Below are 113,026 nucleotides of genomic sequence, written 5' to 3'. Positions count from 1 at the left end.
CCCTGTTCGCTCATAGTCAACTGGCGGCATTCGGCTCCCGCTGTCCGCAGACGGGATCCATCACACGTCCCAACGCCTCCAGATCGGCCTCGATCGCCCGGAACAACACATAGACGACGATGAACGCAATGATCGCGCCGATGCACAGTACCCGCACCGCCACGAGCATCAACGAAATGGCGTCCGGCGGCAGCAAGGTCACCCCAGCAATCGCGAGCAACGGCACCGACGCCGCTACCGCGAGATAGACGGTGCAGCGCCGACCGAGTCTGCGCAGGTGCAGCGTATCGACCGTCGTGATGTCGCCGTGCGGGAGGAACATCGGATAGATACAGCGCACCATGTAGAACGTCACCAGGATGGACGGGTAGGCCACCGCGATTGCGCCGCAGACCAGCGCCCCGCCCAGGAAGTGCAGCGCCGCATCTCCGGTGAGTTCTTTTGTCATGAGGTGCATCACGATCGGAAAGATGATCGCCGCCAGGCTCCACAGCGAAAGCGGCACCAGCACAGCACGATCGCCCAACCGCACGGCGTCTGATCGAGCCCGGGCCAGCACCCGCGGGTCGTATTCCCGACCCTGGCGTAGCCCGCGCGAGACGATGAGCAGACACCGCGACATATAAAGCACCAACGCAATGCCCAACGGGAATAACACCGCGTTCACCAGGGCTACGGCGATCCACCACTCGCGCTGCGCTGAAAGGCTCAGCCGGTCGATGATCAGCGTCTTATTGTGCTCGATGTTGTACGCCGCAGCGAGCGCGTTCGGAGTGAGTATGGCCAGCACCACCATTGGCACCAGCCACGGCCGAAGTCGCAGCCGCCAGCTGGATGGCGGCGGGTCGACCAGGTCGCGGGCGCGCTCGTCGAGGCACACTTGCAGTTGCTGGGCCAGTTCCGCGCCGTCGGCCCACCGCTTGTCACGCTCGGACACCAGGCACATCAGCAACACCCGGCGCAATGCCGCCGGGCAGTCGGGCGGAATCCGTTCGAGCGCACCCGGATCCACCCCGGCCCGACGGCGCTTCAACATGGCCGCCAGCGTGGTGGCGTCGCTGGATTCACCCGCAGTAGTGTCATCGAACGGCTTGGCGCCGGTGAGTAACTCCCACAGCACAACGCCGAGCGAATAGATGTCCGCGCGGGTGTCGAGATCGTCGGCGGACCGGTCGTAGCCGGGGTGACAGGCCTCCAGCTGTTCCGGCGACATGTACGACAGCGATCCGCCGAAATAGGAGACCGGGTTGGCTTCGTCGAGGTCGCGGCTGAAACTGACGTTGAAATCGGCGAGCTTCGGCACGGCCTCGGCGGTGAGCAGCACATTGGCCGGTTTGACGTCGCGGTGCAGCACGCCATGCGCGTCCGCGTAGGCCAGCGCCTCGGCGAGCCGGCGCCCCAGCCAGGCGACGGTCTCCGGCCATGAAAGCGTCGCGATCTGAGCGCGCACGCTGGAATCGGTCGGCCGGATCTCGCCCTTCTCCGCCATCGCGGCGTCGACCGCGTCCAGCAGCAGATGTCCAGTGCGCAGTTGCGGTGCGGTGGCCCGCACCCTGCGCAACACGCTCAGCAGGGTGCCGCCGGGCAGGAATTGCATGTACAGCATCCGCAGCCGATGCCCATCGGGTGCGATGTCCAGACCCGGATGGTCCAGCAGCCGCTGATCGAAGACGCGCACGATGTAGTCGTGGTCGAGCTGTGCCAGCGTTTGCGGTTCGGTGCCGTGGTCGGCGGAGATCTTCACTGCCACCAGCCGCTGGAGCGACCGCTGCCGGGCCAGGAACACCCGTCCGAATGCACCGCTGCCCAGCACTGTCAGCAGGTCGAAATCGTCGATTCGATCGCCGACCACGATACGGTCCAGGTTGGCGGCCCGTGTCCCGGTGGTGTCCTGGGCGGCGCGGAGGTCGGTCGCCGTGCGGATCGCATTCTCCGACGAGGTGATCGAGTCGGCGGAGCTCGCGACGGTAAGCTCTATGCCGCCGCGCCGGGTCCCCTGATTCTCCTCTCCGGCGTTGAGCAGCTCGCGCAGCTGCGCCGCCTGCTCGGGATAGTCCCGCAGGTATTCGCCCGGATCCACCTGCTCACCACATTGGCGGCGGATCACGAACTCTTCGTACACCAGGCTGGCCGGAATTTGCTCCAATGTCAGTTCGGGAAATTCGGAGCAGTATTCGCGCAGCCGCTTGGGCCCGAGTGTGGCCGCGACGGGTTCGTGGGGCCGGCTCCCTGCCGATAAGCGCAGCCACCGATGCCGCAGGTCGATCCGGATCAGTTCGATCAGCGCACCCAGGTGTGCGTCCGGTAGATAGTCGGCGATGGCCGGCGGCTGGATATCGGTTTCCCACGCAGCGGCAAAAGCGGCCATGGCGCCGGATTCGATTCCGGCCGTTGGTCGCCCGAACCCCTTCCCCGAGTCTGAGCTGTAGCTCATATCTGCACCTATCGAGCCGGACCACACACTCGTCGGTCAGTGGATCAGGCGGACACGACAACCACCACACCCCACACCATCATCCCCCGAGAGATGCCGGGAACCATCAGTGGTGCACGTGAGTGGGCGTGGCTATGGCCTGGCCCCCCATCGGGTCCCCGGCTGCCACACCGGTCACAGCTACGTGGAGCAGCTACGCTGCAGGCCCTCGGCTGCGGTCCCCATCGGGCTGGACACCGCGAACCCGCGACAGTTGATTACGCAATCCCGCCAGTCTGCGACCCGACATCAACTCGTCCGGGAAGTCGGCGCACCCGTGTTGTGCATCGTCAGCCACAACGCCGGCGCTCGTGTTCCGGCAGCCGTAGAGCTGATCAGTGCAGATGCGCAATGACCAGTGGTCGACGCGGTCCGTCGGCACGCTTGACCTTGTCCCTGGGGGCAACGTTTACCGTCTGCGGGTGAGAATAGGGCAGGTTGCGCAGCTGGCGAAGGTGAGCCCGAAGGCGATTCGACGCTACGAGGCAATGGGTTTGATCTCCCCGGGCCGTTCCGGCAACGGCTACCGCGAGTACTCCGAGTACGACGCGCGGCTCGTGTGTGAGATCAAGGAGCTGAGCCGACTCGGGATTCCGGTCGATGAGACGCGGCCGTTTCTCGAATGCCTCGCCTCGGGCGGCGAGCACGTCGATGATTGCCCGGCATCGCTGGCGAAGTACCAGCGGGCCATCGATGAAATCGACTCGCGCATCACCGCTTTGAATGTACGCAGGGGCGCGCTCACGGCTCGATTGCGCGACGCCGCCTATCGCCACAGCCGGGTCGCACCACCTGTGACCGACCTCTTCACACTGCCGTCGGACCTGCCCGTGCCCGAGGACGACGGCGCGGCAGCACATCTGCCCGGCACGAGACTGCCCGCACTCGTGCTCGACTGCACGGACGGGACGAAGGTTGATCTGGCCGCGCTGCCCGCAGGGCGGACGATCATCTACCTCTACCCGCTCACCGGCCGGCCCGATACCGACATACCCCTCGGGTGGAACGAGATCCCCGGCGCACGTGGCTGTACCCCGGAGGCGTGCGGCTTCCGCGACCATCACACTGAACTGCTGGCAGCCGGCGCCGCCCGGGTATTCGGACTGTCCAGTCAGGACACCGACTATCAGCGCGAGGTCGTCGACCGCCTGAACCTTCCGTTCGGATTGCTCTGCGACACCTCCTTCCACCTGGCCGCCGAACTATCGCTTCCCACCTTCGAGTCGGGCGGCCGCGACCTCTACAAGCGCCTGACTCTCGTCGTCCGAGACGGGGTCGTCGAGCACGTCTTCTACCCGGTCTTCCCGCCCGACCGCCACGCCGAGCAGGTGATCGAGTGGCTCCGATCGAGTACCACTCGCTCGCGGGCCGGGTAGGGCGGCGCCTGCATCGCTGCTGGTAGACACGCTGCTCCAGAAGGAAGGGAACGACAAACGCTCGCCTTGCGTGGTGAAGGCGAGCGTTTGCCGAACGGGCCCGGTGTTTGTCCGGATGGTTACCGATCCGGCACACGCTGGGCGCAGGTCCTATTGGTCGACGGTCTGTTCGATGATGTGGGTGCCCAGTTCTTCGGTGAACAGCGGGTTCCGGTTGGCTGCCGCGCCCGTGATGAGGTCGTCGAAGGCGCTGTTCTCGTAGTCGAAACTGTCCGCGGTGATGCCGGGGCCTGCGACGTCGAGTCTCCGGGGTATGACCGGCCAGCAGCCGACCTCGTTGAGCGCGTCGGCCTCTGCGCCGGTCGGGGTAGTGCCGGAGTAGGACACGAACTGACCGGTCTGGTGGTCGATGCGGTCGCACTCGCACCTGGCCAGGGTGTAGCGCAGTTGCAGGGCTCCGCGCCCGATCCCGCACACCGTGAACGGAGTCGAGCCCAGTCGGTCGCCGATCGCGCGGAACAGGACCTCGAGCACACTGCGGTGGGCGGCGCCGTCGAGAGTGTCACTACCGCCCAGTGACACCAGGATCAAATCGGCGCCGGCGGCGCGGAGCGCGTCGCGGAACGAGTAGCTCGGGCTGTCGAGTTGCCGAGCGAAGGCACCGGGATCGGCGGCTGTCATGTCCGAGTCGCCCACCAAGATGAACGGTGCGCTCAGACCGCCGTCCCGGGCGGGAAACACCGCTGCGCTGCCGAGCATGAGAGGCCAGTTACTGGCTGGTGCCACAGTCGTCATCGTCGAACTCCTCACGTGGTCGGGAAGATCCGGAGAAGAACCGAACTTGCAGCAGACACCCCGCAGCGCGACATCGTGCGAACTGCACATCACACGCGAGGGCGCAGCCCATGCTACCTGTTGGGCCCGCAGACAAGCCTGGCCACCAGGTACAGGATCTGCGCCCGCAGGACCCGATTCGGCCGGGTCAGAAAGTGAACTGGTCGCCGTAGGCGGTGGTCTGCACCAGCCGCTCAGCGGTGCTCACCGTGGTGGTGATGAAAGGGACGGCCGATATCGGCGAGGCGCATTGGGCGATATTGAGCGCGGCATTGTTGAACGCGATGCGATGCGGGAAGGTCGTGGTGGCATCCAGGCGGGCCGTCTCGGTTCTGGCGATAGTGACCTGGCCGGGTCCCAAGTTCGCGAACACGCCTTCGCCGGCGCCCAGATTCCCGATGACGCCGGGCCTGATGACCCGACCGGGGATACTCGCGCCCAGCGTTTGATCGGTGCCGATCTCGACACCGAAGCCGCCGTCCACACTGATCCCGCAGCCGAGGATGAATCCCGCGACCGCTCGTCCGGACGTGATCTGGCCGCCGTCGACGGTGACCGAGTAATCGCCGGACATCTGCGCGGCATGCGAGAACGTCATGAGGAAGTTCGGTGTCCGGTCACCGGGCGGGTTCGCCTCGATGCTGTCGACCGACGCCGTCAGATGGACTCCCCCGCCTGAGACTTCTGCGCCGGGCGGCTGGGCGCGGCCAAGTCCGGCGCCACCGGTACACAGGCCTACCACGGCCAGATTTGCCGCGGCCGTAGCGGCCACGGCGCCGGTGAACGAACGTCGCATGCCTGAGCCTTCCGGTTCGCGACGATAGGCGACTCGACAGCACGGGAACAGACACACACGGGAGGGATACCGTTTGGCAAGCCTAGACGGTGCCACCGGCCAGGCGGTGTCACAGCACAGCGTGTCGACCTGGCCACCCCGTCGACCCGACGGACATCGACACCGAAGCCGCCTCCCTTGTCGATTCACGCTCGCGTTCGGAAAGCGGTTCTCGTACAGTTCGGGTGCCGCGCGAAATCCGCAGCACCGCAACAACTTCGGGACGTCCGAGAAACGTATTGAGCAGTCGGGTTGTCCAACAACCCTTGTCGGACCTTTCTCACACACTCGGCCGCATGCCCGCGCCGTCTCGCCACCTCAGCACGCCCGGTCCTCTCACCCTCGACGCGACGCGCCCGATCCTGTCGGTGGCGGAGCGCTCATCGGTTACGGGCGGGTGCCGAAGTGGGCCGGGCGCGGCAGGCGATTCCGGTGAGTGAGCCATCACACGATTTCATTAGTTAGCGGCATGCAACTATATTTAGGCGCTGTTCGTTCGTTGACTTGCGGGAGGCTCTGATGGCTGCGGCCCCAACCACCGGTTTGGATACCGGTGATGTCCAGACCATTCGGAGGCGACTCCGAATCGAGCATGACCACCCGCACTACAAGTGGGTAGCCCTGTCGAATACGACCCTGGGCATGCTCATGGTCACGATCAACTCCTCGATCGTGATCATCTCGCTTCCCGACATCTTCCGGGGCATCGATCTCAACCCGCTCGCGGCGGGCAATGTCAGCTACCTGCTGTGGATGATGATGGGCTTCCTGCTCGCGTCCGCGGTGCTGGTGGTCATGTTCGGGCGGCTCGGCGACATGGTCGGCCGCGTCAAGATCTACAACTACGGGTTCGTGATCTTCACGATCGCGGCCGTCGCGCTCTCGTTCGATCCGTTCACGCACGGCGGCGGCGCGGTGTGGCTCATCGGATGGCGTGTGTTCCAGGGAATCGGCGGCGCCATGCTCATGGCCAACGCGGCCGCCATCCTCACCGACGCGTTCCCCGCCGCACAGCGCGGCTTCGCGCTCGGCATCAATCAGGTTGCGGCCGTGGCCGGTTCGTTCCTGGGCCTGCTGCTGGGCGGCCTGCTCGCGCAGTGGGACTGGAAAGCCGTGTTCTGGGTGAGCGTGCCGTTCGGCATTCTCGGGACCGTGTGGTCGTACCGGTCGCTGCACGACAACGGTCAGCGCAACGCGGGCTCGCTCGACATTCCGGGCACCGTCACCTTCGCGGTCGGACTGACCGCTCTGCTCACCGGCATCACCTATGGCATTCAGCCGTACGGGGATTCGAATACCGGCTGGTCCAACCCGTGGGTGCTGGCCGCGGTGTTCGGCGGTATCGCGGTGCTCGCGCTGTTCTGCTGGATCGAGACCAAGGTGGAGCAGCCGATGTTCCACCTGTCGCTGCTGAAGGTCCGAGCGTTCGGGCTCGGTAACCTGGCCGGCCTGATGTCGTCGCTGGGCCGTGGCGGTCTGCAGTTCATGCTGATCATCTGGCTGCAGGGCATCTGGCTGCCGCTGCACGGCTTCGACTACGAGTCCACGCCGCTGTGGGCGGGCATCTACCTGCTGCCGCTGACGGTGGGATTCCTTGTGGCCGGGCCGGTTTCGGGCAAGCTGTCCGACCTCTACGGCCCGCGGCTGTTCGCGACCCTCGGCATGGCGATCACCGCGGTGACGTTCGTGCTGCTGGTGGTGTTGCCGGTGGACTTCCCCTACTGGGCGTTCGCGGTGGTCATCGCGCTCAACGGCCTGGGCTCGGGCATGTTCGCCTCGCCCAACACCGCCGAGGTCATGTCCGCGGTGCCGGCGTCGCAGCGCGGTGTCGCGTCCGGCATGCGCGGCACGCTGCTCAATGGCGGTATGGCGCTGTCGATCGGTGTGTTCTTCTCGCTCATGATCATCGGCCTGTCCAATACGCTGCCGAGCGCGATGAATTCGGGTCTGCAGGCGCAGGGTGTGCCCGCCAATGTCGCGGAGAACATCTCCGGTCTGCCGCCGGTCGGCAGCCTGTTCGCGGCCTTCCTCGGTGTGAATCCGATCGAGGCGCTGCTGGGCCCGACCGGCATCCTGGACCACCCGGGCGTGCACAAGGACGTCCTCACGGGCCAGGAGTTCTTCCCGCACTTGATCTCCGGCCCGTTCCACTCGGGTCTGGTCGTGGTCTTCCTGGGAGCCGCGATTATGATGCTGATCGGCGCGGTGGCCTCGTGGTTCGCCGGTAGCCCCACCGTCCCGGACGAGGCTGCCGAACTGCGGGAAGCCGTCCGCGAGGGAATCTGACCGGAGGAGATCACGCTGCCCGAGCCCACGAGCGTCGCCGACCCCGACCAGCTCACCGAAGCTGCCGACCTGTACCACTCGATCGGCCGCCTCCTACGCTTGTTGCGCCACTCCGGCGACCTCGGGGCCCTGAGCCCCGGGGCGGCCTCGGCCCTGGCGACCGTCGCCCGCTCCGGCCCCCTCCGCCTCGGCGACCTCGCCAATATCGAACGGGTCAGCGCCCCAACGATGTCCCGCATCGTGACGGGCTTGGAAAAGGGCGGCTACCTGACCCGGGACGCCGACCCGGAAGACGGCCGGGCCCAACTCCTCACCGCCACGGCCGCCGCTCACAACCTGGTCACCGGCCTCACCTCCGCCCGCATCCAGCGCTTCGCCGGCGCCCTCGAATCCCTCACCCCGGCCCAGCGCGAGTCCGTCAAATCCGGCCTCCACACCCTCATCGAGGCCCTCGACCAGTAGCGTCGCCCCGCTCGGCGAGGCGACGTCTGGCAGCACTCCCCCTGTGCCCGGTCACCGTCGGGCGCGTGGTCAGGAGGTCAGGACGGAACGGATCCGATTGTCCGGGTCCACACGATCGCGGAGCTCGGACAGGCGGGTGTGGTTGTCGCCGTAATAGCGGGACAGCGGATCGCCGGGCTCCAGGTAGTTGACGTACGCGCCGACCGAATCGGGGGCGAGGGTGGCGTGGGCGTCGGAGAGCCAGGCCATCGCGGCGTCGTGCGGAATCGGTTCGTAGGCACCCCATTCCACCATGGCGGCGTGGTCGCGCCAGGGGAAAGCGGTGGCGGTGGGCGACAGGTCGCGGATCGCGCCGTCGAGGGTGTTGATCTGCACCCAGCCGGTGCCGCCGACGCTGGAGAACCGGGTGATGGCCTCGAGCACCCGGCCGATGGTGTCGGGGGTGAGGTCCGAGACGATATCGGAGCCGTTGGTGAAGGCGACGCGCGGCTGATCCGCCGTGCCGCCTGCCAGATACAGAACGGTGTCCATATGGCTGAGGGTGCGGGGATCGATGTTGGTGGGCGCGACGCCGATCGCATCGGTGAGCGCGGCCGTCACCGTATCGGCCGAACCCGCTGGGCAGACCAGCTGCATCCAGCAGCGGAGACCGCCCTCGCCGTCGGCGTCCAGGCTGACATCGGCCCACTGCTCACGGTCGGCGCCGCGCAGCCACTCCTGCCAGCCGCCGATGACGCGATCCGCGTTCTCGCCCGAGAAGGTCAGGCGCACCACGTCTTTCGCGGTGGCCGGAATGGTGTCGAAGGTCAGCGAGGTGACGATGCCGAACAGCGAGCCGCCGCCACGCAGCGCCCAGAACAGGTCCGGGCTGGCGGTGGCGGACACCTCGGTGATGGTGCCGTCGGGCAGGACCAGGGTGGCGGCGGTCAGCCGATCACAGGTGAGGCCGTAGGCACGGGATTCGAAGCCGAACCCGCCGCCCATGGTGAGACCCGCGACGCCGACGCTGGGACACATGCCCGTCGGCAGACTCTGCCCGGACCGGTCGAGTTCCCCGTAGACCTCGTACAGGGTGTGGCCCGGTGATATGACGGCCTGTCCGGCCTCGACTCGGACGCCGCGCAGCCGCCGGACGTCGACAATCAGTGTGCCGGTCGCAGTGGAGACGCCGGCGTAGGAATGCCCGCCCGCCCGCGCGGCGACCGCGAGATCGTTCTCGGCCGCGAAGCCGAAGGCCGTGGCCACATCGGCGGCATCCGCGACCTGCACGATGGCCGTGGGCATCTCGTCGTCGAAGCGAGTGTTGAAGACCTCTTTGGCCATCGGGTATCCGAGATCGCCGGGCAGTATCACCCGGCCGTGCAGCTTGTCCTGCAACGCACGCCATTTCGGGTCGGCACTGCCGGTGCTGGAGCCGGCGGCGCTGTCCGAGGAGCCGGTGGTGCCGTCGGAGGAGCCTGCGGCGGGCGCCGCGTCGGAGGCGGGCAGTCGGGTGGTTCCGGCGAAACCCACACCGGCGACCGCGATTCCGAGCGCTCCCCGCAGAAACACGCTGCGTGCGAAGCGGGGTCTCACAACGGTCCCCCGAATCCGATCGAGATGCGGTGCGCCGCTCGGTTATTCGCTTTAGATATCAACGTTCGCGACCCACCTGTACCCATCGGACAACACAACACCACTCGATCATGGTTCACCCACTGTTCATTCGCTCAATCGAGCCCGGGTGTGTCGACCGCTCCGCTACCGAGATCCCCTATCAGCCGGAGTGTCGGGCGGAATGAGCCACCGGGCGAAGGCGCGCGGCTATCTACTCGCGGCGAGGCCGTAGCGCTGCGAAGAGACTCAGCACACCGACGACCACCAGCCACACCGTCAACCCGAAGCCTGCGGTGACGACCGTTCCCCACAGCATGATGAACGGCCCGTATTCCCCCACGCGGGCCCAGTATCCGCAGGGGCCCACATCTTCCGGGATGGTCGCGCATTCGGGGTGGCCGATGGCCGCGAAGGCCAGGGTCGCGAGCATCGGAATCGCAACGGCCACACCGAGTACGACTGCCAGGCTTCTGATGGGACGCGAGAGCACTGCCATGCGGTCAGACCCTAATGCGCGGCCGGTGGCGATTTCCACGCGCACCCGTAGCCGGACACCGACCCCGGCGACCACTTCGCTCTTTTCGCGCGATTGCCACCGGAACCCCACAGATCACCACAAGATCAGCAGGCCGTTGCATGGAAACATTCGGAAGATGGCACCCACCCGCAAGTTCGGATACGTGAGCCTGGAGTGGCTCGATGCCGTCGCCGTGATCATCGCGGATCTACTGGACGGCCACGATCTCGATTCCCTCGATTTCTGCATCTGTGAAGACCTGACGAACCCACCACCCGGCCGGGCCAACACGCCCGCCGGAACACTGAGCTGGTTCATCCGCATCCGCCACAACGAGCTCGAGGTCGGCGGCGGCTCTGTCGAATACGCCGACATCCGAATCGTCGCCGACTACGTCACGCACCATGAGCTTTCCAGGCGAGCCTGGGCGGGCAACCCGGAAGCCATCGCCGCCTCCGAACACCGCCGCGAACTCGCAACAGACAGCGGCAAACTTCGGATCGAAGGCGACCTCACGGCAGCCCCATCCGTCGTTCGACAGCTGGTCATGCAACTCCACGACCCAGTTGCTGCGATCACCGCATAACTGGCTCAGCTCCACCAGTTTCCGAGATGCCTAGAGACACGCAATAATCCGCGACAGTCGAATGGGCGACCTCACCAGTCCGGACGCCCGACAAGGCGGCGGATGGGGCGGAGGTTAACCCGATCGCAAGGATCCGCGGTGTTCGGGCCCTGTTCCGCGCGATGCCCGGGCGTCAAGTCGGTTGGTCACGTAAACATCTTGCCGACGCACCGTGCCGAGGTCGCGCTCGTCGCCATCATCACCCCGCCACTTTCAGCAGGATCTTGCCGCCACGGAGGAGATGTTGCACCGCGTCCTGGATGTGCTCGAGGGGGTACACGGCCGCCACGGGGACAACGAGGGCGCCGTCGGCCACCAGCGGTGCCGCCTCACGAATGACGGGCACCACCTTGTCGTGGTAGTCGAAGTCGCCGACAAAGAATCCGCGGACGGTGAGGTGCTTGCCGACCAGTGCCGAGGTGTCGACCCACATGGGTTCGTTCCTGGCCCAGGAATAGCTGACCAACCATCCACCGTCGGACAGCAATTCGAGCAGCCGCGCCACCCCCGGACCACCGACGGCTTCCACTGCCAGCGCCACTCGCGCATCGCCGATCACTGCTCGAACATCGCCGACCGCATCGGGGTCGTCGACGTGGACCACGTCGGCCCCGGCTGCTGTGAGCTCGGCGAACGTCGCCTCGTCACGGGCCAGGTTGATCGTCTTCAGTCCACGAAGTTTGGCCAGCCCGATCAATGACCGTCCCACACCGGAGTTCGCGGCGTTCTGAACCACCCAGTCACCGGGCTGCATGGGGGTGACCTCGCTGAGCATCAACCCTGCCGTCGGGGGGTTGCTGCCCAGCATCGAGTACTGCTCGATGCTGCCGCCGGCGGGGAGTGCGAACAGGCCGTCGGCGGGCACGACGAGCCGCTCACGCCACGCACCGGCATACAGGGGTAGCACGACCAGATCGCCGACTTGAAGTCCATCGACCTCGGCGCCAGTGGCAAGCACGCGCGCGACGCCCTCTGCGCCCGGTATGTGAGGCAGGGGTGGTCGCGCCAGCATTCCGGTGACAACCAGCAGGTCGTGCTTGTTCAACGGCGAGATCTCAACGCTCAACAGAACCTCATGCGGACCCGGTGGCGGCGGCTCCTCGATGTCGACGACGCGAAGCACCTGCGCGGGGTCGCCGAACTGTTCAATCTGGATGGCGCGCATATTAATTCCTCTCCATCGAAGGTCGGGCCGCTGTGTGAGCGACTGCCTAACGAGCAAGGAGGAAATAAGACCCGGTGGGCGCGTCGAACCAGGCGCGGCCACCTTCCCTCGGAAAGTATATCCACCACTCGATCGAGGAAGCGGCGGGCGATGTCGGTGCCGGGTGGACGCAGTGGTCGACGCGCTGCGCTGGTGGGGCCCGGTCACCGTGCGCGAATACGAGATCGCCCGCGAGCACGTCGTCTTCGCCGCCCTCGCCGCTATGCGGAGGCGGCCACGACCACCACTCGGCCGGTCGGACGGCCGCGGGAACTGCGCCCACGCGTAGTAGAGCAGGCCGGGGTGCGGCGGCGGAGGTCGAGGATCTTGACCGCTATGCCCTACTGGAACGGATCGATCAGCACGATCAGGTGGGGTGCCCAGCACATGGCGGATTTACCGGGGTTCGGCCTCGGTCGGCCCTGCGTGATGGCATGCTGAGCAGCGGATACGTCCCCTGCTCAACTGGGTTCAGCACAGCTGCGGGCACGCCGTTACCCGCAGACGACTCGCGGGAAGGTGAGGGCAATGAGTAGAAGCAGCCAGAAGCTTCGCGGTGAAGGTGAAAATGCCGTCAAGCTCGCAGTTTCTGGTCACTCGTATCATTCGGCCGCGCTCGGGTACGTGGCGACACGACGGAAGAAATGGCCGGACAGGACGTTTGTGGTGACCGACGTCGGTCCTACCCGGGAACCTGCGTCCACCGATCGCCCGAACAAGTCGCCGTTGCCTCGGGTGGTTTCCCTCACGCCCTACGACAGACCTGGCGCTGCTCCGATGCAGGTCCTGGCCTATGTCCCGACGAACTTCAACAAACCCCTGCGCGTCGGGGACGCGGTGGTGACCCGCATGTCCAAGCACGGCGCGCACAAAGGTCTACCGGGAGTGCATCTCCGTATCGTCGGCGCAGAACCAGTGGACGTGGCGCTGCGGAGGCACCGCCGCGAATCGGAGGGCGACTTTGCGCGGAAAGCCGAACACAAACTGAAGACGCCAAAGGGAAGGCTCAAGAAACGCCGGTGAGGGTCGAGCCGCCGCCACCCATTGTTCTTGACACGAAAGCTACTGAGGCCCCGGCAATTCAGTGAAGGCATCCGAGACCTGGTAGGCGAAGGAGCTGTCGTCGGGGGCAGCAGGATGACATTCAGTTGAATAGACGAGCTCGTCAGTGCGGACCGCCTGGTCGGCGTGTGGTGTTGCGCCATTCGGAACGCGGCGGGTCGGATACCTCGGCGGCTGAGGGCGGTTACGCGGGGGGCTCGGGGTGGAGGCGGGTGTGGAGGTAGGTGAGGATTTCGTCTCGGGCTTGGAGGGTGGGGTGGCCTTGCTCGTCGACGAGGTGGGCGGTGACGACGCTGTGGGGGGTTTGGACGATGTGCTGGAAGAAGGGTGGGGGGTTGGAGTTGGCGTGGGTGCCGGAGAGGACTCGGCCGTCGAAGCGGTCGCCGAGGAGTTGGGTGTAAGCGGCGAAACGCTGGCCGGTGCACCATTTGTCGTTGTCGAAGCGGTAGGCGAGGGCGCGGAGGTCGTCGCGTTCGAAGCGGGCGGCGATGGCGGTCGCGTCCTCCGGGGAGAGCTCGAGGCCGGCGGGGTCGTCGAGCGGGAGGGACGGGTGGTTGATGACGGGGGCGATGACCGCGGGTTCGAGAGTCATGGTGAGTGCGAAGTTTCCGGTGAAGCACATGCCCACCGCGCCGACGCCGGGGCCGCCGGATTCCGCGTGGGCCAGGCGGGCCAGGGCGCGCAGCCATACGGCGACGGGGCTGGTGCCGCCGCCGGCGAAGGCTCGGAACTCCTTGCTGACGCAGGTCTTCCGTGCGATCGGGTCGCCCAGTTCGACCGTCGGGTACGCGCCGTCCACACCGAACAGTGAGGGCACGTAGACGGTGAAGCCCGCGTCGTGGACCCACCGTGCGAAGCGCAGCACGTCGGGGCTGATGCCGGGCATCTCCGGCATGACGATCACCGCCGGCCCGCTGCCTGCCACATAGACGGTCTTGTCCGCGCCTTCCAGTGCAATGGTGCGCTTGGTGAAATCGCCCAGAGTGTCGTGAGGCGTTGGGTTTTCGGACTGCACGGGCGCAGGGCCTTCCTCGATACGACGAATCGATTCGATCGTATCGGGCAGGCAGTCGGGTGAAACGAGTGTGTTTATCCGTCAGCCGTGCTGCAGGTACTTGACCAGGGCTTCGCGCTCGGTTTCGAGTTCGGAGATCTGGCTCTTGACGACGTCTCCGATGCTGACGATGCCGATCATCCGGCCATCGCGGAGGACCGGGAGGTGGCGGATCCGGTGCTCGGTCATGGTGGCGTTGAGGGTTTCCACGCGATCGTCCGGCGAGCAGGTGTGCACGGCGGCGGTCATGATCGAGGAGACGGAGGCGTCGAGGAGTGCGGCGCCTTGGTCATGGAGTCGGCGCACGATGTCTCGTTCGGAGACGATGCCCGACATGGCGGCACCGTCTCGCGAGACGATCACCGCGCCCACATTGTGGGTCGCCAGAACTCTGAGCAGTTCACGCACTGATGCATCCGGTGCAATCGTGACCACGCCGCTGCCCTTCCGGCGCAGTATTTCGGAGATTCGCATGTGTCCACCGCCCAACGCTCGGGACTATCCGTGGTTACTAGGATGCCGCTGATAACCGGGCGTGACCAGCAAAGATTGCGATTCGATGCCTAACCGGATGCGTGGGTATCGAGATCCGCGTGCCATCTTCCGACAACAGGGTTATCTAAATATTTGCCAACTGGCACTATCTGCCGTATCGCTGCACTGAAAGTCTGCCGGATCGGACTAGATTCTCGGGCTTTCTGGGGGTTGGGAGCTCGGATTGATCGAAGAATCGAAGGTGAATACCCGGCCGCCAAGAAGTAGCTGACTGCTCGGTTTCAGCACTGTCGGTCGCCCGGGCGCCGCGCGCACCCAATCCGGACGGCCCGGCGGGCGAATGTGAGTGCCGTTGGCCGAGCCGCGGTCCATCACCAGCACGTCCCACCCCACGAGCCGGATCTCGGCGTGCACCCCCGACATGCCGCCGGAGGTGTCGGGGATCCGAATCGCCTGCGCACCGCGCCGCACCTGGTCGGATCGTTCCGGCTCCCGCCCGATCACCAGATCGCTGTCGAGCGCATACGAGGTCCCGTCATCGAGCAGCAGCACACCCAGTGGCGGCCGGATGCCCTCGGTGAGCACACAGGTCACCGGCTCCATCCGAATGCCGCACACCGCGCAGAGGGGCACGCGCGGATCGTTGAGATGCCCACGCGCGCAATCGTATCCGTGCACGACGACCCCGATCCGAGTGGCACGTGGTGCATTCTTGCCTGCACTGCCGGACGCGGCGTCCCCCGGCTTTGCGGGCTCGTTGGCCTGCTGCCCATTGCGTCTCGATTGCCGCACGCGGCGATCAGGATTCGTGCGCGCCCCGGAACTGCGTGCTCCCGCCGACACTCCATCGACCGGCGTATCGGGTGCGTCCTCCCGCCACATCACCGCCCCGGATCCGGCCACCCGCCCATCGCGCAACGCGAAAACACCCGGAGGCGGCAACGTCGCCCGCGGCTCGCCGTCGTCCACGAACACCGCCGCAGCCCGCACGGGCACGGGGCTGACCACCCGGTCGACGCTGAATCCCGCGTCGCGCCCGTGCAGTACCTCGCGGCCCTGCCCACCCTCCAGGATCGCGGTGACCTGCCCGTGCAGGAATACGGCCAGCCCGCGGGTGCCCGGCGTGAGCACCCCGAATTCGACCTTCTCCTCGTCGTCGCGAGCCATCAGCCAGGTGCTGACCAGCCGGGCGAAGGTCCGCCCGGTCCGCCGGGTCTCCCGCGGCGACGCCTCGGCAACCAGATCCAGCAGCTTGTCCAGCACCGCCACGGCGTCGGATTCGGCGGTCAGCGGCCGCGAATCCCGGTGTGCGACAACCACGACCACACCGTCCGCACTGGCCACCAGGTGGCTGCCCGGCACCACCTCGACCCGCGTGCTCATCTCACCCGGGCCCCCGCCTGCCCCGCCAACCCGTCGGTCCACGCGTCGGTTTCGATGAGGCGCTGCGTGATGGATCCCCTCATTCGCTGGATGGTACCGGTCGCGAATTACGAACAATCGGCCATCGACGTAGTGCACGACAGGCGATTCCGCGACGCGCGCGACTTCGGGCGAAGCTGCCCCGCGCTCCCCCACCAGGGACGTAGCATGCGGAACGTGGCCGATGCGAAACGTCCCGCCGTGGTGCGGGTCCTCGTCTACAGCAATGACGCCGATACCCGGAGCCAGGTGATGCTGGCGCTGGGCAGACGGCCGCACCCGGATCTGCCGCCCATCGAATATCTCGAGGTGGCGACCGGGCCGGTCGCCCTCGAGCGCGTGGACGCCGGCAATCTGGATCTGCTGATCCTCGATGGCGAGTCGGCCCCGGAGGGTGGTCTCGGCCTGGCCAAGCAGCTCAAGGACGAGATCGCGGACTGCCCGCCGATCGTCGTGCTGACCGGCCGCCCGGACGATGCCTGGCTGGCCAATTGGTCGCGCGCCGAGGCCGCGGTGCCCCACCCCATCGACCCCATCCGGCTCACCGACGCTGTCCTGGGTGTGCTCGGTAATAGCTTCGCGGCCTGATCTTCGTTCGCCCTCGTGATCAGGGCAAACCCATGTCACGTGACATTCGCGATTGCGTCCGATCGGTCATAAAAGACCGTTCCGAATTCGATCAAACGCGATTGCGAATCGTGATGTATCTTCTCATCCGAGTTGTAGGCTGTGCCGTAGCTCACACGAGCGCGGGCATCGGTATCAATGAAGCCGCCGCCTCACTCCCCGAAGGTCCGTGCCGTCGCTGAGCGGTGCCCGGGGAACGAGACTGGCCGGCGGACGACGATGTCAGCCCGCGCCTCGGCAGCTGCCGTCCGTATTGCGTCGTCCAGCTCGCAGGAGGGGTAGTGCTGTTGTGAATATCGAGGTACCGACCCTGGTGCTCGGCGCGGTGGCCGCCGCGTTCGGGGTGTTCTCCATTTTCCTGGCGGCCCTGATCGGCCCCAAACGCTACAACCGGGCAAAGCTCGAAGCCTATGAATGCGGTATCGAACCCACCCCCCACGCTGTCGCAGGCGGGCCGGGAAATGCTGCGGGCCAGCGCTTTCCGGTGAAGTACTACCTCACCGCCATGCTGTTCATCATCTTCGACATCGAGATCGTGTTCCTCTACCCGTGGGCTGTGCACTTCGACGCGCTCGGAGTGTTCGGACTGGCCGCCATGGCGTTGTTCATCTTCAACGTCTCGGTCGCCTACGCCTACGAGTGGCGGCGCGGCGGTCTCAGCTGGGATTGATTGGCGCACAGGGGATTTCCAATGACACACCCCGTGCGAGACGGGGTGTCCCGATCCGGGAGATGTAGTCCGACATGGGTCTCGAGGAGAAGCTGCCCAGCGGGTTCCTGCTGAGCACGGTGGAAGATTTGGCCGGCTATCTGCGCAAGAGTTCGCTCTGGCCGGCGACGTTCGGCCTGGCGTGCTGCGCGATCGAGATGATGGCCACCGGCGGTGGGCGATTCGATATCGCCCGCTTCGGCATGGAGGCGTTCCGCGCCTCGCCGCGCCAGGCCGATCTGATGATCGTCGCGGGCCGGGTGAGCCAGAAGATGGCCCCGGTGCTGCGCCAGGTCTACGACCAGATGACCGAACCGAAATGGGTGCTGGCCATGGGTGTCTGCGCATCCTCGGGCGGCATGTTCAACAACTACGCCATCGTGCAGGGCGTCGACCACATCGTGCCGGTCGACATCTACCTGCCCGGCTGTCCGCCGCGGCCGGAGATGCTGTTGAACGCGATCCTGAAGCTGCACGAGAAGATTCAGGAGATGCCGCTCGGCGTCAATCGCGAGGAAGCCGTGCGCGAGGCCGAGCGCGCCGCGCTCGCCAGCACCCCGACCATTCAGTTGAAGGGGCTGCTGCGATGACCTTTGATGCACCTACCGGCACGGAGAGCCCCCCGGAGGCGGCGGTGGAACCGACTCAGAAGACCCCGGAGACAACCGAAGCCGCCGAGCCCGCCGACGAGGTGATCGGCGTCCGCAAGGGCATGTTCGGTGTCTCCGGCACCGGCGACACCTCCGGCTACGGCCGGCTGGTCCGCACGGTCGCCATGCCCGGCGGCACGCCCGCGCCCTACGGTCCGGTCTTCGACGAGATCATCGCGAATCTGCGCCTGGCACTGGCGAAGACGTTCGACGAGGCCGTCGAGAAGATCGTCGTCTTCCGCGGCGAGCTGACCCTGCACATCCGCCGCGAGCACCTGGTGCTGGTGGCGAAGACGCTGCGGGACACCGAAGCGCTGCGCTTCGAGTTGTGCCTGGGTGTCAGCGGCGCGCACTACCCCGAGGAAACCGGGCGCGAGTTGCACGCGCTGTATCACCTCAACTCCATCACGCATAACCGCCGGGTGCGGCTGGAAGTCTCGGTGCCGGACGACGATCCGCACCTGCCCTCGCTGTACACGGTCTATCCGACCGTGGACTGGCACGAGCGGGAGACCTACGACTTCTTCGGCATCCTGTTCGACGGTCACCCCTCGCTGACCCGCATCGCCATGCCCGACGACTGGCGTGGCCACCCGCAGCGCAAGGACTATCCGCTCGGTGGGATCCCGGTCGAATACAAGGGCGCGCGCATCCCGCCGCCCGACGAGCGGAGGACGTACAGCTGATGAACGACATCGACACCAAGTCCCGTCGCAACACCGAGGAACGACCCGAACACACGGTCACCGTGGTGGGAAACGACTGGGACGAGATCTCCGCTGCCCTGAACGGGGTCGCCGAAGAGCGCATCGTCGTGAACATGGGCCCGCAGCACCCCTCCACGCACGGGGTGCTGCGGCTCATTCTCGAAATCGAGGGCGAGACCGTCACCGAGGCCCGCTGCGGCATCGGCTATCTGCACACCGGGATCGAGAAGAACCTCGAGTACCGCAGCTGGGTGCAGGGCACCACCTTCGTGACCCGCATGGACTACCTGTCGCCGTTCTTCAACGAGACGGCGTACTGCCTGGCGGTCGAGAAGCTGCTGGACATCACCGACGACATCCCCGAGCGCGCCAATGTCATCCGGGTGATGCTCATGGAGCTCAACCGCATCTCCTCGCATCTGGTCGCGCTGGCGACCGGCGGCATGGAACTGGGTGCGCTCACCCCCATGCTGTTCGGCTTCCGGGAGCGCGAGCTGATCCTGGACGTGTTCGAGACCATCACAGGTCTGCGCATGAACCACGCCTTCATCCGGCCCGGCGGTATCGCCCAGGATCTGCCGGACGACGGCGTGCAGAAGGTGCGCGAGCTGCTGGACCTGCTGCCGAAGCGCCTGCGGGACATGGAACTTCTGCTCAATCAGAACCCCATCTGGAAGGCCCGTACCCGCAATGTCGGTTACCTGGACCTCACCGGCTGCATGGCGCTGGGCATCACGGGTCCGGTACTGCGCGCCACCGGCCTGCCGCACGATCTGCGCAAGTCCCAGCCCTACTGCGGTTACGAGAACTACGAGTTCGACGTCCAGGTCGACACCGGCTGCGACTGTTACGGCCGCTACCTCATCCGCGTCAACGAGATGAAGGAGTCGGTCAAGATCGTCGAGCAGTGCCTCGACAGGCTGCGGCCGGGCCCGGTCATGGTGGAGGACAAGAAGATTGCGTGGCCTGCCGATCTGCAGCTCGGGCCGGATGGCCTCGGCAATTCGCCGCAGTACATCGGCAAGATCATGGGCACCTCCATGGAGTCGCTCATCCACCACTTCAAGCTGGTGACCGAGGGCCTGCGCGTCCCGCCGGGCCAGGTGTACGTGGCGGTCGAATCACCGCGCGGCGAGCTGGGCGTGCACATGGTCAGCGACGGCGGCACCCGGCCCTACCGGGTCCACTACCGCGACCCCTCCTTCACGAATCTGCAAGCGGTGGCGGCGATGTGCGAGGGCGGCCTGGTGGCCGACGTGATCGCGTCCGTCGCCTCCCTCGACCCCGTGATGGGTGGTGTCGACCGATGACCGAGATCCTGCTCAACCTGACCACGCGGCCGATTCCCTACCCGGAGAAGGTGCGCGAGGGTCTGCAACTCGAGGCCCGCGAGATCATCGACCGGTACCCCCACCCGCGTTCTGCACTGCTTCCCCTTTTGCATCTGGTGCAATCGGTGGAGGGGTACGTCTCCGGGACCGGCATCGAATTCTGCGCCGAGCAGCTGGGATTGACCGATGCCGAGGTCACCGCGGTGGCCACGTTCTACTCGATGTACCGGAGCACGCCGACCGGCGACTATCACGTCGGTGTCTGCACGAACACACTGTGTGCGGTCATGGGCGGCGATCAGATCCTCGCGGAGCTGACGCAGCACCTGGGAATCACGCACGGAGAGACCACCGCCGACGGCGCGGTGACCCTCGAGCACATCGAGTGCAATGCGGCCTGCGATTACGCACCGGTCGTCATGGTCAACTGGGAGTTCTTCGACAATCAGACCCCGGAATCGGCCAGAGGACTGGTGGATTCGCTGCGGCGCGGGGAACCTGCGACCGGATCGCGCAGTGGCATCCCGCTGTGCACCTTCCGCGAGACCGCCCGCATTCTCGCCGGATACGAGGACCAGCGGCCCGGCGCCACCGACGGCGCCGCCGGACCCGCCACCCTCGCGGGTCTGCATGTCGCCGAACGGGATCTGCATGTCGCGGAACAGAAGCCGACCGACGGAGGCGCGCAGTGACGACCGCTCTGACTCCAGTCCTCTCCAAGCACTGGGCGGACCCGGAGGGCTGGACCCTGGCGGCCTATCGCGGCCAGGGCGGGTACCGCGCACTGCCGAAGGCGCTGCGTATGAACCCGGACGAGGTCATCGCCACGGTGAAGGACTCCGGCCTGCGCGGCCGCGGCGGCGCGGGCTTCCCCACCGGCATGAAGTGGGGCTTCATCCCGCAGGGCCCCGGACCCGACGGCACCACCAAGCCGCACTACCTGGTGGTCAACGCCGACGAGTCGGAACCCGGTACCTGCAAGGACATTCCGCTCATGCTGGCGAGCCCGCACACCCTCGTCGAGGGCGTCATCATCGCCGCCTACGCCATTCGCGCCTCGCACGCCTTCATCTACGTGCGCGGCGAGGTGGTGACGGTGCTGCGCCGCCTGCAGGCGGCGGTCCAGCAGGCCTATGCCGCAGGCTATCTCGGCCGCGATATCCAGGGCTCCGGCTTCGACCTCGAGATCGTGGTGCACGCCGGTGCGGGCGCCTACATCTGCGGTGAAGAGACCGCTCTGCTGGATTCGCTCGAGGGCCGCCGCGGCCAGCCGCGCCTGCGTCCCCCGTTCCCGGCGGTGGCGGGTCTCTACGCCTGCCCGACCGTGGTCAACAATGTGGAATCCATTGCGTCCGTGCCGTCCATCATCGCCCATGGCGTGGACTGGTTCCGGTCGTTCGGCACCGAGAAGTCGCCGGGCTTCACGATCTACTCGCTCTCCGGTCACGTGACGCGACCGGGGCAGTACGAAGCGCCGCTCGGAATCACGTTGCGGGAGTTGCTGACCTATGCGGGTGGCATCCGCGCCGGCCATGCCCTCAAGTTCTGGACGCCGGGCGGTTCGTCCACCCCGATCTTCACCGACGAGCACCTCGACGTTGCCCTCGACTACGAGGGTGTCTCGGCCGCGGGTTCCATGCTCGGCACCAAGGCCCTCCAGATCTTCGACGACACCACCTGCGTCGTGCGGGCGGTGTTGCGCTGGACCGAGTTCTACGCCCACGAATCCTGCGGTAAGTGCACCCCCTGCCGCGAGGGCACCTACTGGCTGGTCCAGCTGCTGCAGCGGCTGGAGAACGGCCGGGGCCACGAGACCGATCTGGACAAGCTCGCCGACATCGCCGACAACATCAACGGCAAGTCCTTCTGTGCCCTCGGCGACGGCGCGGCCAGCCCGATCTTCTCCTCCCTGAAGTACTTCCGCGACGAGTACGCCGAGCACATCCGCCTCGGCGCCTGCCCGTTCGACCCGGCCCGGTCCACCGTCTGGGCTGAAGGAGCGCGATGACCTCGACAGTGAGCTCCACGACCGGCGGCGGGGTGACCCCCACCGACATGGTGACCGTAACCATCGATGGCACAACGGTTGCCGTGCCCGCCGGCACCCTGGTGATCCGGGCCGCCGAACTCATCGGCACCCAGATCCCGCGGTTCTGCGACCATCCACTACTCGATCCCGTCGGCGCCTGCCGGCAGTGCCTGGTCGAGATCGAGGGACAGCGCAAGCCCGTCGCCTCCTGCACCCAGACGGTGGCCGAGGGCATGGTGATCCACACCCAGCTGACCTCCCCCGCCGCCGCCAAGGCCCAGGAGGGAGTGATGGAGCTGCTGCTCATCAACCACCCCCTCGACTGCCCGGTCTGCGACAAGGGCGGCGAATGCCCGCTGCAGAACCAGGCCATGTCCACCGGCCGCGCCGAATCCCGCTTCGACGGCGAGAAGCGCACCTATCCCAAGCCGATTCCGCTGTCGGCGGCCATCCTGCTGGACCGGGAACGCTGCGTGCTGTGCGCGCGCTGCACCCGGTTCTCCCAGCAGGTGGCCGGTGACCCGTTCATCGAACTGATGGATCGCGGTGCGCTGCAACAGGTCGGCATCGCCGCCGGGGAGCCGTTGGACTCCTACTTCTCCGGCAACACCGTGCAGATCTGCCCGGTCGGCGCGCTCACCGGCTCGACCTACCGCTTCCGGGCCCGGCCCTTCGACCTGGTGTCCAGCCCGGCGGTGTGCGAGCACTGCGCCTCGGGCTGCGCCCAGCGCACCGACCACCGCCGCGGCAAGGTCATGCGCCGCCTCGCCGGTGACGACCCGCAGGTCAACGAGGAATGGAACTGCGACAAGGGCCGTTTCGCGTTCGCGTACGCTACCGAACCGGACCGGCTCACCACGCCCATGGTGCGCAGCTGGAAGGACGGGACGCTGCAGCCCGCCTCCTGGTCCGAGGCGATCAGGGCCGCGGCGCGTGGACTGGCGTCGGCACGGGGCAATGCCGGTGTGCTGATCGGCGGCCGCGTCACGCTCGAGGATGCCTACGCGTACTCCAAGTTCGCGCGAATCGCGTTGAACACCAACGATATCGACTTCCGCGCCCGCGAGCACTCCGGCGAGGAGGCCGACTTCCTGGCGGCTCGCATTGCGGGACAGGGCATCACGGTCGACTACGCGGCGCTCGAACGCGCCCCGTTCGTGCTGCTCGCGGGCTTCGAGGCCGAAGAGGAATCGCCGATGGTGTACCTGCGGCTGCGCAAGGCGGCCCGCAAGAACGGCACGCCGATCTACTCGCTGGCCCCCTACATGACCCGCGGTCTGCAGCGCATGTCCGGCACCCTGCTGCTCACCGCGCCCGGCTCGGAACCGCATGTGCTGGAGGAGATCCGCACCGGTGAGGCCGATGCCGCCACCGCCGGATACACCGGTTTGCGCGAGATCGCGGGCTTGCTGCGCGAGCCCGGTGCCCTGATCCTGGTCGGCGAACGTCTCGGCGGCATCCCGGGTGGCCTGTCCGCGGCCGCCCGCCTGGCCGACGAGACCGGAGCCACCCTGGCGTGGATCCCCCGCCGTGCCGGTGAGCGCGGCGCGTTGGAGGCCGGCGCGCTTCCGGTGCTCCTGCCGGGCGGGCGGCCTGTCGCGGATTCCGCTGCGCGCCAGCAGGTTCGGGACGCGTGGAATGTCAACGATCTGCCCGCGGCTCCGGGCCGCGACACCAGCGCCATCCTGGCCGCCGCCCCGGCACTGGGCGCGCTGCTCATCGCGGGGGTGGAGGTCGGCGACCTGCCCGACCCGCACGCGGCCCTGTCGGCCATCGATGCCGCGAGCTTCGTGGTGTCGATGGAACTGCGCCGCAGCGATATCAGCGACCGCGCCGACGTCGTCTTCCCCGTCGCCTCGGCCATGGAGAAGAACGGCACCTTCCTCACCTGGGAGGGCCGCCACCGCCAGTTCGACGCCGCCCTGCGTGACGCCACCGTGCGCCGCGAGGCCGCGCCGATGCCCGAATACCGGGTGCTCGACGCCATCGCCACGGACATGGGGATCCGGCTCGGCCTGGCCGACGTGGCCAGTGCCCGAGCCGAATTGGCGGATCTGGGTGCGTGGGAAGGCCCGCCCGCCGCGACTCCGGTGCACCGCCCGCACCCCATCGCCCAGCCGCATGCGGGCACCGCGGTGCTCGCCTCCTGGCGCATGCTCGTCGACCGCGGCCGCCTCCAGGACGGCGAACCCAATCTGGCCGGCACCGCCCGCACCCCGGTGGTGCGGCTCTCGGCGCACACGGCCGCCGAGATCGGCGCCACCACCGGCGATCCGGTGACGGTCGGCAACGATCACGGCCACATCACCCTGCCCCTGGTCATCACCGAGATGCCCGACCGCGTGGTGTGGCTGCCCATGAATTCCCCCGGCTCCGACGTGCTGGTGCAGCTCGGCACCACGCCCGGACACCTCGTGCGCATCCGACGGGAGGACCACCGTGAGTGACCTGGCTGTGTCCATTTTGGCGGCCACGGGCCCCTCCGTGGTTACGCAGGCTGCCTCCTCCGGGGCTGACGTGACCGCCATGTTCGGCCACGACCCCTGGTGGCTGGTGCTGGTCAAATCGATCGGCATCTTCGTCTTCCTGCTGCTGATACCGATGCTCGCGGTGTACGCCGAACGCAAGATCGTGGCCTTCATGCAGATGCGCGTCGGCCCCAACCGGGTCGGCCCGCGCGGCAGCCTGCAGTCCATCGCCGACGGCGTCAAGATGCTCCTCAAGGAGGACATCGTCCCGGTCATCGTCGACAAGCCCATTTTCATTCTCGCGCCCGTGATCTCACTCATCCCGGCCGTGATGGCGTTCGCGGTGATCCCGTTCGGGCCGCAGGTCAGCATGTTCGGGCACCGCACGGCGCTGCAGCTGACCGATATGCCGGTGGGCGTGCTCTACATCCTGGCCATGGCCTCGGTCGGTGTGTACGGCATCGTGCTGGCGGGCTGGGCGTCGGGCTCCACCTATCCGCTGCTGGGCGGCCTGCGCTCCACCGCGCAGGTCATCTCCTACGAGATCGCGATGGCCCTGTGCTTCGCGGCGGTGTTCCTGCTCTCGGGCACCATGGCCACCTCGGGAATCGTCAAGGCGCAGAACGGAACCTGGTACGTCTTCCTGCTGCTGCCGTCGTTCCTGATCTACGCGGTGTCGATGGTCGGCGAGACCAACCGGGCGCCCTTCGACCTGCCCGAGGCCGAGGGCGAGCTGGTCGGCGGCTTCCACACCGAGTACTCCTCGCTCAAGTTCGCCATGTTCATGATGGCCGAGTACATCAACATGGCAACGGTTTCCGCGCTGGCCACCACGCTGTTCTTCGGCGGCTGGCACGCGCCGTTCCCGATCAGTCTGTGGGCGGGCGCGAACTCGGGCTGGTGGCCCATGCTGTGGTTCACCGCCAAAGTGTGGACGTTCCTGTTCGTGTTCATCTGGCTGCGCGGCACCCTGCCGCGACTGCGCTACGACCAGTTCATGAACCTGGGCTGGAAGCTGCTCATCCCGGTGTCGCTGGCCTGGGTCATGTACGTCGCCACGCTGAAGGTGCTGCAGGACAATGGGACCCACATTCAGACCGCGGGCATGGTGATCGGCGGGATCGTGGTCGCGGTCGTGCTGCTCGCGCTCGTCATCCGGGCCGGGCACGCGGGCGGCGACCGCACCAAGGCTTCGCCGGATCCGGACTCCACCAGGGCGTACTCGGACTTCCCGGTGCCGCCGATGCCCGCTGCGCCCCCGGCGGCCACCGAGAAGGCCGGTCTGCTGGAACCGCTCGGCGGCTTCCTGGTCACGGCCTCGACCATGTTCAAGAAGCCGAACACGGAGCTGTATCCCGAGGTCAAAACCCCGACCGCGCCGCGCTATCACGGCCGGCACCAGCTCAACCGGCACCCGGACGGTCTCGAGAAGTGCATCGGCTGCGAGCTCTGCGCGTGGGCCTGCCCCGCCGACGCCATCTATGTCGAGGGCGCGGACAACACCGACGAGGCACGCTTCTCCCCCGGTGAGCGTTACGGCCGCGTCTACCAGATCAACTATCTGCGCTGCATCGGCTGCGGCCTGTGCATCGAGGCCTGCCCGACCCGGGCACTGACCATGACCAACGAATACGAGCTCGCCGACGACAATCGGGCCGACCTCATCTACGAGAAGCAGGACCTCCTCGCGCCGATGCAGCCGGGCATGATCGCCCCGCCGCACGCCATGTATCCCGGCGCGAACGAGGGCTCCTACTACCGCGGTGAAGTCCCGGGCGCCACAGGCGAACTCGCCGGAGCGGAAGGGGCGCAGCAATGATCGACCACCTGTCCCAGCCGGCCCAGCAGATCGTCACCCACACCTCCACCGGTGAGGCGGTGCAGTTCTGGATCCTCGCCGTGGTCGCGGTGCTGGGCGCGCTCGGCATGGTGTGCGCGCGCAAGGCCGTGCACTCGGCACTGTGCCTGGCCGCCACCATGATCACGCTGTCCGCGTTCTACATCGCCCAGAGCGCGCTGTTCCTGGGCATCGTGCAGATCGTCGTCTACACCGGCGCGGTCATGATGCTGTTCCTGTTCGTGCTCATGCTGGTCGGCGTGGATTCCGCCGAGTCACTGCGGGAGACGCTGCGCGGGCAGCGGCTCGCGGTCATCGTGGTGGGCATCGGCTTCGGCATGCTCCTCATCGGCGGCATCGCGCACGGGATGTCCGGCAAGAGCGTCGCCGAGACCGGGCCCGGCCTGGGCGGCAACTACAGCATCGGGGCGCTGGCCGAACTCATCTTCGTTCGCTACGTGTGGGCGTTCGAGCTGACCGGCTCGCTGCTCATCACCGCCACCATCGGCGCCATGGTGCTCGCGCACCGCGAGAAGTTCGGGCCGCCCACCGATCAGCGCACACTGTCGAAGGAACGCTTCCGCCAGGGCACCCGGGTCACGCCGCTGCCGACGCCCGGCGTGTACGCCCGCCACAATGCGGTCGACGCCCCCGCACGACTGCCGGACGGCTCCTTCGAGGAGCTGTCGGTCAGCACCATCCTGCGGCACCGGCGCAACCGGGCCCACACCGAAGCCGTGGTGCTCACCGTCGGCAATGGCAATGGCAGTGACAGTCACCGGAAAGGCAACGGCCACAACGGCACCGACGCGAACGGCGGCCAGAACGGCAACGACTCCCACGAGGAAGGCTTGCGGTGAATCCGGACAACTATCTGTATCTCTCGGCCCTGCTATTCACCATCGGCGCGGCCGGAGTCCTGGTGCGGCGCAACGCCATCGTGGTGTTCATGTGCATCGAGCTCATGCTCAACGCGGTGAACCTGGCCTTCGTCACCTTCGCCCGCACGCACGGCAACCTCGACGGCCAGGTGTTCGCCTTCTTCACCATGGTGGTCGCCGCCGCCGAGGTCGTGGTCGGCCTGGCCATCATCATGAGCATCTTCCGTGCCCGCCGCTCGACCTCGGTCGACGACGCGAACCTGCTGCGGTACTGACATGGATACCGCACAGATGACGCTGTGGCTGCTGCCGGCGCTCCCGCTCGCCGGCGCCGTGGTCCTGCTGCTGCTCGGCAGGATCAGCGACACGTGGGGTCACCTCGTGGGCACGCTCATGGCGCTGGCCTCGTTCGTGGTGGCGGCCCGGGCGTTCAGCGACATGCTGGATCGGTCGGATGCGCAACGGGCCGTGCACTACAGCCTGTTCGAGTGGCTGCCGGTGACCGGGCTGAAGGTGGACTTCGCCCTGCAACTGGATCAGTTGTCGATGTGCTTCGCGCTGCTGATCACCGGCGTGGGCTCGCTGATCCACATCTACTCGGTCGGCTACATGGCCCACGATCCGGGACGGCGGCGCTTCTTCGCCTACCTCAACCTGTTCCTGGCCGCCATGCTGGTGCTGGTCCTCGCCGGCAACTACCTGGTGCTGTACCTGGGCTGGGAAGGCGTCGGCCTGGCGTCCTACCTGCTGATCGGGTTCTGGTACGAGAAGCCTTCCGCCGCAACGGCGGCCAAGAAGGCGTTCGTGGTCAACCGGGTCGGCGACATGGGGCTGGCCATCGCGCTCATGGTCATGTTCGCGACATTCGGGAGCATCGACTTCGGGACCGTGTTCGGGGCCGCCGGGCAGGCCGGCACCGGAACCCTCACGGCCATCGGGCTGCTGCTGCTCCTCGGAGCCTGCGGCAAGTCCGCGCAGGTGCCGCTGCAGTCCTGGCTCGGGGACGCGATGGAGGGCCCGACGCCCGTGTCGGCGCTCATCCACGCGGCAACCATGGTCACCGCCGGTGTCTACCTGATCGCCCGCTCGAACCCGATCTTCGATCTGGCTCCCGGCGCACAGGCCGCCGTAATGGCAGTCGGTGCAATCACTTTGCTGTTCGGCGCCATCATCGGCTGCGCCAAGGACGACATCAAGAAGGCCCTCGCGGCCTCGACCATGAGCCAGATCGGCTACATGGTCCTCGCCGCCGGGCTCGGCCCGATCGGCTACGCGGCGGCCATCATGCACCTGCTCACGCACGGCTTCTTCAAGGCCGGACTGTTCCTCGGCGCGGGCTCGGTCATGCACGCCATGGACGACGAGACCGATATGCGCCGCTACGGCGGACTGCGCAAACTGCTGCCCGTCACCTACGTCACCTTCGGGCTGGGATACCTTGCCATCCTGGGTGTTCCGCCGTTCGCCGGGTTCTGGTCCAAGGACCGGATCATCGAGGCGGCGTTCGCACACGGCGGATTCGGCGGCATCATCACCGGCTTCGCCGCACTGTGCGGCGCGGGCATCACCGCCTTCTATATGACCCGCGTCATGATCCTCACGTTCTTCGGCGAACGCCGCTGGCGTGCAGGCGTGCACCCGCACGAGGCGCCCGCCTCCATGACCGGGCCGATGATCCTGCTGGCCTTCGGCTCGGTGTTCTCCGGCATGCTCTTCGCCTACGGCTCCTCACTCACCAACTGGCTGGCCCCGGTCGTCGGTGAGCACCACGCCGAACCGTTCATCCCTTCCTGGGCGATCACCTTCTTCGCGCTGGCGGTGGTGGCGGCCGGCATCTGGGTGGCCTACGACCAGTACGCACACGGCAAGATCCCCGAAACCGCCCCTGCCGCAGGCCCGCTCGTCGAGGCCGCCCGCCGCGACCTCTACGGCGACGCCGCCAACGAGGCCGCGTTCATGCGCCCCGGCCAGCACCTGACCCGGTCGCTGGTGTTCGTCGACAACCGCGGCATCGACGGCCTGGTCAACACCACGGCCGCCGTCATCGGCGGCCTGTCGGCCCGGATCCGGCGCGTGCAAACCGGTTTCGTGCGCTCCTACGCCCTGTCCATGTTCACCGGCGCGGCCCTGGTGGTCGCCGCCCTGCTGGCGGTGAGGTTCCTGTGAACGACCTTGCTAGTTCATCGTTGGGCGCCGTGCGGGAATTCCCCTGGCTCACCACGCTGTGGGCGGTGCCCCTCGCCGGAGCCGCACTCGCACTGCTGTTTCCGGCGGGCCGGCGCACCGGGGTGCGGGTCTTCGCACTGCTGGTCTCGCTGGGCACCCTCGGCATCGCCATCTGGCTGGCCACCCGGTTCGAAACCGGCGGCGCCCAATACCAATTCGTCGAGAAGCAGCAGTGGATCCCGGCCTTCGGGGCGGGCTACACCCTCGGCATGGACGGCATCGCGCTGGTCCTGGTCCTGTTGACCACCGGGCTGGTGCCCCTGCTGCTGCTCGCCGGATGGCAGGACGAGCGTGAGGTCGGCAGCGGCCCGCGGGTCGCGCACTACTACGTGGCGCTCACCCTCGTCGTCGAATCCATGGTGCTGATCTCGTTCACCGCGTTGGACATCCTGCTGTTCTACGTGTTCTTCGAGGTCATGCTCATTCCGATGTACTTCCTCATCGGCGGCTTCGGGCCGCGGACGGGAGATGCGGCGGCGCGGCAGCAGCGGTCGCGGGCCGCGGTGAAGTTCCTGCTGTACAACCTGTTCGGCGGGCTCATCATGCTGGCGGCGGTCATCGGGCTGTACGTCGTCACCGCACGCGACAAGCTCGGCAGCAATGGTGGCGGCACCTTCGACTTCCGGACGGTCATGGAGGCCGCCAACTCCGGACACCTCGGTGCGACGCCCGCGGTGCTGAACGCGCTGTTCCTGGGCTTCATGTTCGCCTTCGCGGTGAAGGCCCCGCTGTGGCCGCTGCACACCTGGCTGCCCGACGCCGCGGTGTCGGCCACCCCGGCCAGTGCGGTGCTCATGATGGCGGTGGTCGACAAGGTCGGCACCTTCGGCATGCTGCGCTACTGCCTGCTGCTGTTCCCTTCCGCCACTTCGACTTACGCGCCGCTGATCAGCGTGCTCGCGGTGATCGGGATCATCTACGGCGCGCTGCTGGCCATCGGCCAGACCGACGTCATGCGACTGATCGCCTACACCTCGATCTCGCACTTCGGGTTCATCATTCTCGGCATCTTCGCGCTCACCACCCAGGGCGGCACCGGCGCGACGCTGTACATGGTCAACCACGGCATCTCCACCGCGGCGCTGTTCCTGATCGCCGGATTCCTGGTGTCGCGCCGGGGAACCCGGCTCATCGCCGCGTTCGGCGGTGTCCAGAAGGTCGCGCCCATCCTGGCGGGCACCTTCCTCATCTCCGGCCTGGCCACCCTCTCGCTGCCCGGTCTCGCACCGTTCATCAGCGAATTCCTGGTCCTGATCGGCACATTCACCCGGTACCCGGTGGCGGCCGTCTTCGCGGCCTCCGCGCTGGTGCTGGCGGCGCTGTACGTGCTGTGGATGTACCAGCGCATGATGACCGGCCCGGTGAAGGAGGGCAACGAGCGGCTCTACGACCTGCTTCCCCGTGAATTGGTGGTCGTGGTCCCGCTCATCCTCGCCCTGCTGTTCCTGGGCGCGTACCCGAAACCGGCGCTGGACCGGATCGATCCGGCCGTCGCCCACACCCTCACCACCATCGGACAGCACAACCCGGCGCCGGCCGTGCAGCCGGAAGCCGCCCAGACGACCACGGGAGGTGCCCACAAATGAGTGGAGGTCTGCTGCTCGCCGCGACAGTCCCGGCACCGAGCATCGAATACCGAGACCTGTCCCCGATGCTGATCGTGTTCGGCGTCGCCGTCGCGGGTGTCCTGGTGGAAGCCTTCGCGCCCCGGCGATCCCGATACGGGATCCAGCTGGTGCTCGGACTGGGCGGCTTGGCCGTCGCGCTCGGCGCGGTGATCGGACTGCGCGATGTCCGCGAGACGGCGGTCGTGGGCGCGGTTGCCATCGACGGGGTTTCCCTGTTCCTGCAGGGCACCATCCTCGTCGTCGGCATCCTCGGACTGCTGTTCATCGCCGAACGCCACGCCGACCGCATGCCGGTGCGGCGGGAAGGGCCCGGCACCTGGAGCCTGACCGCCTCGCGCGGCGGGGTGGATGCCTTCACTCCGCAGGCGGCGGCCACGCCCGGCAGCGTCGACGAAATCGCCGCCACCAAAGCCGGAGTCGCCACCACCGAGGTCTTCCCCCTCACCCTGTTCGCGCTCGCCGGTCTCATGCTGTTCCCGGCCTCGAACGACCTGCTCACCATGTTCGTGGCGCTGGAAGTGCTGTCGCTGCCGCTGTACCTGCTGTGCGGGCTGGCGCGGCGGCGCCGGCTGCTGTCGCAGGAGGCCGCGCTGAAATACTTCCTGCTGGGCTCGTTCTCGTCGGCCTTCTTCCTCTACGGCATGGCGCTGCTGTACGGCTACGCCGGCACCATCCGCCTGGCAGGGATTGCCGAAGCCGTCACCCGCGATGCCGGAAACTCGCACACCCTGGCCATTCTCGGCATCGCCATGCTGGCGGTGGGCCTGCTGTTCAAGATCGGCGCGGTCCCGTTCCAGTCCTGGGTGCCCGACGTCTACCAGGGCGCGCCGACCTCGATCACCGCATTCATGGCCGCCGCCACCAAGATCGCCGCAGTCGGTGCATTGCTGCGCGTGCTGTACGTGGCGGTCCCCGACCTGCGCAACGACTGGCGGCCGGTGCTCGCGGCGGTCGCCATCGCCACCATGGTCGTCGGCGCGATCCTCGCCATCACCCAGACCGACATGAAGCGCATGCTCGCGTATTCCTCGGTGGCACATGCCGGATTCATCCTGACCGCCCTGGTGGCCGCGACCACAGCGGGCGTCTCGTCCGTCCTGTTCTACCTCGCCGTCTACGGCCTCGGCACCCTCGGCGGCTTCGCCGTGGTCAGTCTGGTCCGCGACGAGAACGGTGACGAGGCAACGGCGTTGCCCGCCTGGGCCGGCATGGGCCGGCGCTCCCCCTGGCTGGCGACCATCTTCTCCCTGTTCTTGCTGTCCTTCGCCGGCATCCCGCTCACCAGCGGCTTCATCGCCAAGTTCGGCGTGTTCGCCGCGGCCACCGGCGGCGATGCCGCCACCCTGGTCATCGTCGGTGTCATCTCCAGCGCCATCGCGGCCTTCTTCTACATCCGCGTGATCGTCCTGATGTTCTTCACCGACCCGCCGGCCACCCCGCCCACCGTCGTCTACCCCACCCTGACCAGCACGGTCATCGCCCTCACCGCCGCGGCCACCCTGGTCCTCGGCATCTTCCCCCAACCCTTGCTCGACCTGGCCAAGAACGCCTCGACCTTCACCCGCTGAGCCTCGGCCAATCGATCGGGCCCGCCGCGACATTCGCGGCGGGCCCGATTCATGCTGTCGCCCGGTACGGCGATGTCGGGTTATTGGCGATCCAGGTCAGGTATTTGTCCTGCACCCCCCGGTACAGATCGGTGAGGATGCCGTCGGGCGTTGCGGCGGGTCCCTCGGGGCGGCCCTGCGCGATGGCTATCTCGATCGCGCTGTGTGGAGCGATGCAGGCGAGGTAGCCGGTGCAGCGGACCATCGGCCAGACCAGCACGTCGGGCGGTGCGTTGTCGAGCACGTTGGTCCACGAACCGTCGAACTGACGCACGAACACTTCCCCGACGAACCGTCCGAACCGATCGATCAGGGCGCGATTCTCGGGGGCGAGGATGCCACGACGATCCACGATCCGTGTCCGTGCCACCCGCACCGCCGCCTGCAGCCCCTGCAGTGTCCAAGGGTCGTCGAGCGCGCCCACACTCGGCGCGTCCTGCGCGAAGAACAACTCCAGCGCAGCGGAATGCCCAGCCAACCAGGCACCATAATCGTCCAAAAGCAATTCGGCCGACAACGAAACCTGTTGCACGACACCATCATCGAGGATCGCCACTGCCCTGCCCCTTTCGGAATTCGGGCTGCCACCAGACCCACCGAGCTCACCGGCAGCCCTACCGCCGACAACACAACCCCAGACCACTGCGCCGGTCCTCGTACCCGACGCCCGACCGCCGCGCAGCAAACCAATAGCACCCTTCGAGCTCATTCCCGAATCCTCGGCGGCGAACATGGCTCAAGTGGGAAGATCACCGTAACGGACAAATGACCACATAACTCCCCTCGAGATCGAACGGATACACAGCCCAACGACAGCTACCTGTCGGTGACCACCCGTGCCCTGTGACCAGGCATCAAGCGATCTCCGTCGTTCTTTACGGCCGCCATGACCGGCCGGGGGTTGACTTGGAGTGTGCTCCAAATTCTAGGTTCGGGGCATGAGCAAAATCCTTGTGACTGGAGCCAACAAAGGGATCGGCTTCGAGACTGCGCAGCGGCTCGTGGCGGACGGGCACACGGTGTATCTCGGGAGCCGGGACGCCGAGCGGGGGCGGCAGGCGGCGAAAGAGGTGGGGGCGCAGGCGATTCGGATCGATATCACCGATGAGGGTTCCGTGGTCGCGGCTGCGGAGGAGATCCGGGCCGAGGGTGGGCTGGATGTGCTGGTCAACAATGCGGGTGTCCAGGCGGAGATGAGTGCCGACGGGTTTGTGGTCGGGGCGGCCGGGCTGACGGCGGAGATCATGCGGGAGACGTTCGAGACCAATGTGTTCGGGACGGCGCGGGTGCTGCACGCGTTTCTGCCGGTGCTGCAGGAGTCCGCGGCGGCGGTGGTCGTCAATGTCAGCAGTGGGCTGGCCTCGCTGACCGGGGTCGCCACGCCGGGCAGTCCGGCCTATGCGTATCCCGGTGTGGCCTATCCGGCGTCGAAGACGGCGGTCAATATGCTGACCATTCAGTACGCCAAGGCTTTTCCGTGGCTGCGCATCAATTCGGTCGAGCCCGGCTACACGAAGACCGATCTGAACAACAACAGCGGACATCAGACAGTTCAGGAAGCGGCCGAGATCATCGTGCGGATGGCGCTGATCGGCGCGGACGGCCCGACCGGCGGCTTCTTCGATATCAATGGGCCGCTGCCCTGGTAGTCCTGCCCGCTGAAGATCAGCCGCCGGCTGTTTTCGCTATGGCCAGCGTGCGGCGTCACCGCCTTCGGCGATCTCGGCGCTGAGCACCGGAATCTGTGCGCGGAGGGACTCGATCAATTGCGCCGGGATCCGCCGGAGATCGTCTTCGGTCGTCAGCACAGCAGACAGCGCCTGCGGGAGCAGGGTTCGGCCCAGTGGTGTTCCGTCCGGGAATGTTTCGTCGAGGGTGCGGAGTATCAGCTCGGCGGCGTCGAGCCGGCCCCACAGATAGTCGTTCTCCCTGTCGGGTGCGTGGGCGAACGCGCCGAAGTGGTGCAGCTCGACACCCTTGAGCTTGCCCGCGCCGAGCGGCTGGAGTGCGGTCGCGCGAAGGGGGCTGAACTGAGTCATCGGAACGGGAGTGAATTGCGGTAGATACGCCAACGAGATCGTCGGGAACAACAGCCCGTCCCAGAGCGGGAAGCCCAGGTACCGGCTGGCCAGCAGGATGCGATCGCGCTTGTTCCACTCCTGAGTCGTCGCCGCGAACGCGTCCCAGAGCGCCTGTCCACCGTTTCCGAGTCTTTCCTGAATCTGTTCTGCGTAAGCGGTTTTGAGGTCGGTGAAACTCTTCGCGTTCTCCTCGCATCCGGCGAAGTCCTCCGGCGTCCGGAACCTCTCGCCCTCGAACAAGTTGGCCTGCAACCGTTGTGGGCGCAGAAAGTCGAGCAGTCCCTGGTCGGCCAGGGCTCGAATCGCGGCGACGGGTGCAGCGGTTATCTCATCCAGCTGCGACCATGCCTGGCCCTTGAGATCGTTGATATCCGCCCGCGGCGGCCCGCCCTCGGCCGTATAGAGCTGGTTGAGCCCGGCGAGGATGAACATGACCCGGCGGTGCCGATACGGGGTATCGATGTGTTGCAGGAGCGTGGACAGTTCTGCGGAGTCGTTGGCGGTCCACCATGGTTGCCGGCGCAGCCAGGCGGCCATGGCGCATCGGATGAACACCGCGGTCCCCGATTCGCCGGGCAACGCGAAATGTTGCACGATCGCGTCCGCGATGCATCGGGCGGCCGCCTCGACTTTCAGCCGTTGATAGGTATTCCAGGTCGAACCGAGTGCGGCTACGGCTTCGGCGTGCATGTTGGCCGAAACCTCCTGGAATTTCTCCTGGTCCCGCAAGAACCCGAGTGCGGGCATTGCCTCGATGGCCGTACCGAGATCTTTCGAATCGACCTGTGGCACAGCCTGTTCGCACCCGGGTATCGATGCGACGGCAGCGCTGATCCGGTCGAGCACCTCGACCTCCTGGCGCATGGCGATGGCGCCCATCTCGGTGATCTTCTCGTTCATGTCACGCAGTCGGATCAGATCTCTGATCAGTGATCGGCTGCCCCTGATTCCGACGAGCACTTTCTGAACATCCGCTGCCCAACTGCGTTTCGCGGCCTTGCCGCTGTTGGTGTCGGCAGGTGGAGCCGAAAGAGCGCATCCCGGATCCGGCTCGATGTAGACGAGCCGGCGATGCACCTCGGTGGACGACCGCCTGCGGCTGATCGCGTCGACGACGAGGTCGAACGGCGCGTTGTCGAGCACGCCACCGTCCACGAACCAGGCGGCGTCCGCGTTACGGCCGTCTTCTTGATAGCTGTAGTGGAAGAGATCGGTATTCACGCGTGCGCCACCAGGAAACTGAGCCTGGGCCGGGAAAGTTCCAGGATTGACCGGTTCGAACGCACCGGGGAAGGCGGAGGTCGCCCTCGCCGCGAAGGACAGGGTCGGTGTCGCCTGCGGGCCGAATGCGTCTTTATTGTTGTCGTCCCGGATGAACTCGAGTACCTGCGCATGTTCCCGGTCCCGCTGGCCCACACCGCCATCGCTCGACGCCACCGCTACGTCGAATCCGTTCAGATCGGTCGTGGTCACGAAGAGCGACAACTCACCGGTTCGCGAAATCAGCGTTTCGGCCGCGGGCCCGCGCGAATTCGCCGACCAAGCGACCGGTCGCTTCTCATCCATCCCGGCCAGCGCCTGATACAGGAGCCGCGACATGACTTCGCCGTTCAATACCGCGCGATCGGTCCAGAAGGTCGCCAACTTGCCGATGAACGCCAGCGCCGTGCGCAGCTTCGGCCCGCCGATATGCACACTGCGGGCCAATATTCCCAGATCGGCCTCGTCTATCCAGAGCCGCTTCAACGGTCCCTGATCCGCGTTCTGCGCGATGGCCTTGCCGAGGACCACGCCGTTGATGCCTCCGGCGGAGGTTCCGGCGATGATGTCGATCCCGACCGACAGCAGCTGCCCCTTCGCCCGCATCCGCGAAAGAGCTTCGAAGTAAACACTCTCCGTATCCGATGGTTGACCATCGGCTCCCACGAACGGATTCACGACCTGCGAGTCGCTTTCCAGAATTTGATCCAGAGCACGCGATGCGCGGACGAGTTTGTGCAGTTCTTTAGTTATGCCATGCATATAAATGGCAAGCGATACACCGCCATAGCAGACGAGCGCTATGCGCAGTTCAGCATGTTCGGCATCCCGAGACATCGAGGTCCCCCCTTATTGAGACGCCCGGATAGTTGATGCCATCACCCTATCCCCCGACCGCCTGGGCAACCTGAGTATTGCACTACTCGATTCGATCCGGAGCCTTCCAATAATCTGGACTGCCGACCAGAATAGTGACGCAGTCTATTCCTGAACACCTATCACAATCAAAGTTCGGTCACGGCATTGTCTTCCAGTGGATTCGCGGCTCGAATGTCCCCGTACCGGTGCTGCCCCGCCAACACTCCATCCTCACCGCCCTCCGGGATTGGACCAGCGGCCCCGCCGCGCGATCTCCTGGTCATTGGCCCCGCCGCTCAGCTCGACCAGTCGTGAGGAACGGCCTCAACTACGAGCTGCGGCCGTCCTCCGCGCATGACCGACCGGTCGTGCCAAGCCGGAGACCTTGCGTGCCTACCAGCTTTCCCAAGATGCCAGGCCCAGCCGGATACGCGAAACTCGTTGGCACCGGCGGAACTTCGCGCCCGCCGGCATTGATCCGGGCACTCCGCGGCGCACTGCACACGGCACCGCACAGGAAATGCACCCCCGTGTCACCGGCGGCAGACTTCAGACTCCCCGCCACCGGTGACGCCGTAGGACCTCCGGTGCCCAGCAGTTGCGCTGGGCAGCGCATACAGTGCCAGGGCAGCTCGGCCCGGACGCCGTCTCCACAGCGTCCGGGCCGTCGCACCATCGGGTACCCAACACAAGAAGGCACCGCCACGTCGGCAGGGTCGAGATCGGTTCGAAAACGCGCTGGCCCGCCGCGGTGACATGGCTGCATGCATTCTGGACATCGACCGCCGATCGCAATCTCGAAGCGGCGACTCTCGCCCATGTCGATCGCATGAGACCTGGTTGGCCGCAGCGATTCCCGATCAGATCGCGATGCCGACCAGGTGTCCGATCGCATAGGTGGTGATCATGGCGAGCGCGCCGCCGGCCAGTACACGCACGGTCGCCCGCGCCACCGGCGCCTGGCCGAGCCGGGCGCCCACGGCCCCGGTCAAGGCCAGTGCGGCGAGCACCGCGCCCATGGTGAGTGGTACCCGGATCGTCTGGGGCGTCAGGATTGCCAGCAGGGGCAGCAGTGCGCCCAGTGTGAACGACAGCGCCGAGGACAGCGCGGCGTGCAGCGGGTTGGTCAGTTCGTCCGGGTCGATGCCGAGCTCGGCCTCCGCGTGCGCGGTGAACGCGTCCCGGGCCGTGAGTTCTTCCGCCACAGCCTGAGCCGTGGCCGGCGAGAGGCCCTTCGCCCGATAGATGGCTGCGAGCTCCGCCAGTTCGGCCTCGGGCTGCTCGGCCAATTCGCGTCGCTCGGTTTCCAGTAGCGCGCGCTCGCTGTCGCGCTGGGTGCTCACCGAGACGTACTCGCCCAAGGCCATCGAGACCGCGCCGGCCGCGAGTCCGGCCACGCCCGCGGTCATGATCGCGGTGCTGTTGCTGGTGGCCGCCGCCACACCGACCACAATGCCTGCCACGGAGACGATTCCATCGTTGGCTCCCAATACACCGGCGCGCAGCCAATTCAGGCGCGTCGCCAATCCCACCGCATGCGGTTCGGTCGGTTGCGCGACCGCCACCGACCCGTCGAAATCGTCCCTCACGAGGGGAACGGTAATGCTTCAGAGGGTTTCCCGCCAGCAAAGAGAGGCTCACCGAAATTAGGTAACGCATTGCATACCAAGCATTTTCGGTGGTATTCGCGGTGGCGCCGGCGCGGACACTCCGATCGCGACACGTTTGCGAGGAGCAGTTTCTCGGCCGATCACCCTATGTTCGGCACTGGTTAGCCGTAGCGTTGACACCGGCGCCAGGCGGATCAGTTCAAGAGAGCGGCGAGATGCGGCCACAACCATCAGCGATCGGCTTCCTCCGGCACGATGTGTCGGGGGCACAGAAACAGTGGGACGAGGCTCAGATCCAGCATCTGGCTCGCCGGCTCGGCTACGACCTGTGCAAGACCCTGGTCTTCGGCCCCGAGACCGATCGCCCGTTCGTGCGCGTCCGCACTCTGATCTCCCGCCTCGAGGCCGATGCGGTGATCGTCCCCAGCCTCGCGCATTTCGGCGGCCTGATACCCGACGATATCGTGCAGGTCGCCGACATCGTCACGGTGAATCCCGAAAACACCTACGCGCGCTGGGCAATTCGTCCCGACTGAATCCGGTCAGGAAGTCGGAGCGCATTGTGTCGAGCCCCCGTTCACCTCACCCGGGAGCCATGATTCCCCGGTCGTGCCGCCATTGTCGGAACAATGCACCGTATAGTTGTCCGAACGCCTCGAGATATCGAAAGCGCCGGTAATCAATCCCATGGCAGGTGCCCCGCCTCCCGCGGACACGCAATTCCCGGTCCCGAGCCCGTGCCCGTCCATCGTGACCTGCACCTCATCACACACATAGAGCTGCCCATCGGCGTGAGCCGCCGGCGAGACCGCCACGGCGGCCGTGAATATCGCGAGCCCCACCACCCCGAATCCCACGCCCCGAACCATTCGAATCCTCATAGTCCACACCTCCGCGCCCTCGGATCAGTGTGTTCTCAGCCTAATCCTCACGTTTACCGACGACCATGCATTGCCGCAGGCAAAACCCGGGTGGCGCTGCCGCCCATGCATGGTCGTCCACGAATTCGGTCAGTTGTGCTGCAGGATTTCGCGCAGGCGCTTGGCGAAGGCGTCGGGCTGTTCCATGAAACCGCCGTGCCCGCCGGGGAAGAGGGTCGGTTCGATGCCGAGCTCGCTGCCCAGGGCCCGGGAGGTGCGATCGCAGAACTTGTCGGCGGATTCGTCACCGATGCCGATGATGATCTTCGTCGGGGTGGCACGGAGAGCATCGAGGGAGGGCTGCCAGCCGGAGGTGGTGTGCAGCTCATGGCGGTAGAAGAAGTCGTCGGAGGCGATCGACTGCGGGTCCCGCTCGCCGCCGAACATCTCCTGCAGCACTTCCTCGGGCATGAACAGGCCGGTCATGGCGAAGAATTTGCGGACCGCGCCGAGCACATCGCCGGTCTCGTAGACGGCCCGGACCTCGTCGGTTCGAGCACGCAGCTCGTCGCGATCGGAGAGCAGTTCGCGCAGCGGCGGCTCGTGTGCAATGAGGGTCGGCACGAGATCGGGCCGGGCGATGGCCAGCGCCAGACCGGTGATCGCGCCACCGCTGGACCCGAGCACGGTGGCCGGGCCCTGGCCGACATGGGTGAGCACGCGCGCGAGGTCGTCGGCGCGCAGTTCCGGCGTCGAGTCCTTGTCGGTGTCGTTGACCGGGCTGCGGCCGTGGCCCCGCGGGTCGCTGCAGAGCACGGTGTAGTCGGAGGCGAGCAGTTCGGCCAGCGCGCCGAACGGTCCGGAATCCATCGGCGCGCCGATCAGGGCGATCAGTGGGCCGCTGCCGCGGACTTCGTAGTAGAGGGTGCCGTCCGGCGCGGCGACGGTTCCGGAGGTGACGGGTGCGGTCGAGGTCATGGTTGCTCCAAGTGGTCAGTACATGGACACCGGTTATGACGGTACGACCGCGCCGAATTCATTGCTGCGCGAATGGAAGAGGTGTGACCCTGAAGATGTCAGCCGGCCTGGCGGGGTTCGGGCAGCGCACAGGTCATGCCCTCGGCCATCCCGGCCGGGCGCACGCCGAGTGCCTGGTTGACGCGGGCGCGCTGGTTCTCCCACGCGATGGCCGCGGCCAGTTCGGCGAGCTGGGCCTTGCTCAGGTGGGTCAGCAGCTGGGCGCGAATCTCACTCAGATCGAGTGAGGTCGGGGTGAGAGTCATGGCCTCGGCGTAGGAGAGGACGAGTTTCTCCAGATCGCTGTACGCGTCGCTGTCCCGATACTTCGGCAGCTCGGTGACCTGGGCTTCGGTGAGTCCGCCGTAGTGGGCCAGCGTCGAACCGATGTCGAGGCAGAACTGGCAGTTCACCAGGGCGGCGGCCTTGAGCTCGGCCAGGTCCTTCAGATGCGGGTCGACCCGGTTGGAGAACAACAGCATCGTCTCCTGGATCATGGTGCCGACCAGCAGCTGCGGCCGCCGGATGAGCCAGCCGACGAGATCCGTCCGATTACGGCGAGCCCGCCGCATCGCCTTGACGTAGTTCAGGATTCGGGTGATTACTCGCATGCGCTCCACTCCCCTTCGCGTTCGCGGATGCTCCCTTGAAGACATCCTAAGCCGAAAACGACGAGACGTAGTAGATATTGCCTCATGACCGGGCGAGCACTCCGGGCCTGGCCGCGCTCGGATCGAACGTCAACCGATCTCGAAGCCATCCTCCAGATAGAGCGTGATCCCCGCGGTTCTGGCCCGGTGCGCTCCCGCCACGCGCCGGGCCAGCACCGCGGGCAGCAGCCGTGTCGCCGTCTCGGTGTCACACCACGCCCAGCTCCGAAGTTCGTCCGCCGGAAGGGTTATCGCGTCGATCTGCTCGGCGGCCAGCAGCCCACCGTCGTACACCATCATCACCCCGTCATCGGGATACAGACCGGCAGGCACCCAGTCGACCGCCAGCAGCCGCCCGATCGGCACACTCAGCCCCAGCTCCTCGCGGATCTCCCGCACAGCCGCACGGTAGGGCGATTCGCCGGCCTCGACGACCCCGCCGGGCACCTCCCAGTACGGCTTGTAGGTAGGTTCGACCAGCAGCACCCGATCCTGCTCGTCGACGAACAGCGCACCCGCACCCATGCGCTTGCGAGGCAGTCCGGCGACATAGTCGTTCAGTTCAGAACCCATGCGGCACAACAGTAACCGGCACTTCCCCGCCTCGGTCGAGCTTGACCGCGCGGGCTGCGGACTGGCGGAACGAGTCAGTTCCCGTGGCTCACGAAGGTGGTGTCGAGAAGCGTCCGGTAGTCGGGTAGCGGGGTCGATCGGTCGACCGACCCCTGTTCTTTCGCCCAGGTCGCGAGCGCGCCGAGAGTATCGGCGATGTCCGGTCGCAGCTGCACGGCATAGTCGAACTCCGGGAGGATCTTCCGGATGAGTTCCGGGGACAACTGGGTGGCGGTGGAGACCGCGGACACGGCGGCGTCGGATCGCGCGGTCAGCTGCGCTCCGGCGTCGTTCAGCGCGGCGAAGAAGGCGGTCAACGCCGCTGATTTCGCCGAGATCGCGGTATCGCTCGCGAGGTACAGGCTGTGCTGGTTGTAGCTCCCACCCGCGAGCTGGACCGCGTCGTCGCCCAGCGCCTCGGCCACCTGGGCCTGGTAGGGCTGGAAGATCGAGACGGCGTCGACATTGTGCTGCGTGGCGGCGGTGACCGTCGCGGACGGCGCGACCTGAACGAGATTCGCCGAAATCTTGTTGTGCGAGAGCACATCCGAGGCGAAGTAGGCCGCACTGGTGCCCAGCGGGGTGCCGATCGAATGCCCGGCGAGGTTGTCGAGGGAGGTGATGCCGGCGCTGCGCCGGGCCACGATGCGGGAACCCTGCCACCGGGATCCGTCGCCCACGATGCGCAGTGCGGGCGAGCGGGTCAAGGTGGCCGCGGCCGGAACATCGGCGGCGGTGGCGATGTCGAGCTGGTGGGCCGCGAGCGCCTGCAACGCCTCCACTCCGGTCGAGAAGTTGACGACCTTGACCTTCACGTCGTGGTTCGCGAAGTACCCGGACTGTTGGGCCACCGGGATCTGGGCCCACGACGGGTCGACCACGAATCCCACGGTGAGCGTCTTCGGGTCGGAATTGCCGGCAGTGCCGCAGGCGGTGAGCGGCCCGAGCAGAGCGAGGAGTGCGACGGCGGCCGTCAGCGGGCGGATGAGTTTCTTCACGGCTGATCTTCTTTTCGTAATTCACGGATTGGGCTGAATCGCTTGGCCGGCAACAGGTGCCGGTCTACGCCGTCACGCTCTCGACACCGAGTTCGTGGTGGAGGATGCGCCGCAGCTCGCTGTAGCCGGGCTGGTCGGCGAGGGCGTCGGCGGGGCGGGGTCGTGGGAGCGGATTGGGGATCCGGTTGGTGATCCGGCCGCCGCCGAGCACACTGATGGTGTCGGACAACCGAATCGCCTCGTCCACGTCGTGGGTGACGAAGACGACGGTGCGGCGCAGCCGATTCCACAGGTCGATGAGCAGGTCCTGCATCTTCAGCCGAGTGAGCGCGTCGAGTGCGGCGAAGGGCTCGTCCATCAGCATGATGTCGGGTTCACCGGCGAGCATGCGCGCGATCCCGACACGCTGGCGCATTCCGCCGGAGAGCTGCGTGGGTCGTTTGCCGCGTACCTCACCGGACAGTCCGACCAGGCCGATCAGCTCGTCGATCCGGCTGCGGCGCAGCCGGGCCGGAACCCCGTGTGCCCGTAGGGCGAAGTCGATATTGCCCGCGACACTCAGCCACGGAAACAACACGTCACGCTGGAAGGCGACGCCGCGGCGCGGATCGGGCGCGAGCACCGGTGCGCCGTTGTCGGTCACCGTGCCCGACGTCGGGGTGATGAGCCCGGCGAGGCAGTGCAGCAGCGTCGATTTCCCGCTTCCGGATGCCCCCACCAGGACAGTGAACGAACCGTCCGGCACGGTCAGATCGATCCCGTGGAGCGTGGGGTGCGCGGCGTTCGGGAAGTGCACCGTCAGGTCTCGGGTGGCGATGGCCATGGTCAGTTCACCTCCCGCGCCCAGCGCTGGATCGGCGCGGTGATCGCGGCGATGAGCAGATCGCAGACCGCGCCGAGCACACCGAGCACCAGCAGGCAGAAGATCAGCCGGTCGGCCTGTGAGAACAGCTGTGCCTGATAGATGCGATAGCCGATCCCGGCGGTGGTGCCGGTCATCTCGGAGACCACGATCAGCACGAATGCCATTGCGGCGCCGACCCGTACACCGGCCACCACATCGGGCACCGCCTCCGGGACGATGACCCGCATCAGCGTCTGCCAGCGCCCCGCGCCCAGGCAGCGGGCGGCCTGCAGATAGTCGGCCGGGGTGCCCGCGAATCCGGAATGACTGCTGATCCAGACCGGAACGAAGACGCCGAGCGCGATGACCAGAATCTTGCTGTTCTCGCCGATGCCGAACCACAGAATCGCGAGCGGCACCATACCGATGGTCGGGACCGGTGCGAGCAAACGGAGCACCGGCTGCAGGAGCCCACGCCCGGTTCGGGTGTTCGCGGTGACAATCGCCGCGACGACGCCCACGACCGCACCGACGACCAGCCCGGCCAGTGCCCGCCGCAGGCTCGCCGCGACATCCGAGATCAACAGATCATCGGCCCACAGCGTATGTCCGGCGCGCAGAATCTGCGCCACGGTCGGAAACAGCTGGCGCGGAAAGATTCCGGTGGCCGCCACCACGGACCAGACGAGTGCGGCGAGACCGATACCGGCCACGGTGCCCCCGGCCTTCCTCCAGTGCGGTCCGAGGCGCGCGAACGGCCGAATTCTCCGCGGCCGTTCGTCCGCGGTGGTGCCGGCCAGCGGTGACCGAATGCTCACCGCAGCGGTTTGCAGACTCGATGTCATGGGATTCGTCCTCCTGAATGTGCGACCGGAGCGCCCAGGGGCACCCAGTCGAACGGCACCGCCTGGGCTCGATAGACCAGCCGGGTACGGCTGAGCCGATCCACGCCGGGCACCCGGGGTTCGTGGACCTCCGGCTCACCGGCGACGCCGTGACCTTCGTACGGCGACAGGTACTCCCACACCACCTGACCGTCCGGCGTCACCTGGAAGATGCGGCCGTTCATGCCCTCGGTGATGAGCGTGTTGCCGTTCGGCAAGCGCTGGGCATTGCTCACGAACGAGCTGAAGAATGTCCACGACGGCAGTCCCGAGTCCTCGGCGGTGTACTGCCAGACGATCTGCTCGGTCGACGGATCGATCTCGAGGACCCGCGATCCCGCGTAGATGCCGAGGGGTGCGGGCGGGAACCCGGCGCCGCCCTGATTGTCGAAGACGAGGATATTGCCGGCGCCGGGCAGGCCGTCGGCGATGAGGTGGGGATTGTGCTGTCCGGAGATCTGATCGAGCGGCCGGGGCACCTTGTGCGCGTTGATCCGCTGGTGTTGCGCCCCGGCCTCGGCGGTGAAGTACGGACCGAGTTTCCACACAATGGATTCGGTGGTCTTGTCGATCAGCGCGATCACGTTCGCCTTGCGGCTGCTGATCAGGATGTTGCCGGGTTGGAACACCGTGCCGGGGTCGGCTCGGTGCCAGCGGTTGGGGCCGAGTGTCTTGGCGCTGTTGATCTCCAGCACTCCCCAGGGATCGTCGGGGTCGCGAGCGACGGTCTCGCGCAGCGCATTCCACCCCGCCTCGGAGAACCCGAGCTCATCGAGGTGGTCGCCCGCACGCCATTCCCACACGATCGACCCGTCGGGGGCGATCTCGTACAGCCCCTGGTCGCCGACCACGGCGGGACCCAACTGCGGGACGACCCGCGGAATCGTGACCAGCAGCAATCGGTTTCCGTTGTCGAGCAGCTCCCAGTCATGGTTCTGGCGCGCCGCGCCCCCGGGGGCCTGCGCACCCCATTCCCAGACCTGCTCGCCGTCCCAGTTCAATTGCCCCACAGTGCCGTTGGCGTAGATGCCGCCACGCGGGTCGCCACTGAGCGACAGCTGTACACCGAGGTCGCCGAGTCGCCCGCCGGTCAGTGCGGGGTCGAGAATGCGGGGCGGCACACCGGCGTAGGGCCACTGGTGGCACACCACGCCGTGCATGTCGATGAGACGGGTGATCGAGTCCGCGCCACTGAACAGGAGGTAGCTGTCATGTGCTGAATCCGGTTCGTAATGGGTCACGCCCGTGAGTCGTACGAAGGCCATGCATTCACTCCATCAGTCGGCTGTTAAGCGATCAGGTCGTGGATGTTACGAATCTAATCGATTTGCGTGGCACGTTGCGCGTGCGCAGACTGTAAGAATCAGAACGATTTCAAGCATGGCCGCCCGGCCCGCGAGCGACGAGAGTAGGACGAACGTGACTGCCAAACGCACGACCCTCGCCGATGTGGCCCGGCGGGCGGGCACCTCCACCGCGGTCGTCAGCTACGTGCTCAACGACGGGCCGCGCCCGGTTTCCGACGCCTTGCGCGCCCGGGTCGTCGCGGCTCTGGACGAACTCAACTACCGGCCCGACCGTGCGGCCCGGGCGCTGCGCCGGCCACGACGCTGGCGGCACCTCGGCCTGCTCGTCCCCGATGTGCGGCTGCCCCTGTTCGGCACCCTGGTGGGGCGCATCGAGATCGAGGCGCGGGAGCGCGACCATCTGACCCTGATCGGTAACACCGGATACGACCCCGAACGCGAGGTCGAATTCGCGGCCGCGTTCGCGGATTCCGGCATCGAGGGCTTGATCGTGGTCGGCGGAGCCAATGGCCGCGCCACGGCCGAGCTGTGCCGGCAGGCCCGCATTCCCATCGTCTGGGTCCACAACAATCGAGACCACATCGACACCGCCGTCGTCGGCGCCGACCACGTGGACGCGGGCCGGCTCGCCGCCGGTCATCTCGCACAGACTCATCGCCGCGTAAACATCGTCTTCGTCGGCGGATTCACCGCGGAAGAGGTCGCGCACGGAGACCGCGAGACGGTGGCCCAACGTTACGAGGGCTACCTGTCCGTCGTGGGATCGGCTGCAGCAGAGCGGATTCCCACCGATCTGACTCCGTCGGGCGCCTATCGTGCGGTGCGCCGATATCTGGCCGAGCGCCCCGCTCCGGACGGGATGGTGATCGGAACCTACGCCCAGGCGGCCGCGACGCTACGGGCGGTCGCCGACGCCGGCCTGCGCATACCGCAGGACGTCGCCCTGGTCGGCTACGACGCCGACACCGCGAATGCCTATGCCCCACTGATGCTCACCACCGTGCAGCAGCCGATCGGCGACATCGCGCGCACGGCCCTGTCCCGCGTGCTCGACGCCGCCGGCAATCCACAGTCCGCCAACGCCCCTGCGGCGCCGATCGCGGTCCAGCTCAGCATCGGTGAGACCTGCGGCTGCACCCCGGACCGGACCATCTCCCAGCTCGACTGATCCGCGCTCCATCGAACCGAACCGGAATCTCGTTTGGCGAACCCTTCAAATTCAAACCTAGGTACATTAGGTTTTACCCTCATGTACCTAGGTTAGGTGCTGTTCCGCCGACTGCGGTTGCCATGCAGTCCGAATTCGAAAGAGGAACTACCGCAATGAGATCCGGGATGTTGCGCGTACCCGGCGCGTCCCTCTACTACGAGGTTCGCGGCAGTGGGCCGCTGGTGTTGTTCCTGCCCGGCGGCGGGGGTGACGCGGCCTCGGTCGATCCGATCGCCGAGGTGCTCGAGGATCGGTTCACAGTGGTGTCGCTGGATCCGCGCGGGTATTCGCGCAGCGTGCTGGACGGGCCGCAGCAGACACAGCTGGTCGAGGTGCAGAGCGATGACGCGTTCCGGCTGCTCGACCATCTCACCGAGGAGCCCGCGTTCGTGGTCGGCGGCAGTGCGGGTGCGATCGTCGGCCTGGATCTACTGGCCCGGCATCCGGATCGGGTGCGCCTCCTGGTGGCGCACGAACCGCCGTGCTTCGGGGTGCTTCCCGATGCCGCCGAACAGCGCGCCATGATCGAGGAGGTCTACACGCTGTTCCGCACCGAGGGCCCGGCCGCGGCGGGTGCGCGCTTCCTGGCCGGGATCGGCAATGCGATGAAGCCGTCTCCCGTGCCGGCCGAGCTACCGCCGCGCGCCGCCGAGATGTGGGCGCGGCTGGCGGCCAACGGTCCGCTCATGCTGGAGTACGAACTGCGGGAATTCACCTCGTACCTGCCCGATTACGAGGCGCTGTCCCCGGTGGCCGACCGGGTGGTCCTGGCAGTCGGGCGCGAGACGCGGGGTTGCCTGCCGTACCGCCCCGCCGTGGAGATCGCCCGCCGGATCGGCCACGAGGTGGCCGAATTCCCCGGCGCCCACAATGGAATGCGCACCGAAGCACCCGAATTCGCCGCGCAACTGGCCGACACCATGACCGCCCGCCTACGGGCCGAAAGCGCCGCCCACTGTTAGCGTCAGCGCATGATCACCGGCGCACACACCATCCTGTATGCCGAGGACGCCGAGGCGGCACGGGCCTTCTTCCGTGACGTCCTCGGCCTGGCCCACGTCGACGCGCACGACGGATGGCTGATCTTCAAGTCACCGCCCGCCGAACTCGCGGTCCATCCCGCGGCCGCCCCGGACAGCGGCCGCGCCGAGCTGTACCTCATGTGCGACGACCTGGCCGCCGCCATGGACGACCTGCACGCGAAGGGCGTCGAATTCACCTCGGAGGTCACCAATGCGGGCTGGGGCATGCTCACCATGCTGAAGGTGCCCGGCGCCGGCGAGATCGGGCTGTATCAGCCCCGTCACGCCACCGCCTACGATCTGCCCTGATTACCGCCCATCGAATGCTTTGCGCCCGTTCGCTTTTCGTGACAGCCTGAACCGACGGCCGGTACCCGGCCCGGACGCGAAGGGCGTGAGATGATTCTGGTGACGGGCGCGACCGGCAATGTCGGCTCCGAACTCGTGCGGGCGCTGGCAGGTGGCGCTTCACCATTCTTGGCGACGTGCTCGGCCGGGACCTGGAATGCGTCGGCCTGAGCGACGAGGACGCCCGCGCCGACATGCTGAAATCCACGCCCGTCGAATACGTGGACGCGTTCTTCGACTTCTACGTCGCCGGCGCGATCGACGAGTCCATCGTGCGGCCCACCGTCGAGCAGGTCAGCGGCCGTGCACCGCGAACCTTCCGGCAGTGGGCCACAATTCACGCCGGAGTCTTCCGCCAGGCGGGCACGGACACATAGGTGGCCGCGTGCAGCAGCCATTCGATCGTCAGGATCGCCTCACGGGAAGTGCCGCGCGACCGGCCGCAGCGGTGGCGGATCGAGGTTTCAGTCACGCAGCAGGTCGATGAGTTTGGTTTCGGAGAGGTCGCCGTGCCCGGCGTCGACCAGGCGCTGGAAGATCTGCTCGGCGGTGTGGCCGAGGGCGGCGGGGGTGCCGACCGCATCGGCCAGTTCCACGCCGATCCGGGTGTCCTTCAGTCGGAGCGCGGCCGTGAAGGCGATATCGCGGTCGTGGACGCCGGCCGTCATCTCCTGGCACATGCGGATGACGGTGGGGCTGGCCGCCCCACCCCGCGACAGGGTGTCGGTGACGACGGCCAGATCGAGTCCGGCGAGTTCGGCGGTGCGCAGCGCTTCGGCGGTGGCGGCGATCTGGATGGAGCCCAGCAGATTCTGGATGAGTTTGTAGCTCGTGCCCGCCCCGACCGCGCCGAAATGCACGATGTCGGTGCACAGCGGCGCCAGCAGCGGACGCGCCGCGTCGAGATGCGCGGCGTCCGCGCCGACGAACAGCGTCAGCCGCCCTGCCGCCGCCGCATCCGGCAGCCCGGTCACCGGTGAGTCGAGATAACGAAGACCTTGTGCTGCGGCATGTTTCGCCAGCTCCAGCACCCACGGCCGGGAGATGGTGGAAAACTCCACCGCGAACGCGCCGGGCGCATACTCCCCCGCCAGCGCGCCATCCGCGCCCAGCCATGCCGCCCGCGAGGCGTCATCGTCGGCCACCATGGCGAAAACGGCCTCGGCGCCACGCACCGCCTCCCGAGGGGTCGCCGCGAATGCCGCTCCCGCCCCGACGAGTTCGTCCGCCTTCTCCGGCGTCCGATTGAACACCGTCACCTCGTGCCCGGCAGCCACCACCCGCCCCGCCATCCCCGCACCCATACGCCCGACACCCAGAAACGCAATCCTCGCCACCCGCCGAACCCTACCGAGCCCGGAGGTATCCGGATGAACGGATTCCGGCTTGCGCTCGGCACATTGGCCCAGATGCGAGATCGAATCAGTGGCCGACCTGCTCCCAGCGACGCCCCCGGCTGCGATTCGCCGGGGTACGGCTACGACAAGTTCGGCCGGACCACCCGCTCCTCGCAGCCGGCCGGCATCCGTCGCGCGATCGATTACCCGAGCACACGAACATTCCGAACCTATCGGCAAATTTTGGGCAATTGACGAATTTCAGACTGGTCAGTTACGCGAGAGCGATCCGGTATTCGACCACGGCAATTGTCAGGCGGTTCCGACGACCCCGCGTTCCACCCGGACGCCGAGCAGGATTTCCGAGACACCCAGGGCAATGGTCAACAGGCCCACCACGATCGACAGCGATGTCAGCGACTCGAACCGGACCACCCCGACCATCACACCGGCGGCCAGCGTCAACAGCCCGACCACCTCCAGCCGGCCCGCCCCCGCGAACTGCTCCGACCACACGCCCACAATGGCTTGCACGATGCCCCGCACCACCCAGGCCATCCCAATCCACAAGGACAGCAACGCAACCCACTCACCGCTGGTGAACGCCCAGGCGGCCAGCACCAGCGCGATGATCGCGCTCACCACCTCCAGTACCTTCAACGCGGTGGCGATCCGCGCCCCGAACGCGACGACGAATTGCACCGCCGACGACGCCACCAGCGTGAGCCCGTACAGAATCCCCGCCACCGTCTGCGATTTGTCCGGCCACACCGCCATCACCGCCCCCAGCACCACCGAGCAGCCGCCGGTCACGACCAGCGACTGCCAAGCCCAGTCGGCGAATACATCGGTTCGCCCCTCGATCCGATTGGCGGGCATCCATCAATGATATGACCGATTTACCCAGGTAACTGGACGTTTGCGTTCTCACCGGCACCGGCGCGTCGCCCGTCGGCGAATTGCCCGGCACCCGAGAGCACGCACGACAGCAGGCGAACGAGCTCGGCCTGCCGGCATGTGCCGGTCTTGGCGAACACCTGGCGCAGGTGGGTGCGCGCGGTATTGACCGAGATATAGAGCTCCTCGGCAACCGACGCCAGCCCGCTGCCGCGCAGAACCTCGAAGGCGACCTGCGATTCGGCCCGGGTCAGTCCGTAGAGCTCGCGCAGAGTTTCGCGGCCGCCGGGCTCCTCACGTTCGGGATCGACGATCACCATCAGAGCCGCGCGGCGGGGTGACTCCTGCGAACCCGGGCAGAGCGGCAGGATCGACACGGTCAGCGGCAGCCGGTCGCGGTCGCGTGGAATGAGCAGGCGGGCCGCGGCATTCGACGGGCCGGTCTGCGCGGCCGCCCCCAGCAGGCGACGCAACCGACTCGACACCGCGAGGTCGTTCGATTCGAGGCGCGCCAGGGCGCCCAGGCGCAGACCGTCGCCGGCCCGCAATATCGCCAGCGCCGCCGGGTTGGCGTAATCGACACGGCCGCAAGCGGATACCAGGGCCAGGCCGTGCCGGTGGCGGTCGAGCACGCTGAGCGCGAGATCCCGGTCGATGACGGCATCGGTCAGTCGCGCGGCGATGCCCAGGGCGTGGTCCAGGTGCGGCAGGAACAACCTCAGCACCCGTTCGGCCAGGACACGGTCCAGGTTCCGGTCCGCGCGCGGATAGACGGCGATCCAGGAGCCCGGCGTCGCCAGCCGCGCGAACACACCGTCCCCGAGCTCGTGACGCGCGGCCCAGCCGGTCCAGAACGGATGCCGGCGCCCGCCATCCGGTGGGATCAGCTCGCTACCGGTGAGCACCGTTGCGGTGAGCGCGGATTCGAGCACGGCCGCGAACGGATCGATGCGCCCGTAACGCTCGTTGTAGCTATCCCGCAGCCCCGCGGTGGTGCTCGCGATCATGTACCGCCGCCCGCCCTGTGCTGCGACGAGGCAGCCATGGTGGCCGCCGAGGCTGTCGGTGATGGCTCGCAGTGCGCGGGTCCACGCGCCGGGCTGCCCTGTTGCACGGTTGATCTCCGCGATCAGCTCGGAAAAGCGAGCGAGCGAGATGCCCGTCTCCCCCATGTCCATTGTCCCGCCCCCCATCAAGAACGATCACGTCCCGGCCGCCGAGCCCCGGTCGGAGGTGATACCAGTTTATCGGCCGAGCGCAGCGAGTTATCACAGGGAAAATTCATCTGTTCGGGTGAGGAATCGGACGGGCGATCCCGCTTTACTCGGGTCACAGCAAACGGACGGGCACCGGATCGGCTGTACCGCAAGGGGGGAGAAGACTCATGGCTTTCACCAGGTATTGGCCCATGGGCGCCGGGCGGGTGGTCACCTCGGGATTCGGGCCGCGCGACGACGGCTTCCACTGGGGCGTGGACTTCGGCAAGGACGGCGGCAGCGGGGGCGAGCCGGTGTACGCGTCGCAAGGCGGGACGGTCGTGTACGCCGGTGCCGCAACGGGTTTCGGCGGACCGGATCCGGCGGGCCGGCTGGTCGTCGACCATCCGGCGGCGGACGGCGGGGGCACCACGGTCTACGGGCACATCGTCCGCGAGGTCGAGCTGGGCAGCCGGGTCGAGGCCGGGCACCGTATCGCCCACATCAATCCCGATTCCGGCACCAATGGCGGCGTCCCCCCGCACCTGCACTTCGAGTGGCACCGGTACTCGTGGGTGCCACCGGGCCCGGATCGCCTGGACCCGCTCACCATGCTGACCGACGCCGCCGAGCCGCCCGCGCCCGACCAGAACGGACCCGATATGACTTCCAGCACAACGATTTTCGGCATCGACATCTCGAATTACCAGGGCGGACTCGACCTCACGGAGGTCTTCGCCGAGGGGTTCGAGTTCGTCATCGCCAAGGTCAGCGAGGGCGACTACTACACCGACGACTCCTGGCCCGCGTTCCGCGACGCCACCCTGGCGGCCGGCAAGATCCTGGTCGGCTATCACTACGTGCGCGGCGATGTCGACGCCGACGCCCAGGCTGCGCTGTTCGTCGATCACCTCGGTGATCTCGGGATCCCGGCCATGCTCGACCATGAGCTGAACTCCGGCGACATCGGCGTGTTCGAGGCGGTGCGCACCGCTATCGAGAATCGTGGTGTGCACGTCGCACTCTCGTACCTGCCGCACTGGTACTGGGAAGGCACGATAGGCTCACCCGACCTCAGCGGAATTCCGCCGCTGATGACCTCGAATTACGGCGACGGCCGCTCCGGCTACGCCTCGGCCATCTACCCCGGTGACGACGACATCGGCTGGCAGCCCTACGGCGGCGCCGAGGTCGCGGTGTTCCAATTCAGCGACAGCGGCTCGGTGGCCGGTCGCTCCCTGGACGTGGATGCCTTCCGTGGCAGCCCCGACCGATTCCGCGCCCTACTCACAGGAGACGACATGAGCTTCACCGACGACGACCGCCGCATGCTGCGGGACATCTGGACCCAGTTGCTCGGACAGGACGGCCACGGCTGGCCCCAGCTCGGGCAGAACCCCCAGGGCCAGAACCTCACTCCGGTCGACGCCCTCAGCGAGATCAAGGACGATCTCGAACATCACTGAGCCACGCCCGGGTCCGCCGGTGACGTACGGTGTGTCACCGGCCGGCCCGCGTCTACGGAGCGCTCAGGAACACGCCGCGTGACGAGGTGCTGTCCGCGGCCGACCACAGCGCGTCGACGTGGCTGCGGTCGCGCTCCAGCGCCGGTCCGGTGGTGAGACGGCGGTGGACGCGGATCAGCTCCGCGCCCGCGTTGGTCGAGCGGTCGGAATCGAAGGCGATATCGGTGTGGGTATCGGTGTCGATGACCGTCGGACGGAATCCGGGTGCGGGCCAGAGAATGTCGCCGGGGACCACGTGCACGGTCAGGTCGGGGGTGTCGCTCGTGCTCTGGTCCTGGGCGGTGGCCTTGCCGGTCAGCAGCAGAGCGGCCTGCTCGATGAAGACCGGATCGTACGCGGCGTCGTAGAGCCAGCGCAGGCCCAGCACGCCGTGTTCGGACGTGCCGATCAGTGCGTGGTCGAGGTCCTCGGCCCGCGCACCGCGGTAGGTCATGGGGATCAGATAAGCCACCGGCTCCGCGCCCGAGGCGTCGGTGACGACCATGAGCTCGATGCCGACCTCGCCGGCCGGATCGTCGAGACGGAAGCCGCCGGACTTGGACAGGACCGGCGACTCGGCACCGGAGTACCAGTGCCGGGTGGGCAGCCACCGCGCCAGCAGCTCCAGCTTGGTGGGCGCCATGGTCGTCCTGTGGATCTCGGCCATGCCGCCATCCTGCCAGAGATCGACGGGATAGCGGCGGAACTTCTTGCGGCGGTGCGTTATTCGTTAGGTCCGTGCAACTTTCGGAAGAAGTCTCGCAGATCGGCGGTCAGCAGATCGGGGGCTTCCATCGAGGCGAAGTGGCCGCCGCGATCGAATTCCGACCAGTGCACGATCGTGTTCCGGTGCTCGGCGAGACCGCGAATACTGCTGCTGCCCGGGAAGACCGCGACACCGGTGGGTACGCCGGAATCGGCCGGTGCGGCACCCCATTGCCGGGATTCCTTGTAGAGCCGCATGGAGGAGCCTGCGGTATCGGTGAACCACAGCATCGACAGAGCGGTGAGGAGCAGGTCGCGGTCGATCGCCGCATCGGGTGTCGGCTTCGCCGGATCCTTGTAGGTGTTGACCACATCCAGGACCCACGCCAGCATCCCGGCCGGCGAATCGGACATCGCCGGGGCGAGAGTCTGCGGGCGCGTGGAGTGCATGCCCGCATAGCCGGATGTCTCCAACCGGTTCCAGTCCTGGTATCGGGCCAGCTTCTCCCGGTCTCGGGCGCTGAGGTCGGCCGGGTCGATGTCCCCGGCCGGGATCGTGATCGGGTCGTTGAGGTGGATACCGGCCAGGTGCTGCGGCGCGATCCTGCCCATCTGCGGCGCGATGAAGGACCCGGCGTCACCACCGTGCGCCCCGTATCTTCCATAACCCAGCGCGGCCATGAGTTTCGTGATCAGTTCCGCGCTGCGCTCGGTCGAGGCGTCCCCCGGCCGGTGGGTGGGACCGGAGAAACCGAAGCCCGGCAGGGTCGGGATGACCAGGTGGAAGGCGTCTGCGGGATTGCCGCCGTGGGCGCGCGGATCGGTGAGCGGGCCGATCATGCCGGTGAAGTCCTCGAAGGGCCAGCCGTGGACCAGCACCAGCGGCAGCGCGTGCGGCTCCGGCGAGCGGACGTGCACGAAATGCAGGCGCTGACCATCGATTTCGGTCAGGAACTGCGGGTGGCGATTGCGCTCGGCCTCATGGATGCGCCAGTCGTAGCCGCTCCCCCAGTACTCGCAGAGCTCCCGCACGTAGGCCGTCGGAATGCCGCAGGTCCAGCCCACCCCGGGCAGGTCCGCGGGCCAGCGGGTGCGGGCCAGGCGGGTCCGCAGATCCTCGATGTCGGTGGCCGGGATGTCGATTCGGAAGGGCTCGAAAAGCGTCATGCGTCCACGGTAGGAACCAACTAGGTCAGATTCTGTCCTATACCGTCAGCGGATTCCCCTCGGGTTCGCCCGCGTTCTACGCTGTTGGACAAGCGTTTCAGCCGCAGCGAGGCGGCCAGGTGAAGGGATCAGGCATCGTGGGCACCGCTTTTCCACCCGGACCGCCGCTGCCACGCGCGGTGCAGACCGCCCTCTACGGCAAATGGCGCGGGACCCTGGTGCGCCGGTCCGCGCGCCGTTACGGCGACGTCTTCACGCTCCATCTGGTCGCGCCCTATGCCGAGAACCTGGTGGTGTTCTCGCGGCCGGAGCACATCCGCGAGATCTTCGCTGCCGACCCCGCGGATCTGCACGCCGGCGAGGGCAATCGACTGCTGGTGCACATCATGGGCGAACATTCGCTGTTGCTCACCGATGAGGACGAGCACGCGCGGGCGCGGCGGCTGCTCATGCCGGCGTTCGTCGGCTCGTCGCTGCGCGGATATCGCGTGCTGGTCGACACCATCGCCGCGACACATGTCGACCGGTGGGTGTCGGGGTCGACGGTGCTCACGCTCGACGCGATGAACGACCTGACACTCGATGTCATCATGCAGGTGGTGTTCGGCATGACCGACGAACGCCGCCGCGCCCAGCTGGCGCCGCGGCTGCGCCGGATCGTCAATATCGATCCGATCATCTTCTTCGGCTGGAAGTATCCGTTCCTGGAACGGCGCGGGCCGTGGAAACGCTTCCGCGACAACCAGAACGCCATCGACGAGCTGCTCTACAGCGAGATCGCGGAGCGGCGCGCGAATCCGGACCTGGAGGCGCGCACCGATGTGCTGTCGCGGCTGCTGGCGGTCGGCTCCGGCGAGAACTCCACCGACGTACCGCTGTCCGACGAGGAACTGCGCGACCAGTTGGTGACACTGCTGCTGGCCGGGCACGAGACCACCGCGTCGGCGCTGTCCTGGGCCTGCCACGAGCTGGCCGCCAACCCGGATGTTCAGGACCTGGCGCGCCGGGCGGCGCACGACGGGGACGAGAAGTACCTCGAGGCGGTGCTGAAGGAGGCCATGCGCCTGCACACCGTCATCGGCGGGACCGGACGGCGACTCACCCGCGACATGACACTCGGTGGATACGAACTGCCGAAGGGAACCGTGGTCGCGACCTCGATCCTGCTGGCACATCGGCGCACGGAAGCCTTTCCGGACGCCCTGACCTTCCGGCCCGAGCGGTTCCTGGACGGTTCGGTCGCCGCCAACACCTGGCTGCCGTTCGGCGGCGGGGTGCGGCGCTGCATCGGCGCGGGGTTCTCGCTCATGGAGGGCACCGCGGTGCTGCGGGAAATCCTGACCCGCTACCAGCTTTCACTGCCCGACGGGGCGGGCCGCGAACCGTCGCGGATGCGCAACATCACCCACGTTCCGGCACACGGCGCGCGCGTGGTGGTCACCACCGACAACACGGTTCGGGTGTAGCTGCCGGGCCTTAGCCGGTGACCGGGTGCACGTGCAGGGCACAGCTGTCGATAGTCGCTGTGACAGTACGGGTGTCGGTCGAATCCGGCGGCGTGACCTGCAGATTCGTGTACAGCGGACAGTGATTGCCGGAGGCGTCGACGGCGATGCCCTCGACGACCGCGGTACCAGGACGGCCGGATTCCAGTGTCACGGTGGGCGGTTCGTCGCTGCCCTGCGGCAGACCGCCCATGTATCCGCGCGGGGTCCGATCGGCGTGCAGCAGTGGGCCGCCCGCGCCGGTGTCGACGCCCGGATAGCCGGTGAGCGTGCAGGGGGCCGCGCCGGTGGCGAGGCTGAAAGTGAGTTTCACGCCCCGGTGCCCGGTGGCCGGGGACATGACATCGGCGGTCACGTCGACCTGGCCTGCGCCGCAGGCCGCCTGCCGCGCCGGGGCCGCGGTCTTCGCTTCCTGGGAACTCGGCGGAGTGGCGGGAGCGGCGGTGCTCCCGCCCGCGACCGTGGCCCCGCCCGTGACGCCCGGCGGTGTCGCCGGTGGTGAGGTGGTGGACGCACTCGACGAACAGGCGGTCAGGCCGAGTGCGAGGACCCCCAGCGCGGCGAGAATCCCTGTGCGATAGCGCATTTCCCAACTCCTCCCGGTCCGGAAACATTGGCGGGCGCCCCCGCGTCCCCACACCTTGTATCGGTTCACGCCGCGCGAGTGTGAGCGCTCACTCCACCGCCCAGCCTAGGGGCGGTCCGGGAACTCCGCGGCTCGCCGCGCGTGCGCCCGCGCTACGAACCCCGAGCAGTCGGGGCACTCGCTGATGATCGGATGGGTGCATTCGAGCAGGTGCTCGAGGAACCGGTCCGTCGCCTCCAGCAGTTCGATGCGCTCGCGCACCTCGGCGCGGCGGTCGGCGATGATGTCCCGCCGGCCGTCATACCCGCTCACTCCGAGCTGCCGGATCTGCTCCAGTGACAGTCCGGTTCGCTGCAGCGTCTGGATCATGCGAGCGTAGTCGAGGATGTACTCGTTGTAGCTGCGGTGACCCGACGGGCTGCGCGGCGGCGCGAGCAGGCCGACCGACTCCCAGTGCCGCAGCACGTGCGTCTCCACACCGAGCGCCGCGGCGGCGTCACCGATTCTCATGTCCTGGGCTGTGGCCACGATTTACCCCTTTACTTCATGTCGACCTTAAGTATTAGCGTTCCAGCATGTCCGATCCAGTGCGCAAGTCCACCATCGTCCAATGCTGCACCGCGGCAGTGAGTTCCATTCACGGCGCGGTCCGGCCGCGGCCCATCGACCAGCGGTTCCTGCGGTCCATCACCGACGCCGGGCTGCCGGCGACCGAGCGCACCGTCACGGTCACGCCGCTGCCGCAGTTTCCGCGCTCGGCGCCGACCGCGGCGATCGTGGAGGGGGTGTTCACACCGCGACGCATCGCCAGCTCGCTGACCTCGTTCGTCGTCCAGCACCCCGACGCCACCTTCATCGTCGATCCGAGCTATTGCATCGATGCGGAGCACCGCGCCATCGCGCAGCTGCCCGCGGCCATTCGTCCCGTCGTGCGCCCGCCCGTCGAGACAATCCCGACCATCACCGGCCTGCAGTCCGAGCCCACCCTGCCCGCGCTCGATTTCGCCCTGCCCACGCACGCGCATTGGGACCACGTCTGCGGACTCCTCGACTTCCCGGGGCTGCCGGTTCACCTCCACAGCACAGAGAAGGACTGGGTCATGACCGGGCCGGTCGCGCCGGTCGGCGGTGTGCGCGATGCACTGGTGGACCGCCCCACGGTCGAGTACGACCTCGACGGTCCGCCGGTGCTCACCTTCACCCGCAGCCGTGACCTGTTCGGCGACGGCAGCGTGGTCCTGGTGGATCTCGCGGGCCACACGCCCGGCAGCGTGGGCCTGCTCGCGCACACCGCGCGCGGGTGGATCCTGCTGGCGGGCGATGCCGCCTGGCATGCGTTGCAGATCGAGAAGGTGCGCCAGAAGTCCGGCTTCCCAGGCATTTTCGTCGACGAGAATCGCGACCTGACCTTCAAGACCCTGCACCGGCTGCACCTGGCGCAACGGCTCCTGCCGGTGATCCCCACCCATGATCACGATGCGGCACAGCAGCTCGTCACACCTCATGCGGAGGCCGCCGAACAGCTACCGTGAACGCATGGGGATCACCGTGCGCCCGGCGCAAATGTCCGACATTCCCGAATTGGCGCGCGTGCTCGGCATCGCGTTCTCCGACGATCCACTCATCACCTGGCTGATCCGGGACGATGCCACCCGGGCCCGCCGCGCCGCCGCCCTCTTCGCCGCCCAGGCCCGCCACCACTTCGTTCCCCTGGGCGGTGTCGAGGTGGCCTGCAATGACGCGAATTCCATAGTCGGCGCGGCACTCTGGGCCCCGCCCGGCCACTGGCACGTCGCCGACACCGCGATGCCGCCCCAGCTGCCGGGCCTCGCCTACGCCTTCCGACACCGCCTGCTCATGGCCGGCAGGCTCGCCGACCGCATGGCGGCTGCCCATCCTCGCGAACCGCACTGGTATCTCGCCGTCATCGGCTCGCTGCCCGGCGTCCGCGGTCAGGGATACGGCCAGGCGCTGATGGGGTCCCGCCTCGAGCGGTGCGACGCCGAGGGCATCCCCGCCTATCTCGAATCCAGCAAACCTCAGAATGTCCCGTACTACGTACGCTTCGGCTTCGACGTCACCGGCACCCTCGATGCGACCCGCGGCGGTCCACCGCTGTGGCCGATGTGGCGCACTCCGTGCTGACGCGCAAATGCGGTGTTGCCGACCGGGATTCGGCCGGCAACACCGCATTTGCGTGACAGGGTTACGGTTTGCGGGCCATACCTCCGACCACCAGCTGTTCCCAGACTGTCAGCTCAGGGTTGCCGGCGTCGGGCTCCGATGGATCGGGACGCCACTGGGCGCATGGGCGCAGGCCGTCCGCCTCCAGTGTCAGTGCACCGAAGAGGAACTCGATCTCCGGTTCGGTGCGGAAACGACCGCGACCGAACGCTTCCACGATCTTGTTCGCGGTCGCCACGGCCTCGCGGGTGGCGCCGGAACGGAAGTGTGAGATATAGACCCGGCTACCGGAAGGGAAGCGATCCGACCAGTACCGAACCACGCCGGCCGGATCCTCTTCGTCATTGACGAAGCTGAGGGTTATCCCGAACAGGATGCCCACCGGCTCGTCGAAGTTGATCAGACGCTGTACTTCGGCATGCTTCTGAATGCTGTCCGGATCACGAATATCCGCTTCCAGCACCACGATTCCGTCATCCACGGCGAGCAGGGCCCGGCCGTGAGAAGCCACGAACGGGTCGTCGTCCACATACACGACGCGGGCGTCCGGATACACCTGCCGCACCACCTCGTGCACATTGACGCGGGCAGGCAGGCCGCAACCCATATCGATGATCTGGCGAATTCCGGCCGCCGCCATGGCCTTCACGGCCCGCAGCACAGCCTCCCGATTCGTGATGGCCAACCGCTCGGATCCGGGTAGGTCCTCGATGAAGTAGTCACCGACATCCTTGTCGACACCGTAGTTGTCGCGCCCGCCGAGTACGTAGCTGTATACGCGTGCCACGCTCGGCCGGGACTGCCGCGCTCGCATGGCGTTGATGTTCAAGTGTCACACCCCTCTTTCCTCATCGACGATACCGCTATCCACCAGGAAATCCTGCGCCATCCACGCAACACCGCCGGCCGCTCCGAACGACGGATCGTGCCTATTGCGTAGCGCCCGCGGCGGCTGCGGTCGTGGGCACCGGGGCGGTGGTTGTCGGTGTGGGAGTGGTTGTTTGGGGCGCGGTCGTCGTGGTCGTGGTCGTGACCGGTGCGGCGGTTCCCGGATCCGTGGTGGTGGCGGTGGTGGTCGGGGCGACCGTGGTGGTCGGCGTCGGGATTATGGACGCCGAAACCGGATCGGGGCAATGGCCGAGTATCTCACCGAGACGGTTGATCTCGGCATTGCTACGCGGGTCACCGACATAGTTGATCTTGTCGGTGCACTTGACGTAACCGTCAGGCGCGGGGGCTCCGCCGGGGGGCGAGTCGGACACGGGCGGGGTATCGGGCGACTCGCCCGGGGGCTGCTGCTGCGGCGCCACGCCGCCCGGCGAGCCCGCCACGGGACTTCCCCCGACCGGCTGGCCCGCACCCGGACCCGCCACGGGCGCACCGGAAGTAGTCGAGACCGCCACCGTGCTCGTCACACTGGCCGACGGCTTGACCGTCGTCGCGATCGCGGTCGATTTTCCCGAGTCACTCGAGCAACCCGCCACCAGCGCGACCACCGGTGTCATCATCAGCACCGCGATACGCGTGGCCGTTTGCGGGCGCGACCGACCACGCCATTCCGCCAGAGCGGACATCGATTCCTCCTGAGGGTGCAGCCCCAACCCCGACTCATCCGCTGCACGAGCATCTTTCGCCGATCCGGAACCGAAACGGCAACCTTGAATCCAGGGGCATTAACACCCCCCGCTCGACCCTAAGGGCTCCGGCAACCGGACGCCATCGTGCTCGGTGCCCCTATTTCTGTGGGCCACTTATCGATCAGGTACCTGCGATTTATCGATTGAGTGCCGACTCTACTCTCATGGCTTCGCCGCCGAGGCCGGATCACGTTGCGCGAGCAGGGCATCCAGCTGCTTTTCGGCGCGTTCGGCACGGGCCAGGGTCTGGGCGCGGGCATCGTCCAGGGCGGCGAGCCGTTCGGCGGCCTCCTGCCGTGTCTTGTCGACGGCGGCCGCCGATTCCGTCCGCACCGCGGCCAGGTCGGCGGCGGCCTGCCGGCGCACCTCGGTGAGTTCCGTCCGCGACCGATCGAGCTCGCCGCGGGCCCCCTTCAGTTCGTCCCGGGTGTCGGCGACCACCTGATTGCGTTCGGCCACAGCGGCTTCGGCCCGTTCAATGGTGCGCTCGGCATCGGCGGCACGTTGCACGGCGAGATCGCGTTCCGCGCCCGCCGCGGTGATCCGCTGGGTGGCGTCCCGGCGCACCTGCTCGATCTCGGCCGCCGCCTTCGAGCGGGCCAGCTCGATGTCCTCGCCGGCCTGCTGGCGCGCCCGCTCGGTGTCCTCGGCGGATTCTCGCCGGATGGTGCGGATCTCGGCCTCGGCCTCCGCCCGCGCGGCGAACACATCGTCGGCCGCCCGCTTCGTGACCCGCTCGACTTCCTTCAGCGCGTCGTCCCGCGCGGCGAGTGCCTCCGCGATCCGGCTCTCGGCTTCCTCCGCGGCCAGCGCCGCGTCCTCGGCCGCCGATTCGGCTGCCGCCCGGGCCTCTTCGGCCTCCCGCCGCGCCTGCTCGGCCGCGACGGTGGCCATCTCCGCCTCCGCGATCCGCCGTGCCGCATCCGCCTGCACGGCCTGGACCTGCGCTTCCGCGACGGCCGGATCGGCCAGCGTGGACAACTCCGCCACGGCGCTATTGAGCGTCGTCCCAAGCTGTTCGGCGATCGCGCGGAACTGTCCGAGCAGCTCATCGGCCCGCAGCCGAGCCACGGTCACCGGCCCCCGTTGCGTCACAGTGACATTCGCCGGGGGCGTCTCGCCCTCGGCCTGTTGCTGCCGTTGCCGCTCTCGCCAGGCCCGCCAGCGGGTGTGCTCCGGGTGATCACAGTATTCCGACGGACGCCCCGGCCCTCCGCCACGCGTAATCGGTTTGGTGCAGCCGGGGTAGTTGCAGATGCTCGACACAACGGGAATCGTAGCGTTGGTTTCGTCAAACCCAACGGAACAACACGAAACGAAAACCGAAGTACCCCAAACCAAACCGAGCCGTCCTGGCCTCCGATAAGTGAATGTTATCGGGGGTCAGAATCGCCACTCCCCCTGAAAACGCTTGATTCCGTTTCGTTTACGTTTGGTTGGCCCACACGCTACGGAAGTGCAACGAAACCTCTCAAAAACTGGGCACGCATGTACGCTGGTACCACTTCTGTCGGGTCTCACCTAAAGTGGCGGATTCTCAACCCATCTGGCGAAAGCGTGGCGAGTTTGGCGTGGCAGCGTCACATCGTCGAGGTCGAAGCCGGCCTGCCGCCGGACGCGGCGGAAGGTTCGAGACCTCGCCCGGAAGACGATCCCGCACAGCCGATCCACGCGCGTGAGAAGGCCAAGGCCACGGAGTTGACGGCTCAGTGCCGGCGAACGAGCGCGCGGCCGAACACAGATCCGATTGGATGGTTGCTGGTGGGTACCGCCCAGGCTGGGTGGCGGTTTGTGCTGGCAACGTCCGAATTGTGACGATCCCTGATCTTGTCGCTCGGGCGGTGGCAATCGGGACGACGTCGGGCGCGCCGACGTCGGAAGCCGAACTGGTTGCGGCCGAAGCTGGCTCGGGGTTCGCTTCGATACCCAGTATCGCGACCTGATGTTGATCTGCAGCGGCATCGAGGGTCTGGGGTCGTGGCGGACCGCAGGTCAGACGCTCGCGACCCGCCGACCCCGTCAGCGCTCGGGCATGATCCCGGACCGGAAGATGCGCGTCGGGATGCCGGCTCGTTGCGCCAAATCGGCGGTATGACTTGCACCGGCTGAACCATCGTGAATGAAGGCCAGGCATACATCGGCGCCCAACTTCACCATCTCTGCATTCCGCTGGAAGCCCGCGCGGCGACCGAACTGCTTCCAATCCGCCGGAATCCGTTCGACCTGCCCACCCCAATGAGTCCAGCACGCCTCGCACAGCGCATCAGCACCGGTCGGACAAGCCCCCGACACCAGAACGGCATCCAGATCCCACACCTCTGCCAACGCATCCCGAATGATGCGCCGGTCCCTCCACGACCGCGAGCCGGTCACCAGAACCCGTTTTCCCACGCTGCACAGATCTCCCTCGAATTGGCTGGTTGCACTTCGCCGCACACTCTGTCAGCAGGTCCCGACATCCCGCACCCGAATCCCGGTCCCAGTTCACGGCCGCCGAATCGCGTCGACTGCGTTCAACGCCGACGCTGCGGAAACCGCCACTCGGTCTGAGAAACACCCACCGGCAGCCGCCCCATCGCGGCTGGCCGACCGCAGGTCAGAGGCTCGCTCTCCGCCAGGTCGGCTGAGAACTCACAACTCTCACGAGATGTGGTTGCCAGGTCTCACCCAAAGTGGCGGATTCTCAACCAAATTCCGGACAGGGGTCCGACATCGACGCAACGACCGCGGACGTGGCCTTCCGCGCCTGACACTGCTGGGGCGGACCCGGTCTTCCGGCCCGCCCCGGCAGTGTCAGGCGCGATTGTCAAGCGCCACAGATCCCCTCGACGGCGATCTTCTGGAATGCAGTTGGGTAGGTAACGATCCCGTCGGGATACTTCGCTGCCCCCTGTTGGAACTCTGGGTTGGACAAAGCCGCCAACAGTGCTGCGGAGGATTCCCACACTGCAACATTGGCAAACAGCTGGCTGCCGCCGATTCCGCGGTTCATTTGAGTGGAGACGAAGCCCGGCTGCGACTTCATGAAGGAAGCGTCCGCGGCCCAGATCTTCAAGAAGTCATCAGCCAACTCGGCTGGGACGACAAAAATGTTGATTACGGTGATCGGACCGGTGGTTTCCTGCAGCTGCACGGAGAGTGGGACCGCGGGATCCAGTGCCTTGAATTGAATCATTGTTTCATCCTTTCGTTTCTACCTTGATTCGTAAATCTTGAGATGCCGATCCGTCATACCTGGACGGGTTCTTCCTGACGGGCCGTCACCGGCCGATACAGGCAGGCGAAGAACAGCGCGAACCCAACGGTCAGGAGGATGTGTCCACCTCCGGCCAGATGGGCTGGCAAGTCACTCTCGGAGTGGCCCAGCACGGTCCGAATGCCGATCATCGTCATGCAGGCCACCGACCAGAGGACACCTGCGTTGTACGTCCAGAAGAACCATCCGTACAGCCGCTGTGAAGAAAGTGCGAACTGCTTTTCCAGGGCCAAGACAATGAGAAAAAACAGCGTGCCGAGCGACAGGAGGTGCGTATGCGTGATCGCAAGCTCGGTCTTCCCGGTGAAATTGTGGGACTTGGTGAAATCGCGATAGAACAACCCGGACACCAGTCCGAGCACGGTATAGAGGGTCGCCGCGTAGTAGAGCTGTTTCATCGAGATCCTTGTCGGAGTGTTCGGTGCTGGCCACCTTTGGGCACCCTGCCCGATCCTGTCGGCCGGTCGGCCATCATGACGACCACCACACTAGAACAGATGATCGTTAAATGGAACAGTGGTCTAGTAGGTAGTCCGATGCTCTCCTACACTCGATGTAGTACGAGCAAGTCGACGACGAGGGGCTCGATACGCTGACTGGCGAGGTGAGGTTGTTGACAGGAGGAGTAGATGTCGGCGGAGCAATCCAGCGTGATCCGCTTGCGTGATCGACGTGAGCAACTGACGCTGCGGATCATCCTGACCACCGCACGCCGGCTCTTCGCCGAGAGCGGATACACGGGTACGTCGATTCGGAGCATCGCCCGCGAGGCCGGGGTCGCACCGCAGACGATCTACTCGCACTTCGGCTCCAAGGCCGGAGTGTTGCGGGGACTCATCGACCTGCTCGAGGAAGAAGCGGGGTTGATCGACCTGCGGGCCGAGTCCGAGCACCTCGACGATCCCATGGAGTTGATCCGGACACTGGCAAGAGGGAGCCGGCAAGTCCGCGAGCGGTGCGGTGACATCCTCACCCTGCTTCACTCCGGAGCCAGCATCGATGCCGACATCGCTAACGCCAGGACCGAAGCTATGCGACGCAACCGCATCGAAATCGACGCAGTCATCGGGCAGATTCGCGATGCCGGTAGAAATCTCGACGTCAACGCCACAGACGTCGCAGTTTCACTGATGACGGACGACGTCTATCACAGCCTGGTCACCGATGCCGGCTGGACGCCTGCGGCGTACGAGCGATGGCTCACAAACACGCTCGCGCTCCTGCTGTCGCACTCGGAGCCGGAAGTCGGTTGAGGATTTCGACGACCGCGTTGAGCGGAAACCGCCACTCAGGGCTGCGACGTACATTTGCGCAGTACCGCCCATAACCGACCAGGAAGGACGGGATCCGACGTGTCCGACGCAGAACGGATCAACTGGGATCATCTCAAGACTCGGCAGCCGACCGACGCTGAAAGAGATTCGCTGCGAGCAGACCTCGTCGAACGGGCGCTTGCGGTCAGGCGGAACGGGTGGGACGACTACCGGTCCGTGTGGACGAGCGGCGAGGTTGCCGGGGTCGCCTACCTGCTAGAGGAAGGCGACCTGCTGGAGGAACTCGACGAGCACGAGGGGTCGGTGCTGACCCGATTCGCCGGCGATCTCTACGGCTTCAAGGGCGCACGGAAAGACATCGACGCCGGTCTGGTCGGCACCCAGGCGTGGTTCGCCACCGCCCGCGCCGAACTGGATGCCCGCAGTTCCGGCGCGAACGGATAAGCACTATCGGCTATTTCGCCTGTGGCGCAGGCTGGGCCGGATCCTTGCAGTACGGGAGTTCGGGTGGGCAGGGGGTGAGGATGGTGGAGAAGTACTGGATGGCCGAGAAGAGGGTGACGGGTCCGCCGGCGAGGACGATGCCGGCCATGGAACCGACCGCGCCGAGGGTTGCCATGCCGAGTACGCATCCGGCGACGGTGGCGCCGACGAAGGGCACCAGCAAGGCGATGACCGGGCTGGAGATGACGGCGCCCGCGGCACCGCCGACCAGACAGCCGACACCGGCGCCGAGGACGGCACCGAGCACAGCGCTGACGGCCGCACCGATCGCGACGCGTTGCGCGAATGCACCCAGGGCTTGTGCGTCACGTGGCGTAAAGGATTCGGCCACTTGGGTTGCCGCTTGGTCGACGGTCACGACGTCGCGGGCGTCGACCCGAGTGATCTGCTGCGGGTTGGCCTTCGACGGTGTGAGGGTCGCGGTCGAGCCGTCGAGTCGGGCGGTGACAGGGTAGGCGGTGTCGTCGATGCGGTAGGTCAATGGGAGCGCGGCGACGGGTCGGTCGTGCCGGTCGAAGAGCACCAGTTGCTCGTCGAGACGGCGCAGTGTGCCGTCGCTGACGGTAATAACAGCGGAGTCGCCCTGCCGAGTGACTTCGTATGCCACCGAGCCGGATTCGTCGCCTGCGGTCGGTTCCGCGTAGGCCGTTGCGGCGGGAATGACCACTGCAGTCGCTGCGAACGCGGCGACTACCGCGGATTTCCTCATTTTCATGGGTACCTCATCATCATTGATGGAATCGGGCGCGGCACTGCGGTCCTCACCCGTGGTTAGCGGGGGTAATAGGCCCCGCATCCGGCGGTCAGGCGCCGGAGGCTGTGTCGTTCGCGAGAACCGTTGCCCCTGGGGCGGTATGGGCCGCGACGAGCTCGCTTTGAGGATCTTGCCGCTCGCGGTCATCGGTAGGGTTTCGGTGAACTCGACGATGCGTCAGGACGCGACGGCCAGCGGTGCGGCGGTGGCGGCCCGTACCTGCGCCGCAATGATGCCGGGGGCGCATTCGCGCAGCATCAGTCCGGCCGGAGTGACATCGATGACGGCGAGGTTGGTGATGATGCGGTGCACCACCCGTTCGCCGGTCAGCGGAAGCGTGCAGTGGGACACGATCTTCGGCGCTCCGGTCTTGTCGGTGTGTTCCATGAGCACCAGGACGCGACCGGCGCCGTGCACCAGATCCATTGCTCCGCCCATACCTTTGACCATGTGGCCGGGGACCATCCAGTTCGCCAGATCGCCCGCGGACGAGACCTGCATCCCGCCGAGCACAGCGGTGTCGATGTGCCCGCCGCGGATCATGCCGAAGCTGGTGGCCGAGTCGAAGAACGACGCCCCCGCCACGGTGGTGACAGTCTCCTTGCCTGCGTTGATCAGATCGGCGTCGATGTCTGCCGCGGCCGGATACGGTCCGGTGCCGAGGATTCCGTTCTCGGAGTGCAAGGTGACGCGAACGCCGGCGGGTAGATGGTTCGGGATGAGGGTCGGCAGCCCGATGCCGAGATTGACGTATTCGCCCGGGCGGAGTTCGCGGGCGGCCCGGGCGGCCATTTCGGTGCGGGACCAGCCCAGATTCGTGGTGGCCGTGGTCATGTCGACTGCTCCTGGGCGACGGTTCGTTTCTCGATGTGTTTGAGCTGCGGTCCGGTGTGCACCACCCGGTCGACGAAGACGCCGGGCAGGTGGATACGCGCCGGATCGAGATCGCCCGCGGGAACCAGGTACTCGACCTGCGCGATGCAGCAGCGTCCGGCCATGGCGGCCAGCGGGTTGAAGTTGCGGGCCGACTTCTCGAACACCAGGTTTCCCTCGGTGTCGCCGATGCGGGCGTGCACCAGCGCGAAGTCGGCGGTGAGCGCTTCTTCGAGCACATAACGCCGCTCACCCCAGCCGCCGCCGAAGGTGCGTACTTCCTTGGCGGGCGAGGCCACCGCGACCGATCCGTCCGCGGCATACCGCCACGGCAGCCCGCCATCGGCGACCGGGCTACCGACCCCCGCCGGCGTGAAGAACGCCGGAATGCCCGCGCCGCCGGCCCGCAGCTTCTCCGCAAGGGTGCCCTGCGGGGTCAGCTCGACCTCCAGTTCGCCGGCCAGATACTGGCGGGCGAACTCGCTGTTCTCGCCCACATAGGAGGCGATGATGCGACGGATGCGCTTGTCCGCCAGCAGAATTCCGAGGCCGTATGCATCGGTGCCGCAATTGTTGGATATCACCTCGAGGTCGGTGACCTCGCGGGCGGCGAGCGCGTCGATGAGTGCGTCGGGGATACCGCACAGCCCGAATCCACCTACCGCGAGCGAGGAGCCCGAGGTGATGTCGGCGACGGCGGCCGCGGCCGACGCGGCGACCTTCGTCATCGGGTGGCCTCCGGTGCGGCCGCCACCGGCGTCGTCTCCTCGACGAGTTCTCGCAGCAGCTCGGCCGCGCGCGGCCAATCCCCGTATCCCGAGGCGGGATTGAGGTGGCCGACCTCGCCGAGATCGACCAGTCGACTCCCCCACGCCTCCGCCATCCCGGAGACACGCCGGTAGGTGGCCAGCGGGTCGTTGGTGGAGGCGGCGACGATGCTGGGAAATGGTAAGCGCCGCCAGGGAATCGGCGTCCACCCGTTGGCGTCCAGTTCCTCGCGCGAGGGGTACCCGTCCGGTAGCGGGGTCTCGAAATCCGGGGGCGTGGCCAGTAGCGCGCCCTGCACGGGCCGGGTGGACTGCTGAGCCCATCGCACCGTGATCATGACACCGGCGCTGTGGGCGACGAGCACGACGGGCCCGTCGATCTCGGTGAGCACCGCGTCGAGGGCGGCGACGCGGGCGGCGCAGGAGAGCTTGTCCCGCTCCAGCGGCGGCACCGTGCGGACCCGGTCCAGCTGGTCGGCGAGCCGGGTCTGCCAGTGGTCGGGGACGTGGTCGCGCAGCCCGGGCACGATCACAACGGTCGGTGTGGTGGTCTCATTCATGGGGTGCGGCAAGTCCTTTCGAAGGTCGATGCGTCAGGCCGGAGTCGAGCGCGGCGAGCCTGCGCAGCCCGGCGGGATAGGCCCGCTTGCCCAGCGCGAGTGCGGCGATGGCGAGCAGATAGGTCAGCGGCGCGAGCCGCAGCGCGTTCGCCAATCCGAGGTGATCGGCTAGGACGCCGACGACGAACGGGCCCAGTGCCAGGCCGAGCAGACTGTTGGCGAGGGTGAGGGTGCCGAAGGCCGAAGCCTGGACGGAGGGGTGGGTGAGGTTGGCGACCATGGCCGCGGCCGGTCCCGACGATCCGCCGGAGAAGAACGCCCCGACGCCGATCAGCAGTAGCTGCAGCGGACCGTGGCCGACGGCGAAACCGATTGCGAGGCAGGCCAGGGCGATCGCGCAGAACACGATGGCCGCGGTCCATTTGCGGGCCATGTCGGTGCGGCTGACTCGGTCGGTGATCATCCCGCAGCCCACCATTCCGGCGCCGACGAGCAGCACGAACACCGAGGCGACCGCGCCCGCCCGGTCCGGGGCCAGGTCGTAGTAGCGGCCGAAGAAGCTCGGCATCCACGACAGCAGCACCGCTGCGGTGAAGATCTGCAGGGCACTGCCCACGTACGCGCACAGGACCGCCGGATTGGTGAACAGTGTCGAGACCGGAATCCGCAGGCCCGCTCCACTTTCCTGGCTCGGCGCCGGGTCGGCGGCGTGCCGGGCGAGCTTCTCCTCGCTGACGGCCGCCCGGAACAGCGCCGCCAGGACCAGCCCGAAGACCGCCATGAGGGCGAACGACCAGCGCCATCCGAAGTGCACGGCGATCACCCCGCCGAACGCCACGCCCAGCACCGATCCGAACGATCCGCCCGCCATGAACGCGCCGCTCAGCGCGGCATGCATGCGGGGCGCGAAGACGCTGAGCACCACGGCGATTCCGACGCTGCCGTAGGCGGCCTCACCGACGCCGACGAGGAAGCGGGCGCCGAGCATCTGCGGGTAGTCGGCGGCCACCGCGCACAGCAGGGTGGCCGCGCTCCACAACACCGCCATCAGGACCAGGCTGCGCACCCGGCCCCAGCGGTCGGCCAGCAGCGAGAGCGGCAACGTCAGTAGGCCGACCATCAGCGCGACCACGCTGCTGAGCGAGGCCAGCCGCGAATCCGAGAGTCCCCATGCGGTTTTCAGGAAGGGAAAGACCGCGCTGAGAACTTGGCGCGACATGTAGTCGGCCAGCAGCAGACCGAAGGCCAGCGCGAAGATGAGCCACGGATACGCCCGGCGGGTCCGTGCGACCGCCGTGGCCGGGGCGGCGGCCGGCTGGCCGTCCGTCCCGGCGGCGGTAGTGTGCAACTCCATTGGTGCTCCTACGTATCCGGTGTGCGAGACGGTGGTGCACACCGGAGCTAGAGAGGGAACCGGGGGCACACGACCGTCGGCCGTGTGCCCCCGGAAATCGGGCACTGCCTGATCAGCGACCCGAGAGGCGGCCCGGTGCGAGCGGGTCAGGCGTGGTGGGTGAAGCCGACCTGGCCCGGCTTGCGGTTGGGCGCGAAGCCGAGCTTGGCGAGCGTCTCGTCCGCGTCGGCGTAGCGCTCGTCGAGCTTGTAGATCTCGCGCGCCTCCTTGCCGGTGGCGACCTCGCGACCCAGCTCACCGGCGATGCGCACCAGTTGCTCGACCTGCTGCACCGAGGTCATCTTCTGGCCCTTGCGACCCCAGAGGGTGTCCTCGTTGCCGCAGCGCGCGTGCAGACCCATCGCGATGGCCATGGTGTTGACCGGCAGCACGCTGCGCATGAGCGTTTCGAGGGTCAGCACCGCGCCGTCGGGGACCCGGCGGATGAACTCCATCATGTTGTAGGGGTTGGGTCCGTCGAAGCCGCCGCCGATGCCGACCCAGGTCACCATGAGCGGGCCGGTGTAGACGCCGCGGCGGATCAGCCGTTCCACCGTCTCGAGCTGTGCGATGTTCGCGAGCTGGAAGTGCGGTTGAATTCCGGCCGCCTGCAATCGCTTCAGGTGCTCCTCCACCCAGCCCGGTCCCGCCGGGACGTGCATCTCGCGGTAGGCCTCGTACACCTCCGGGCGGGTGAACGAGGTGCCCGCGATGTCGTCGGCGGTCATCAGCTCGACGATGTTCATCTGATTGGTATTGATGGCGATGGTGACCTGATCCGGCTTGGGATCCAGCGCCGCGAGCATGTGGCGTGCGTCGTCGGAGAGCCATTTGGCGTCGGCGCCATCACCTTCCGGCGCGAACGAGATGGAGCCGCCGACCTGGAGGATCATGTCCGGCACCGCCTCTCGCAGCCGGCCCAGCAGCTCGTTGAACTTCGAGAGCCGCTTGGAGCCCTTCCCGTCGAGTTCCCGCACGTGGATGTGCAGGACGGTGGCGCCCGCGTTGTAGCAGTCGACCGCCTGCTGGACGTGCTCGTCCATGGTCAGCGGCAGGTCTTCGCGGAAGTCGTCGGGCTCCCACTCGGGGCCGTAGGGGGCGACGGTGATGACCAGCTTCTCCTGGACCTCCGGGAACAGCGCATCGTCGTGGAAATGCATGGGTTTACTCCAATGTGAGTGGGCTGGAAGGGATGTCAGTACGGGAGGTCGCCGATGATCCCGGCGCGCTCCATCTTTCGGACCGCGGGCCAGTAGTCCTGGACCGCGTAATGCTGGGTGGACCGGTTGTCCCAGATGGCGAAGCTGTTCGGGGTCCACCGCCAGCGCACCTGGTATTCGGGGACCGCGGCCTGCCGCATCAGGTAGTGCAGCAACTCCGCCGCGCCCGGCGCGTAATCGAAGCCGAAGCGCACGTTCTCGGGGGTGTGGTAATTGACCAGGTGTGTGGTGAAGGCGTTGACGAACAGGATCTGCTCGCCGGTCTCCGGGTGCGTGCGCACCACCGGGTGCTCGGCGTCCGGAAAGCGTTGCGCCAGTTCGTGACGCTGCTCCAGCGGCATGGCCGCGCCGAAGCTGGCCTCGATGCTGTGCCGGGCGCGCAGGCCCCGGATACGGTTCTTCACCTCGTCGGGCAGACGCCGGTACGCCTCGGCCATATTCACCCAGATGGTGTCGCCACCGACGGGCGGCGCCTCCACACAGCGCAGCACCGAACCCATCGGCGGATGCTGTCGCCAGGTGGCGTCGCAGTGGTAGGCGTTCTCGTAGTGTTCCGGCGCGCTGTCCAGATCCTTGTAGATGCGCACCAGGCCCGGGTGGTCCGGGTCGCTACCGGCGACCGGATGGTCCTCCAGCTCGCCGAAGCGACGGGCGAGCGCGACGTGGTCGGCGCGGCTGATGTCCTGATCGCGGACGAACAGGACCTTGTATTCGAGCAGCAGGGCGCGCAATTCGGCGAAAAGATCGGCATCGTGCGCGGCCGCGGCCAGGTCGACGCCGGACAGCTCGGCACCGATGGTGCAGGTCAGCGGCGTCACGCCGATCGACCAGCGCAGCGTCGAATCCTCCAGCGGGGTAAGGGTTGTCATGACAGTCCTCCAAGGGGTGTGAGCCGCGGCAACGGGCGGCCGGAGTTTCAGAGCACGAAGACCGAGGTGCCGACGCTGCGACCGGACTCCAGGTCGCGGTGCGCCTGCTCCGCGTCGGGCAGCACGTAGCGCTGATTGATGTCGACGCGAATGCGGCCCGCGGCGACGTGGGAGAAGAGCTCACCCGCGAGTTCGGCTCGTTCGGCGGGGTCGGCGATGTAGTCGGCGAGCGCGGGGCGCGTCACGAACAGCGAACCCTTCACCGCCAACTGCATGGCGTCGATCGGGGGGACCGGGCCCGACGCGGTGCCGAAGCAGACGAGCAGGCCACGCCGCGCCAAGGAATCCAGAGACGACTGATAGGTGGTCTTCCCGATGCTGTCGTAGACCACCGGCACGCCCTTGCCGTCGGTGATCTCCCGGACTCGTTCGGCGACGTTCTCGCGGGTGTAGAGCACGACGTGATCGCAGCCGTTCGCGCGGGCGATCGCGGCCTTCTCCTCGCTCGACACCGTCCCGATCACGGTGACGCCCAGCAACTTCGCCCACTGGGTGAACAGCGAGCCGACACCGCCGGCGGCGGCGTGCAGCAGCACGGTGTCCCCGGCGCGCAGCGGGTGAATGCGCCGCAGCAGGTATGCGGTGGTGAGTCCGCGCATGGTCATGGAGGCGGCGGTCTCGAACGGGATCTCCTGCGGCAACCGGATCAGGTGCTCGGCGGGCATCACTCGTTCGGTGCTGTAGGCGCCGAGCGGGCTGCCGGTGTAGGTCACGCGGTCACCCGCCCGGAAATCGGTGATGTCCGGACCGACCGCCTCGATCACGCCCGCCGCCTCGACGCCCATGCCGGCGGGCAGCGCCGCCGGGTAGAGGCCGGTGCGGAAGTAGGTGTCGGCGAAGTTCAAGCCGACCGCTTCGTGCCGAATCCGGACCTCGCCCGGTCCGGGCTCGCCGACTTCGGCTGTCTCGCACCGCAATACCTCGGGTCCACCGGTTTCGTAGAAGCGAACAGCTTGTGCCACAGTGCATCTCCTTTTCGACGCGACCGCGCCGGTGCGGCGATCGGCGTTCTGGGTCCGACAGGGGTACCCGGCACCGACCCGTCGCGTGCCCGCGGCTGCGGGGACGCTCGGAGGCCCGGGCTATCGAGAACGAGAGACCTGCGCAGAATTCGTGCCGGGTGCGCTCACCGACCGCGACTTCCTGCTTTCCGCTGGTCAACTCGTTGTGATGAACCCAGAGTAAGGCGGATCACAGTCATTTGCTTATCCTTGCGGGACAAGAATCCATTCAGCTCGGGACACGAGAGGATGTGTGGTGAAGCCGCTCGCCCGCTATGCCGCGTTGAACAACTACGTGGAGCTGGGACGATCCGTCGGCCTCGATCCGGTTCGCCTGGTGCGCGAATCCGGGCTCGATCCGGCGAGCCTGACCCTGCCGGACCGCTGGGTGCCGGCCGCCACCATCGCCGATCTGCTCGAACGCTCCGCCGCCGCCGCGCAGTGCGAGGACTTCGGGCTGCGCCTGGCCGAGCGGCGACGCTTCGCGAACCTCGGCCCATTGAGCCTGGTCATCCGCGAGGAACCGGATGTGCGCAGCGCACTGCGGGTCATGTCCCGGCACGAGCACATGTACAACGAGGCGCTGCACACCCGCCTCACCGAACGCAACGGTCTCGCCACCATCCGGCTCGGGCTCGATATCGGGCAGCCCGGCGAAACCCGCCAGGCCATCGAACTTGCCGTCGGAGTGCTGCACGGCCTGCTGCGCGGATTCCTCGGCAGCGGCTGGCAGCCGGTGGAGATCCGCTTCGCCCACGCCGCGCCGTCCGACCGCAGCACCCATCACCGCATGCTCGGGCCGAACATCACCTTCGGTCAGGACTTCAACGGAATCATCATCTACACAACCGATCTCGACGCGCGCAACGCCATGTCGGACCCGCTGCTGCGCACCTACGCCCAGCAGTTCCTCGGCTCCACCGACCTCACCGCCACCGCCACCACCATCGACCGGGTCCGGGAATTGATCGAACTCCTGCTGCCGACCGGCCGCTGTTCGGTCGAACAGATCGCTCGCAGCCTCGGCGTCGACCGCCGCACCATCCACCGGCACCTCGCCGCGGAAGGCGAAACCTTCACCGCCCTCCTGGATTCCACCCGCGCCGAACTGGCCCAGCACCTGGTCACGAATCGCCGCCACTCCCTCACCGAGATCGCCGAAATGCTGGCCTTCTCCTCCCCCAGCAACTTCTCCCGCTGGTTCACGAAACGCCACGGCTGCAGCCCGAGAACCTGGCGTGCCCAGGGCAAGCCCACCGTGCGCCCGAAAGTCCATGACGCCCACCAGGACCGGGAAGGCCACCGTCATCGACCTGCGCCTAATGCGGCGGCGGAACCAGAATCCGACAGATAGCTTGACGGCCGGTAAGGTATTTCTCTACCGTGCAATAGGTCCGTCCGAGGCTCGCCCGCCGTTGCCGAGGGCTGGCATACCTGATGGAGGTGGGGAGTATGCCGGGCGTCAGCATGCTGTGGCCGGACTCAGTGGCGTTGGGCGACAGCCTGATCGTGGATTCGGGCGCGGTGACCGACCTCCATATCGATCGGATCATCGCCGCCGTCGTCGGGGCCGATGAATACCGGCTGCGGGCCTGGCTTTCCGAACCCGTCCGGGACCCGGAGACGGTGAGGTACCGACACGAGATCTTCGCCGATCTCGCGGATGATTCGGTGCGGGAAGTGTTCGACGCGTTCGCCGCCGGCATGCGCCGCACACGTGAACGGCTCGATTGGCAGGAACGCCTGCATCATCCGCATCAGCGTCAGTGGTGGCAGCTCAGTGCTGCTGCCGAATACGTCGAGGCCGTAACGCGGTTCACCGAGGCGCTGGCCGCACTCCCCTTGTCCGCTCGTGCGCTGACCCGATGGCGTGAGTTCATCGCCGAATACATCGTTGGGCCCGACTTCGGGCATCTGGCCACGGCCGTACACCAGGCGCAGCAGGCGTTGAGCTCGGTGCACTACAGCGTGCGGATCGTCGACCGCACCCTCGAAGTGGGGTCTGTCGGCGCTGAGGCGGATTACAGCGCGGCGATCGCGAGTTTGTTCTCGCGCTTCGGTGTCGGTGCGCCACGGCCGGGGCGGCCACGCTCGGACTGGGACGACATCAATCACATGGAGGAGCAGATACTCGATCGTGTCGCCGTTTTGCACCCTCGGAGCTTCGAGCAACTCGCCGAATTCGCCCGCAACCACGGGCAGTTCGCCGACACCGCGGTGATGGCGTTCGATCGGGAGATCCAGTTCTATCTGACGTATCTCGCCTTCGTCCGCCGGGTCAGTGGAACAGACCGGGCGATGTGCCTGCCACAGTTGGCGACCCGGGGCACGGAGATTCACGCCGAAGGCGCGTTCGACCTCGCACTGGTCACCCGTCGCGGGCGCGCCGACACCGAAGTGGTGTGCAACGATCTGCGGCTGTCGGGTCCGGAACGAGTGCTGGTGGTGACCGGTCCCAACCAGGGCGGGAAGACGACCTTCGCGCGCACGGCCGGCCAGCTGATCTATTTCGCCGCGCTCGGCTGCCCGGTCCCGGCCCGCAGTGCCTGCCTGCCGTTGGCGGACCGGCTGTTCACGCATTTCGAACGTGCCGAGCAGCCAACCGATCCCGATGGGCGTCTCGCCGAGGAGCTGCTGCGCCTCCGCGACACACTCGCGGAGGCGACCGCGGACAGCGTGATCATCCTCAATGAGAGTTTCAGCGCGACCAGTACCGCCGATGCCGTGCGGATCGGCGGCGATGTGCTCGATCGGATCGTCGAGCGTGGCGCGATGGCCGTGTGGGTCACCTTCTTCGACGAGCTGGCCCGGTCCGGACCGGCCACGGTCAGCATGGTGGCCACCGACCCCGGCGATCCGTCCCGGCGCACGTTCCGCATCGAGCGCAGACCGGCCGACGGCCATGCCCACGCCGTGGTGCTCGCCGAGCGCTTCGGGCTGACCTACGACCTCGTGACCGCCAGGATCGCCGCATGCAGGTGAATCTTCTCCATCCTGCCGACTACGAACCGCGTCCAGCAGGCAACGGGGACAACGCCTTCGATGATCTCGGTCTCGAGGCGCTGTGCACTGCGGCCTCCGACGATCCTGTCATCCGTGATGCCGTGCGGGCCGGGCTGGGAGCACCGGTGACCGATCCGGAGGTGATCCGCTACCGGCACGCCGTGCTCGCCGACTGCCAGGCTCATCCGATACTGGTGCGCGAGCTCTACCTGATCGCGTCCCAGGCAACCGAAGTCAGGCGCCGCAAGGCCGGTCCATTGCACCGCGCCAGTGGGAAACTGCTGCTCGCGCTGGAACCCCTGACCGAGTTGATCACGTTCCTCCGGCGATTGCGCGCCCTCTGCGATCGGGACGGCCGCCGGTTCCGAGCGCCCGGATTCACCCATCTGATGGCCGTCATAGCGGCTGAGCTCGACGACCGATATCTCGACAGTGTCGAAGCACAGTTGGCGGCAATGGATTTCGACCGCGGTCTGCACATCAGCGCCGGGCTCGGCGCCGGCAACCGGATCGCGGGCATCGTGCTGCACGAGCCGATCCGCCGTCGCCGCTTCGGATTCGATCGCCCGAGCCGCCACGCCTTTCGCGTCATCGACGAACCCGACCCCGAATTCGACCCGGTCATGCAACTGCGCGACCGAGCCGTGTCCGTCATCGCCGATGTCGTCAACGACGCGGTCGTCCACGTGCAGGACTTCTTCCGGCGACTGCGCAGCGAACTCGCCTTCTACCTCGGCTGTCTCGCACTACACGACCGCTTCCGCAATGCCGGGCTACCGGTGTGCCTGCCAACCCCGCATCCCGCCGGTCAAGCGCGACTGCGTTGCACCGGCCTGCGCGACGTCGCACTCGGCCTGACCCCCGGCCACCCGGTGGTCGGCAATGACATCGACGCCACAGGCCGCTCCCTGATCGTCATCACCGGAGCCAACAGCGGCGGCAAATCCACCCTGCTGCGCAGCATCGGCACCGCCCAGCTGATGATGCAGGCCGGAATGTACGTCGTCGCGGACGCATTCGAAGCCGATGTCCGCGATGGCGTCTACACCCACTTCGTCACCGACGAGGACCGCACCCTGTCCCACGGCAAGCTGGCCGACGAGCTGGCCCGCATGAGCCGCATCGTCGACCGCATCACCCCGAACTCCCTGCTGCTGTGCAACGAGTCGTTCTCCTCCACCAGCGAACACGACGCCACCCGCATCGCCGCCCCACTCGTCGACGCACTCCTCGAAGCCGGCGTCTCAATCGTCTTCGTCACCCACCTCTACGAATTCGCCCACCGCCGTCACCAATCCGCCCACCCGACCGATCTCTTCCTCCGCGCCGGCCACCACCCGGACGGCACCCGGACCTTCTCCTTCACACCGGCACCCCCGGAACCCACCAGCCACGCCGACGACGTCTTCCGCCGGATCTTCGACGCTCCTACTGCCTTCCACGGTTCAGACGGAGCTGCGCTACCAGGGCGCGGTGGTCTGAGCCCGGCGCGTCCACTGTCTCCACCGTGACCGTTCGCCCCTCCGCGACGGGTCGATGCCGACCGGGGCGGCCACCGTTTGTCGGTGGGATAGGTGACCAGATGCCCGGCACCGGCCTGTCCGGCGGTGATATCGGCGGACAGCCCGGTGTGCGGGTGGTGGGCGGGGTAGTCGCGCCATGCGTGACTTCGGGGCACCATGCGGGGTTCGACTTCGTTCCTCGCCCGCAAGGTTGGCGCACAAGCCGACGTGGAAAACGTTGCCCACCAACAACTTCGCAGCTGAATGTACGTCCGATAGGATTTGTCAGGATGAAAAATACAGACCCCTTGGTCCCGGTGCTGACCAGCCTTGTCGTTGACGTCATGTGGTGGCTGGACAGTTACGACGACACCGACGACGACCTGGACGCCGCGGTGGTCAGCATGATGGACAGCGTGGCCTGGACCATCGGCCAGCTCCCCTTCGAGCAGCAGGAACGGCTCCTCGGAGTCCTCCATGAACTGGCAAACGCTGAGGAAAACCCAGCACGTCGAGAACAACTGCGGTCATTTCCAGCTGCGGTGGGACTGGCCGAGCCACCCAGCGGCGAATGACTTCATCCACCACTGAGCTATGAGGTAGCGGTCGCCGCCGTGCTCTGTGCCGGCAGAGCCCGGCGAACAGTGCGGGGGAACGGAACCTACTCTTGCGCGGCAGCCACGGCCGCGAAGCCATCCGCGAGTTCCCGGAGCGGATCAAATGTAGGGGCGAAAAGGTTGGCGACCGCGGTGACCGTGTAGGCGGGCTCCGTGGTCAAACCAACGTCTTCGGCGGCAGGTAGCAGTCGCTCGCGGACGAATGCCTCAAATGCGTCCTCGTCATCCCACACTTCCACGATCCGCATTCCAGTCGCGGTTTCCCCCGCGATATGGAGGAGGATGCCCTCGGCCGGTGCGTTCTGGACGCCCATGCGCTCGATGATCGCAACGTAGAAAGTCGGCGAATTGCCGACCCATTCCATGACACTCAGTACCGCCATTTTCGAAGCTCCTTCAATCGATCAGGCCGCGGATCGCGGCCCGTTCTTGACCAAAGTAGGTGCGCGGCAACGGCGTTCGGATGCAGGAGCGCGTCAATCTCGGGACTAAACACGACACCGCTGAGGTTTGCTCTCGCATGGGAGGTCAACCTCGAGGGAGTGGCGCAGAAATCGGCTCGGGCGCGCAACATCGGGCTGCGATCGAGGGCACGGTGTCATCACACATCACCCGTCTGGTGTTGAGGACTGCTGGTCGGTTGGGTATTGCGGCCGCCGACGCCGAAAACCTAACCGGTCTGACACGTCATCAGTTGGATGACGACCTTGTTCGTCCCCCCACCAACTCGCTCCTGCGCCTCTGGGAGATGATGACGACCGCGGCACCCGAGGGCATGCCAGGGTTGCGGGCGGCAGAGTTGGCCGCAGTGGGCAGCCTGCATGTCTGGGACTACCTGTTCACCAGCGGTGCCACTCTCGCCGACGGTGCCCAGCAGGCTGCGGAATACTTGCATCTGCTCGTCGACCCCTCAGCGACGATGAACGTCCGATCGGACGGGGCTCAGCTGACACTGCGCTACGGTTCGGAAGCATCGTGGACGCCGGCTGCGGGCGCGATCCACGAATTCATCATGCTCCTGATCTTGCGCCGCTGCCGGGAAGCGATCGGCCACTCGATTGTGCCGCTGCATGTCGGGTTCGCCCACCCGGCCCCGCGGACATCCCAACTGCTGGCGGATGCGTTCGGTACGCGACGTCTCGACTTCGGTGGGCAGACCAACTCCATCACATTCCTGGGCTCGGATACCCAGCCACTTCAGCCGGCAGATCCCGAACTCGCCCGCATATTCCGCCGTTACGCCGAGATGACGGCATCCAGGAGCAGGCCATTGCCAGATTGGCGAGACAGCTTCAACGACGCCCTGGCGAAAGCCTTCGCCGACAAGACACCGTCCCTGCACGTGGTCGCACACCGACTTTCGCTCAGCCCCCGCACCGTGCAACGCAGGCTGGCCGACTACGGCACAACGTGGCAACAGCAACTCGACGAAGCACGCCACGCGCGCGCCGAGCACCTACTGCGCCATGCCCGAATGTCCTTCGGCACAGTTGCATCCCACCTCGGGTACGCGGATGCACGATCGCTACGCCGCGCTCTTCAACGCTGGGGCGGCACCGAGAAATTGGTGTGAATGCATCGTGGCGCAGTTGCTCAGCGTGAGGTCGCCCGACATCTGGGCATCGACCTGCCGGGGTTGCCCGCACACATCACGATCGGGCCCGCGGTGCACCAGCCCCAGGCCCGGTAGCCCTGACTGCGAACCTTGCCAGTGTGACCGTTCAAGTTCCAGGTTGTGATCTGGCTGCGTGAGGCTGCTTTCCGGGACCCCAGGACGGCGGCGACTGACCGCCGCGGCCCGCGCATCGGTCGCCTCAGACCGGAAGTGCTTGCGCGGGAGCGTGTTCGGTGCCGCCGCACCAGATGGCGCGGATGGCGCGGGTGGCGGCGATGTCGGCGAGGGGGTCGGCGTCGAGCAGCACCAGATCCGCGCGCAGGCCCGGGGCGATGGCGCCGCGGTCGCTCAGGCCGAAGTGCCGCGCCGGGGCGGCGGTGGCGGCGTGCAGGGCCGCCGCGGGTGAGAGTCCGGCGCGCACGAGCAGTTCCAGTTCGTGGTGCAGGCTCGCCCCGTGGGGCGGGTGGAAGGGGATGCCGGGCATCCGGTTGGCGTCGGTGCCGGCCAGGATCGGCACGCCGGCGGCGTGCAGGGCGCCCACGGTGGCCAGGGTGGCGTCGAAATACTTGCTGACGCTGTAGATTTCGGCGGCGCCTTCCATCATCGCGAGGGTGGGGACCACCTGGTGGCCGCCGGCGCCGAGGCGGTCGATGTCGGCGGCCGGGATGCGCGCGCCGATGGGGACATGGGTGAGGATGTCGACTCCGGCGTCGACGGCCATGGCGTACGCGCCAGGGGTGATGGCGTGGGCGACCACGACGCGGCCGCACGCGTGGGCCGCACGGACGACCGCCGCGGCGGTCTCGGCGTCGGGGCCGCCTTCGCCGGGGGCTTCCAGGACCATCTTGATGTAGTCGCTGCCGTCGCGGACGCGCTGCGCCACCATGGTTTCCGCGTCGGCCGGGCCGGTGATGACCTCGACCTGCGCCATGCCCGGCACCTGGGCGTGCACGCCGGCCGAGGCGATGATCGGCACACCGGCGCCGCGCACGTCGGTCGTGGCGGTGCGCTCGCGCAGGGCCGCCATCAGCTCGCCCTGCAGCGATGCCATGTCCAGGGCGGTCGTGACGCCGTGGGCGGCATACGAATCCAGCGCGTCGAGGCTGTCGAGGTGGACGTGGGCGTCGATCAGGCCCGGAATGAGGATGGCGCCGCCGGCGTCGAGGGTCTGCGCGCCGGTGGCGTCGGTGCCGATCACGGTGCCGTCGATGACGACGGTGACCGGTTCCCCCAGCCCGTGACCGTCGAAGACGCGGACGTTCCGGATGGCCAGTTTGTTGTTGGAGTCTCCCCGCATCGACCCAATCTAGAACCCGTTCTACACCCGGGCAATATCGAATCGGCTGGACCACACAGGCTTTGATGGCCGCGAGCGCGGTGGTGGGACTCACCGCGGCCTCTGCGTCGGCCGCCTCGCTGGGCAGCAGGACCCGGCCGAGGCCACCAACTTCGCCACCACCGTGGCGATCGCCATCGACGCCGCCGCCCAGCCCGGCCCTGCCACCGCCGAGATGACCCGCAAGATCACCGCCGCCCTCGCCGCCTGAGGCGAACAGCTACCCGGTCCGGTCGCAACGGGGGCCCGCAGATCGCTTCTGCGGGCCTTTCGCGTGTTCGGAAAACGATGGGTTCTCGACGTGTCGGTGTCGAGACCGAAATTACCTGGACGACACTGGCGATGGACTGTCGGAAATCGTGTTGCCCGGCACGCTTCGGCGATGTGCATCCCACCACCGTGACAGGTAGGACCGACAGGAAGCTGCCGGGAACCGCTCGATGAGTCTCGCCCTGCGACAACCACCAGCGCCCGCCCCGAAACTCGGGCGGGCGCTGCGTTTCTCGTGCCAACTACCAGCTGGTCAGGGCATCGCCGGGAGATTGAAGGCGTCGGCAGAGCCTGCGGCGGCGCTGCCGGTCCCGGCGAGAGCGGCGATGATCAGGCCAATGATTGCCAAGAACATGAGGGGTGTTCTCCGTTCGTGTCTACTCAGGTCTGACTAACTTATGACACATCAACCTAACTTGGTCGAGTGACCAGTTGTCAAACTCGCGGTCTGTCGGGGCGCTGGCCGGCGGATGGGACGTCGGCGACTTCGAAACATGACATCCACGTCCACGCTCGGTGGCCGTCGCAGTTCGCTGATGTTCTGTCTCTAAAACGATCGCTTACAAGATCCGTTGTGCGGCAGCCAGCTTCGCTGGATGGATCGGTCTTGGAACCCCGTCTCCGAATCAACGTTTCCCTGTTGGGGTTCCGGCAGTAATCGCGCGAAAAACAACGAAGTTGCCTTGACCCGCGGCGATGGTGGGTTGGGGCCGAATTCATGGATAAGTCGGAGTATCCGCGGAATCCGCAACATCGACCACAGTCGGAGAACCGAAATGCTGACCCCTGCAAGGGCACTCACCCGTGAGCAGCCTCAGCCGGCCTGTACCGGCGTAAGGTCGACACCGGCCGGAGGCCGGATGCGGCGGAAGGTGCCGTCGAATGCGGTGACATACAGTGCCCAGCCGGCACCGTCCGGGCCGATGCGGACCGAGGACGGGCCGCTCCAGCCCCAGGAGATGCCGGTCGCGATCGAACAGGTGGCGCCGGTCGCCGGATCCAACCGATCGATCGAACCGCCGACATGCGCTGCCACGTACAGGATCCCGGTCTGGGAGATGGTGAGGTCGTCGTCGCCGGGGACGACGCCGCCGAGGCGGCCCACCGTGGTCCAATGCCCGGGATCATCAAGCGGGATACGGTAGATCTGACCGGTGATCATGTCATCGGTATAGACCGCCGTGCCGTCGGGACTCAATGTCAGTCCTTCGGCGCGGGGAACCGGCGCCCAATTCGGTTGGACCACACCGGTGTCGTGGTGATAAGCGCTGACACCGGCCGGTGCGGTGCCCTCGAGGCCGATCCAGGTGGTCAGCATGTCGCCGTTCGATAGCCGGAGCAGGCCGTTGCCGGTGAGATCGGTCACATGGGTCACCGCGCCGGTCGCCGTGTCCAGCGCGTGCACGCCGACGGTGCCGTCGGTCATGCCGCCGCTGACGTACAACGTGCTGCCATCGCGCTGCAACCCACCCGGTCCGTAGGCGAAATCGTCTCGTACGACAGTGACATTGCCGGCCGCGTCGATGTCGTACAGCTTGTGCGCTTCCAGCCCGGAGACAAAAAACCCGCCGTTCCCATCGGTTTCGAGATTCTCCACGTTGCCCAGCCCCTGCGCCAGGGTGTCCATCTGCCAGCCATCGCAGCTGCCCGGCGCCGCCTGTGCGGATCCGGTGGCGCACAGCAGTCCGGCCACGACGGTCGCCGCGACGCCGACGACACGAATTCGGCTGGTAGACATATCCATATGTCGGCAGCCTATTAGTTGCGCGGCACCGGCACCGCACCAATCGTGGATCCGATGCGCTGGCCGGTTTGCTGAACGGCGGCGGCAGAGCGCTCTCGCTGACCGGGACGTCTTGCATGGCCATCACCATGTTCGGTGCCACCACGAGTCCGCCACCCAGGCCGACCAGTAGTAGCGGCCCGGCGACAAGCAAGCCCGCGCGGCGGGCGTTCGGTCACACGCTCTTTCCACACCTTCATCGGCGCCGATGGCTACCCACTAACCGACTTACGCAGCGACCTGCGCCGGTTCGTCGATGTCCTTCAAGGTCTCGCGATCCCCGCCGACGACCTCCACCCCGAGCCTTTCTGACACGCCCGGACGTTGAACACGCCGACCGGGGTGGTCTCACAATTCATGGATACACCGGCCCCGAACCGGCCCAGAGCGGTCTCCGAATTCATGGATAAGCGGTCTCAGAATTCGTACTTATAGCCACCCGCCCACACCTCAGTCTGACGGGTACTGCCGAAAATCCAACGAAGGTCAGGATGTTCGCTGGTAGAGGGGACATTCGCTCGTTCCGGCTGTGGGACAGGGTGCACCGATCACGACACCTCGCAGCCCCAACCTGCCATCGTCGCTGGTCAAGGCAACTTCGTTGCTTTGCGCGCGATTACTACCGGAACCCCAACACGGTGAAGGCCTCCCGGCTCAGCTTGTCGGGGTGTGAGATCCAGGTCCGCGAAAAAGTCACGCTAAGACCGCATCTGAGAACTTGCTCCGGCAGGCGTTCAGTCGGTGAGGTCGCGGTAGTAGAAGTACATCGGTTCGGGTGCGCCGGGTTCGGTGTGGCGGAAGCCGTGGGCTTCGTAGAAGCGGCGCGCGTCGGTGTCGACGCCGTCGACGTTGATCTGCAGCTCCTCGGCACCGCGGGCACGGGCCAGGTGGCAGCTGGCTTCCAACAGTGCGTGGCCGAGGCGGTGGCGGCGCAGGGCGGGCTGCACGTACAGCTCCTCCAGCAGGGCCACCGGTCCCTCGCTCCACACCGCGGGGCGGAAAGAGACGACAGCGATGCCGGTGGCCGGGTCGCCGCTCAGCAGGGCCACCAGATCGCCGCCGGTCAGGGTGCGGCGAAGGCGTGTGGTGAGGATCTCGGTTCCCGGTGTGGGCGTATCGAATTCGCGGTTGAAGGCGTCCAGCAGCGTGGCGACAGTGGCTGCGTCGGATACGGCGGCCGTACGGATCTGCCGATCCAGCTCTTGTCTGGTCATCCAGACAGCCTCGCAGCCGATGACTGCGGTCGCACTCGACGGTGTTGCATGGCAGGGATTTGACGTCGGATGGGACGATCCGACGACCGATTCGGTCCAGGGCTGGCTGCGCCGGGCTGCCCGCTGTTCGCACGCGCACTCGGGACAGCCCGGCGCAGCGAGCCCTGAACCGAGAGGGCTGGGGCCTACCCTGGACGAGTCGTGTCCGACCAGACAGGGGTGCGCGAAATGCGAAGCCTGGAAGAGGAATTCGCCGACTTCATCGACCGGGTGAAGCGCATCGACTGGTCCACGCTGGCCGCCCGGCGCGACGAACTGCGCAAGGAACTGGCCGCCCTCGACCAGGCGGTGGCAGCCGTCCCCGCCGGCGCCCACCGTGGCGAGCTGGACAAGCTGAGCCGGGAGGCCTTCGCTGTCCCGGAGCGCCGGGTCTACGCCCTGGACCACCCGCCAGTGCTCGGCCCCGACCGCCGGCGGGAGCGGTAGCCCGCAACCGTCGACTCGGGCAAAAAGTCTCGCGGCGGTGTGGCCTCTCCTAGAATCAAGATCACCTGGTGACCGTCGGTTCGGTTCGGTGACCGGTGACCAGGTGATGTTGCACGCCGTCACGGGTGCGTGATGCAGATTCCTTCTTCGTTTCCGACGTGAGAGGAGTTCGTCATGGCTGGCAACAACAAGCCGTCAATGCAGCAGAAGCTCCCCGGAGGCACCGTCTGGGTGTACCCCGCCAACGGTGCGGAGCAGATCGACGATCCGGTGATCGTGGTCGCCGAGCCCGATCAGGGCCCCACCGACCTCGACGCGTTCGCAGACTGGGTGGACGGCCCGGACTACCCGCTGCGGACGAAACTGGCCCAGCGCGGCAAGGACGTGATCCTGGTGGGCTACGACGACAAAGCCGACTGGAACACCGCAGAGCGGGTGATCGAACAGGCGGCGATATACACCCAGCAGATGCGCGCCAGTAGCAAGCCCATCACCGTCGTCGGTGCCGGACGGGCCGCGCTGCTGACCCGCTACGCCATAGCCCGTCTCGAGAACATGCGGATGGATCATCAGGTGGCTGCCCTCTTCAGCCTCGACAGCACGACACCGACCGCGGCCGAGAAGAAAGCACTCGATGATGTCGGAGCCATGCCCATGATTCCGCGGTCGGGGAAGATCACCAGCGCGGGCACCCGCGACTTCGAGGGCCTCGGCCCCCGCGACTCCCTGGACAAGTCCCAGTTCGACGACGCCCTCTACGCATCGGGCCCGGCCTCGGAAACCTCGCTGGTCAACGAGGAAGAGGGCGACTGGCTGCTCGAACGACTGCCCTGACCGACCGGGCGACCTGACCACCCGCTCTGCCGAAACCCAAAGTGCCCCTGCTTCACAGCAGGGGCACTTTGCTGGTCGGGGTCTCCCAGCCGGATCCGTTGTCTACCACGACCGACCACACGCTGGTATCAACCATCGGCCGCCAGTCAGCCGAGTTCCGCTACACACCTACCGTCTCACCGATACCGGCATCATGGTCCCGGCCCTACCGGTCATCGGGCCCGAACAACTGGCCTTCGAGATCACCTCGAGGCACCAACGTCCTGAGACGTGACACCTAGTGTTCCGCGCCTGAAATCCGTTGCAGATATCGTGCGAGGGAGTCGAGGATCTCCTCGGCTGTCTTGCGCCAGACGAATGGGCGAGGGTTGGTGTTCCACTGATCGACCCAGTTGCGGACGTCTTTCTCCAGTGCCGCAACGCTTTTGTGGACGCCGCGGCGCAGGAGTTGTTGGGTGAGGAAGGCGAACCAGCGCTCGACCTGGTTGAGCCACGACGATCCGGTCGGGGTGAAGTGCACGTGGAAACGCGGGTGGCTGGCGAGCCATTGCTGGACCTGCGGGGTCTTGTGGGTGGCGTAGTTGTCGCACACCACGTGCACATCCAGTTCGGCGGGCACGGCCTTGTCGATGCTGGTCAGGAATTTCTTGAACTCGGTCGCGCGGTGGCGGCGGTGCAGTTCGCCGATCACGGTGCCGTCGGCGATGTTGAACGCGGCGAACAGGCTGGTGGTGCCGTGGCGGGCGTAGTCGTGGGTGCGGCGCTCGGGCATGCCCGGCATCATCGGCAGCACCGGCTGCGACCGGTCCAGGGCCTGGATCTGGGACTTCTCGTCCACACACAGCACGACCGCTCGTTCGGGCGGATTGTGGTACAGGCCAACAACATCCACGACCTTCTCCACGAACAACGGGTCGGTGGAGATCTTGAACCCGTCACTGAGATGTGGTTTCAGCTCGAACCGCCGCCAGATCCGCCCCACCGTCGATTTCGACAGCCCTGTCCGCTCGGCCATCGACGACCGCGACCAATGTGTGGCATCGGAGGGGACCTGTTCCAGGGTCATCTCCACCACCTGCTGCACCTGATCCAGCAGGATCGACGGCGGCCGGCCCGGCCGCGGTTCATCGGCCAGGCCTGCCAACCCGTACTCGATGAAACGGCCCCGCCACTTACGCACCGTCATCGCCGTCACGCCCACCTCGGCCGCCACGTGCGTGTTGAACGCGCCCGGCTCGGCGCAGGCCAGCACGATCCGGCACCGCAACGCATACGCCTGCGTCGAGGTCGCCGCCCGCGCACCCCGCACCAACTCCCGACGCTGAGCCTCGCTCACCACCAAATCCGGACCCGACCTCGGCCTACCAGTCCTCACCACCGCCGAATCCTACAATTAGCCAACGGATTTCAGGCGCGGAACACTAGTGCGCCCGTTAGTTCGTCGGGGGTTGCCAGGCGGTGGGGTCGTTGAGGTAGAGGCCGCAGGCGCAGTCGAGGGTTTCGGCTGGTGTGCCGGAGGGGCGGCCGTTGGGCAGGATGGAGTCTTCGTAGCCTTCTCGGCTGGCGAGGTAGATGGCGAATCCCCAGGTTGTGGCGTATCCGGTGTAGCGCAGCCGCATCAGCGGCAGCCTGGTGCCGTCGGCGAGTTCCCCGGCGACGTAGGCGAAGGTGCCATGGTAGCGGACGTGGACTGCGGCCAGTTGCGGCCAGCGTTGCGCGGCATGGGCGGCCAGTCGTTGCCGCAGTGAGGTCTTGGTTGATTCCGGCGGTGTGGCCATGGACCTCACCCTGCCACGGTGGGGCCTGCGGCGTGGCTACTCGGCTCGGCGTGACCAGCCCGGCAGAGTGTCCCGGGTATGTAATCATGTTGAGAGACAAGGGAATATCGTTGTGCCGCCGCGCAGCCCGTATGTTGTCGTTCTGACCGCTGCGCAGCGGTCGGTATTGGAAGCGATCACCCGCCGGTCCTCGGCGCAATATCGAAGGGTGCTGCGGGCACGGATCGTGCTCGCAGCCGCGGATGGGGAATCGAACACTGATATCGCCTGTGCCCTCGGCATCAACGCCGACACCGCCAGAAAATGGCGGAAACGATTCTGCAGCAAAGGAATCGATGGATTGACCGATCTACCTCGCAGTGGCCGGCCACGAACATTCACCGCCGAGCAGGTCGCCGAGGTCAAAGCCCTGGCTTGCGAAATACCGGCCCGGACCGGGCTGCCGCTGACCCGGTGGAGCTGCCCTGAGCTGGCCCGGGAGATAACCGCACGCGGGGTCACCGATCAGATCTCGGCATCGACTGTGCGGCGGATCCTGTCCGGGGATGCGATCAAACCCTGGCAACACCGCTCATGGATCTTCCCCCGCGACCCGTACTTCGCACTCAAGGCCGTCCGGGCACTGGACTTGTATTCCCGCGTCTGGGAGGACGAACCACTCGGCGACGACGACTACGTGCTCAGCGCTGATGAGAAACCCGGTGTCCAGGCACGTCGCCGCGTCCGCCGCAGCCTCCATCCCGCTGCCCGGCGGCCGATGCGGGTCGAGTCCGAATACCAGCGTGGCGGCACTCTGGCCTATTTCGCCGCCTATGACGTGCACCGCGCCCACGTCATCGGCCGCTGCGAGTCGACCACCGGTATCGAACCCTTCGGTCGGCTCACCGCGCAGGTCATGACCACCGAACCCTACGCCAGCGCACGGCGCGTGTTCTGGATCGTCGACAACGGCGCCTCCCACCGCAACTGGGCCGCGGCGAAACGACTCAACGACGCCTACCCCAACGCGCACATGGTGCACCTACCGGTGCACGCCTCCTGGCTGAACCAAGTCGAGGTCTACTTCTCTGTCGTGCAACGAAAAGCGCTGTGTCCCGACGATTTCGCCGATCTCGACGCCGTCACCAATCGGCTACTCGCCTTCCAGGACCACTACAACGCCACCGCCCGACCATTCGACTGGACCTTCACCCGCGACGACCTCAACGACCTGCTACACCGGCTCGGCCGCTACGACCTGGCCGCACCCCTCCCGCTCGCCGCGTAACCCCCGACGAACTAACGGGCGCACCCACTAGCGGCGGGCGAGGATCCGCGCCCGGCGCCGCTCTGAGGCCCGCTGATCGGAGGCTGGTTGCCGATGGAAGTGTTCGCGACAGTTGAATACGCGCGCTTACCAGTCCTGAACCCCAGACCGCGACGGAGCCGATCCAGAGCGGTTGCGTCCGAACCTAAATGGCGATTCCCGAGCGTTCGGTCAGCGCGACGGGGCCGCTGCTTCCGGCCGACCCCAGGTCGAGGTGGTTGAGGAGGTTCTGGATAACGACGTACGGATTCATCGGCCGGTCCTTCGTCTGGAAATTCGTGCCAACTGGTTGTGACAGCCGTCACGGTGTGCTCTCATCAAGATACACAGATACATCGCATGTTTCTGTGTATCAGACTCACGAACAGGAAATCGGCATGGATGCACACCGTCTCAGCAGGCGCGACGCATTGAGGACAGGTGGCGGTTTGTTGGGCGTCGTCGGTGCGATGGCACTGACCGCGCGTACCGCGAGGGCGGAGCCATGGAGGTGGTCGCCCGCCGATTCGGTGGTCGGCGCCGGTGGCGGCGCCGACCCGTTGACCGTGTACGACCCCGATGCCGATTCCGTCTTGGCAGATGTGATCGACCACGCCGATGTGCCCGAGGTCAACAGACTGCTGGCGACCTGGGTCTACAACGACCAGCCCCTGCCCGCCGGTCTGCCGAAAGGCTTGGCGGACTTCATCGAAACCGCTCGCCGGCTGCCCTCGTGGACCGACCAGGGCAAGCTGGCCAGTTCCTTCGAGTTCAACAAGAAGCGCGGTCTGTATCTCGGCGTGCTGTATGCGTTCGCCAGCGGCATGATGTCGACGGTCATCCCGCGCGAGGCCCTCGCGGTGTACTACTCACGCGGTGGATCGCATCTGAAGGAGCGGATCGCCAAGACCGCGAAATTCGGGTACGACATCGGCACGGTCAATGCCTACGGGGACGGCGGCGAGATGATCGTGACCTGTGTGAAAACCAGGATCATCCACGCGTCCGTGCGGCATCTGCTGCCGCAGTCGCCGCACTGGCCCGCGGGCGTCACGCCGATCAGCCAGGACGACATGATGGTCACCTGGCACAGCTTGGCCACCACCATCATGCGGACCCTCACCGCGTGGAAAGTCCCCATCCCGGCCGCCGAATCCGATGGCTACCTGCACAGTTGGCAGCTGGCCGCGCACCTGCTCGGCATTCGCGACGAGTACATCCCCGCGACCTGGGAGCAGGCCGATGCGCAGGCAAGCCAGCAGCTCGACCCGATCCTGGCACCGACCGCGGAGGGCAACGACCTGGCCAACCAGTTGCTCAACCTCGGCGCTGATCTCGACCTGACGCTGCTCAGCCGGGGCATTCTGGGCGCGTTCACCCGATTCATCATGGGAGACAAGGTCGCCGACTGGCTCAACATTCCTCGGGAACCGGTCTGGAGCCCGCTGCTCGAGGTGGCGTGGGGCCCGTTCGTCGCGGTTCGGGAAGGAGTGTTGTCGGTGGCGCCGGTGGTGGACGCACCCTACTGGATGTTCGACGAGTTCCTGCGCCAGTTCGCCCTGTGGTATGTGGCCGAACTACGGATGCCCCTGAGCATCGAAATCCCGCTGACCAACCGATGATTCGCCGTCCTCGTCCAGGGACATAGGGTCCGGACGACACGCGGCCCGGCACGGGTACCCCGCTGGATCCGATGAAACAGCTAACGTACCTGCGTATCAACAACGATGTGGAGTACGTGCAACGCGACCATCCGGCGAAGCGCGATCGCGGCGCAGCCCGAGAACTGACGCAGGACAAGATGTTTCAGGAGGACACCGTGGAATCTGCGCCGCCCGCGAATGAGCTCCCCGCCGGGAAATCCTTGCTCGAACGCGCCTACCTGCAGGCCGTCGAACAGGTCGACGACACCGACCCGATGCGCACCCGCATCCTCGACGCGGCCGAGGAACAATTCCGGCGGTGGGGTATCCAGCGCTCGACCATGGAGGATGTCGCGCGCACCGCGGGGATCTCACGGATCACCGTCTATCGCCGCTTCGCCACCAAAGAAGAACTGGTCGAACGCGTCATCCTGCGTGAATTCCGCCGGTACTTCGACACATTCCTCGTCGATATCGCGGCGGCGGCGAATGTCGGCGACCGCGTCGTCCTCGGATTCGTGAGCTCCCTGCGCGCGCTGCGCGGCAACCCCCTCATCGGCGCGCTGATCACCGCCGAACCCGACCACTTCGTCAGCTCGCTGGTCGGCGACGACGGACGAGCGGTCGCCATGGTCCGAGAATTCGTAGCCCATCAACTCCGCCAGGAGCAGCGGGCCGGCACCATCCCACCGGACCTGCAAATCGAGCTGGTCGCCGAGTTGATGGTCCGAATCTGCGCCTCTTTCCTGGCAATTCCGAGCCAGGTCGTCGACCTCGACGACGACGAACAACTCGCCGCCATCGCCCGCCAATTCCTGGTCCCCATGCTCGACCCGCACGGGCGATAGCACGCGAACACCGGCGATCGTCTTGCGAAGTCCGGTTTTGTCAGGGTGGCCGAATCGTCATCCGCGATCGGTGCGGGGATCCATGGTCGCGGATATCTGGGCGACCAGGCGCCAGGGGCGGTCGGTGTCGGCCTGGGCCTTGCCGCTGGTGAGGATGGCGCCCGACAGGTTGCGGGCACGATCGGACCAGCCGTATTGGGTGGTGAGGCCGCTGCGGCCGAAGTGGGATTCGGTGTTGCGGCCGAACTTCGAGCGGCGGGCGCCCAGTTCGTAGCCCGCCACGGAGACGCGGCCCGCCATGCCGGGCAGCCAGGGGGCGGGATGGATTGCGGCGGCGAGGGTTTCGGGGCGCATGATGCGGATTCCGTCGAGTTCTCCGCCGCGGGTGAGGATTTCATAGAAGCGGGAGAGTTCGGCGGCGGTGGTGACGAGGTTGCCGGAGGGGAGTTCGGCGGTGAGGAAGGCGCGGGCGGCGGCCGGGTCCGTCGGGCCGGATAGGCCTCCGCCGAGGGCTCGGCCTGCCAGGTGACGCCAGACTTTGGAGGGTCCGGGGCCGACCTTGACGCTGGGCACCACCTGGTCGACGTCCTCGGGGCGGACGCCGAAATTGGTCCAGCGGAAGCCGAGTGGTTCGAGGACCTGTTCGCGCAGATGGTCGCGCATGGCTTTGCCGGTGGCGCGCTGGACCAGCAGACGCTGGATCAGTCCGCCGGTCAGTGCGTGATACACGCGAAACCGGTTGGGCGGCCAGCTCGGAACCAGGTCGGCCAGGCCCTGGACGGCGCGTTCCTCGTCGAGGACCAGATCGGAGCCGCGGTGCGGCGGGGTGATGAACGGGACGCCCGCGGAGTGGCAGAGGACGTCGCCGATGGTGATGCGGTCCTTGCCGTGGCCGGCGAATTCGGGGATGTAGTCACGGACGGGGTCGGTGAGCGCGAAGGCGCCCTGTTCGATGAGCATGAACATCAGGGCGGCGGATACGCCCTTGGCCGTGGAGAATCCGCAGAAAGGCGAGTCCGGGGTCACCGGGCGTTTGTCGGCGTCGGGGGAATCCTTGGGCGCATTGCCCCAGCCGTGGCCGATGGCCCGGTTCAGCACGATGTGACCGTGACGGCGCAGGCACACCTGGATGGCGGGTGTGGTCCCCATGCGGTACCAGTCCTGCACGGACCGCCAGATCGCCTCGATATCGCCGGGCGCGAGTCCGGCGTCGGCGGGGTCGGCTTCGGGTCCGAGGGTGGTCACCGCGTCGAGGTCCGGGTCGATCCGCACCAGCGCTGTCATACCTGGGCTCATCCGACCAGCATAGGGAGATCCCGGTTCACAGGAAGCTCCCAGCGAGGAGTCAGGGTCTTCACCGGCTGGCGCGACACACTCCCGCGGTGAGCGTGACCACTGCCGAGCTGGCCCCGTCCGAACCGACCGCCCCGCCATCCGAGCCATCATCGGAAGGCCTCTCCCCCGCCCGCCGCTGGGAACGGCCGGCGCTGGCGCTGCTGCTCATCGGCACCGCCGTCGCATACCTGTGGAACATCACGGTCAACCAGATGGGCAACGGCTTCTACGCGGCTGCCGCCTGGTCCGGATCGCAGAACTGGAAGGCGCTGCTGTTCGGGTCGCTGGACCCGGGCAACTTCATCACCGTCGACAAGCCGCCGGTCTCGCAGTGGGTCATGGGCCTGTCCGGGCAGCTATTCGGGTTCAGCAGCGCGAGCATGCTTGCGCCGCAGGCAATCATGGCGGTGGGCGCGGTCGCGCTCATGTACGGCGCGGTCACCCGGGTCACCCGCAGCCGCGGCGCGGGCCTGCTGGCGGGACTGGTGCTCGCGGTGACGCCCGTGGTGGCGTTGATGTTCCGGTTCAACAATCCGGACGCCGCCATGGTGCTGCTCATGACCGCCGCGGCCTACTGCACCGTGCGCGCGCTGCCGCGGGCGAGCCTGAAGTGGATCGTACTGACCGGTGTCGCACTGGGATTCGCATTCCTGGCCAAGATGCTCGAAGGCCTCATGGTGCTGCCCGCGCTCGGGCTGGCCTACGTCATCGTCGCACCGACCACGCTGCGCAATCGGCTGCTGCACTCGCTGGCAGCGCTGGGCGCGCTGATCGTCTCTTCCGGCTGGTACGTGCTACTCACCATTGTCTGGCCCGCCGATTCGCGCCCCTATCTGGCGGGATCGAAGGACAACACCTTCATGGATCTGGTGCTGGGCTACAACGGTTTCGCCCGCTACCTGGGCAAGAACCACATGGGCGGCAACGCCAAGAACCCCTTCGAACTGCCCGAGGGCTACCAGATTCCGAAGGCGTTCGAGGGCGGCGGATTCGGTGGCGGATTCGGCAACGGGCCGGACCGGATGTTCACCGGTGAAATCGGTTTCGAGATCTCGTGGCTGCTGCCGGCCGCGCTGCTCGCGTTCGTGCTGGTGCTGGTGTCGCGGGGACGCCGGCCGCGCACCGATCTGATCCGCGGCGCGGCGCTGGTGTTCGGTCTGTGGCTGGTCATCGACGGGGTGCTGTTCTCGGCGATGAAGTCGGGCATGCACGCCTACTACACGCTCGCCGTCGCCCCGGCGATCGCGGGCTGCTTCGCCATCGGCGCGTACGAGGTGTGGCGGCGCCGGGCCGAGGCGTTCGGCCGCGTCGGCGGCGCCGGGCTGATCCTCTCGGCGGGGATCTGGGGTTTCGTACTGCTGCAACGCAATTCCGACTGGCTGCCGTGGCTGCGCTGGACGGTGCTGGCGGTCACGGTGATCACAGCGCTGGGATTGCTCATGCTGGCGCTGCCGGTCGCGGCCCGCTGGGACCGGCAGCGCGGCCGCGGGACCGCGGTGCTGCTCGTGGTCGGTGTGATCGCGGGCCTGACCGGCTCCACGGCGTATGCGGCCGCGACCCTGCCGCAGTCGCACACCGGCGGCGGCCCGACCGTGGGCCCGCCCCAGCCCAAGAAGGCCGGACCGGCCGACCAGTTCCGCAAGCAGCTCGAGACGCTGTTCGGTGGTCAGACCGATCCGCAGCTGGTCACGCTGCTGCAGCAGACCAATACCAAGTGGTCGGCCGCCATCGACCGTTCGTCGCCCGCGGCCGGGCTCGAATTGGCCAGCCGCACATCGGTCCTCGCCATCGGCGGCTTCACCTCCGAGGATCCGGTGCCGACGCTGCCCCAGTTCGAGGACATGGTCCGCAACCACGAGATCACCTACTACCTGGCTCCCGAGGTTCCGCTACCCGACTCCTGGCGGGTGGATCCGAAACCCGGTGACACCGCCGCACCCGCGCAATCGGGTGCGAAGCAGGGCGTCTGGCGTCCGACGGGCAACAAGGAGATCCTCGACTGGGTGACCGCCCACTACACGGCGACCCAGCACTTCGGTTACATGGCGGCCTACGACCTGACGGTCCAGCCGCACTGATCCCTACGGCGGCGTCCCCGGATTCCGGCTCGGCCCACCGAGTCCCATCGATCCGGGAACGCCGCCGAGGTCTTTCCAGGGCGGCTAGAGACCTCGTGAACGCGCTCCGCGCCTGTCAGGCCCGGTGCGCAGCTGCACTCGGACCGGCCCAGGCGCTGAGCGCTTCGAAAAGGCCTGTGTCGCAGGGTTCATCCGCGGCCCATGCCACATAGCCGTCCGGCCGGACCAGGACTGCTGTCGGCGCGGGGATGTCGCCGAGGCCGGGTACCGACCACCGGCCCGCATCGCATCGGGCGTGGACGACGTCGATGTGACCCTGCCAGTCCCCGATCCGCGGGCGAATTCCGTTCAGGGACAGCAGGACCGGGCGGCCACTGCGGAGCAGTTCGTGGACGCGCGTACCCCCGGTGGGCAGCGTGAGATCGACGTCGGGGACGCGATGGCCGGACAACGGGTGGCCGTCGCCGACGTCGTAGCGGATGTCCAGGGCGAAGAGCATGCCGCCGAGGCGGTTTCGGACCTCGTCGATGTCGAAGAGTCCGGCGAGCGTTTCGCGCAGCGCCTCGGTGTGGGGGCCGGGGCGCATGAGCGCGGTCTGGGCGCGGGTGTTCTGCAGTACGCGCGCGGCGACCGGTCGGCGTTCGGATTCGTAGGTGTCGAGCAAGGCCTCGGGCGCGCGGCCGTGCAGAACAGCGGCCAGCTTCCAACCCAGATTGGCAGCATCCTGCACCCCGGTGTTCAATCCCTGGCCGCCGGCGGGGAAATGAATGTGCGCGGCATCGCCTGCCAGCAGCACACGGTTCGAACGGTAGTGTTCGGCCAGGCGGGCAGCGTCGCTGAACTGCGACACCCAGCGGGGACTGTGCATCCCGTAGTCGGTGCCGGCCACCTCGCGGAAGGATGCCCGGAAGTCCTCGAAGGAGGGTTGGGCCGTCTGGTCGATGACGCGGTCGTGCCGGTTGACCATGAGCCGGAACCAGCCGGGCTGCAATGGAAGTACCGAGAAATCACCCGGTCCGCGACGCTCGGTCAGGATCCAGCCGGGCGACGGCTCCGCCAGTTCGGCATCGGCGATCATGCCGACCATGGTCGCGTCGGTCCCGGCGAACTCGATCCCGGCCAGCTTGCGGACCGCACTGCGGCCACCGTCGCAGCCGACCAGATATGCGGCCCGGACGCGGCGGCCGTGCGCACCACCGACCCGGATCTCGACACCATCGGAGTCCTGCTCGAGGTCGACAACCGGTGAGTCCCACTGCACGGGTGCACCCAATTCGGTTGCGTACCGGTCGAGTTGGGTCTCGAGGTCGGCCTGGGTGATGACCAGTCCGGTCGGATACCGGGTGGCCAGATCGCCGAACTCGAGGGGCAGCCCGGCAAAATGCCCCGGACCCCGGCCGCGGAACACATAGCCGTGTGCCAGCACTCGCTCCATCAGCCCGCGCTGATCCAGGATCTCCATGGTCCGGGCGTTGATGCCGCCCGCCCGCGACTGTCCGGTGCGTGCGGTGAGGGCGTCGAGCAGGACCACTTCGATTCCCGCGAGCCGCAATTCGCAGGCGAGCATCAGCCCGGTCGGCCCGGCTCCGGCGATGACGACGCCAGTCTGGTAAACATTGTTCACCAGGCGAAGGCTAAGGGAGGTGATCCGTGTCGTCAACCACGCAAACCCGGCCGCCCAGGCCGCCGCTAGGCTCTGGACCGATGGTCAAACGTGGATTGAGCCGGGATCGGCTGGTAGAAATCGCCCACGAGTACGTGTCGGCGAACGGATTGGACGCGCTCACCATGCGGCGGCTGGCAGCGGCCGCCGAGGTGACTCCCGGCGCGTTGTACAAGCATCTGAAGGATCGCCGGGATCTCCAGCGCGCCATGTCCGATGCCGTCTACGCCACCATCGACCTGTCCGATATCGACCTCGACACCCCGACGCTCGCCCAGGTCATCGCCTGCTGTGAGCGCATGCGCGCGGCGATGCTCGGATTCCGCGACGGCGGCCGCATCGTCGCGGGCTCCTACTCCCCCTTCGCAGCCACGGTGAAACTGTCGGGCACCCTCATGGCACTCCTGCAGGGCATCGTCGTAGCGCCCTTCGAAGCCGGCGACCTGCAATCGGTCCTGCGTTCCTACACAACCGGTTTCGTCATCGAGGAACAGGCCTATCTGGAGCTCGAGCGGTCAGGCGAATGGCAGCCACTGGTCTCGGCCCTCACCGCCGACGCCCCCCGCCCGAACCCCACCGGCGACACCATCTCCATCATGACCGGCGAACGCGACCGCAGATTCACCGCCGGCCTCACCGCCATCCTCGCGGGGACGGTCCGCGAGGATCGCCGGTAGCCGAGTACGCCCGATCAGGGGGTGACGATCGGGAATGTCGGCTCGAAATCGTCCAGCAGCGTGGCGAGTTCGCCGAGTGCGGTCACATCACCGTCGAGGGTGATGGCGCCCGAGCGGGCGAATTCCCCGACGCTGCCCGGGGTCAGCAGCACCCCGACGAGCGCCGCCTTCGGGCCCGACACCGTCACCCGGGCATCGTCGGCGCGCCCCTGGCGGGCGTTGAGGACGCCGCGGCGCACCCACATCGTCCACTGCTGTCCCGAATCGGTGAAATCGAGATTGACGCTGATGTTCGCGCCGGTGGCCTTTTCACCGATGACGTGGACCGCGACGAAGTCGAAGAGGATGTCGATCGGCATGGCCAGAATCGAGTCCGGGCTGGCCGTCGCATAGGGCGGCGGCTGCACACCCGCACGCAATTCCTTTGCGGCGCTGAGGAAGACGCCCCGCCACTGCGGCCCCTCGGCCTGATACCCCATCTGCTCGTAGGCGTCGGCCTGCAATTCCCGCGCCGCGGTATTGCCCGGATCGGCGAAGACCAGTTTGTGCAGGATCTCGGTCGCCCACCGATAGTCGCCGGCCTCGAAAGCGCGCCGGCCCTCGGCGAGAATCGCGTCGGCTCCGGCGAATTCGACGAAGCGGGTGGCCGAGTCCACCGGTGTGTGCGGGTGCAGCGACACCGGATCGCCGTCCCACATGCCTAGCTCCTTGGTGAACACCGCGCGCACATTGTGATGCACGGTGCCGTGGTAGCCGCGATTGGCCCAGGTGCGGCCCAATTCGTCGGGCAGTTCGATGATCTCGGCCGCCTCCAACGGGGTGTATCCCTTGTTGGCCAGCCGCAGCGCCTGGTCGTGGATGTACTTGTAGGTGTCGCGCTGTGATTCCAACAGGGCACACACCTGGTCATTGCCCCACACCGGCCAGGTGTGCGGGCCGTAGTGCACCACGGCATCGTCGCCCCACCGTTCCAGTGACTCGTCGAGGTAGCGGGCGAAATTGCGGGCGTCGCGGGTGCGGGCGCCGCGCAGGGTCTGAATGTTGTGCAGCGCATGGTTCGCGTTCTCCGCGCAGGTCAGCGCCTTCAGCTCCGGAATCCAGATGTGCAGTTCCTCGGGCGCCTCGGTGTCGGGGGCGTAGAGGAATTCGAATTCCAGTCCGGCGATCTCGCGGCGCGTGCCGGTCTCGGTGATCGAGTCGGTGGGCGAAATGTAGGAGACGGTCGCGCCTTTGGTGGAGATGATGCCGATGCCGCAGGTGATGTGTCCGGTGGCGTTCAGGTCCAGCAGACCGCCGAAGGCGTAGAAACTGCGGCGCGACATGGCATTTCCGGCGATGACGTTCTCACCGATGGCGAACTTGTCGAACGACTTGATCGTGCCCGGGGCGATGATCGGAACCTTCCCCGACGCCACGTCCGCGGGATCGATCACGCCCTTCACGCCGCCGTAGTGATCGACGTGCGTGTGGGTGTAGATGACGGCCGCGACCGGTTTGTCGGAGACGTGCGCGCGGATCAGCTCCATGCCCTGCTGCGCCGACTCCACCCCGAACATGCAGTCGACCACGATCAATCCGTCGTCGCCCTCGATGACGGTCAGGTTGGCCATGTCGTTGTTGCGGACCTGGTAGATCCGATCGGATACCTGATACAGGCCGCCCAGTTTGATGAGCTGACTCTGCCGCCACAGGCTCGCATCGACCGTGCCGGGTGCGGGCGCACCCTCTTCGATCCAGTCCAGGGCGTGCGGGTCGAAGATGACCGAACCGTCACCGGCGACGACATTGCCCGGCAGTTCGGCGATCAGGCCGCGTCGCACATCCGAGTAGTCCTGCACGTTCGCCAGGTCGTAGCGCGCGGCCGCTTCTCGATGCACGCGAACGGTGGCCGGGGTCGCTGGTTTCGGCTGGGTGCACATGTCGACTCCATTCTTCGATCCGTGTTGCCGAAGTGTTGCCGCGCCTTGAAAGCTACGCCTCGGCCGTTTGGCGTGAATCGGTCGGGTGAGCGGGACACGCGGACAACAGACCATCAGGTATGCGAACATATGTTCGTGTCCGGTTCGATCACGAGGATGAGCGCGCGCCCCGAGCGGGCGGCGATTCTGCATGCCGACCTGGACTCCTTCTATGCGTCGGTGGAGCAGCGCGACAGTCCGCGGCTGCGGGGGCGGCCGGTGCTCGTCGGCGGCGGGGTCGTGCTGGCCGCCAGTTACGAGGCGAAGGCGTTCGGGGTGCGGACGCCCATGAATGTGCGTCAGGCACTGAGCTTGTGCCCCACTGCGATCGTGGTGCCGCCGCGGATGTCGGCGTATTCGGAGGCCAGCAAGGCGGTGTTCGAGATCTTCCGCGACACCACGCCCGAGGTGGAGGGCATCTCCATCGACGAGGCATTTCTCGATGTGGCCGGACTGTGGCGGATCGCCGGCACTCCGGTCGATATCGCGCGCGGGCTGCGGGCGCGGGTGCGCGCGGAGGTCGGACTGCCCATTTCGGTCGGGGTGGCGCGCACGAAGTTCCTGGCCAAGGTGGCCAGCGCGGTATCCAAACCCGATGGGCTGCTGGAGGTTCCACCCGACCGGGAGCTGGAATTCCTGCATCCGCTGCCGGTGGAACGCCTGTGGGGCGTCGGCGAGGTGACCGCGCGGGAGCTGCGTGAACGCGGCATCACCAAGGTCGGGCAGCTCGCGGACCTGGGTGAGGGGCCGCTCGCGGCAGTGCTCGGCCCGGCCACGGGCAGGCATCTGCACGCCCTGTCGTGGGCGCGGGACCCGCGCCGGGTGGACACCGGGCGGCGCCGGCGCTCGATCGGCGCGCAGCGGGCGCTGGGCCGCCGCCATCGCAGCGACGAGGAACTCGAGGGGTACCTGCACGGACTGGCCGACCGGCTCGGGCACCGGCTGCGCAAAGCCCGGCGGGTGTGCCGAACGGTGGTGCTGCGCATGCGTTTCGACGATTTCACGCGCGCCACCCGCTCGCACACGCTGGCCGAGGCGACCGACAGCGGCGAGACCGTTCTGCGGGCGGCGCGCACTCTGCTGTCCGCGACCATGCCGCTGATCCGGGAGCGCGGCGGCCTCACTCTCATCGGTCTGTCCCTGACCAATCTGGACGACGCCGACACCATGCAGCTGTCGCTGCCGTTCGAGCCGCGCGCGGAATCCACCCTCGATTCGACTCTGGACGCACTGCGCGATCGCTTCGGCGCGGGCACCGTCACGCGTGCGGCCCTGCTGCGGAAGGGCGAAGGGCTCTCGGTGCCAATCCTTCCCGACTGATCGGTCCTGTTCGGCCGCGCGGGTAGCCTGTGACGCATGGCTCTCGACCACGGCGACCCGGGCGACGCGCCCTCGACTCCCCCGCCGCTGACCCCCATCGCGATCACCACCCGGCCGTCCGCGGCGGATGAGGCCAGAACCGTTGCCGCGGCGACGAATACGGCCACCCTGGCCACCCTGTCGGCCGACGGCGGCCCCTGGGCCAGTTTCGTCACGTATGGACTGCTTGCGGGACAACCGGTCCTGTGTGTGTCCCGGATGGCCGAGCACGGCCGAAACCTGGCCGGCGATCCGCGCGCCAGCCTGTCCATCGTGACCCCGGAGTTGCCGGAGGACCCGCTGGCCGGAACGCGATTGACGCTCGCCGGTGTCGCCGAACGCCCGCAGGGCGAGGAGGCGGTAGCGGCCCGCGAGGCCCACCTGGCCGCGGTCCCGGCGGCCAAGACCTACATCGACTTCAGCGATTTCACGGTGTGGGTGCTGCGTGTGCAGCGGGCCCGCTGGGTCGGCGGGTACGGACGCATGGATTCCGCGACCGCCGATGAATACGCGGCCGCCCAGGCCGATCCGATCATCCCCGGTGCGGCCCGTGCCATCGCGCATCTCAATGACGATCACGCGGACGCGTTGCTGGACATGGCCCACGCCCGCGGCGGCTATCCGGACGCGACCGCCGCGGTCTGTGAACGCGCCGACCGCTTCGGCCTCGACCTGCGGGTCACCACCCCGCGTGGCATCGCGGTCACCCGTATCGGCTATCTCGCACCGATCGACAACATCGCCGACTTGCGCGCGGCCACTGTCGATCTGGCCCGGGTCTCGCGACCGGAGTGACCGACGCAGCGGTGATCGTCAGTGCGCGGTCTGGGAGGCGGCGGCGGTCTCGTCGAGGTCGGCGAGCGAAAGCAGGTGGCGGGGTGGGGAATCCCGAATGATGCTGGACCGCACGTCCAGACGCCCGTTGACGTGGAGCAGTTCGCCGGAGGCGAGCAGCCGCCATCCGGGGTCGTCGTCCATGCGTTCGCTGGCGATGACGACAGCAGGATAGTCGGTCAGCGCGCCACTGCTGGTGCGAATGCCCCGATGACGGTGACTCGCGTGGTCGAGCCGCCGATCGCCTTGTGCGCCACCGGCGGCGCGCTCGAGGACATACAGGTCGTGGGTGTCGGGATAGCGCAGGGCCCACAGCTCGGTCGCGGTGGTCAGGATCAGGTTGAGCGCATAGAGCGGCAGCCGGTCGGCGATCCAGCCGACCGCGTCGGTGATGCCCGCGGTGACATCGCCCGCATGATGGTCGATCCGGGCGGTGATCAGGGCGAAGAAGCGCTCGGAGTCGGTGTCGCCGTGGACCAGTCGGCGATAGTCACCGAGTTCGTGATCCAGCTCGTCGAGTCCCTGCAGCACCCCGTTGTGCGCGAACAGGCGCCCGTGCTGCTCGAACGGATGGGTATTGCGCGTCTTCAGCCCGCCCGTGGAGGCGAAGCGAACATGCGCGACGAAGGTTTCGGATTCGCATTCGCGGGCCTCCTGCGCGAAGAGCCGGTCCTCATAGGCGGCGATCGGCTGCTTCTCCACCAGCGGCGCGCCCGCCGCGGTGAAGGTGCCCAGGCCGACGCCGTCGGGTTCGCGGTGACTTTGCTGGGACAGGCTGTCCGGCGCGTTCAGCAACCAGAAGGTGGCGTGCACCCGCTGCGGGGCGGCCGAGAGTCCGAACAGACGACACATGACCAACTCCTCTCACGAGAGGCGAAGACGCGCGGACTGGACGACAGCACGGCCGGGCTGAGGGATGATTGGGCCATGTCGGACACGCCGTCGGTGCTCACGCATCATCGTATGCCCGAGCATGACGCCATGCGCCTCTCGGGCACGGTGGAAGCCATGATGTGGATCCACCGCAACTGCGTCGAGGGCGACGGCGCCACCGAGCAGTCGTGTGGTCGCCGACAGCAGTTGCTGGAGCTGCGCATGAAGAGCCGGTGGACCTGGCCGCTTCCGAAACCGGATGCGGAATGGCGGTTGCAGCACTGAGGCGGATTCGCCGCCGGGAGCGGAATACCCACGGCGGCAACACAGTTGATGCCGACCATGACCGACGTTGCGCGTCAGCGACTGCACGAAGAAGTGATCGAGCAATTCCGGGCCGGGGGTGGACAGGTCGGCGGGCAGTTCGCCGAGCGTGATCTCCTGTTGCTGACCACCACCGGGGCCCGCACCGGGCAGGACCGCACCTGGCCGCTGGCCTATCAGCGCGACGGCGACCGCCTGGTGGTCTTCGCCGCCAACGGCGGCCGGCCGCACCGGCCGGGCTGGTATCACAACCTGGTGGCAAATCCGGCCGGGACGGTCGAGGTCGGCACCGAGACCTGGCCGGTCATCGCCGTGGTCGCGAGTGGGGACGAGCGGGCGCGGCTGTGGGACCGGCAGCTCGAGATGACACCGTTCATGGCCGATTTCCAAGCAAAAGTGGAGTGGGAGATTCCCGTCGTCGTGCTGACCCGCACGGCCACCGCGTGAAAATGTCGCGTTTCGCCCGATCACGGCAAGACCCCTGACACGATTTCCGCCGGCGTTCCGTGGGGCTTGCGAGCGACCTCCCCGCAAGCCCCCATCACATCGGTGGCGGAAGGCTAGCGGCGGTCGCGGAAGGTGCGGCGGAGGTCGTCGGTCCATTCGGACGGGACTTCCCACGGGATGAAGTGGCCGCCATGATCGTGGGCGGTCACATTCACGAGGTGGTACCAGGCGCCGCGGTCGCTGTCGCGGAACTGCTGGGCGCGTTGGGCAGTGGTGACACCGGGCGGGTTCTCGTGGGCGACGAAGGTGAGGCCGGTGGGGGCCTCGATCACGGGCCAGCGGTCGTGGGACGGGGTCCAGGGGTAGCGATTGTGGTTGGCGTAGAGGCGCATCGAGCTGCCGATGCAGTTGGTCGCCCAGTAGATGGTCGCGTGGGTCAAGACCTCGTCTTTGCTGGAGACGGATTCGAAGTCGCCACCGCGGTGGTCGCTCCAGCGCATCCAGCGCTCCAGGATCCAGGCCAGCATGCCCGCGGGTGAATCCGACAGGCCGTGGGCCAGGGTGGCGGGGGCGAGCATCTGGGCGGACAGGTGGACCGCGAATCGCTTCTCCAGCTCGATGATTCGCGCGTGCACGTCGCCGGGCAGGCCCTCGGGAATCGGGCGGCCGCCGGTGATGTCCCAGGCGCGTTCGCCGTTGAACAGGTCCAGGCGCTGACCGGAGCCGATATGGATGCCGTAGAGGGCGTCGGCGTATTTGTGGCCGAGCTGGCCGGTGACCAGGGCGCCGACATCGCATCCGGCGGCGGCGTAGGTGCGGTGGCCCAGCACATCGGTCATGAGGGTGTGCCAGAGGTCGGCGATCTTCCAGAAGTTCAGATCCGGGCGCGACGGTACCGGGGTGGAGAAGCCGAAACCGGGCAGCGAGGGGACGATGACCTCGAACGCGTCGGCGGGATCACCGCCGTGCGCCGCCGGATCGGCCAGCGGGTCGATCACTGTGGACCAGTGCCAGAAGGTCCAGGGCCAGCCGTGGGTGAGGATCAGCGGGATCGGGTTGTCGCCGACGCCGGGTTTGCGCAGGAAGTGAATGGGGACGCCGTCCACCTCGACCCGGTAGTGCTCGTAGGCGTTCATGGCCTTTTCCTGTGCGCGCCAATCGAAGTCGGTACGCCAGTGATCGACCAGCTCGCGCAGATAGGCGGTGGGCACACCGTAGTGGCCGTCGGCATTGCCGTCGTCGTCGAACCAGCGGGTCCGGGTCAGGCGCTGTCGGAGGTCGTCGAGAATGTCGTCGGACACGTGAATCGGGGTCTGCTGCAACGGGAGCACATAGTCAATCTAGGGTCGGGGACATGCCAGATCCGACGGAGGTCACCGAGCCGGTGGAACAGGCCGCGGTGATCGCGGTGCCCGACGAGGTGCGCGGCGAATTGCGACGCGGGGTGCGCAGTGTGCTGGTCGACGCGGCGGCGCTGCGTCTGGTACGCGATCGTTTCGACGAGGTGCAGGCCGGATCGCTGCGGCGGTATCTCGAGGCGTCGCAGTCGGCGAATACCTTGCGCGCGTACCGGACCGACTGGATCGCGTGGGGGGCCTGGTGCGCGGCGGAAGCGCGGCAGGCGCTGCCGGCGGACGCCTTGGACGTGGCGGTGTATCTGGCCGCGGCGGCGGACGCGCGGCGGGAGAACGGCGAATGGGCCTTCAGCGCCGCCACTTTGGAGCGCAAGGCCGCGGCGCTGGCCGCCGTGCACGCCGCCAACGGATTGCCCTCCCCCACCCGCGCCGACGTGGTGCGGCTGACCCTGCGCGGTATCCGCCGCACCCGGCGCAGCCGTCCCAAGCGGAAGCGGCCGGTGCTGCTGCACACCCTCGATCAGCTGCTGAACGAGTTGCCGGCCGCGCAGTGGCCCACCGAACCGGCCCGCCGCCGCGACACACTGCTGTTGCTGGTCGGATTCGCTGGGGCGCTGCGCCGCAGTGAGATCGCCGCGCTGCGGGTCGCCGATGTCGCGGTCACCACCGACCACACCACCGGCGAGCCGCTGCTGCTGATCCAGCTGCCCGCCACCAAGACCGACGCCACCGGCGTCAACGAACAACGCGTCGCCCTGCCCCGCGGCCAGCGCCCGCACACCTGCCCCGTCTGCGCCTTCGCCGACTGGACCCGCCTGCGCGAGGCGCACGCCGCCACCGACCTGCGCGCCTGGCTCGACGCCACCCCGCCGCCCGACCCCCACATCCACCGCTGCCACGGCTTCACCGGCACCACCCTCACCGACCCGAATCTGCCGCTGTTCCCGGCCATTTCACGCCACGGCGGCATCGCCGCCACCGCCATGTCCGGCCGCGCGGTCGCCGAACTCGTCAAGCGCTACGCCGCCCGCGCCGGCCTCGACCCCACCCTGTTCTCCGGTCACTCCCTGCGCGCCGGCTTCGCCACCCAGGCCGCCCTCGGCGGCGCCAGCGACCGCGAGATCATGCGCCAGGGCCGCTGGTCCAACCCCCGCACCGTCCACGGCTACATCCGCACCGCCAACCCACTCGAGGACAACGCCGTCACGAAACTGGGCTTGTAGCGGCGATTTCGACCGGCGGTCTACCTCTGATCGGCCATCGCTGCGGCGGCCGCGATGCGCTGCTGCCGCTTGCCGCCCTTGATGGCCGCGTAGGAGCCGGGTTTGCGGGCTTCGCGGGCGAGGCCCCACACGGTGGATTTACAGATCGCCTCCTTGACGGTGGCGGCAACGCGGCCGGCGAGGTAGGCCCGACGGGCGGTGTCGTCGAAGTGGGCCAGCTGCACGGTCGCGCGTTTGCGGCCCAGGCTGATGCACTGGCCGACGAACGCGATATCGATTGCGGCGGGCTCGGATTCGGCGAGGCGGCTCAGGATGGTTCCGGCAGCGTGGGCGCCGAGCGGGATGGCGGCCTGGCAGCTCATGCGCAGGGGTTGGCCGGAGGGGGCGGCGGCGTCACCGGCGGCCAGGATGTGGGGATCGTCGATGCTGGTGAGGGTTTCGTCGGTGAGCAGGCGGCCGGCGGCGTCGGTGCTCAGGCCGCTGCGGGCGGCCAGGTCCGGGACGCCGAAACCGGCCGTCCACACCGTGATCGGGCTGGGCAGTTCGCGACCGTCGGCCAGCACGACGCTGTGCGGGTGAACGGCGGTGACCTTGGCATCCGGACCGTCGACGATGGTCACGCCGAGTGTGGTCAGTTGCCGGGCGACCGAGCGGCGGGCGGTCGTCGTCAGGTACGGGCCGAGCAGGCCACCGCACACCAGCGTGACCGGGCGGCCCAGCTCGGCGAGCTCGGCGGCGGTCTCGATGCCGGTGGGCCCGGCACCGACCACGGTCACCGGTGCAGCCGCGTCCGCACCGGCCAGCGCGTCGCGCAGTTGCTCGGCGTGCTCGAATTCCGCGATGTCGTAGGCGTATTCGGCTGCGCCCGGGACGGCCGGGACCGCCCCGTGGCTGCCGACGGCGTAGATGAGGTAGTCGTAGGCCACATTGCCTCCGCTCTTCAGCGCCACGCTGCGCCGCACCCCATCGATCACCGTCGCCTCATCGACGATCAGCCGGATCCCCGCGCCGAGCAGCGCGTCGTACTCGACCGCGGCGGAGCCGGAGCCGGCGACCAACTGGTGCAACCGAATTCGCTCCACGAACTGCGGCCGCGGATTGATCACCGTGATCTCCACGTCCTCCCGAGTCCGCAACCGGTTGGCTGCGATGATCCCCGCATATCCGCCGCCGACCACGACGACCCTGACGACCCGTTCCATGTCCGCCCTCCTTCACCGTTGGTGGTTTCGGACATGAAGACACCATTCGAGCCCGATGTGTGACATCGCGGCGCGTGTCGGTGACGCGGCTCACCGCGGCGCCGATGTCACCGAGGCCGTCGCTTGCGGGCCGTGAGTGCCTCGGACCAGCTCAGGGCAGGCGGCCAGGACGGACCGTCGATGACCGGAATGTGCGGAGCGTGGCGGGTGACGGCCGCGGCCAGGCTCTGGCGCGATACCCGCCAGCCCGTCATGCGGCGGTATGCCCAGCGGATGGTGCCGTCGGCACCGGGGATCAGGTCGGCGCGACCGGCGTCGCGCAGGAGCCGGGCCGACGACTCGGGTATCGGGCGGGCCGCCGGACCGCCTCGCGAGGGTTGGGTGGTGCCGCGGGCCCGCACGCCGATGCAGCGGTGGCGGAACTGATTTCGCGGCGTCGAGGTGGTTTCGGTGAACAGTTCGATCGCGCAGATTCGCGACCAGGGCACGGTCTGGGCAGGGCCGGACGCGTCAGCAGCGAAGTAGACACCCGCACCGTGGACGGCGAAGACCACTCGGCCGTGCGAGGCGCGGCGCCACCGCCACAGTCCCGTGCGTACGACGTAGGCGTCCGGACCGAAGTCGGCAGGACCGGTCATCGCGCGTCAGTCGATGGAGCCGCCGCTGTGGTGACCGCCGCTGTCGGGATGGCCACTATGAAGAAAATTCTCACCGGCGCAGCGTGCGGCGCGACCCGGTCGGTGTCAATGCCGGGAACCCGGTCGACCGCGGTCGGCACCCGCGGCACTCGACAACCGACAACTTCGTCTTCCTTGACAAATAATTTTGTCGGTGAGACTCTGGGGTGGTGCTGGACGTCGCTGTGATCGAAGAACCCGCCGCGGCCGAGGCTTCCCTGGACCCGATCCGGTCCCGGATCCTCGCCGCTCTCGCCGAGCCGGGCTCGGCCGCCATGCTCGCCGGTCGGCTCGGGCTACCGCGGCAGAAGGTGAACTACCACCTCAAGGAGCTGGAGCGGCACGGGCTGGTCGAGCTGGTCGAGGAACGGCGCAAGGGCAATGTCACCGAGCGTGTATTCCGGGCCACGGCAGCCTCTTACGTGATCTCCCCCAGCGCGCTGGGTGCGGTCAGTCCGGATCCGGCGCGCTCGCCCGACCAGTTGTCGGCGCGGTGGCTGGTGGCGCTGGGCGCGCGGCTGGTACAGGAGGTCGGGGCGCTGCTGAGCGGCGCGGCCCGGGCGCAGCGGCGGGTCGCGACCTTCGGGATCGACGCGCAGGTGCGGTTCGCGTCCGCGGCCGACCGGGCGGCGTTCGCCGAGGAGCTGGCACAGGCAGTGACGACACTGGTCAGCCGCTACCACGACGAGTCCGCACCGGGCGGGCGCGACCACCGGGTGGTCGTCGGCATGCACCAGATACCCACCGCCCGGAAAGACACCGAATCCGAAGCAGGACAGGAGAACTGACGATGGGGCATCCGTTCGAAATCGAGCTGGAGGCGACCCTGCCCGCGAGCCCGGACCAGGTCTGGGAGGCGATCGCGACCGGGCCGGGAATCGACTCCTGGTTCATGGGGCGCAACGAGGTCGAGGCACGGACAGGCGGGATCGCCGCCATGGATACCGGTGGCCGGCGGGAAGAATCGGTGATCACCGCGTACGAGCCGGGCAAGCACTTCGCCACCCGCACCGGGACCGACGAGGACGGCCGGTTCATGGCCTTCGAGTATCTGCTCGAGGGGCGCGAGGGCGGCAGCACCGTCCTGCGGGTGGTCCACAGCGGCATGCTGGGCGACGACTGGCAGGACGAATACGACGCTCTGCGCCGCGGCTGGCCGTTCCACCTGAACACGCTGCGCGAATACCTGACGCACTTCCCGGGCCGGATCGCGGCTCCCGTATTCGCCGTCGCCATGGGCTCTTCGGGGCAGGCGGTGCGGTCGGCGCTCATCCGGGCGCTGGCGCTACCGGACCCGGTGGCGGTGGGCGCGCGGGTGCAGGCCGAACCAGCGGGCTTGCCGGCGCTGGACGGTGAGGTGGTGTGGGCCGACGACGAGCGTTTCGAGATCCGCACCGCCGACGGGCTCTACACCTTCCACCACGCGCCCACCGGGCTGGCGCTGATGTTCCATCACCTGTTCGGTCTCGACACCGCCGGGGCCGAGACCGCCTGGCAACAGTGGCTCACCAGCCTGCTGGGCTGACGCAGCCCCGGCCGAACCATTCGAATCACCAACCGACACACCACATATCAAGGAGCAGAGCATGCGCACTCTCATCAGCACCGCCTTCATTTCCCTCGACGGCGTCGTGGAGGGCCCGGGTGGCGAACCCGGCTACCGGAACTCCGGCTGGACCTTCAAGGATGTCGAATTCGTTCCCGAGGCCTACGAGATCAAGGGACGGGAGCAGGAGGAAGCCACCGCGATGCTGCTGGGCCGCGTCAGCTATGCGGCATTCAGCCCGGTGTGGCCGGACATGGCGGATTTCGCCGGGTACAAGGGCATGCCGAAATACGTCGTCTCCACCACGCTCACCGATGCCGACCTGGTGACGAACTGGGGCGAGACCACCATCCTGCGCTCAGTCGACGAGGTAGCAGCCCTGAAGGACACCGACGGCGGCCCGATCATCATCCACGGCAGCGCCTCGCTCAACCGCGCCCTCTCCGACGCGGGTCTGATCGACCGCTACCACCTGCTGGTCTTCCCGGTCCTGCTCGGCGCGGGCAAGCGCCTGTTCTCCGAGTCCGACAAGGACGCCCAGAAGCTGAAGCTGGTCGAGGCCGCCACCTACTCCAACGGAATCCAGAAGAACATCTTCGACGTCGTCCGCTGAGGCATCCGGCCCGGATCCGGCAGCTCCCTGGAGGACTTGCCGGTTGGCCCGTGGCATCCGCGGCCGACCGGCCCTCACTCCACCATTGCTCGGACATGGCGTCGAATTCGCCGAAGATGCTGACTACGAGGCGAATTCGAGCCAGCGGACGGACGGATGTTCCCAGGCGCGGGCATAGGGTGTGGGGATGGGTGAGACTCCCCGGTTGCCGGGTTTGGCTTTGGCTGATGCTGATTGGTTGGTTGCGGCTGCACTGCGAGTGGGGGCCGAACATGAGTTTCCGCCAGTTGCAGTAGCAGTTGTCGATGTCACCGGGTCGGTGATCGTGTTGCGGCGTGCCGACGGCGGGATGCCGATGACGAGCCGGATTGCGGTGGCGAAGGCGCGCACGGCCTTGCTGACGCTGCGAGCGTCGGGGGGTATCGACTTGCCGGGAGCAGTCACCGGCAGTATCCAGCATCTGTATGGCGGTGATTTCGTGCCGTACGCCGGCGGTGTTCTCGTGACCGAGAACGGGGTGATTCTGGGCGCGGCGGGGGCCTCGGGCGCGCACGCCAAAGAAGATGAGTTGGCTGTGCAGACTGCTGTCGAGCAGTGGCACGAAGACCGTTCTCACACCGCCTAACCGGGTCCCGAGCCCGCACCGAGGGGCACGTGGTGTTTGGTCGCCTCGAACCTGGCCCGCACGGCGGCGGCCAGTTCGGGCGCGGCATGCTCGAACTCTCTCCAGGTGGCCATCGGTCCACCATGTCATATCGATCGGCCGGAACGGGGGCGACCACGCCAGCGCGTCCACAGGCAAAGAACAGCGGCGTGGATTACTGTGGCCGCGTGGGCTTTACCGAATTCGGTCCGGGCGATGTCGTGTACTTCCCGGAGGGGCCGTTCATCGGAATCTGCGGCGTCGTGCGCACCGTCGACAAGCACCGGGAAGAACTACGCATCGATTTCAGCGAAGGCCTGGTCCACCGGGAGGGCGGCGTCCTGAGCGAACGCCGCCACAGCTTCACCGTCCGTTTCGACGAGGTCGAACTCGTCTGACCCGCACCGCGCAGCCCGCAGTGCGAGAGTCAGCCCGCCTCGCGCGGCGTCAACTCTTCAGGAACCTCAGGTAGAAGGCTGCGAAGATCAGGACGATGCCGATGTTCACCATCAGGCGTTCCCAGAAATGGTGTCGGAAGAAGAGGATGTCCACGCCGACGACCACGACTATCAGTGCGAGGACGTAGAGAACGACTGTTGGCGCTCTTCCCATGGTGTAGTTGTACTACGCACTGCCGCTGTGGGGGTGGAGGCCGAGGTCCGGACCCCTGGATGCTCTCCAGCGGCCCGGCGGCCGAGATTCGCCCAGTGCGCAGCGCGGTCCGCTGCGGCGGGAGAGGGTCAGGCGGGCGGGGTGCCCAGGATTGTCGTGGGTTCCTTCTCGTCGCGCGGATCGCGGTCGGTGTCGTGGATCGCCTCCTTGCGGGCGACCAGACCGGACACGTCCGCCAGGGGGATGTGCGGAATCAGCAGGGCCACAATGAAAGCGATCGCCAGGCCGGGGAGCAGGTAGGCGAATACCGGAACCAGAGCATGGGCGTAGGACCCGACGATGGCATCGCGCAGTGGCGCCGGAAGGAGGTTGACGACCGCCGGCGGCAGGGCCGCCGGGTTGGCCCCGGTGGACAGCACCTCGCCGGGGTGCGCACGGAAGGCGGCGTCGAGATTGCCGGTGAGACGGTAGGTGAAGATGGAACCGAAGATGGCGACGCCCAGCGCGCCGCCCATCTCACGGAAGTAGTTGTTCGCACTCGTCGCGGTCCCGACATCCGTTGCGGGAACGGCGTTCTGGACCAGCAGCACCAGCAGCTGCATGACCATGCCGAGTCCCAGTCCGATGACGAACAGCATCGCCGACACCACCCACGCCGGGGTGTGTGCGTCCAGGCGCGTCATCCAGATCATGCCGGCGGCGATGATGACCACGCCCAGTGGCGGGTAGACCCGGTAGCGGCCGGTGCGGGTCACCGCGCCCAGGGTGACGGACACGGTCAGGAACATGCCGATGGTCATGGGGATCGACAGCAGCCCGGACGCCGATGCCGAGACGCCCGTTGCCATTTGGAGAAACGTCGGCACGAACGCCACCGACGCGAACATGATCAGACCCATGATGAAACCGAGCAGCGAGGTGGTCGCGAAGGTGCGGTTGCGGAACAGTCGCAGCGGCAGCATCGGTTCGGCGGCTCGCGATTCCACGCCGATGAATACCGAGATCACCACCGCCACGGTCACCATCATGGCGAGTATCGTCGGCGAGCCCCAGCCGTAGCGTTTGCCACCCCAGTCGCTGATCAGGATGAGCAGGGCGGTGCCCGCGCTCATCAGTGCCGCCCCGAGATAGTCCGGCCGCACGGCCGGCCGCTTGCTGGGCAGGGTCAGATGTCGTGCGGCAATGATCAAGGCCACCAACCCGATCGGCACATTGATCCAGAAGCACCACCGCCAACCGAGGTGATCGGCGAACTCGCCGCCGAGGATGGGTCCGCCGACCGCCGTGAGCCCGTAGATCGCGCCCATCGGCGCACCGTACTTGCCGAGTTCCCGGGCGGGCACCACATCGGCCATGGTGGCCTGGGCGAGAATCATCAGCCCGCCGCCGCCCACGCCCTGCAGCGCCCGGAAGGCGATGAACTCCCAGAACCCGGTCGACACCGCCGCCCCGAACGAGGCCGCCGTGAACACGGTGATGGCGAACAGGAAGAGCCGGCGCCGCCCGAACAGGTCGCCGAGCTTGCCGTACAGCGGCATGACGAGGGTGGTGGCCAGCAGGTAGGCGGTGGTGGTCCAGGCCATGTGCGGGACACCGCCGAGCTGACCGACGATGGTGGGCATCGCCGCGCCGGTGATCATC

General features: G+C 67.2%; 110 protein-coding genes (1 of these 110 cut by a window edge). 55 read left to right on the top strand and 55 right to left on the bottom strand.

What is annotated here, in order from left to right:
* Positions 1-16: 16 nt before the first annotated feature.
* A complete protein-coding gene (locus tag ACWEQQ_RS14265; RefSeq protein ID WP_452348523.1) occupies positions 17-2,434 on the bottom strand; it encodes a serine/threonine-protein kinase in 2,418 nt (805 codons plus the stop codon).
* 461 nt (positions 2,435-2,895) lie between these two features.
* Between ACWEQQ_RS14265 and ACWEQQ_RS14260 the strand changes: the two genes are divergently transcribed.
* Complete coding sequence (locus ACWEQQ_RS14260) at positions 2,896-3,849, top strand: redoxin family protein (protein ID WP_452348522.1); 954 nt, start codon at positions 2,896-2,898, stop codon at positions 3,847-3,849.
* A 150-nt stretch (positions 3,850-3,999) separates the two neighbouring features.
* On the opposite strand, the gene ACWEQQ_RS14255 is transcribed toward ACWEQQ_RS14260, so the two are convergent.
* Together ACWEQQ_RS14255 and ACWEQQ_RS14250 are read right to left on the bottom strand one after the other, a co-directional pair.
* Positions 4,000-4,644 (bottom strand): hypothetical protein, encoded by a 645-nt coding sequence (locus ACWEQQ_RS14255; protein ID WP_452348521.1) that lies wholly within the window; start codon positions 4,642-4,644, stop codon positions 4,000-4,002.
* A 187-nt stretch (positions 4,645-4,831) separates the two neighbouring features.
* Positions 4,832-5,479, bottom strand: coding sequence for an MspA family porin (locus ACWEQQ_RS14250; RefSeq protein ID WP_452348520.1), 648 nt, complete (start codon positions 5,477-5,479; stop codon positions 4,832-4,834).
* A 558-nt stretch (positions 5,480-6,037) separates the two neighbouring features.
* Here ACWEQQ_RS14250 and ACWEQQ_RS14245 point away from each other — a divergent pair.
* A complete protein-coding gene (locus ACWEQQ_RS14245) occupies positions 6,038-7,804 on the top strand; it encodes an MFS transporter (RefSeq protein WP_364610761.1) in 1,767 nt (588 codons plus the stop codon).
* Positions 7,805-7,903: 99 nt separating this feature from the next.
* Complete coding sequence (locus tag ACWEQQ_RS14240; RefSeq protein ID WP_379428619.1) at positions 7,904-8,266, top strand: MarR family winged helix-turn-helix transcriptional regulator; 363 nt, start codon at positions 7,904-7,906, stop codon at positions 8,264-8,266.
* A 69-nt stretch (positions 8,267-8,335) separates the two neighbouring features.
* On the opposite strand, the gene ACWEQQ_RS14235 is transcribed toward ACWEQQ_RS14240, so the two are convergent.
* Positions 8,336-9,817, bottom strand: a complete 1,482-nt coding sequence (locus tag ACWEQQ_RS14235) for an FAD-binding protein (protein WP_452348519.1) — start codon at positions 9,815-9,817, stop codon at positions 8,336-8,338.
* A 256-nt stretch (positions 9,818-10,073) separates the two neighbouring features.
* On the bottom strand, positions 10,074-10,358 hold the full coding sequence (locus ACWEQQ_RS14230) for a hypothetical protein (RefSeq protein WP_452344735.1): 285 nt from the start codon (positions 10,356-10,358) through the stop codon (positions 10,074-10,076).
* A gap of 25 nt (positions 10,359-10,383) precedes the next feature.
* On the opposite strand from ACWEQQ_RS14230, the gene ACWEQQ_RS14225 reads away from it, so the two are divergent.
* Positions 10,384-10,965: a hypothetical protein gene (locus ACWEQQ_RS14225; RefSeq protein WP_452348518.1), complete on the top strand. Its 582-nt coding sequence runs from the start codon at positions 10,384-10,386 to the stop codon at positions 10,963-10,965.
* A 238-nt stretch (positions 10,966-11,203) separates the two neighbouring features.
* Here the strand turns inward: ACWEQQ_RS14225 and ACWEQQ_RS14220 are convergent, their stop codons facing one another.
* Positions 11,204-12,169 carry a zinc-dependent alcohol dehydrogenase family protein gene (locus ACWEQQ_RS14220; protein WP_452348517.1) on the bottom strand — a complete coding sequence of 322 codons (966 nt, stop codon included), beginning with the start codon at positions 12,167-12,169 and terminating at the stop codon, positions 11,204-11,206.
* Between the two features lie 163 nt (positions 12,170-12,332).
* On the opposite strand from ACWEQQ_RS14220, the gene ACWEQQ_RS14215 reads away from it, so the two are divergent.
* Positions 12,333-12,497 (top strand): hypothetical protein, encoded by a 165-nt coding sequence (locus ACWEQQ_RS14215; RefSeq protein ID WP_452344738.1) that lies wholly within the window; start codon positions 12,333-12,335, stop codon positions 12,495-12,497.
* A gap of 239 nt (positions 12,498-12,736) precedes the next feature.
* A complete protein-coding gene (locus ACWEQQ_RS14210; RefSeq protein ID WP_452348516.1) occupies positions 12,737-13,231 on the top strand; it encodes a hypothetical protein in 495 nt (164 codons plus the stop codon).
* A gap of 223 nt (positions 13,232-13,454) precedes the next feature.
* On the opposite strand, the gene ACWEQQ_RS14205 is transcribed toward ACWEQQ_RS14210, so the two are convergent.
* The 3 genes from ACWEQQ_RS14205 to ACWEQQ_RS14195 all read right to left on the bottom strand — a co-directional run bounded on the left by ACWEQQ_RS14205 (position 13,455) and on the right by ACWEQQ_RS14195 (position 16,202).
* Positions 13,455-14,285, bottom strand: a complete 831-nt coding sequence (locus ACWEQQ_RS14205) for a dienelactone hydrolase family protein (RefSeq protein WP_452348515.1) — start codon at positions 14,283-14,285, stop codon at positions 13,455-13,457.
* Between the two features lie 81 nt (positions 14,286-14,366).
* The gene (locus ACWEQQ_RS14200) at positions 14,367-14,798 is read right to left on the bottom strand and encodes a CBS domain-containing protein (RefSeq protein ID WP_354832789.1); all 432 of its coding nucleotides are present in this window, start codon (positions 14,796-14,798) and stop codon (positions 14,367-14,369) included.
* Positions 14,799-15,005: 207 nt separating this feature from the next.
* Entirely contained in the window at positions 15,006-16,202 is a 1,197-nt protein-coding gene (locus ACWEQQ_RS14195; protein WP_452348514.1) for an FHA domain-containing protein, read from the bottom strand.
* Positions 16,203-16,409: 207 nt separating this feature from the next.
* Here ACWEQQ_RS14195 and ACWEQQ_RS14190 point away from each other — a divergent pair, with 207 nt between their 5' ends.
* The 14 genes from ACWEQQ_RS14190 to nuoN all read left to right on the top strand — a co-directional run bounded on the left by ACWEQQ_RS14190 (position 16,410) and on the right by nuoN (position 32,902).
* Complete coding sequence (locus ACWEQQ_RS14190; RefSeq protein WP_452344742.1) at positions 16,410-16,829, top strand: Rv3143 family two-component system response regulator; 420 nt, start codon at positions 16,410-16,412, stop codon at positions 16,827-16,829.
* 328 nt (positions 16,830-17,157) lie between these two features.
* Positions 17,158-17,538, top strand: a complete 381-nt coding sequence (locus tag ACWEQQ_RS14185; RefSeq protein WP_033090134.1) for an NADH-quinone oxidoreductase subunit A — start codon at positions 17,158-17,160, stop codon at positions 17,536-17,538.
* Between the two features lie 74 nt (positions 17,539-17,612).
* Complete coding sequence (locus tag ACWEQQ_RS14180) at positions 17,613-18,167, top strand: NuoB/complex I 20 kDa subunit family protein (RefSeq protein WP_326311010.1); 555 nt, start codon at positions 17,613-17,615, stop codon at positions 18,165-18,167.
* Entirely contained in the window at positions 18,164-18,913 is a 750-nt protein-coding gene (locus tag ACWEQQ_RS14175) for an NADH-quinone oxidoreductase subunit C (RefSeq protein ID WP_452348513.1), read from the top strand. The genes ACWEQQ_RS14180 and ACWEQQ_RS14175 overlap by 4 nt, the downstream gene beginning before the upstream one ends.
* Complete coding sequence (gene nuoD, locus ACWEQQ_RS14170) at positions 18,913-20,244, top strand: NADH dehydrogenase (quinone) subunit D (RefSeq protein ID WP_452348512.1); 1,332 nt, start codon at positions 18,913-18,915, stop codon at positions 20,242-20,244. The genes ACWEQQ_RS14175 and nuoD overlap by 1 nt, the downstream gene beginning before the upstream one ends.
* On the top strand, positions 20,241-20,957 hold the full coding sequence (gene nuoE / locus ACWEQQ_RS14165; protein WP_452348511.1) for an NADH-quinone oxidoreductase subunit NuoE: 717 nt from the start codon (positions 20,241-20,243) through the stop codon (positions 20,955-20,957). The genes nuoD and nuoE overlap by 4 nt, the downstream gene beginning before the upstream one ends.
* Positions 20,954-22,273, top strand: coding sequence for an NADH-quinone oxidoreductase subunit NuoF (gene nuoF, locus ACWEQQ_RS14160; protein ID WP_452348510.1), 1,320 nt, complete (start codon positions 20,954-20,956; stop codon positions 22,271-22,273). Before nuoE ends, nuoF begins: the two co-directional genes overlap by 4 nt.
* Positions 22,270-24,741, top strand: a complete 2,472-nt coding sequence (locus ACWEQQ_RS14155) for an NADH-quinone oxidoreductase subunit G (RefSeq protein ID WP_452348509.1) — start codon at positions 22,270-22,272, stop codon at positions 24,739-24,741. Before nuoF ends, ACWEQQ_RS14155 begins: the two co-directional genes overlap by 4 nt.
* A 79-nt stretch (positions 24,742-24,820) precedes the next feature.
* Positions 24,821-26,581: an NADH-quinone oxidoreductase subunit NuoH gene (gene nuoH, locus ACWEQQ_RS14150; RefSeq protein WP_452348545.1), complete on the top strand. Its 1,761-nt coding sequence runs from the start codon at positions 24,821-24,823 to the stop codon at positions 26,579-26,581.
* Positions 26,578-27,459 (top strand): NADH-quinone oxidoreductase subunit J, encoded by an 882-nt coding sequence (locus ACWEQQ_RS14145; RefSeq protein ID WP_452348508.1) that lies wholly within the window; start codon positions 26,578-26,580, stop codon positions 27,457-27,459. The genes nuoH and ACWEQQ_RS14145 overlap by 4 nt, the downstream gene beginning before the upstream one ends.
* Positions 27,456-27,755 carry an NADH-quinone oxidoreductase subunit NuoK gene (nuoK, locus tag ACWEQQ_RS14140; RefSeq protein WP_357010729.1) on the top strand — a complete coding sequence of 100 codons (300 nt, stop codon included), beginning with the start codon at positions 27,456-27,458 and terminating at the stop codon, positions 27,753-27,755. The genes ACWEQQ_RS14145 and nuoK overlap by 4 nt, the downstream gene beginning before the upstream one ends.
* A 1-nt stretch (position 27,756) precedes the next feature.
* Positions 27,757-29,646, top strand: coding sequence for an NADH-quinone oxidoreductase subunit L (gene nuoL / locus ACWEQQ_RS14135; RefSeq protein ID WP_452344750.1), 1,890 nt, complete (start codon positions 27,757-27,759; stop codon positions 29,644-29,646).
* Positions 29,647-29,675: 29 nt separating this feature from the next.
* On the top strand, positions 29,676-31,292 hold the full coding sequence (locus ACWEQQ_RS14130; RefSeq protein WP_452348507.1) for an NADH-quinone oxidoreductase subunit M: 1,617 nt from the start codon (positions 29,676-29,678) through the stop codon (positions 31,290-31,292).
* Complete coding sequence (gene nuoN, locus ACWEQQ_RS14125) at positions 31,289-32,902, top strand: NADH-quinone oxidoreductase subunit NuoN (RefSeq protein WP_452344752.1); 1,614 nt, start codon at positions 31,289-31,291, stop codon at positions 32,900-32,902. The genes ACWEQQ_RS14130 and nuoN overlap by 4 nt, the downstream gene beginning before the upstream one ends.
* A 49-nt stretch (positions 32,903-32,951) precedes the next feature.
* On the opposite strand, the gene ACWEQQ_RS14120 is transcribed toward nuoN, so the two are convergent.
* Positions 32,952-33,497, bottom strand: coding sequence for a hypothetical protein (locus tag ACWEQQ_RS14120; protein WP_452348506.1), 546 nt, complete (start codon positions 33,495-33,497; stop codon positions 32,952-32,954).
* Positions 33,498-33,879: 382 nt separating this feature from the next.
* Between ACWEQQ_RS14120 and ACWEQQ_RS14115 the strand changes: the two genes are divergently transcribed.
* Positions 33,880-34,590 carry an SDR family NAD(P)-dependent oxidoreductase gene (locus ACWEQQ_RS14115; protein WP_452348505.1) on the top strand — a complete coding sequence of 237 codons (711 nt, stop codon included), beginning with the start codon at positions 33,880-33,882 and terminating at the stop codon, positions 34,588-34,590.
* A 36-nt stretch (positions 34,591-34,626) separates the two neighbouring features.
* Here the strand turns inward: ACWEQQ_RS14115 and ACWEQQ_RS14110 are convergent, their stop codons facing one another.
* Together ACWEQQ_RS14110 and ACWEQQ_RS14105 are read right to left on the bottom strand one after the other, a co-directional pair.
* Positions 34,627-37,119, bottom strand: a complete 2,493-nt coding sequence (locus ACWEQQ_RS14110; RefSeq protein WP_452348504.1) for a patatin-like protein — start codon at positions 37,117-37,119, stop codon at positions 34,627-34,629.
* A gap of 881 nt (positions 37,120-38,000) precedes the next feature.
* Positions 38,001-38,729, bottom strand: coding sequence for a VIT1/CCC1 transporter family protein (locus ACWEQQ_RS14105; protein ID WP_452344756.1), 729 nt, complete (start codon positions 38,727-38,729; stop codon positions 38,001-38,003).
* A 236-nt stretch (positions 38,730-38,965) separates the two neighbouring features.
* Here ACWEQQ_RS14105 and ACWEQQ_RS14100 point away from each other — a divergent pair, with 236 nt between their 5' ends.
* Positions 38,966-39,286 carry a hypothetical protein gene (locus ACWEQQ_RS14100; protein WP_452344757.1) on the top strand — a complete coding sequence of 107 codons (321 nt, stop codon included), beginning with the start codon at positions 38,966-38,968 and terminating at the stop codon, positions 39,284-39,286.
* A gap of 474 nt (positions 39,287-39,760) precedes the next feature.
* On the opposite strand, the gene ACWEQQ_RS14095 is transcribed toward ACWEQQ_RS14100, so the two are convergent.
* The 7 genes from ACWEQQ_RS14095 to ACWEQQ_RS14065 form a co-directional block, all read right to left on the bottom strand.
* Positions 39,761-40,588, bottom strand: a complete 828-nt coding sequence (locus tag ACWEQQ_RS14095; RefSeq protein ID WP_452348503.1) for an alpha/beta fold hydrolase — start codon at positions 40,586-40,588, stop codon at positions 39,761-39,763.
* A gap of 98 nt (positions 40,589-40,686) precedes the next feature.
* Positions 40,687-41,238, bottom strand: coding sequence for a carboxymuconolactone decarboxylase family protein (locus ACWEQQ_RS14090; RefSeq protein ID WP_452348502.1), 552 nt, complete (start codon positions 41,236-41,238; stop codon positions 40,687-40,689).
* 129 nt (positions 41,239-41,367) lie between these two features.
* Positions 41,368-41,850, bottom strand: coding sequence for an NUDIX domain-containing protein (locus tag ACWEQQ_RS14085; protein WP_452344760.1), 483 nt, complete (start codon positions 41,848-41,850; stop codon positions 41,368-41,370).
* A 74-nt stretch (positions 41,851-41,924) separates the two neighbouring features.
* Positions 41,925-42,887: an ABC transporter substrate-binding protein gene (locus ACWEQQ_RS14080; protein WP_452348501.1), complete on the bottom strand. Its 963-nt coding sequence runs from the start codon at positions 42,885-42,887 to the stop codon at positions 41,925-41,927.
* Positions 42,888-42,951: 64 nt separating this feature from the next.
* Positions 42,952-43,710: an ABC transporter ATP-binding protein gene (locus ACWEQQ_RS14075; protein WP_452344762.1), complete on the bottom strand. Its 759-nt coding sequence runs from the start codon at positions 43,708-43,710 to the stop codon at positions 42,952-42,954.
* A gap of 2 nt (positions 43,711-43,712) precedes the next feature.
* The gene (locus ACWEQQ_RS14070) at positions 43,713-44,576 is read right to left on the bottom strand and encodes an ABC transporter permease (RefSeq protein ID WP_452348500.1); all 864 of its coding nucleotides are present in this window, start codon (positions 44,574-44,576) and stop codon (positions 43,713-43,715) included.
* Positions 44,573-45,880, bottom strand: coding sequence for an arylsulfotransferase family protein (locus tag ACWEQQ_RS14065; protein ID WP_452348499.1), 1,308 nt, complete (start codon positions 45,878-45,880; stop codon positions 44,573-44,575). The genes ACWEQQ_RS14070 and ACWEQQ_RS14065 overlap by 4 nt, the downstream gene beginning before the upstream one ends.
* Before the next feature lie 154 nt (positions 45,881-46,034).
* Here ACWEQQ_RS14065 and ACWEQQ_RS14060 point away from each other — a divergent pair, with 154 nt between their 5' ends.
* From ACWEQQ_RS14060 to ACWEQQ_RS14045, 4 genes are all read left to right on the top strand, one after another.
* Positions 46,035-47,090 carry a LacI family DNA-binding transcriptional regulator gene (locus ACWEQQ_RS14060; RefSeq protein WP_452348498.1) on the top strand — a complete coding sequence of 352 codons (1,056 nt, stop codon included), beginning with the start codon at positions 46,035-46,037 and terminating at the stop codon, positions 47,088-47,090.
* 167 nt (positions 47,091-47,257) lie between these two features.
* Positions 47,258-48,094: an alpha/beta hydrolase gene (locus tag ACWEQQ_RS14055; protein ID WP_452348497.1), complete on the top strand. Its 837-nt coding sequence runs from the start codon at positions 47,258-47,260 to the stop codon at positions 48,092-48,094.
* Positions 48,095-48,103: 9 nt separating this feature from the next.
* Complete coding sequence (locus tag ACWEQQ_RS14050; RefSeq protein WP_354832850.1) at positions 48,104-48,463, top strand: VOC family protein; 360 nt, start codon at positions 48,104-48,106, stop codon at positions 48,461-48,463.
* A gap of 176 nt (positions 48,464-48,639) precedes the next feature.
* Positions 48,640-48,879, top strand: coding sequence for a hypothetical protein (locus ACWEQQ_RS14045; protein ID WP_452348496.1), 240 nt, complete (start codon positions 48,640-48,642; stop codon positions 48,877-48,879).
* Positions 48,880-48,966: 87 nt separating this feature from the next.
* Here ACWEQQ_RS14045 and ACWEQQ_RS14040 read toward each other — a convergent pair whose 3' ends face one another.
* Entirely contained in the window at positions 48,967-49,839 is an 873-nt protein-coding gene (locus tag ACWEQQ_RS14040) for an NAD(P)-dependent oxidoreductase (RefSeq protein ID WP_452348495.1), read from the bottom strand.
* A gap of 33 nt (positions 49,840-49,872) precedes the next feature.
* On the opposite strand from ACWEQQ_RS14040, the gene ACWEQQ_RS14035 reads away from it, so the two are divergent.
* The gene (locus ACWEQQ_RS14035) at positions 49,873-50,094 is read left to right on the top strand and encodes a hypothetical protein (RefSeq protein WP_452348494.1); all 222 of its coding nucleotides are present in this window, start codon (positions 49,873-49,875) and stop codon (positions 50,092-50,094) included.
* Positions 50,095-50,151: 57 nt separating this feature from the next.
* On the opposite strand, the gene ACWEQQ_RS14030 is transcribed toward ACWEQQ_RS14035, so the two are convergent.
* Together ACWEQQ_RS14030 and ACWEQQ_RS14025 are read right to left on the bottom strand one after the other, a co-directional pair.
* Positions 50,152-50,718: a DUF308 domain-containing protein gene (locus ACWEQQ_RS14030; protein ID WP_452348493.1), complete on the bottom strand. Its 567-nt coding sequence runs from the start codon at positions 50,716-50,718 to the stop codon at positions 50,152-50,154.
* 20 nt (positions 50,719-50,738) lie between these two features.
* The gene (locus ACWEQQ_RS14025; protein ID WP_452348492.1) at positions 50,739-51,908 is read right to left on the bottom strand and encodes a helix-turn-helix transcriptional regulator; all 1,170 of its coding nucleotides are present in this window, start codon (positions 51,906-51,908) and stop codon (positions 50,739-50,741) included.
* 212 nt (positions 51,909-52,120) lie between these two features.
* Here ACWEQQ_RS14025 and ACWEQQ_RS14020 point away from each other — a divergent pair, with 212 nt between their 5' ends.
* Positions 52,121-53,398, top strand: a complete 1,278-nt coding sequence (locus ACWEQQ_RS14020) for a GH25 family lysozyme (RefSeq protein ID WP_452348491.1) — start codon at positions 52,121-52,123, stop codon at positions 53,396-53,398.
* A gap of 52 nt (positions 53,399-53,450) precedes the next feature.
* Here ACWEQQ_RS14020 and ACWEQQ_RS14015 read toward each other — a convergent pair whose 3' ends face one another.
* Positions 53,451-54,104 carry a maltokinase N-terminal cap-like domain-containing protein gene (locus ACWEQQ_RS14015; RefSeq protein ID WP_452348490.1) on the bottom strand — a complete coding sequence of 218 codons (654 nt, stop codon included), beginning with the start codon at positions 54,102-54,104 and terminating at the stop codon, positions 53,451-53,453.
* A 56-nt stretch (positions 54,105-54,160) separates the two neighbouring features.
* A complete protein-coding gene (locus ACWEQQ_RS14010) occupies positions 54,161-55,309 on the bottom strand; it encodes an epoxide hydrolase family protein (RefSeq protein ID WP_452348489.1) in 1,149 nt (382 codons plus the stop codon).
* Between the two features lie 137 nt (positions 55,310-55,446).
* Here ACWEQQ_RS14010 and ACWEQQ_RS14005 point away from each other — a divergent pair, with 137 nt between their 5' ends.
* Positions 55,447-56,775: a cytochrome P450 gene (locus ACWEQQ_RS14005; RefSeq protein WP_452348488.1), complete on the top strand. Its 1,329-nt coding sequence runs from the start codon at positions 55,447-55,449 to the stop codon at positions 56,773-56,775.
* A gap of 10 nt (positions 56,776-56,785) precedes the next feature.
* Here the strand turns inward: ACWEQQ_RS14005 and ACWEQQ_RS14000 are convergent, their stop codons facing one another.
* Entirely contained in the window at positions 56,786-57,400 is a 615-nt protein-coding gene (locus ACWEQQ_RS14000; RefSeq protein WP_452348487.1) for a DUF4232 domain-containing protein, read from the bottom strand.
* 105 nt (positions 57,401-57,505) lie between these two features.
* Complete coding sequence (locus tag ACWEQQ_RS13995; RefSeq protein ID WP_452344776.1) at positions 57,506-57,928, bottom strand: MerR family transcriptional regulator; 423 nt, start codon at positions 57,926-57,928, stop codon at positions 57,506-57,508.
* A 47-nt stretch (positions 57,929-57,975) separates the two neighbouring features.
* On the opposite strand from ACWEQQ_RS13995, the gene ACWEQQ_RS13990 reads away from it, so the two are divergent.
* Positions 57,976-58,932, top strand: coding sequence for an MBL fold metallo-hydrolase (locus tag ACWEQQ_RS13990; protein WP_452348486.1), 957 nt, complete (start codon positions 57,976-57,978; stop codon positions 58,930-58,932).
* 4 nt (positions 58,933-58,936) lie between these two features.
* Complete coding sequence (locus tag ACWEQQ_RS13985; RefSeq protein ID WP_452348485.1) at positions 58,937-59,545, top strand: GNAT family N-acetyltransferase; 609 nt, start codon at positions 58,937-58,939, stop codon at positions 59,543-59,545.
* Between the two features lie 61 nt (positions 59,546-59,606).
* On the opposite strand, the gene ACWEQQ_RS13980 is transcribed toward ACWEQQ_RS13985, so the two are convergent.
* The 6 genes from ACWEQQ_RS13980 to ACWEQQ_RS13955 form a co-directional block, all read right to left on the bottom strand.
* A complete protein-coding gene (locus ACWEQQ_RS13980; protein ID WP_452348484.1) occupies positions 59,607-60,413 on the bottom strand; it encodes an SAM-dependent methyltransferase in 807 nt (268 codons plus the stop codon).
* A gap of 100 nt (positions 60,414-60,513) precedes the next feature.
* Positions 60,514-61,158, bottom strand: coding sequence for a hypothetical protein (locus tag ACWEQQ_RS13975; protein WP_452348483.1), 645 nt, complete (start codon positions 61,156-61,158; stop codon positions 60,514-60,516).
* A 225-nt stretch (positions 61,159-61,383) separates the two neighbouring features.
* The gene (locus tag ACWEQQ_RS13970) at positions 61,384-62,487 is read right to left on the bottom strand and encodes a hypothetical protein (protein WP_452348482.1); all 1,104 of its coding nucleotides are present in this window, start codon (positions 62,485-62,487) and stop codon (positions 61,384-61,386) included.
* A gap of 753 nt (positions 62,488-63,240) precedes the next feature.
* Complete coding sequence (locus ACWEQQ_RS13965) at positions 63,241-63,612, bottom strand: SLOG family protein (protein WP_452340743.1); 372 nt, start codon at positions 63,610-63,612, stop codon at positions 63,241-63,243.
* Positions 63,613-64,027: 415 nt separating this feature from the next.
* Positions 64,028-64,396, bottom strand: coding sequence for an antibiotic biosynthesis monooxygenase family protein (locus tag ACWEQQ_RS13960; protein WP_452348481.1), 369 nt, complete (start codon positions 64,394-64,396; stop codon positions 64,028-64,030).
* Positions 64,397-64,449: 53 nt separating this feature from the next.
* Positions 64,450-64,875 carry a DUF2871 domain-containing protein gene (locus ACWEQQ_RS13955; RefSeq protein ID WP_452340745.1) on the bottom strand — a complete coding sequence of 142 codons (426 nt, stop codon included), beginning with the start codon at positions 64,873-64,875 and terminating at the stop codon, positions 64,450-64,452.
* Between the two features lie 231 nt (positions 64,876-65,106).
* On the opposite strand from ACWEQQ_RS13955, the gene ACWEQQ_RS13950 reads away from it, so the two are divergent.
* A complete protein-coding gene (locus tag ACWEQQ_RS13950) occupies positions 65,107-65,730 on the top strand; it encodes a TetR/AcrR family transcriptional regulator (RefSeq protein WP_452348480.1) in 624 nt (207 codons plus the stop codon).
* 99 nt (positions 65,731-65,829) lie between these two features.
* Positions 65,830-66,195: a hypothetical protein gene (locus ACWEQQ_RS13945; RefSeq protein ID WP_452348479.1), complete on the top strand. Its 366-nt coding sequence runs from the start codon at positions 65,830-65,832 to the stop codon at positions 66,193-66,195.
* Positions 66,196-66,205: 10 nt separating this feature from the next.
* On the opposite strand, the gene ACWEQQ_RS13940 is transcribed toward ACWEQQ_RS13945, so the two are convergent.
* The 8 genes from ACWEQQ_RS13940 to ACWEQQ_RS13905 all read right to left on the bottom strand — a co-directional run bounded on the left by ACWEQQ_RS13940 (position 66,206) and on the right by ACWEQQ_RS13905 (position 73,713).
* The gene (locus ACWEQQ_RS13940) at positions 66,206-66,970 is read right to left on the bottom strand and encodes a hypothetical protein (protein WP_452348478.1); all 765 of its coding nucleotides are present in this window, start codon (positions 66,968-66,970) and stop codon (positions 66,206-66,208) included.
* A gap of 216 nt (positions 66,971-67,186) precedes the next feature.
* Positions 67,187-67,843 (bottom strand): 3-oxoacid CoA-transferase subunit B, encoded by a 657-nt coding sequence (locus ACWEQQ_RS13935; RefSeq protein WP_452348477.1) that lies wholly within the window; start codon positions 67,841-67,843, stop codon positions 67,187-67,189.
* On the bottom strand, positions 67,840-68,610 hold the full coding sequence (locus ACWEQQ_RS13930) for a CoA transferase subunit A (protein WP_452348476.1): 771 nt from the start codon (positions 68,608-68,610) through the stop codon (positions 67,840-67,842). Before ACWEQQ_RS13930 ends, ACWEQQ_RS13935 begins: the two co-directional genes overlap by 4 nt.
* Positions 68,607-69,209: an RBBP9/YdeN family alpha/beta hydrolase gene (locus ACWEQQ_RS13925; protein ID WP_452348475.1), complete on the bottom strand. Its 603-nt coding sequence runs from the start codon at positions 69,207-69,209 to the stop codon at positions 68,607-68,609. The genes ACWEQQ_RS13930 and ACWEQQ_RS13925 overlap by 4 nt, the downstream gene beginning before the upstream one ends.
* On the bottom strand, positions 69,202-70,563 hold the full coding sequence (locus ACWEQQ_RS13920) for an MFS transporter (protein ID WP_452348474.1): 1,362 nt from the start codon (positions 70,561-70,563) through the stop codon (positions 69,202-69,204). Before ACWEQQ_RS13920 ends, ACWEQQ_RS13925 begins: the two co-directional genes overlap by 8 nt.
* Positions 70,564-70,709: 146 nt before the next feature.
* Positions 70,710-71,762: a 3-keto-5-aminohexanoate cleavage protein gene (locus tag ACWEQQ_RS13915; protein WP_452348473.1), complete on the bottom strand. Its 1,053-nt coding sequence runs from the start codon at positions 71,760-71,762 to the stop codon at positions 70,710-70,712.
* Positions 71,763-71,797: 35 nt separating this feature from the next.
* Complete coding sequence (locus ACWEQQ_RS13910; protein WP_452348472.1) at positions 71,798-72,691, bottom strand: TauD/TfdA dioxygenase family protein; 894 nt, start codon at positions 72,689-72,691, stop codon at positions 71,798-71,800.
* A 47-nt stretch (positions 72,692-72,738) separates the two neighbouring features.
* Positions 72,739-73,713, bottom strand: coding sequence for a quinone oxidoreductase family protein (locus tag ACWEQQ_RS13905; protein ID WP_452348471.1), 975 nt, complete (start codon positions 73,711-73,713; stop codon positions 72,739-72,741).
* A gap of 295 nt (positions 73,714-74,008) precedes the next feature.
* On the opposite strand from ACWEQQ_RS13905, the gene ACWEQQ_RS13900 reads away from it, so the two are divergent.
* From ACWEQQ_RS13900 to ACWEQQ_RS13885, 4 genes are all read left to right on the top strand, one after another.
* Positions 74,009-75,106: an AraC family transcriptional regulator ligand-binding domain-containing protein gene (locus ACWEQQ_RS13900; RefSeq protein WP_452348470.1), complete on the top strand. Its 1,098-nt coding sequence runs from the start codon at positions 74,009-74,011 to the stop codon at positions 75,104-75,106.
* Positions 75,107-75,204: 98 nt separating this feature from the next.
* Entirely contained in the window at positions 75,205-76,734 is a 1,530-nt protein-coding gene (locus ACWEQQ_RS13895) for a MutS-related protein (RefSeq protein WP_452348469.1), read from the top strand.
* A complete protein-coding gene (locus ACWEQQ_RS13890) occupies positions 76,725-78,266 on the top strand; it encodes a MutS-related protein (RefSeq protein ID WP_452348468.1) in 1,542 nt (513 codons plus the stop codon). The genes ACWEQQ_RS13895 and ACWEQQ_RS13890 overlap by 10 nt, the downstream gene beginning before the upstream one ends.
* Before the next feature lie 281 nt (positions 78,267-78,547).
* Positions 78,548-78,832: a hypothetical protein gene (locus tag ACWEQQ_RS13885; RefSeq protein WP_452348467.1), complete on the top strand. Its 285-nt coding sequence runs from the start codon at positions 78,548-78,550 to the stop codon at positions 78,830-78,832.
* An 86-nt stretch (positions 78,833-78,918) separates the two neighbouring features.
* Here the strand turns inward: ACWEQQ_RS13885 and ACWEQQ_RS13880 are convergent, their stop codons facing one another.
* Positions 78,919-79,257: a hypothetical protein gene (locus ACWEQQ_RS13880; protein WP_452340760.1), complete on the bottom strand. Its 339-nt coding sequence runs from the start codon at positions 79,255-79,257 to the stop codon at positions 78,919-78,921.
* Between the two features lie 257 nt (positions 79,258-79,514).
* Between ACWEQQ_RS13880 and ACWEQQ_RS13875 the strand changes: the two genes are divergently transcribed.
* Positions 79,515-80,447, top strand: coding sequence for an AraC family transcriptional regulator ligand-binding domain-containing protein (locus ACWEQQ_RS13875; protein ID WP_452348466.1), 933 nt, complete (start codon positions 79,515-79,517; stop codon positions 80,445-80,447).
* Positions 80,448-80,688: 241 nt separating this feature from the next.
* On the opposite strand, the gene ACWEQQ_RS13870 is transcribed toward ACWEQQ_RS13875, so the two are convergent.
* From ACWEQQ_RS13870 to ACWEQQ_RS13860, 3 genes are all read right to left on the bottom strand, one after another.
* Positions 80,689-81,786 carry an amidohydrolase family protein gene (locus ACWEQQ_RS13870; protein WP_452348465.1) on the bottom strand — a complete coding sequence of 366 codons (1,098 nt, stop codon included), beginning with the start codon at positions 81,784-81,786 and terminating at the stop codon, positions 80,689-80,691.
* Positions 81,787-82,909: 1,123 nt separating this feature from the next.
* Positions 82,910-83,839: an SMP-30/gluconolactonase/LRE family protein gene (locus ACWEQQ_RS13865; protein ID WP_452348464.1), complete on the bottom strand. Its 930-nt coding sequence runs from the start codon at positions 83,837-83,839 to the stop codon at positions 82,910-82,912.
* Positions 83,840-84,612: 773 nt separating this feature from the next.
* Positions 84,613-85,092, bottom strand: a complete 480-nt coding sequence (locus ACWEQQ_RS13860) for a GNAT family N-acetyltransferase (protein ID WP_452348463.1) — start codon at positions 85,090-85,092, stop codon at positions 84,613-84,615.
* Positions 85,093-85,320: 228 nt separating this feature from the next.
* On the opposite strand from ACWEQQ_RS13860, the gene ACWEQQ_RS13855 reads away from it, so the two are divergent.
* A complete protein-coding gene (locus ACWEQQ_RS13855) occupies positions 85,321-85,578 on the top strand; it encodes a hypothetical protein (RefSeq protein ID WP_452348462.1) in 258 nt (85 codons plus the stop codon).
* 174 nt (positions 85,579-85,752) lie between these two features.
* Complete coding sequence (locus ACWEQQ_RS13850) at positions 85,753-86,412, top strand: hypothetical protein (protein WP_452348461.1); 660 nt, start codon at positions 85,753-85,755, stop codon at positions 86,410-86,412.
* A 277-nt stretch (positions 86,413-86,689) separates the two neighbouring features.
* Here ACWEQQ_RS13850 and ACWEQQ_RS13845 read toward each other — a convergent pair whose 3' ends face one another.
* Positions 86,690-87,790, bottom strand: a complete 1,101-nt coding sequence (locus ACWEQQ_RS13845) for an IS630 family transposase (protein ID WP_452348460.1) — start codon at positions 87,788-87,790, stop codon at positions 86,690-86,692.
* A gap of 55 nt (positions 87,791-87,845) precedes the next feature.
* Complete coding sequence (locus tag ACWEQQ_RS13840) at positions 87,846-88,190, bottom strand: hypothetical protein (RefSeq protein ID WP_452348459.1); 345 nt, start codon at positions 88,188-88,190, stop codon at positions 87,846-87,848.
* A gap of 112 nt (positions 88,191-88,302) precedes the next feature.
* On the opposite strand from ACWEQQ_RS13840, the gene ACWEQQ_RS13835 reads away from it, so the two are divergent.
* The 3 genes from ACWEQQ_RS13835 (at position 88,303) to ACWEQQ_RS13825 (ending at position 91,966) form a co-directional block, all read left to right on the top strand.
* Entirely contained in the window at positions 88,303-89,457 is a 1,155-nt protein-coding gene (locus tag ACWEQQ_RS13835; protein WP_452348544.1) for an IS630 family transposase, read from the top strand.
* A 416-nt stretch (positions 89,458-89,873) separates the two neighbouring features.
* Positions 89,874-91,097, top strand: coding sequence for an oxygenase MpaB family protein (locus tag ACWEQQ_RS13830; protein WP_452348543.1), 1,224 nt, complete (start codon positions 89,874-89,876; stop codon positions 91,095-91,097).
* A gap of 71 nt (positions 91,098-91,168) precedes the next feature.
* Positions 91,169-91,966, top strand: coding sequence for a TetR/AcrR family transcriptional regulator (locus tag ACWEQQ_RS13825; protein WP_452348458.1), 798 nt, complete (start codon positions 91,169-91,171; stop codon positions 91,964-91,966).
* Positions 91,967-92,023: 57 nt separating this feature from the next.
* On the opposite strand, the gene ACWEQQ_RS13820 is transcribed toward ACWEQQ_RS13825, so the two are convergent.
* A complete protein-coding gene (locus tag ACWEQQ_RS13820) occupies positions 92,024-93,262 on the bottom strand; it encodes a serine hydrolase (RefSeq protein WP_452348457.1) in 1,239 nt (412 codons plus the stop codon).
* Positions 93,263-93,348: 86 nt separating this feature from the next.
* Here ACWEQQ_RS13820 and ACWEQQ_RS13815 point away from each other — a divergent pair, with 86 nt between their 5' ends.
* On the top strand, positions 93,349-95,379 hold the full coding sequence (locus ACWEQQ_RS13815) for an ArnT family glycosyltransferase (RefSeq protein ID WP_452340776.1): 2,031 nt from the start codon (positions 93,349-93,351) through the stop codon (positions 95,377-95,379).
* A 115-nt stretch (positions 95,380-95,494) separates the two neighbouring features.
* On the opposite strand, the gene ACWEQQ_RS13810 is transcribed toward ACWEQQ_RS13815, so the two are convergent.
* A complete protein-coding gene (locus ACWEQQ_RS13810; protein WP_452348456.1) occupies positions 95,495-97,003 on the bottom strand; it encodes an FAD-dependent monooxygenase in 1,509 nt (502 codons plus the stop codon).
* An 80-nt stretch (positions 97,004-97,083) separates the two neighbouring features.
* Here ACWEQQ_RS13810 and ACWEQQ_RS13805 point away from each other — a divergent pair, with 80 nt between their 5' ends.
* Positions 97,084-97,719, top strand: coding sequence for a TetR/AcrR family transcriptional regulator (locus ACWEQQ_RS13805; protein ID WP_452348455.1), 636 nt, complete (start codon positions 97,084-97,086; stop codon positions 97,717-97,719).
* A gap of 14 nt (positions 97,720-97,733) precedes the next feature.
* Here ACWEQQ_RS13805 and ACWEQQ_RS13800 read toward each other — a convergent pair whose 3' ends face one another.
* Positions 97,734-99,638, bottom strand: coding sequence for an alkyl/aryl-sulfatase (locus ACWEQQ_RS13800; RefSeq protein ID WP_452348454.1), 1,905 nt, complete (start codon positions 99,636-99,638; stop codon positions 97,734-97,736).
* 129 nt (positions 99,639-99,767) lie between these two features.
* Here ACWEQQ_RS13800 and dinB point away from each other — a divergent pair, with 129 nt between their 5' ends.
* Both dinB and ACWEQQ_RS13790 read left to right on the top strand, forming a co-directional pair.
* Entirely contained in the window at positions 99,768-100,997 is a 1,230-nt protein-coding gene (gene dinB, locus ACWEQQ_RS13795) for a DNA polymerase IV (RefSeq protein ID WP_452340784.1), read from the top strand.
* 36 nt (positions 100,998-101,033) lie between these two features.
* A complete protein-coding gene (locus ACWEQQ_RS13790; RefSeq protein WP_452348453.1) occupies positions 101,034-101,831 on the top strand; it encodes a HugZ family pyridoxamine 5'-phosphate oxidase in 798 nt (265 codons plus the stop codon).
* Positions 101,832-101,849: 18 nt separating this feature from the next.
* On the opposite strand, the gene ACWEQQ_RS13785 is transcribed toward ACWEQQ_RS13790, so the two are convergent.
* Complete coding sequence (locus tag ACWEQQ_RS13785) at positions 101,850-102,722, bottom strand: class II glutamine amidotransferase (RefSeq protein ID WP_452348452.1); 873 nt, start codon at positions 102,720-102,722, stop codon at positions 101,850-101,852.
* Between the two features lie 75 nt (positions 102,723-102,797).
* Between ACWEQQ_RS13785 and ACWEQQ_RS13780 the strand changes: the two genes are divergently transcribed.
* Positions 102,798-103,028 (top strand): hypothetical protein, encoded by a 231-nt coding sequence (locus ACWEQQ_RS13780; RefSeq protein WP_452340787.1) that lies wholly within the window; start codon positions 102,798-102,800, stop codon positions 103,026-103,028.
* A gap of 57 nt (positions 103,029-103,085) precedes the next feature.
* On the top strand, positions 103,086-103,514 hold the full coding sequence (locus tag ACWEQQ_RS13775) for a nitroreductase family deazaflavin-dependent oxidoreductase (protein ID WP_452348451.1): 429 nt from the start codon (positions 103,086-103,088) through the stop codon (positions 103,512-103,514).
* A gap of 113 nt (positions 103,515-103,627) precedes the next feature.
* Here ACWEQQ_RS13775 and ACWEQQ_RS13770 read toward each other — a convergent pair whose 3' ends face one another.
* Positions 103,628-104,845: an epoxide hydrolase family protein gene (locus ACWEQQ_RS13770; protein WP_452348450.1), complete on the bottom strand. Its 1,218-nt coding sequence runs from the start codon at positions 104,843-104,845 to the stop codon at positions 103,628-103,630.
* 23 nt (positions 104,846-104,868) lie between these two features.
* Between ACWEQQ_RS13770 and ACWEQQ_RS13765 the strand changes: the two genes are divergently transcribed.
* Positions 104,869-106,092 (top strand): site-specific integrase, encoded by a 1,224-nt coding sequence (locus ACWEQQ_RS13765; RefSeq protein ID WP_452348449.1) that lies wholly within the window; start codon positions 104,869-104,871, stop codon positions 106,090-106,092.
* A 20-nt stretch (positions 106,093-106,112) separates the two neighbouring features.
* Here the strand turns inward: ACWEQQ_RS13765 and ACWEQQ_RS13760 are convergent, their stop codons facing one another.
* Positions 106,113-107,294: an NAD(P)/FAD-dependent oxidoreductase gene (locus tag ACWEQQ_RS13760; RefSeq protein WP_452348448.1), complete on the bottom strand. Its 1,182-nt coding sequence runs from the start codon at positions 107,292-107,294 to the stop codon at positions 106,113-106,115.
* A gap of 107 nt (positions 107,295-107,401) precedes the next feature.
* Complete coding sequence (locus ACWEQQ_RS13755) at positions 107,402-107,932, bottom strand: hypothetical protein (RefSeq protein ID WP_452348447.1); 531 nt, start codon at positions 107,930-107,932, stop codon at positions 107,402-107,404.
* A gap of 209 nt (positions 107,933-108,141) precedes the next feature.
* On the opposite strand from ACWEQQ_RS13755, the gene ACWEQQ_RS13750 reads away from it, so the two are divergent.
* The 5 genes from ACWEQQ_RS13750 to ACWEQQ_RS13730 all read left to right on the top strand — a co-directional run bounded on the left by ACWEQQ_RS13750 (position 108,142) and on the right by ACWEQQ_RS13730 (position 111,171).
* Positions 108,142-108,759 (top strand): ArsR/SmtB family transcription factor, encoded by a 618-nt coding sequence (locus tag ACWEQQ_RS13750; protein ID WP_452340793.1) that lies wholly within the window; start codon positions 108,142-108,144, stop codon positions 108,757-108,759.
* 2 nt (positions 108,760-108,761) lie between these two features.
* The gene (locus ACWEQQ_RS13745; protein WP_452348446.1) at positions 108,762-109,496 is read left to right on the top strand and encodes an SRPBCC family protein; all 735 of its coding nucleotides are present in this window, start codon (positions 108,762-108,764) and stop codon (positions 109,494-109,496) included.
* 61 nt (positions 109,497-109,557) lie between these two features.
* A complete protein-coding gene (locus ACWEQQ_RS13740) occupies positions 109,558-110,130 on the top strand; it encodes a dihydrofolate reductase family protein (protein WP_452340795.1) in 573 nt (190 codons plus the stop codon).
* Between the two features lie 187 nt (positions 110,131-110,317).
* Positions 110,318-110,755: a heme-binding protein gene (locus tag ACWEQQ_RS13735; protein WP_452348445.1), complete on the top strand. Its 438-nt coding sequence runs from the start codon at positions 110,318-110,320 to the stop codon at positions 110,753-110,755.
* Between the two features lie 206 nt (positions 110,756-110,961).
* Positions 110,962-111,171 carry a hypothetical protein gene (locus ACWEQQ_RS13730; protein ID WP_452340797.1) on the top strand — a complete coding sequence of 70 codons (210 nt, stop codon included), beginning with the start codon at positions 110,962-110,964 and terminating at the stop codon, positions 111,169-111,171.
* A 49-nt stretch (positions 111,172-111,220) separates the two neighbouring features.
* Here ACWEQQ_RS13730 and ACWEQQ_RS13725 read toward each other — a convergent pair whose 3' ends face one another.
* Positions 111,221-111,385 (bottom strand): hypothetical protein, encoded by a 165-nt coding sequence (locus ACWEQQ_RS13725; RefSeq protein ID WP_452348444.1) that lies wholly within the window; start codon positions 111,383-111,385, stop codon positions 111,221-111,223.
* 128 nt (positions 111,386-111,513) lie between these two features.
* Positions 111,514-113,026, bottom strand: partial view of an MDR family MFS transporter gene (locus tag ACWEQQ_RS13720; protein WP_452348443.1) — the 3' portion only. Its footprint extends 107 nt past the window's final position; 1,513 of the gene's 1,620 nt are visible here — the last part of the coding sequence; its start codon lies off the right edge, out of view; the stop codon is at positions 111,514-111,516.

The organism is Nocardia sp. NPDC004123 (genome assembly GCF_053603795.1).
This window is presented reverse-complemented; position numbering and strand designations above follow the sequence as displayed.

Excerpts from the sequence above, each read along its gene's own strand:
- ACWEQQ_RS14230 (WP_452344735.1), bottom strand. The coding sequence starts at position 10,358 with ATGGCAGTGCTCTCGCGTCCCATCAGAAGCCTGGCAGTCGTACTCGGT.
- ACWEQQ_RS13755 (WP_452348447.1), bottom strand. The coding sequence starts at position 107,932 with ATGACCGGTCCTGCCGACTTCGGTCCGGACGCCTACGTCGTACGCACG.
- ACWEQQ_RS13830 (WP_452348543.1), top strand. The coding sequence starts at position 89,874 with ATGGATGCACACCGTCTCAGCAGGCGCGACGCATTGAGGACAGGTGGC.
- ACWEQQ_RS13850 (WP_452348461.1), top strand. The coding sequence starts at position 85,753 with ATGGCTGGCAACAACAAGCCGTCAATGCAGCAGAAGCTCCCCGGAGGC.
- ACWEQQ_RS13935 (WP_452348477.1), bottom strand. The coding sequence starts at position 67,843 with ATGACCACGGCCACCACGAATCTGGGCTGGTCCCGCACCGAAATGGCC.
- nuoH (WP_452348545.1), top strand. The coding sequence starts at position 24,821 with ATGTTCGGCCACGACCCCTGGTGGCTGGTGCTGGTCAAATCGATCGGC.
- ACWEQQ_RS13960 (WP_452348481.1), bottom strand. The coding sequence starts at position 64,396 with ATGATTCAATTCAAGGCACTGGATCCCGCGGTCCCACTCTCCGTGCAG.
- ACWEQQ_RS13975 (WP_452348483.1), bottom strand. The coding sequence starts at position 61,158 with ATGTCCGCTCTGGCGGAATGGCGTGGTCGGTCGCGCCCGCAAACGGCC.
- ACWEQQ_RS13820 (WP_452348457.1), bottom strand. The coding sequence starts at position 93,262 with ATGAGCCCAGGTATGACAGCGCTGGTGCGGATCGACCCGGACCTCGAC.
- ACWEQQ_RS13725 (WP_452348444.1), bottom strand. The coding sequence starts at position 111,385 with ATGGGAAGAGCGCCAACAGTCGTTCTCTACGTCCTCGCACTGATAGTC.
- ACWEQQ_RS13950 (WP_452348480.1), top strand. The coding sequence starts at position 65,107 with ATGTCGGCGGAGCAATCCAGCGTGATCCGCTTGCGTGATCGACGTGAG.
- ACWEQQ_RS13920 (WP_452348474.1), bottom strand. The coding sequence starts at position 70,563 with ATGGAGTTGCACACTACCGCCGCCGGGACGGACGGCCAGCCGGCCGCC.
- ACWEQQ_RS13880 (WP_452340760.1), bottom strand. The coding sequence starts at position 79,257 with ATGGCGGTACTGAGTGTCATGGAATGGGTCGGCAATTCGCCGACTTTC.
- ACWEQQ_RS13760 (WP_452348448.1), bottom strand. The coding sequence starts at position 107,294 with ATGGAACGGGTCGTCAGGGTCGTCGTGGTCGGCGGCGGATATGCGGGG.
- ACWEQQ_RS13955 (WP_452340745.1), bottom strand. The coding sequence starts at position 64,875 with ATGAAACAGCTCTACTACGCGGCGACCCTCTATACCGTGCTCGGACTG.
- ACWEQQ_RS14035 (WP_452348494.1), top strand. The coding sequence starts at position 49,873 with ATGAACGGATTCCGGCTTGCGCTCGGCACATTGGCCCAGATGCGAGAT.
- ACWEQQ_RS13890 (WP_452348468.1), top strand. The coding sequence starts at position 76,725 with ATGCAGGTGAATCTTCTCCATCCTGCCGACTACGAACCGCGTCCAGCA.
- ACWEQQ_RS13790 (WP_452348453.1), top strand. The coding sequence starts at position 101,034 with ATGGCTCTCGACCACGGCGACCCGGGCGACGCGCCCTCGACTCCCCCG.
- ACWEQQ_RS14145 (WP_452348508.1), top strand. The coding sequence starts at position 26,578 with ATGATCGACCACCTGTCCCAGCCGGCCCAGCAGATCGTCACCCACACC.
- ACWEQQ_RS13840 (WP_452348459.1), bottom strand. The coding sequence starts at position 88,190 with ATGGCCACACCGCCGGAATCAACCAAGACCTCACTGCGGCAACGACTG.
- ACWEQQ_RS14065 (WP_452348499.1), bottom strand. The coding sequence starts at position 45,880 with ATGGCCTTCGTACGACTCACGGGCGTGACCCATTACGAACCGGATTCA.
- ACWEQQ_RS14220 (WP_452348517.1), bottom strand. The coding sequence starts at position 12,169 with ATGCGCGCCATCCAGATTGAACAGTTCGGCGACCCCGCGCAGGTGCTT.
- ACWEQQ_RS14075 (WP_452344762.1), bottom strand. The coding sequence starts at position 43,710 with ATGGCCATCGCCACCCGAGACCTGACGGTGCACTTCCCGAACGCCGCG.
- ACWEQQ_RS14090 (WP_452348502.1), bottom strand. The coding sequence starts at position 41,238 with ATGCGAGTAATCACCCGAATCCTGAACTACGTCAAGGCGATGCGGCGG.
- ACWEQQ_RS13800 (WP_452348454.1), bottom strand. The coding sequence starts at position 99,638 with ATGTGCACCCAGCCGAAACCAGCGACCCCGGCCACCGTTCGCGTGCAT.
- ACWEQQ_RS14210 (WP_452348516.1), top strand. The coding sequence starts at position 12,737 with ATGAGTAGAAGCAGCCAGAAGCTTCGCGGTGAAGGTGAAAATGCCGTC.
- nuoD (WP_452348512.1), top strand. The coding sequence starts at position 18,913 with ATGAACGACATCGACACCAAGTCCCGTCGCAACACCGAGGAACGACCC.
- ACWEQQ_RS14155 (WP_452348509.1), top strand. The coding sequence starts at position 22,270 with ATGACCTCGACAGTGAGCTCCACGACCGGCGGCGGGGTGACCCCCACC.
- dinB (WP_452340784.1), top strand. The coding sequence starts at position 99,768 with ATGTTCGTGTCCGGTTCGATCACGAGGATGAGCGCGCGCCCCGAGCGG.
- ACWEQQ_RS14200 (WP_354832789.1), bottom strand. The coding sequence starts at position 14,798 with ATGCGAATCTCCGAAATACTGCGCCGGAAGGGCAGCGGCGTGGTCACG.
- ACWEQQ_RS13870 (WP_452348465.1), bottom strand. The coding sequence starts at position 81,786 with ATGCGGGGAGACTCCAACAACAAACTGGCCATCCGGAACGTCCGCGTC.
- ACWEQQ_RS14175 (WP_452348513.1), top strand. The coding sequence starts at position 18,164 with ATGACCTTTGATGCACCTACCGGCACGGAGAGCCCCCCGGAGGCGGCG.
- ACWEQQ_RS13865 (WP_452348464.1), bottom strand. The coding sequence starts at position 83,839 with ATGGATATGTCTACCAGCCGAATTCGTGTCGTCGGCGTCGCGGCGACC.
- ACWEQQ_RS14055 (WP_452348497.1), top strand. The coding sequence starts at position 47,258 with ATGTTGCGCGTACCCGGCGCGTCCCTCTACTACGAGGTTCGCGGCAGT.
- ACWEQQ_RS13740 (WP_452340795.1), top strand. The coding sequence starts at position 109,558 with ATGCGCACTCTCATCAGCACCGCCTTCATTTCCCTCGACGGCGTCGTG.
- ACWEQQ_RS14015 (WP_452348490.1), bottom strand. The coding sequence starts at position 54,104 with ATGGCCGAGATCCACAGGACGACCATGGCGCCCACCAAGCTGGAGCTG.
- ACWEQQ_RS13915 (WP_452348473.1), bottom strand. The coding sequence starts at position 71,762 with ATGCATTTCCACGACGATGCGCTGTTCCCGGAGGTCCAGGAGAAGCTG.
- ACWEQQ_RS13805 (WP_452348455.1), top strand. The coding sequence starts at position 97,084 with ATGGTCAAACGTGGATTGAGCCGGGATCGGCTGGTAGAAATCGCCCAC.
- ACWEQQ_RS14025 (WP_452348492.1), bottom strand. The coding sequence starts at position 51,908 with ATGGGGGAGACGGGCATCTCGCTCGCTCGCTTTTCCGAGCTGATCGCG.
- ACWEQQ_RS13930 (WP_452348476.1), bottom strand. The coding sequence starts at position 68,610 with ATGACGAAGGTCGCCGCGTCGGCCGCGGCCGCCGTCGCCGACATCACC.
- ACWEQQ_RS13985 (WP_452348485.1), top strand. The coding sequence starts at position 58,937 with ATGGGGATCACCGTGCGCCCGGCGCAAATGTCCGACATTCCCGAATTG.
- ACWEQQ_RS14100 (WP_452344757.1), top strand. The coding sequence starts at position 38,966 with ATGCGGCCACAACCATCAGCGATCGGCTTCCTCCGGCACGATGTGTCG.
- ACWEQQ_RS14115 (WP_452348505.1), top strand. The coding sequence starts at position 33,880 with ATGAGCAAAATCCTTGTGACTGGAGCCAACAAAGGGATCGGCTTCGAG.
- ACWEQQ_RS13735 (WP_452348445.1), top strand. The coding sequence starts at position 110,318 with ATGGGTGAGACTCCCCGGTTGCCGGGTTTGGCTTTGGCTGATGCTGAT.
- ACWEQQ_RS13910 (WP_452348472.1), bottom strand. The coding sequence starts at position 72,691 with ATGACAACCCTTACCCCGCTGGAGGATTCGACGCTGCGCTGGTCGATC.
- ACWEQQ_RS13860 (WP_452348463.1), bottom strand. The coding sequence starts at position 85,092 with ATGACCAGACAAGAGCTGGATCGGCAGATCCGTACGGCCGCCGTATCC.
- ACWEQQ_RS14000 (WP_452348487.1), bottom strand. The coding sequence starts at position 57,400 with ATGCGCTATCGCACAGGGATTCTCGCCGCGCTGGGGGTCCTCGCACTC.
- ACWEQQ_RS13785 (WP_452348452.1), bottom strand. The coding sequence starts at position 102,722 with ATGTGTCGTCTGTTCGGACTCTCGGCCGCCCCGCAGCGGGTGCACGCC.
- ACWEQQ_RS14180 (WP_326311010.1), top strand. The coding sequence starts at position 17,613 with ATGGGTCTCGAGGAGAAGCTGCCCAGCGGGTTCCTGCTGAGCACGGTG.
- ACWEQQ_RS14190 (WP_452344742.1), top strand. The coding sequence starts at position 16,410 with ATGCGGAACGTGGCCGATGCGAAACGTCCCGCCGTGGTGCGGGTCCTC.
- ACWEQQ_RS14050 (WP_354832850.1), top strand. The coding sequence starts at position 48,104 with ATGATCACCGGCGCACACACCATCCTGTATGCCGAGGACGCCGAGGCG.
- nuoL (WP_452344750.1), top strand. The coding sequence starts at position 27,757 with ATGGATACCGCACAGATGACGCTGTGGCTGCTGCCGGCGCTCCCGCTC.
- ACWEQQ_RS13745 (WP_452348446.1), top strand. The coding sequence starts at position 108,762 with ATGGGGCATCCGTTCGAAATCGAGCTGGAGGCGACCCTGCCCGCGAGC.
- ACWEQQ_RS14250 (WP_452348520.1), bottom strand. The coding sequence starts at position 5,479 with ATGCGACGTTCGTTCACCGGCGCCGTGGCCGCTACGGCCGCGGCAAAT.
- ACWEQQ_RS14070 (WP_452348500.1), bottom strand. The coding sequence starts at position 44,576 with ATGACATCGAGTCTGCAAACCGCTGCGGTGAGCATTCGGTCACCGCTG.
- ACWEQQ_RS13765 (WP_452348449.1), top strand. The coding sequence starts at position 104,869 with ATGCCAGATCCGACGGAGGTCACCGAGCCGGTGGAACAGGCCGCGGTG.
- ACWEQQ_RS14085 (WP_452344760.1), bottom strand. The coding sequence starts at position 41,850 with ATGGGTTCTGAACTGAACGACTATGTCGCCGGACTGCCTCGCAAGCGC.
- ACWEQQ_RS13885 (WP_452348467.1), top strand. The coding sequence starts at position 78,548 with ATGAAAAATACAGACCCCTTGGTCCCGGTGCTGACCAGCCTTGTCGTT.
- ACWEQQ_RS14030 (WP_452348493.1), bottom strand. The coding sequence starts at position 50,718 with ATGCCCGCCAATCGGATCGAGGGGCGAACCGATGTATTCGCCGACTGG.
- ACWEQQ_RS14245 (WP_364610761.1), top strand. The coding sequence starts at position 6,038 with ATGGCTGCGGCCCCAACCACCGGTTTGGATACCGGTGATGTCCAGACC.
- ACWEQQ_RS14195 (WP_452348514.1), bottom strand. The coding sequence starts at position 16,202 with ATGAGCACGCGGGTCGAGGTGGTGCCGGGCAGCCACCTGGTGGCCAGT.
- ACWEQQ_RS14265 (WP_452348523.1), bottom strand. The coding sequence starts at position 2,434 with ATGAGCTACAGCTCAGACTCGGGGAAGGGGTTCGGGCGACCAACGGCC.
- nuoE (WP_452348511.1), top strand. The coding sequence starts at position 20,241 with ATGACCGAGATCCTGCTCAACCTGACCACGCGGCCGATTCCCTACCCG.
- ACWEQQ_RS14010 (WP_452348489.1), bottom strand. The coding sequence starts at position 55,309 with ATGACGCTTTTCGAGCCCTTCCGAATCGACATCCCGGCCACCGACATC.
- ACWEQQ_RS13825 (WP_452348458.1), top strand. The coding sequence starts at position 91,169 with ATGAAACAGCTAACGTACCTGCGTATCAACAACGATGTGGAGTACGTG.
- ACWEQQ_RS14095 (WP_452348503.1), bottom strand. The coding sequence starts at position 40,588 with ATGACCTCGACCGCACCCGTCACCTCCGGAACCGTCGCCGCGCCGGAC.
- ACWEQQ_RS13780 (WP_452340787.1), top strand. The coding sequence starts at position 102,798 with ATGTCGGACACGCCGTCGGTGCTCACGCATCATCGTATGCCCGAGCAT.
- ACWEQQ_RS13940 (WP_452348478.1), bottom strand. The coding sequence starts at position 66,970 with ATGAAAATGAGGAAATCCGCGGTAGTCGCCGCGTTCGCAGCGACTGCA.
- nuoN (WP_452344752.1), top strand. The coding sequence starts at position 31,289 with ATGAGTGGAGGTCTGCTGCTCGCCGCGACAGTCCCGGCACCGAGCATC.
- ACWEQQ_RS13990 (WP_452348486.1), top strand. The coding sequence starts at position 57,976 with ATGTCCGATCCAGTGCGCAAGTCCACCATCGTCCAATGCTGCACCGCG.
- ACWEQQ_RS14255 (WP_452348521.1), bottom strand. The coding sequence starts at position 4,644 with ATGACGACTGTGGCACCAGCCAGTAACTGGCCTCTCATGCTCGGCAGC.
- ACWEQQ_RS14110 (WP_452348504.1), bottom strand. The coding sequence starts at position 37,119 with ATGTCTCGGGATGCCGAACATGCTGAACTGCGCATAGCGCTCGTCTGC.
- ACWEQQ_RS13925 (WP_452348475.1), bottom strand. The coding sequence starts at position 69,209 with ATGAATGAGACCACCACACCGACCGTTGTGATCGTGCCCGGGCTGCGC.
- ACWEQQ_RS14020 (WP_452348491.1), top strand. The coding sequence starts at position 52,121 with ATGGCTTTCACCAGGTATTGGCCCATGGGCGCCGGGCGGGTGGTCACC.
- ACWEQQ_RS13855 (WP_452348462.1), top strand. The coding sequence starts at position 85,321 with ATGCGAAGCCTGGAAGAGGAATTCGCCGACTTCATCGACCGGGTGAAG.
- ACWEQQ_RS13775 (WP_452348451.1), top strand. The coding sequence starts at position 103,086 with ATGACCGACGTTGCGCGTCAGCGACTGCACGAAGAAGTGATCGAGCAA.
- ACWEQQ_RS13895 (WP_452348469.1), top strand. The coding sequence starts at position 75,205 with ATGCCGGGCGTCAGCATGCTGTGGCCGGACTCAGTGGCGTTGGGCGAC.